The organism is Streptomyces sp. NPDC107517 (genome assembly GCF_055582645.1).
In genome coordinates, this window is sequence record NZ_JBVJPM010000009.1 from 226983 (window position 1) to 340393 (window position 113411).

General features: G+C 71.6%; 105 protein-coding genes, 1 pseudogene and 1 riboswitch (2 of these 107 cut by a window edge). Of the genes and pseudogenes, 53 read left to right on the top strand and 53 right to left on the bottom strand.

Annotated elements, in window-relative coordinates:
- From ACZ67T_RS22235 to ACZ67T_RS22245, 3 genes are all read right to left on the bottom strand, one after another.
- Positions 1-330, bottom strand: the start of a protein-coding gene (locus tag ACZ67T_RS22235; RefSeq protein WP_469986416.1) for a PHP domain-containing protein. It extends 720 nt beyond the left edge of the window; 330 of the gene's 1050 nt are visible here — the first part of the coding sequence; the start codon lies at positions 328-330; its stop codon lies off the left edge, out of view.
- A gap of 126 nt (positions 331-456) precedes the next feature.
- The gene (otr(A), locus tag ACZ67T_RS22240; protein ID WP_469986241.1) at positions 457-2376 is read right to left on the bottom strand and encodes a tetracycline resistance ribosomal protection protein Otr(A); all 1920 of its coding nucleotides are present in this window, start codon (positions 2374-2376) and stop codon (positions 457-459) included.
- A gap of 187 nt (positions 2377-2563) precedes the next feature.
- Positions 2564-3034: a protein-tyrosine phosphatase family protein gene (locus tag ACZ67T_RS22245; protein ID WP_469986242.1), complete on the bottom strand. Its 471-nt coding sequence runs from the start codon at positions 3032-3034 to the stop codon at positions 2564-2566.
- 442 nt (positions 3035-3476) lie between these two features.
- On the opposite strand from ACZ67T_RS22245, the gene ACZ67T_RS22250 reads away from it, so the two are divergent.
- Positions 3477-4049, top strand: coding sequence for a hypothetical protein (locus tag ACZ67T_RS22250; RefSeq protein WP_469986244.1), 573 nt, complete (start codon positions 3477-3479; stop codon positions 4047-4049).
- A 69-nt stretch (positions 4050-4118) separates the two neighbouring features.
- On the opposite strand, the gene ACZ67T_RS22255 is transcribed toward ACZ67T_RS22250, so the two are convergent.
- Complete coding sequence (locus tag ACZ67T_RS22255; protein WP_469986246.1) at positions 4119-4556, bottom strand: SPW repeat protein; 438 nt, start codon at positions 4554-4556, stop codon at positions 4119-4121.
- 78 nt (positions 4557-4634) lie between these two features.
- On the bottom strand, positions 4635-5807 hold the full coding sequence (locus tag ACZ67T_RS22260) for a dihydrofolate reductase family protein (protein ID WP_469986248.1): 1173 nt from the start codon (positions 5805-5807) through the stop codon (positions 4635-4637).
- Between the two features lie 166 nt (positions 5808-5973).
- Between ACZ67T_RS22260 and ACZ67T_RS22265 the strand changes: the two genes are divergently transcribed.
- Positions 5974-6312: an ArsR/SmtB family transcription factor gene (locus ACZ67T_RS22265; protein ID WP_100593211.1), complete on the top strand. Its 339-nt coding sequence runs from the start codon at positions 5974-5976 to the stop codon at positions 6310-6312.
- A gap of 5 nt (positions 6313-6317) precedes the next feature.
- Positions 6318-6860: an SRPBCC family protein gene (locus ACZ67T_RS22270; RefSeq protein ID WP_469986249.1), complete on the top strand. Its 543-nt coding sequence runs from the start codon at positions 6318-6320 to the stop codon at positions 6858-6860.
- Positions 6861-6903: 43 nt separating this feature from the next.
- Here ACZ67T_RS22270 and ACZ67T_RS22275 read toward each other — a convergent pair whose 3' ends face one another.
- Entirely contained in the window at positions 6904-7533 is a 630-nt protein-coding gene (locus tag ACZ67T_RS22275) for a LuxR C-terminal-related transcriptional regulator (protein ID WP_469986250.1), read from the bottom strand.
- Positions 7534-7766: 233 nt separating this feature from the next.
- On the opposite strand from ACZ67T_RS22275, the gene ACZ67T_RS22280 reads away from it, so the two are divergent.
- Entirely contained in the window at positions 7767-10934 is a 3168-nt protein-coding gene (locus ACZ67T_RS22280) for a bifunctional cytochrome P450/NADPH--P450 reductase (RefSeq protein WP_469986251.1), read from the top strand.
- A 78-nt stretch (positions 10935-11012) separates the two neighbouring features.
- On the opposite strand, the gene asnB is transcribed toward ACZ67T_RS22280, so the two are convergent.
- Positions 11013-12854 (bottom strand): asparagine synthase (glutamine-hydrolyzing), encoded by a 1842-nt coding sequence (asnB, locus tag ACZ67T_RS22285; protein WP_469986253.1) that lies wholly within the window; start codon positions 12852-12854, stop codon positions 11013-11015.
- A 478-nt stretch (positions 12855-13332) separates the two neighbouring features.
- Positions 13333-14517 carry a TIGR03364 family FAD-dependent oxidoreductase gene (locus ACZ67T_RS22290; RefSeq protein WP_469986255.1) on the bottom strand — a complete coding sequence of 395 codons (1185 nt, stop codon included), beginning with the start codon at positions 14515-14517 and terminating at the stop codon, positions 13333-13335.
- Between the two features lie 178 nt (positions 14518-14695).
- Here ACZ67T_RS22290 and ACZ67T_RS22295 point away from each other — a divergent pair, with 178 nt between their 5' ends.
- Positions 14696-15469, top strand: a complete 774-nt coding sequence (locus ACZ67T_RS22295; RefSeq protein ID WP_469986257.1) for a GntR family transcriptional regulator — start codon at positions 14696-14698, stop codon at positions 15467-15469.
- Complete coding sequence (locus tag ACZ67T_RS22300) at positions 15462-16151, top strand: phosphonatase-like hydrolase (RefSeq protein ID WP_469986259.1); 690 nt, start codon at positions 15462-15464, stop codon at positions 16149-16151. The genes ACZ67T_RS22295 and ACZ67T_RS22300 overlap by 8 nt, the downstream gene beginning before the upstream one ends.
- An 83-nt stretch (positions 16152-16234) precedes the next feature.
- Here the strand turns inward: ACZ67T_RS22300 and pgm are convergent, their stop codons facing one another.
- Both pgm and ACZ67T_RS22310 read right to left on the bottom strand, forming a co-directional pair.
- Positions 16235-17863: a phosphoglucomutase (alpha-D-glucose-1,6-bisphosphate-dependent) gene (gene pgm, locus ACZ67T_RS22305; protein WP_469986261.1), complete on the bottom strand. Its 1629-nt coding sequence runs from the start codon at positions 17861-17863 to the stop codon at positions 16235-16237.
- A 98-nt stretch (positions 17864-17961) separates the two neighbouring features.
- The gene (locus ACZ67T_RS22310) at positions 17962-18690 is read right to left on the bottom strand and encodes a Clp protease N-terminal domain-containing protein (RefSeq protein ID WP_469986263.1); all 729 of its coding nucleotides are present in this window, start codon (positions 18688-18690) and stop codon (positions 17962-17964) included.
- 149 nt (positions 18691-18839) lie between these two features.
- Between ACZ67T_RS22310 and ACZ67T_RS22315 the strand changes: the two genes are divergently transcribed.
- Both ACZ67T_RS22315 and ACZ67T_RS22320 read left to right on the top strand, forming a co-directional pair.
- Positions 18840-19313: a cupin domain-containing protein gene (locus ACZ67T_RS22315; protein WP_469986264.1), complete on the top strand. Its 474-nt coding sequence runs from the start codon at positions 18840-18842 to the stop codon at positions 19311-19313.
- Between the two features lie 123 nt (positions 19314-19436).
- The gene (locus ACZ67T_RS22320) at positions 19437-19877 is read left to right on the top strand and encodes an OsmC family protein (protein WP_100593222.1); all 441 of its coding nucleotides are present in this window, start codon (positions 19437-19439) and stop codon (positions 19875-19877) included.
- A 297-nt stretch (positions 19878-20174) separates the two neighbouring features.
- Here the strand turns inward: ACZ67T_RS22320 and ACZ67T_RS22325 are convergent, their stop codons facing one another.
- Both ACZ67T_RS22325 and ACZ67T_RS22330 read right to left on the bottom strand, forming a co-directional pair.
- Complete coding sequence (locus ACZ67T_RS22325) at positions 20175-21863, bottom strand: chitinase (RefSeq protein WP_469986266.1); 1689 nt, start codon at positions 21861-21863, stop codon at positions 20175-20177.
- A gap of 491 nt (positions 21864-22354) precedes the next feature.
- Positions 22355-22864 carry a mycothiol transferase gene (locus tag ACZ67T_RS22330; RefSeq protein ID WP_469986267.1) on the bottom strand — a complete coding sequence of 170 codons (510 nt, stop codon included), beginning with the start codon at positions 22862-22864 and terminating at the stop codon, positions 22355-22357.
- Positions 22865-23134: 270 nt separating this feature from the next.
- On the opposite strand from ACZ67T_RS22330, the gene ACZ67T_RS22335 reads away from it, so the two are divergent.
- The 8 genes from ACZ67T_RS22335 (at position 23135) to ACZ67T_RS22370 (ending at position 29409) form a co-directional block, all read left to right on the top strand.
- On the top strand, positions 23135-23551 hold the full coding sequence (locus ACZ67T_RS22335) for a hypothetical protein (protein ID WP_469986269.1): 417 nt from the start codon (positions 23135-23137) through the stop codon (positions 23549-23551).
- A 117-nt stretch (positions 23552-23668) separates the two neighbouring features.
- Positions 23669-24061 (top strand): hypothetical protein, encoded by a 393-nt coding sequence (locus tag ACZ67T_RS22340; RefSeq protein WP_469986271.1) that lies wholly within the window; start codon positions 23669-23671, stop codon positions 24059-24061.
- 96 nt (positions 24062-24157) lie between these two features.
- Positions 24158-24616 (top strand): hypothetical protein, encoded by a 459-nt coding sequence (locus ACZ67T_RS22345; protein WP_469986272.1) that lies wholly within the window; start codon positions 24158-24160, stop codon positions 24614-24616.
- Between the two features lie 22 nt (positions 24617-24638).
- On the top strand, positions 24639-25010 hold the full coding sequence (locus tag ACZ67T_RS22350) for a peptidase inhibitor family I36 protein (protein WP_469986417.1): 372 nt from the start codon (positions 24639-24641) through the stop codon (positions 25008-25010).
- Positions 25011-25150: 140 nt separating this feature from the next.
- Positions 25151-25603 carry an ATP-binding protein gene (locus tag ACZ67T_RS22355; RefSeq protein WP_469986274.1) on the top strand — a complete coding sequence of 151 codons (453 nt, stop codon included), beginning with the start codon at positions 25151-25153 and terminating at the stop codon, positions 25601-25603.
- A gap of 112 nt (positions 25604-25715) precedes the next feature.
- Positions 25716-27056, top strand: a complete 1341-nt coding sequence (locus tag ACZ67T_RS22360; protein ID WP_469986275.1) for an FAD-binding oxidoreductase — start codon at positions 25716-25718, stop codon at positions 27054-27056.
- Positions 27057-27184: 128 nt separating this feature from the next.
- On the top strand, positions 27185-28465 hold the full coding sequence (locus tag ACZ67T_RS22365; RefSeq protein ID WP_469986276.1) for a polysaccharide deacetylase family protein: 1281 nt from the start codon (positions 27185-27187) through the stop codon (positions 28463-28465).
- 71 nt (positions 28466-28536) lie between these two features.
- Positions 28537-29409, top strand: a complete 873-nt coding sequence (locus tag ACZ67T_RS22370) for a universal stress protein (protein WP_469986277.1) — start codon at positions 28537-28539, stop codon at positions 29407-29409.
- Positions 29410-29418: 9 nt separating this feature from the next.
- Here the strand turns inward: ACZ67T_RS22370 and ACZ67T_RS22375 are convergent, their stop codons facing one another.
- Positions 29419-29613, bottom strand: a complete 195-nt coding sequence (locus ACZ67T_RS22375) for a ferredoxin (protein ID WP_100593829.1) — start codon at positions 29611-29613, stop codon at positions 29419-29421.
- 29 nt (positions 29614-29642) lie between these two features.
- On the bottom strand, positions 29643-30848 hold the full coding sequence (locus ACZ67T_RS22380; RefSeq protein WP_469986419.1) for a cytochrome P450: 1206 nt from the start codon (positions 30846-30848) through the stop codon (positions 29643-29645).
- A 329-nt stretch (positions 30849-31177) separates the two neighbouring features.
- On the opposite strand from ACZ67T_RS22380, the gene ACZ67T_RS22385 reads away from it, so the two are divergent.
- Positions 31178-31684 (top strand): FBP domain-containing protein, encoded by a 507-nt coding sequence (locus ACZ67T_RS22385; RefSeq protein WP_469986279.1) that lies wholly within the window; start codon positions 31178-31180, stop codon positions 31682-31684.
- A 165-nt stretch (positions 31685-31849) separates the two neighbouring features.
- Here the strand turns inward: ACZ67T_RS22385 and ACZ67T_RS22390 are convergent, their stop codons facing one another.
- The 3 genes from ACZ67T_RS22390 to ACZ67T_RS22400 form a co-directional block, all read right to left on the bottom strand.
- A complete protein-coding gene (locus ACZ67T_RS22390) occupies positions 31850-32863 on the bottom strand; it encodes a hypothetical protein (RefSeq protein WP_469986421.1) in 1014 nt (337 codons plus the stop codon).
- Between the two features lie 218 nt (positions 32864-33081).
- Entirely contained in the window at positions 33082-34734 is a 1653-nt protein-coding gene (locus tag ACZ67T_RS22395) for an amidohydrolase (RefSeq protein ID WP_469986281.1), read from the bottom strand.
- 43 nt (positions 34735-34777) lie between these two features.
- The gene (locus ACZ67T_RS22400) at positions 34778-36229 is read right to left on the bottom strand and encodes a purine-cytosine permease family protein (protein WP_469986282.1); all 1452 of its coding nucleotides are present in this window, start codon (positions 36227-36229) and stop codon (positions 34778-34780) included.
- Positions 36230-36379: 150 nt separating this feature from the next.
- On the opposite strand from ACZ67T_RS22400, the gene ACZ67T_RS22405 reads away from it, so the two are divergent.
- The 3 genes from ACZ67T_RS22405 to ACZ67T_RS22415 all read left to right on the top strand — a co-directional run bounded on the left by ACZ67T_RS22405 (position 36380) and on the right by ACZ67T_RS22415 (position 38633).
- A complete protein-coding gene (locus ACZ67T_RS22405; RefSeq protein ID WP_329566156.1) occupies positions 36380-36982 on the top strand; it encodes a TetR/AcrR family transcriptional regulator in 603 nt (200 codons plus the stop codon).
- Positions 36983-37058: 76 nt separating this feature from the next.
- A complete protein-coding gene (locus ACZ67T_RS22410; protein ID WP_469986283.1) occupies positions 37059-37763 on the top strand; it encodes a ribonuclease H family protein in 705 nt (234 codons plus the stop codon).
- Positions 37764-37814: 51 nt separating this feature from the next.
- Positions 37815-38633 (top strand): 4'-phosphopantetheinyl transferase family protein, encoded by an 819-nt coding sequence (locus ACZ67T_RS22415; RefSeq protein WP_469986284.1) that lies wholly within the window; start codon positions 37815-37817, stop codon positions 38631-38633.
- Here the strand turns inward: ACZ67T_RS22415 and ACZ67T_RS22420 are convergent.
- On the bottom strand, positions 38612-39424 hold the full coding sequence (locus ACZ67T_RS22420; protein ID WP_469986285.1) for an endo alpha-1,4 polygalactosaminidase: 813 nt from the start codon (positions 39422-39424) through the stop codon (positions 38612-38614). The two genes, ACZ67T_RS22415 and ACZ67T_RS22420, sit on opposite strands and share 22 nt — an antisense overlap.
- Before the next feature lie 243 nt (positions 39425-39667).
- Here ACZ67T_RS22420 and ACZ67T_RS22425 point away from each other — a divergent pair, with 243 nt between their 5' ends.
- Positions 39668-40579, top strand: coding sequence for a D-2-hydroxyacid dehydrogenase family protein (locus ACZ67T_RS22425; RefSeq protein ID WP_469986422.1), 912 nt, complete (start codon positions 39668-39670; stop codon positions 40577-40579).
- A gap of 111 nt (positions 40580-40690) precedes the next feature.
- Positions 40691-41731: a hypothetical protein gene (locus tag ACZ67T_RS22430; protein ID WP_469986286.1), complete on the top strand. Its 1041-nt coding sequence runs from the start codon at positions 40691-40693 to the stop codon at positions 41729-41731.
- 53 nt (positions 41732-41784) lie between these two features.
- On the opposite strand, the gene ACZ67T_RS22435 is transcribed toward ACZ67T_RS22430, so the two are convergent.
- The gene (locus ACZ67T_RS22435) at positions 41785-43044 is read right to left on the bottom strand and encodes a hypothetical protein (protein ID WP_469986287.1); all 1260 of its coding nucleotides are present in this window, start codon (positions 43042-43044) and stop codon (positions 41785-41787) included.
- A 50-nt stretch (positions 43045-43094) separates the two neighbouring features.
- Here ACZ67T_RS22435 and ACZ67T_RS22440 point away from each other — a divergent pair, with 50 nt between their 5' ends.
- On the top strand, positions 43095-43502 hold the full coding sequence (locus ACZ67T_RS22440) for a TSUP family transporter (RefSeq protein ID WP_469986289.1): 408 nt from the start codon (positions 43095-43097) through the stop codon (positions 43500-43502).
- Between the two features lie 354 nt (positions 43503-43856).
- Here ACZ67T_RS22440 and ACZ67T_RS22445 read toward each other — a convergent pair whose 3' ends face one another.
- A complete protein-coding gene (locus tag ACZ67T_RS22445; RefSeq protein WP_469986291.1) occupies positions 43857-44498 on the bottom strand; it encodes a MerR family transcriptional regulator in 642 nt (213 codons plus the stop codon).
- A gap of 107 nt (positions 44499-44605) precedes the next feature.
- On the opposite strand from ACZ67T_RS22445, the gene ACZ67T_RS22450 reads away from it, so the two are divergent.
- From ACZ67T_RS22450 to ACZ67T_RS22460, 3 genes are all read left to right on the top strand, one after another.
- A complete protein-coding gene (locus ACZ67T_RS22450) occupies positions 44606-45085 on the top strand; it encodes a DUF4188 domain-containing protein (protein WP_469986293.1) in 480 nt (159 codons plus the stop codon).
- 72 nt (positions 45086-45157) lie between these two features.
- Positions 45158-47251 carry an NAD-dependent DNA ligase LigA gene (gene ligA / locus ACZ67T_RS22455; RefSeq protein WP_469986295.1) on the top strand — a complete coding sequence of 698 codons (2094 nt, stop codon included), beginning with the start codon at positions 45158-45160 and terminating at the stop codon, positions 47249-47251.
- Between the two features lie 723 nt (positions 47252-47974).
- Complete coding sequence (locus ACZ67T_RS22460) at positions 47975-48361, top strand: PPOX class F420-dependent oxidoreductase (protein ID WP_469986296.1); 387 nt, start codon at positions 47975-47977, stop codon at positions 48359-48361.
- A gap of 9 nt (positions 48362-48370) precedes the next feature.
- On the opposite strand, the gene ACZ67T_RS22465 is transcribed toward ACZ67T_RS22460, so the two are convergent.
- Entirely contained in the window at positions 48371-49417 is a 1047-nt protein-coding gene (locus tag ACZ67T_RS22465) for a tetratricopeptide repeat protein (RefSeq protein WP_469986298.1), read from the bottom strand.
- Positions 49418-49659: 242 nt separating this feature from the next.
- Positions 49660-51138 carry an esterase gene (locus ACZ67T_RS22470; protein ID WP_469986299.1) on the bottom strand — a complete coding sequence of 493 codons (1479 nt, stop codon included), beginning with the start codon at positions 51136-51138 and terminating at the stop codon, positions 49660-49662.
- 416 nt (positions 51139-51554) lie between these two features.
- Between ACZ67T_RS22470 and ACZ67T_RS22475 the strand changes: the two genes are divergently transcribed.
- Positions 51555-53690, top strand: a complete 2136-nt coding sequence (locus ACZ67T_RS22475; RefSeq protein WP_469986301.1) for an NEW3 domain-containing protein — start codon at positions 51555-51557, stop codon at positions 53688-53690.
- 13 nt (positions 53691-53703) lie between these two features.
- Here the strand turns inward: ACZ67T_RS22475 and ACZ67T_RS22480 are convergent, their stop codons facing one another.
- Positions 53704-54930, bottom strand: a complete 1227-nt coding sequence (locus ACZ67T_RS22480; protein ID WP_469986303.1) for an RNA-guided endonuclease InsQ/TnpB family protein — start codon at positions 54928-54930, stop codon at positions 53704-53706.
- Between the two features lie 25 nt (positions 54931-54955).
- Between ACZ67T_RS22480 and tnpA the strand changes: the two are divergent.
- Together tnpA and ACZ67T_RS22490 are read left to right on the top strand one after the other, a co-directional pair.
- A pseudogene (tnpA, locus tag ACZ67T_RS22485) lies at positions 54956-55368 on the top strand (IS200/IS605 family transposase); the annotation flags it as partial.
- A 191-nt stretch (positions 55369-55559) separates the two neighbouring features.
- On the top strand, positions 55560-56087 hold the full coding sequence (locus tag ACZ67T_RS22490) for a GNAT family N-acetyltransferase (RefSeq protein ID WP_469986305.1): 528 nt from the start codon (positions 55560-55562) through the stop codon (positions 56085-56087).
- A 52-nt stretch (positions 56088-56139) separates the two neighbouring features.
- Here the strand turns inward: ACZ67T_RS22490 and ACZ67T_RS22495 are convergent, their stop codons facing one another.
- The 4 genes from ACZ67T_RS22495 to ACZ67T_RS22510 form a co-directional block, all read right to left on the bottom strand.
- The gene (locus tag ACZ67T_RS22495; RefSeq protein ID WP_469986307.1) at positions 56140-56817 is read right to left on the bottom strand and encodes an AIM24 family protein; all 678 of its coding nucleotides are present in this window, start codon (positions 56815-56817) and stop codon (positions 56140-56142) included.
- A gap of 102 nt (positions 56818-56919) precedes the next feature.
- Positions 56920-57504 carry a hydrolase gene (locus ACZ67T_RS22500; protein ID WP_469986308.1) on the bottom strand — a complete coding sequence of 195 codons (585 nt, stop codon included), beginning with the start codon at positions 57502-57504 and terminating at the stop codon, positions 56920-56922.
- A 45-nt stretch (positions 57505-57549) separates the two neighbouring features.
- Positions 57550-58014, bottom strand: a complete 465-nt coding sequence (locus ACZ67T_RS22505; RefSeq protein ID WP_469986310.1) for a MarR family winged helix-turn-helix transcriptional regulator — start codon at positions 58012-58014, stop codon at positions 57550-57552.
- Between the two features lie 168 nt (positions 58015-58182).
- Entirely contained in the window at positions 58183-59613 is a 1431-nt protein-coding gene (locus ACZ67T_RS22510) for a S1 family peptidase (RefSeq protein WP_469986311.1), read from the bottom strand.
- A 259-nt stretch (positions 59614-59872) separates the two neighbouring features.
- On the opposite strand from ACZ67T_RS22510, the gene ACZ67T_RS22515 reads away from it, so the two are divergent.
- The gene (locus tag ACZ67T_RS22515; protein WP_469986313.1) at positions 59873-60370 is read left to right on the top strand and encodes a peptidylprolyl isomerase; all 498 of its coding nucleotides are present in this window, start codon (positions 59873-59875) and stop codon (positions 60368-60370) included.
- Positions 60371-60502: 132 nt separating this feature from the next.
- Here the strand turns inward: ACZ67T_RS22515 and ACZ67T_RS22520 are convergent, their stop codons facing one another.
- The 6 genes from ACZ67T_RS22520 to ACZ67T_RS22545 all read right to left on the bottom strand — a co-directional run bounded on the left by ACZ67T_RS22520 (position 60503) and on the right by ACZ67T_RS22545 (position 67434).
- Entirely contained in the window at positions 60503-62674 is a 2172-nt protein-coding gene (locus ACZ67T_RS22520) for an FUSC family protein (RefSeq protein WP_469986424.1), read from the bottom strand.
- 261 nt (positions 62675-62935) lie between these two features.
- Positions 62936-63559, bottom strand: a complete 624-nt coding sequence (locus ACZ67T_RS22525) for a hypothetical protein (protein WP_469986315.1) — start codon at positions 63557-63559, stop codon at positions 62936-62938.
- Between the two features lie 35 nt (positions 63560-63594).
- The gene (locus ACZ67T_RS22530; RefSeq protein WP_469986316.1) at positions 63595-64158 is read right to left on the bottom strand and encodes a GNAT family N-acetyltransferase; all 564 of its coding nucleotides are present in this window, start codon (positions 64156-64158) and stop codon (positions 63595-63597) included.
- Positions 64159-64317: 159 nt separating this feature from the next.
- A complete protein-coding gene (gene pstS, locus ACZ67T_RS22535; protein ID WP_469986317.1) occupies positions 64318-65406 on the bottom strand; it encodes a phosphate ABC transporter substrate-binding protein PstS in 1089 nt (362 codons plus the stop codon).
- A 262-nt stretch (positions 65407-65668) separates the two neighbouring features.
- Positions 65669-66457 carry a class II aldolase/adducin family protein gene (locus ACZ67T_RS22540; protein WP_469986319.1) on the bottom strand — a complete coding sequence of 263 codons (789 nt, stop codon included), beginning with the start codon at positions 66455-66457 and terminating at the stop codon, positions 65669-65671.
- Complete coding sequence (locus tag ACZ67T_RS22545) at positions 66454-67434, bottom strand: C-terminal binding protein (RefSeq protein WP_469986320.1); 981 nt, start codon at positions 67432-67434, stop codon at positions 66454-66456. The genes ACZ67T_RS22540 and ACZ67T_RS22545 overlap by 4 nt, the downstream gene beginning before the upstream one ends.
- Positions 67435-67659: 225 nt before the next feature.
- Between ACZ67T_RS22545 and ACZ67T_RS22550 the strand changes: the two genes are divergently transcribed.
- The 3 genes from ACZ67T_RS22550 to ACZ67T_RS22560 all read left to right on the top strand — a co-directional run bounded on the left by ACZ67T_RS22550 (position 67660) and on the right by ACZ67T_RS22560 (position 71830).
- Complete coding sequence (locus tag ACZ67T_RS22550; protein WP_469986321.1) at positions 67660-68556, top strand: Lrp/AsnC family transcriptional regulator; 897 nt, start codon at positions 67660-67662, stop codon at positions 68554-68556.
- A gap of 179 nt (positions 68557-68735) precedes the next feature.
- Positions 68736-70391, top strand: coding sequence for an amidohydrolase (locus ACZ67T_RS22555; RefSeq protein ID WP_469986323.1), 1656 nt, complete (start codon positions 68736-68738; stop codon positions 70389-70391).
- Positions 70392-70486: 95 nt separating this feature from the next.
- Positions 70487-71830 (top strand): MFS transporter, encoded by a 1344-nt coding sequence (locus ACZ67T_RS22560; RefSeq protein ID WP_469986325.1) that lies wholly within the window; start codon positions 70487-70489, stop codon positions 71828-71830.
- 47 nt (positions 71831-71877) lie between these two features.
- Here the strand turns inward: ACZ67T_RS22560 and ACZ67T_RS22565 are convergent, their stop codons facing one another.
- The 3 genes from ACZ67T_RS22565 to ACZ67T_RS22575 form a co-directional block, all read right to left on the bottom strand.
- Positions 71878-72333 carry a cyclic nucleotide-binding domain-containing protein gene (locus tag ACZ67T_RS22565; protein ID WP_469986327.1) on the bottom strand — a complete coding sequence of 152 codons (456 nt, stop codon included), beginning with the start codon at positions 72331-72333 and terminating at the stop codon, positions 71878-71880.
- A gap of 90 nt (positions 72334-72423) precedes the next feature.
- Positions 72424-73164: an ankyrin repeat domain-containing protein gene (locus tag ACZ67T_RS22570; RefSeq protein ID WP_469986329.1), complete on the bottom strand. Its 741-nt coding sequence runs from the start codon at positions 73162-73164 to the stop codon at positions 72424-72426.
- A gap of 131 nt (positions 73165-73295) precedes the next feature.
- Positions 73296-74357 carry a cation diffusion facilitator family transporter gene (locus ACZ67T_RS22575; RefSeq protein ID WP_469986330.1) on the bottom strand — a complete coding sequence of 354 codons (1062 nt, stop codon included), beginning with the start codon at positions 74355-74357 and terminating at the stop codon, positions 73296-73298.
- A 94-nt stretch (positions 74358-74451) separates the two neighbouring features.
- Here ACZ67T_RS22575 and ACZ67T_RS22580 point away from each other — a divergent pair, with 94 nt between their 5' ends.
- Positions 74452-74808, top strand: a complete 357-nt coding sequence (locus ACZ67T_RS22580) for an ArsR/SmtB family transcription factor (RefSeq protein WP_469986332.1) — start codon at positions 74452-74454, stop codon at positions 74806-74808.
- 39 nt (positions 74809-74847) lie between these two features.
- On the top strand, positions 74848-75312 hold the full coding sequence (locus ACZ67T_RS22585; protein WP_469986334.1) for an HIT family protein: 465 nt from the start codon (positions 74848-74850) through the stop codon (positions 75310-75312).
- 19 nt (positions 75313-75331) lie between these two features.
- Here the strand turns inward: ACZ67T_RS22585 and ACZ67T_RS22590 are convergent, their stop codons facing one another.
- Entirely contained in the window at positions 75332-75859 is a 528-nt protein-coding gene (locus tag ACZ67T_RS22590) for a cupin domain-containing protein (RefSeq protein WP_469986335.1), read from the bottom strand.
- Between ACZ67T_RS22590 and ACZ67T_RS22595 the strand changes: the two genes are divergently transcribed.
- Positions 75858-75992, top strand: coding sequence for a hypothetical protein (locus ACZ67T_RS22595; RefSeq protein ID WP_469986336.1), 135 nt, complete (start codon positions 75858-75860; stop codon positions 75990-75992). The two genes, ACZ67T_RS22590 and ACZ67T_RS22595, sit on opposite strands and share 2 nt — an antisense overlap.
- A gap of 205 nt (positions 75993-76197) precedes the next feature.
- Here the strand turns inward: ACZ67T_RS22595 and ACZ67T_RS22600 are convergent, their stop codons facing one another.
- Together ACZ67T_RS22600 and ACZ67T_RS22605 are read right to left on the bottom strand one after the other, a co-directional pair.
- On the bottom strand, positions 76198-76713 hold the full coding sequence (locus ACZ67T_RS22600; protein ID WP_469986338.1) for a GNAT family N-acetyltransferase: 516 nt from the start codon (positions 76711-76713) through the stop codon (positions 76198-76200).
- 35 nt (positions 76714-76748) lie between these two features.
- Complete coding sequence (locus ACZ67T_RS22605; RefSeq protein WP_469986340.1) at positions 76749-77378, bottom strand: alpha-ketoglutarate-dependent dioxygenase AlkB; 630 nt, start codon at positions 77376-77378, stop codon at positions 76749-76751.
- An 80-nt stretch (positions 77379-77458) separates the two neighbouring features.
- Here ACZ67T_RS22605 and ACZ67T_RS22610 point away from each other — a divergent pair, with 80 nt between their 5' ends.
- Positions 77459-78118 (top strand): TOPRIM nucleotidyl transferase/hydrolase domain-containing protein, encoded by a 660-nt coding sequence (locus ACZ67T_RS22610; RefSeq protein ID WP_469986342.1) that lies wholly within the window; start codon positions 77459-77461, stop codon positions 78116-78118.
- Positions 78119-78187: 69 nt separating this feature from the next.
- Here the strand turns inward: ACZ67T_RS22610 and ACZ67T_RS22615 are convergent, their stop codons facing one another.
- Both ACZ67T_RS22615 and ACZ67T_RS22620 read right to left on the bottom strand, forming a co-directional pair.
- On the bottom strand, positions 78188-79621 hold the full coding sequence (locus ACZ67T_RS22615) for a VWA domain-containing protein (protein WP_469986344.1): 1434 nt from the start codon (positions 79619-79621) through the stop codon (positions 78188-78190).
- Positions 79618-80487 (bottom strand): AAA family ATPase, encoded by an 870-nt coding sequence (locus ACZ67T_RS22620; protein ID WP_469986345.1) that lies wholly within the window; start codon positions 80485-80487, stop codon positions 79618-79620. The genes ACZ67T_RS22615 and ACZ67T_RS22620 overlap by 4 nt, the downstream gene beginning before the upstream one ends.
- A 209-nt stretch (positions 80488-80696) precedes the next feature.
- On the opposite strand from ACZ67T_RS22620, the gene ACZ67T_RS22625 reads away from it, so the two are divergent.
- The 3 genes from ACZ67T_RS22625 (at position 80697) to ACZ67T_RS22635 (ending at position 82949) form a co-directional block, all read left to right on the top strand.
- The gene (locus tag ACZ67T_RS22625; protein ID WP_469986347.1) at positions 80697-81194 is read left to right on the top strand and encodes a winged helix-turn-helix transcriptional regulator; all 498 of its coding nucleotides are present in this window, start codon (positions 80697-80699) and stop codon (positions 81192-81194) included.
- A 127-nt stretch (positions 81195-81321) separates the two neighbouring features.
- Positions 81322-81858: an SRPBCC family protein gene (locus ACZ67T_RS22630; RefSeq protein WP_469986348.1), complete on the top strand. Its 537-nt coding sequence runs from the start codon at positions 81322-81324 to the stop codon at positions 81856-81858.
- Positions 81858-82949, top strand: a complete 1092-nt coding sequence (locus tag ACZ67T_RS22635; RefSeq protein ID WP_469986350.1) for an LLM class flavin-dependent oxidoreductase — start codon at positions 81858-81860, stop codon at positions 82947-82949. The genes ACZ67T_RS22630 and ACZ67T_RS22635 overlap by 1 nt, the downstream gene beginning before the upstream one ends.
- On the opposite strand, the gene ACZ67T_RS22640 is transcribed toward ACZ67T_RS22635, so the two are convergent.
- The 5 genes from ACZ67T_RS22640 to ACZ67T_RS22660 all read right to left on the bottom strand — a co-directional run bounded on the left by ACZ67T_RS22640 (position 82916) and on the right by ACZ67T_RS22660 (position 87291).
- Positions 82916-83320, bottom strand: coding sequence for a VOC family protein (locus tag ACZ67T_RS22640; protein WP_469986351.1), 405 nt, complete (start codon positions 83318-83320; stop codon positions 82916-82918). The two genes, ACZ67T_RS22635 and ACZ67T_RS22640, sit on opposite strands and share 34 nt — an antisense overlap.
- A gap of 106 nt (positions 83321-83426) precedes the next feature.
- Positions 83427-84650, bottom strand: coding sequence for an ornithine--oxo-acid transaminase (gene rocD / locus ACZ67T_RS22645; protein WP_326772083.1), 1224 nt, complete (start codon positions 84648-84650; stop codon positions 83427-83429).
- Positions 84647-85456 carry a dimethylargininase gene (ddaH, locus tag ACZ67T_RS22650; protein ID WP_469986352.1) on the bottom strand — a complete coding sequence of 270 codons (810 nt, stop codon included), beginning with the start codon at positions 85454-85456 and terminating at the stop codon, positions 84647-84649. Before ddaH ends, rocD begins: the two co-directional genes overlap by 4 nt.
- Before the next feature lie 126 nt (positions 85457-85582).
- Positions 85583-86095, bottom strand: a complete 513-nt coding sequence (locus tag ACZ67T_RS22655) for an Lrp/AsnC family transcriptional regulator (protein ID WP_469986353.1) — start codon at positions 86093-86095, stop codon at positions 85583-85585.
- Complete coding sequence (locus tag ACZ67T_RS22660) at positions 86092-87291, bottom strand: helix-turn-helix domain-containing protein (RefSeq protein ID WP_469986355.1); 1200 nt, start codon at positions 87289-87291, stop codon at positions 86092-86094. The genes ACZ67T_RS22655 and ACZ67T_RS22660 overlap by 4 nt, the downstream gene beginning before the upstream one ends.
- Before the next feature lie 123 nt (positions 87292-87414).
- Here ACZ67T_RS22660 and ACZ67T_RS22665 point away from each other — a divergent pair, with 123 nt between their 5' ends.
- The 6 genes from ACZ67T_RS22665 (at position 87415) to ACZ67T_RS22690 (ending at position 95891) form a co-directional block, all read left to right on the top strand.
- Positions 87415-88008, top strand: a complete 594-nt coding sequence (locus tag ACZ67T_RS22665; RefSeq protein WP_469986356.1) for an urease subunit gamma — start codon at positions 87415-87417, stop codon at positions 88006-88008.
- Positions 88005-89690: an urease subunit alpha gene (locus ACZ67T_RS22670; RefSeq protein WP_469986357.1), complete on the top strand. Its 1686-nt coding sequence runs from the start codon at positions 88005-88007 to the stop codon at positions 89688-89690. The genes ACZ67T_RS22665 and ACZ67T_RS22670 overlap by 4 nt, the downstream gene beginning before the upstream one ends.
- A 16-nt stretch (positions 89691-89706) precedes the next feature.
- Positions 89707-91362 carry an amidohydrolase gene (locus tag ACZ67T_RS22675; protein ID WP_469986359.1) on the top strand — a complete coding sequence of 552 codons (1656 nt, stop codon included), beginning with the start codon at positions 89707-89709 and terminating at the stop codon, positions 91360-91362.
- Positions 91363-91439: 77 nt separating this feature from the next.
- Entirely contained in the window at positions 91440-92801 is a 1362-nt protein-coding gene (locus ACZ67T_RS22680; protein ID WP_469986360.1) for an MFS transporter, read from the top strand.
- Entirely contained in the window at positions 92798-94471 is a 1674-nt protein-coding gene (locus tag ACZ67T_RS22685) for a thiamine pyrophosphate-dependent enzyme (protein ID WP_469986362.1), read from the top strand. The genes ACZ67T_RS22680 and ACZ67T_RS22685 overlap by 4 nt, the downstream gene beginning before the upstream one ends.
- The gene (locus ACZ67T_RS22690) at positions 94464-95891 is read left to right on the top strand and encodes an aminobutyraldehyde dehydrogenase (RefSeq protein WP_469986363.1); all 1428 of its coding nucleotides are present in this window, start codon (positions 94464-94466) and stop codon (positions 95889-95891) included. The genes ACZ67T_RS22685 and ACZ67T_RS22690 overlap by 8 nt, the downstream gene beginning before the upstream one ends.
- Positions 95892-95920: 29 nt before the next feature.
- Here ACZ67T_RS22690 and ACZ67T_RS22695 read toward each other — a convergent pair whose 3' ends face one another.
- Positions 95921-96451, bottom strand: a complete 531-nt coding sequence (locus ACZ67T_RS22695) for a hypothetical protein (protein WP_469986365.1) — start codon at positions 96449-96451, stop codon at positions 95921-95923.
- 244 nt (positions 96452-96695) lie between these two features.
- Between ACZ67T_RS22695 and ACZ67T_RS22700 the strand changes: the two genes are divergently transcribed.
- From ACZ67T_RS22700 to nhaA, 4 genes are all read left to right on the top strand, one after another.
- Complete coding sequence (locus tag ACZ67T_RS22700) at positions 96696-97403, top strand: HAD family hydrolase (protein ID WP_469986367.1); 708 nt, start codon at positions 96696-96698, stop codon at positions 97401-97403.
- A 59-nt stretch (positions 97404-97462) separates the two neighbouring features.
- Positions 97463-98686: an acyl-CoA dehydrogenase family protein gene (locus ACZ67T_RS22705; protein ID WP_469986369.1), complete on the top strand. Its 1224-nt coding sequence runs from the start codon at positions 97463-97465 to the stop codon at positions 98684-98686.
- Between the two features lie 207 nt (positions 98687-98893).
- Entirely contained in the window at positions 98894-99571 is a 678-nt protein-coding gene (locus ACZ67T_RS22710; protein ID WP_469986371.1) for a TetR/AcrR family transcriptional regulator, read from the top strand.
- Positions 99572-99777: 206 nt separating this feature from the next.
- Complete coding sequence (gene nhaA, locus ACZ67T_RS22715) at positions 99778-101679, top strand: Na+/H+ antiporter NhaA (protein ID WP_469986372.1); 1902 nt, start codon at positions 99778-99780, stop codon at positions 101677-101679.
- On the opposite strand, the gene ACZ67T_RS22720 is transcribed toward nhaA, so the two are convergent.
- From ACZ67T_RS22720 to ACZ67T_RS22740, 5 genes are all read right to left on the bottom strand, one after another.
- The gene (locus tag ACZ67T_RS22720; protein WP_469986373.1) at positions 101673-102836 is read right to left on the bottom strand and encodes an ADP-ribosylglycohydrolase family protein; all 1164 of its coding nucleotides are present in this window, start codon (positions 102834-102836) and stop codon (positions 101673-101675) included. The two genes, nhaA and ACZ67T_RS22720, sit on opposite strands and share 7 nt — an antisense overlap.
- A gap of 77 nt (positions 102837-102913) precedes the next feature.
- Entirely contained in the window at positions 102914-104056 is a 1143-nt protein-coding gene (locus ACZ67T_RS22725; protein ID WP_469986374.1) for a serine/threonine-protein kinase, read from the bottom strand.
- A gap of 195 nt (positions 104057-104251) precedes the next feature.
- On the bottom strand, positions 104252-106210 hold the full coding sequence (locus tag ACZ67T_RS22730; protein WP_469986376.1) for a potassium channel family protein: 1959 nt from the start codon (positions 106208-106210) through the stop codon (positions 104252-104254).
- Positions 106211-106308: 98 nt separating this feature from the next.
- Positions 106309-107148 carry a bifunctional hydroxymethylpyrimidine kinase/phosphomethylpyrimidine kinase gene (thiD, locus tag ACZ67T_RS22735; protein WP_469986426.1) on the bottom strand — a complete coding sequence of 280 codons (840 nt, stop codon included), beginning with the start codon at positions 107146-107148 and terminating at the stop codon, positions 106309-106311.
- A 2-nt stretch (positions 107149-107150) separates the two neighbouring features.
- A complete protein-coding gene (locus ACZ67T_RS22740; RefSeq protein WP_469986378.1) occupies positions 107151-108590 on the bottom strand; it encodes a purine-cytosine permease family protein in 1440 nt (479 codons plus the stop codon).
- A riboswitch (TPP riboswitch) is annotated at positions 108583-108677 on the bottom strand. (Overlaps the previous gene by 8 nt.)
- Positions 108678-108886: 209 nt before the next feature.
- On the opposite strand from ACZ67T_RS22740, the gene ACZ67T_RS22745 reads away from it, so the two are divergent.
- Complete coding sequence (locus ACZ67T_RS22745) at positions 108887-110032, top strand: serine hydrolase domain-containing protein (RefSeq protein WP_469986379.1); 1146 nt, start codon at positions 108887-108889, stop codon at positions 110030-110032.
- 64 nt (positions 110033-110096) lie between these two features.
- Here the strand turns inward: ACZ67T_RS22745 and ACZ67T_RS22750 are convergent, their stop codons facing one another.
- Complete coding sequence (locus ACZ67T_RS22750; protein WP_469986381.1) at positions 110097-111419, bottom strand: MFS transporter; 1323 nt, start codon at positions 111417-111419, stop codon at positions 110097-110099.
- A 153-nt stretch (positions 111420-111572) separates the two neighbouring features.
- Between ACZ67T_RS22750 and ACZ67T_RS22755 the strand changes: the two genes are divergently transcribed.
- Entirely contained in the window at positions 111573-113321 is a 1749-nt protein-coding gene (locus ACZ67T_RS22755; protein ID WP_469986383.1) for an IlvD/Edd family dehydratase, read from the top strand.
- A 9-nt stretch (positions 113322-113330) separates the two neighbouring features.
- On the top strand, positions 113331-113411 hold the 5' end (the start) of the coding sequence (locus tag ACZ67T_RS22760) for a dihydrodipicolinate synthase family protein (protein ID WP_469986384.1). It continues 876 nt past the right edge of the window; only the first 81 of its 957 coding nucleotides appear in the window; the start codon lies at positions 113331-113333; its stop codon lies off the right edge, out of view.

Consider the following 113411-nt stretch of genomic DNA (forward strand, 5'->3'; position numbering starts at 1 on the left):
CCAGTCGGAGTGCAGATGGCAGTCGCCGCGCAGCAATGCGCGCAGCCGCTCACCGCCCTCGGCGAGCGGCGCCGCCGCGCCCTCGCTCTCCAGGCCCGCCAGATAGGCCGGCACCTCGCCGGCCAGCGCCTCCCGCACCACCTGCGCCGTCTTGGGCCCGACCCCCTTCAGCGATTCGAGCGTCCCGGCCGCGGCGCGCTCGGCCACCTCCCCCTCGGGCAGCGCGCCGAGCACCTGGGCGGCGGTGCGGAAGGCTCCGGCGCGATACGGGGGCGCCAGCGTGCGCTCCAGGAGAAAGGCGACCCGCTCCAGCGCCTCGACGGGTTCCATGGCCATGCCCTTCGCCACCTCCCGCTCCCGCGTCGCGTACCGCTTGCCTCCAGCGTGGCTCAGCCCCGCGCGCGTCGCGACACGCGAGTCCGGGGAGACGGAGCCACGGAGGGGAATGTCCGTCGCTTACGCCGCATGCTCCGGCGTACGGACGAGCCGGTCGCCGGACACCCGGGACCACCACACGCCCTCCCCGCGCGTCAGACCCGGCAGAGCGAGCTCGGCCTCTCTGACCTTGCGGGCCGGGAGCGTGCCCGTGACCAGCCAGGACGTGGTGCCGCCCGTCGTGCTGCCGAACTCGGCCTCCGCGGCGGAGAGCAGGGCCGTCACGGCGGCGAGCGCTTCCAGCGGGATCTCCGCCTCGAACGCGTGCACAGGCTCGTGCACCGTCGTCCCGGCCCGCTCCAGCGCGCGCCGCAGTACGAGCCGTGTCAGCCCCCGGAAGTCCCCGGCGACACTGACCGGTGACGAGAACCCGGAGCGGACGAGGGTGACCCGGCAGTCCGTCACGGGCCAACCGCGAGGCCCCTCGCCGAGGGTCGTGTGGACCGTGTCCTCGATGGCCTGGTGGAAGGCGCGGGGCAGCGCGCCCAGCTCCGTCTCGTACGCGAAGACCCGCCCGGAACCCCGTGGGCCCGGCTCCACGCGCAGCCCGACGGTCGCGCAGCATCCCGTCTCGCGGTGGTTCGTCATGTCCTCGTGCACCTCGACGGTGTCTGCGGGACGCTCGACGCAGCGGATGCGGCTCGGCTCGAAGGCGGCCTCGATGCCGTAGTCCTGGGCGAGGGTCGCGGCCAGGACCTCCTTCTGCACCTCGCCGTAGAGCAGCAGGGCCGTGTTCCCGTCGGGCGCGGCCTCCGCGTGGATGAGCGGATCCTGTCCCGCGATGTCGAGGAGCGCGGTCCGAAGCGCCGCCGAGCGGCCGGGCCGCACGGCGCGTACGAGGGTCTCCAATGTGGGCGGCGCGAAGCCCGGCGCCCGGTCAAGTCCGTCGCGTGGGCCGAGCCGGTCGCCGACCCGGACGTCCGGCACGCCCCGCAGCTCACCGATGTTCCCGGCCGTGAGCGTGTGGGTCGTTCGGCCCACCACGTCGAGGCCGGTGGCGCGTCCGGGGATCTCGGTGACAGTGCCGTCGGACGCGTCCCGGAGGAAGGTCACACGTTGACGCTCTGCCACTTCTCCCTCGTACAGGCGGAGATAGGCCAACCGCTCGCCGGCCGGGCCGCGTCGGACGGCGAAGACGGTGCCGCGCGGTGCGGCTCCGGGGGTCCGTGCGGCGGGGCGGGAAGGGATGGACCGGGGGATCTCCTCGATGAGCCGGGCGACGCCCTGACCGCCGAGGGCCGAGCCGAACAGGACGGGGTGCACGGAGCCGTCCGCGGTGCGTGCCGCGAGAACCCGGCGCAGTTCGGCGGCGGTCGGTTCGGGGCCGTCGACGAGACCTGCGAGCACCGAGTCGTCGACCTCGGCGAGCGCTTCCGCGACAGCGGCCCGTACAGCCGGTTCGTCGAGGCTTCGCGGGACCGTCCGGGCCTGCGGGCTGCCCGCGTCGTGGACCGTCGTGAGGGGGACGACGTGCGGGGTCAGACGGCGGCGGACCTCGTCGAGCAGCGCCTCGTCCCGCGCGCCCGCCCGGTCGATCTTGTTCACGAAGACGAGGGTGGGCAGCCGCAGTCGGCGCAGGGTCTTGAGGAGGACCCGCGTCTGGGCCTGGACGCCCTCCACGGCGGACAGCAGGAGCACGGCGCCGTCGAGGACTTCGAGGGCGCGCTCGACCTCGGCGATGAAGTCGGAGTGCCCAGGGGTGTCGATCAGGTTGATCTGGACGTCGTCGACGGTGAACGCGGCGACGGCCGAGCGGATCGTGATGCCGCGCTGCCGCTCGATCTCGCCGGTGTCGGTGCGGGTGTCGCCCGCGTCGACGCTGCCGAGGCGGGTGATCGCGCCGGTGTCGAAGAGGAGGCGCTCGGTGAGGCTGGTCTTACCGGCGTCGACGTGGGCGAGAATGCCGATGTTCAGAGTGTGCCGCGTGGGCTGGGAAGGCATGGAAGGTCGAGTCCTCGAAAGAGTTCGTCCGGTCAGGGCGCTGAACTGCTTCGAAGGAATGACGCATTCCGTGCTCCAGGGCTGTCGGGGGCGTGGCCCGACCATGATGCGGGGCCACCGGCAGGTCCGCGCAACTCATTTTCCGTGGCCCGGCGCTCGCGGTGCCCGCCGGCTCTCGCGCGTGGGGTCAGCCGGCGAAGCGCCGCACGTACCGCCTCTGCCAGGGTGTCTCCACCGCTCGCGCGTCGTAAGTCCGGCGCACGAACTCCACCGCGTGGTCGGCCGGTACGCCGTCCAGGACGGCCAGGCAGGCCAGTGCCGTCCCGGTCCGCCCGTGGCCCCCGCCGCACGCGAATTCGACCCGCTCCCCGGCGGCCCGACCCCACGCGTCCGCGAACACCTTCCGGGCCTCGTCGCGGCTGCTCGGCAGCCAGAAGTCGGGCCACCGCAGCCACCGCGACTCCCACGGGACGCCGGGCGGCCGACGGCCGAGGAGATGCACCGCGTAGGAGGGCGAGGGGCCCTGCGGGAGCGGGCGGAGCAGCCCGCGCCCGCGCACCCTCCGTCCGGACGGCAGGAGCAGGACGCCGGGGGCGCCTGCTTCCCACGGGACCCCGGCGCCCGACTCGGACGGGCGCCCGGAACCGGATTCGCTCATCTGCGTTCCCTTCCCTGTGTGAGCAGTTCGTTCGACGGACGGGTGACCACGACTCAGGCGAAGCGAGAGCATCTACGGGAAACCCTCAATCCCGAACCACGGAGGCAGCACGTGGAGTTGACGCCCACGGGACCTCGCGCACTCGTGCCGCTGCTCGCGACCGTACTCGTCGCGCTGCTCGCCGGGACCTGGCCCCTGTCGGGCGCGCTCGTCGAGGCCGCCGGGCCCTGACGGTCGCCACGGGGCGCACCGCGGTGTGCTGCGGCGTCCTCACCGCCTTCGCCGCCGCCCGGTCCTCGGGGCGCGAGCGGATACGCCGGGTAGTCCAACGCCCTTGGCTGGTCCGCTTGTTGGCCCTGCTCGGCTTCGCCGGATACGCCGCGGGCACGCTCCTCGCCATTCCGCGTGTGGGACCTCCCTCACGAATCTCGTCGTCGCCCTCATGCCGTGTGCGGGAGTGGTCATCGGCGCGCTCTGGTTCGGCGAGCGCGCGAGCCGGCGCTCCGTGGCCGGCGCCCTCCTCGCGACAGCGGCGGCCGGCGCATACGCGGCACTCGGCGGCCGCGGCACCCTCGACGCACCGGGCCTGCTCCTGGCGCTCGCCGGGATGCTCGGGTTCGCGGTGTACGGGTTCCTCTACCGGCGTACCCTGGCCGGCCTGCCGCCGACGGCCGTACTGCCGGTGCTCCTCGCCGCCGCCACCGTGATGCTGCTGCCCCTCACTCTGCCCGGGCTCCTCGCGCACCCGCCGTCGCCGGCGCAGTGGGCGGGGATCGCGCTCCTCGGGGGTGCCGTGTACGCCCCCGCCTATCTGGTGCAGCACCGGCTGATCCTGCTCAAGGGGCCCGTGTTCACCGCCGCCGTCCAGCTCGCCGTGCCGTTCACGGTACGGATCGGCGACTGGGTCCTGGCACGGCGTCCGCTCCGGGAGCCACCGAGGCCGCGCTGCTCGCCGCCGCCTGCGCAGGCATCGCCCTCGTCACCCTGGAGCGGCGACGGCCCGGGAGCGGTGTGAGCGCTCCCGGGCCGTCAGTGACTCCCGATTCCGTTGGATCTGCCGACTCTTGCGGGGCGGCGTTGCCTGCTACGTTGCCCGGCCGGCCTTCATCGACAGGCTCGCGCACAAGAGCCCGAGCACGACGATGAGACCACCGATGATCACGTTGTTGAGGATGACTCCCACGTCGGGGCTGGAGCCCACGATCCACGGCGCGATGATCATCCATGCGCCCATGGCGCACATGGCCCAGCTGAGGCCGTACATCCGGGTCGGGGTGACGGCGAACCCGACGGCCAGGACTCCGATCGCGATGCCCATGATCAGGTTATGGGTCGCGAGCTGGGGCTGGGTGGCGCTGTAGTGGACCACCCAGGGAGAGATGGCGCAGTAGAGACCGATCAGGAAGACCGGTGCGTCCATGAGCGCCACATCGCGGCCACCGAGTACGCGCGCGTACCGGTCCCGCATTTCCGAGACATCAGGGTGACTTGAGAGGTCAGGCCTGTGGTGAACGTCGGCCATGAGAATCGACTCCTTAGGGTTTCGAAGTCTGACCGCGTAGCGCGGCGGGCTGCCGCGCACTCTTCATTCTGCGCTTATTCATTCCTTATGTGTACCCGGGGGGAGGATGAGGTGCTTATTGGGGCGAATCGCCGCCTCGGCGAGGTCCGGGATCTCCGCTACGGTCACGCCCGCGCCCTCCAGGATTCCGATGCCGTCGGCGCCTGCCACGAAGGTGTCGGGCTCGCGCCAGGCCGTCACCACGCGCCGCGCGCCCGCGTCGAGGATGAGCCGGGCGCAGGTCCTGGGCCGTGACGCGCGCCGGGCGCACGGTTCGAGGCTGCTGTAGACGGTGGCGGTCCCCAGCCGGGGGTCCGCCGGATCGATCTTGGCGAGCGCCGCCTCCTCGGCGTGCACGACCGGGTCACCACCCTCGCGTGAGTGCCCACGCGCCAGCTCCGTGCCGTCACTCGCGACGATCACCGCGCCGACGCTGAACGCCGTTTCCGAGGGCGGGCAGTCGGCGGCGAGGGCACAGGCGAGGGCGAGCCAGTGCCGGTCGGCCGCGGTGGGGGAGTCATCGGTGCCGGGCGCGCAGGGCGCGTACCGCATCAGGACCACGTCGCCGACCGGGCGGGTCTCCAGGAGTCGCATCCGGTGCCGGCTGCCGCCGGGATACGCGCCGGGGCCGAAGAGCCGGGGCGCCTCCGGTTCGCCCACGACGAGCGGCGCCACGGCCAGTTGCACCTCGTCGGCCAGACCGCTCTGGAGCAGCTGAGTGTGGACCCGGGCGCCCCCCTCCACCATCAGGCGCCGCACACCGTGCGCCGAGGCCAGGTCGTCGAGCAGCCTGGCCCAGTCGACGGTGGTCCCGAGGGCGATCACCTCGGCGAGCGCGCCGAGCCGCTCCCGCGCCAGGAGCGCCCCGGCGTCGGTGGTGTACACGACCTTGTCGCCGCCCGTCGTCCAGAACGGGTCTCCCGCGTCCAGTTCGCCCGACGCGGTCACCGCCACCTTCAGCGGATACGCGGGCATCCCGGCGGCCACCCGGTCGGCGCGCCGCTGCGCCGACTTGACCAGGAGCCGGGGCCGGTCGGCCCGCAGGGTGCCCGCCCCCACGAGGATCGCGTCGCACGACGCGCGCACCGCGTCGACCCGGTCGAAGTCCTCGGCGTTGGACAGGAGCAGGCGCTCGGGCCCCGCGTCGTCCAGGCAGCCGTCGAGCGAGACAGCGGCGGACAGCAGGACGTACGGGCGGGACGGCTGGGACATGGCGGCTCCGGGTCCGGTGGCGAGAGCTGTGTTGCTTCAACCTTCGAACACTATCCGGCACTATCCGGGACCCGCCGCGGCCGAGGCGGTCGTCATCACCGCCGCATCGACCGCAGGTCTCTTGTATTCCTTGACCAGAATATAACCAGCGGGGCATATTGGAGTCATGCCCGCACCCGCCGTCTGGACCGCGCTCGCCGACCCGCACCGTCGCGCCATCGTCGCGCTGCTGCTGGAGCGTCCGCGGCCCGTCGGTGAGATCGTCGAGGCGTGCGGCCTGAGCCAGCCCAGCACCTCGAAGCACCTGCGGGTACTGCGCGAGGCGGGCCTGGTCGACGTCGAGCAGGAAGCCCAGCGACGCGTCTACCGGCTCCGGCCGGGACCGGTCGCCGAGCTCGACGCCTGGCTCGAGCCGTACCGGCGCCTGTGGAACGACCGCCTCGACGCACTCGGGCGCCGCCTCGACGCCCACGCCCCCGAGGACGACGAACCAGCGAAGGACTGAAGGCCATGACCACCCCGCACCCCGGACCCACCGGCAGCTACGCCCCGCTCGACGACGGCCGCCCCGCCGTCCGCTTCACCCGTACGTACGACCACGCGATCGAGCGGGTCTGGCGATACGTCACCGATCCCGCCGAACTCGAGCATTGGTTCCCCTCGCAGGTCGAGATCGAGCTGCGCGCAGGCGGAGTGATCCGATTCCACGGCGACCCGAACATGCCGGAGTCGACCGGCCGTGTCCTCGCCGTGGACGCCCCGCGCCACCTCTCCTTCAGCTGGGGCGGCGACGAACTCCGCTTCGACCTGGAGGCGCTCGACGCCGGCCGCACCCGCTTCACCCTGACCAATGTCCTGGAGGCCGCCGACACCGCGGCCCGCAACGCCGCGGGCTGGGAGGTCTGCCTCACCGCCCTCGACGCGGCCGACCGGGGCGAGAGCCTCGACGGCCCGCACGCGGGCACCCTCGCCCCGTGGAAGGCCCACTACGACGCCTACGTCGAGGCCGGACTGCCTTCGGGGGCGCCGGTCCCGGGCATGGACGAGGCGTGACGTCATCGCCTACGGAGAGCCGTCAGCCGTCAGCCGTCAGCCGTCAGCCGTCGGGTGCCGTGGCCCGCGGTGGCCACACCCCGGGCATCAGCACGCCCGACGCGTAGGCGCGCGCGACCAGTTCCGTACGGTTCGTCGCGCCCCACCGGCGGGTCAGGCGCCGCAGATGGTAGTTGACGCCGTCGGTGGTCAGGCCCGTTTCGCGGGCCGCCTGTGTCGTGGTCGCGCCGGCGGCGAGCAGTTCCAGGATGCGTGACTCGGCCGAGCCGGCCGTCGCCCGCGGCCGGTCGGGCAGCGCGGCCGGGCGTTCGCCGACGAACCGCAGCATGACGAGCAGATCCGGCGTCCGCTCGACGGTGTCGCTGACCGGATCCACCGTCAGCTCGCCCTCCCGCAGTGCCCCGTCCGGCGTCTCCCACGTGACCGAGACCTGGTAGCGGGAGCGCCGCCGCAGCCGCAGCGCCTCGGCGATCCGGTGGAGCTGCGACTCGTCCCGCGGGCGGAACAGGTGCAGGATGTCCCGGCCCTTCAGACGGCCGGGAGTGGTGTCGCACTCCGCGGCCATCGCCGCGTTCGCCAGCATGATCGTCCCGCGGGGTCCGCACACCGCGACGGGCATCGGGATCCGGTCGAAGAGCAGCATCGCGCGATTGCGCCACAGCACGCCGTCCATCGCGCACCCCTTTCCCCTGTCACGTCCGGTGCCGTGACCGTCACCGTCCGGACCCGTGTCCGGTCCGGCGCCCTGTCGCGTCCCGGCCCATGGCACGTCCGCCCCGCGAGCGCAAGCACGGATCGCCGCAGGCCACTACACAATCATGTAGTGCACAGGACCGGCCCGGTGGGGCCGTGGGACCAAGCTGGACAGGCACCGAACTCCGTACCGCGAAAGGCAGTTGCCGCCCCATGCCCGACTCCGCGCTGCTCCCGCCGGCCCCCACCGACGGCCTTCCGCTCATCGACATCTCCGCCACGGGTCCGGGACCCGCGCCGCTCCAGCAGGCCATGGAACTGATGCGCCGCCACGGCCCCGCACTCGTGCGCAGGCTGTACGGCCGCGACGCCCTCTTCGTCAGCGACCTCGACCTCGTCACCGAACTCGCCGACGAGACCCGCTTCGCCAAGCACGTCGGCCCGGCCCTGGAGAACGTCCGCAACTTCACGGCCGACGGCCTCTTCACCGCGTACAACGACGAACCGAACTGGGCCCGCGCCCACGACATCCTCATGCCCGCGTTCGCCCTGGGCTCCATGCGGACCTACCACCCCGTGATGTACCAGGTGTCCCGCCGCCTCATCGAGTCCTGGGACCGCGCCGCGCGCTCGGGCAGCCCCGTGGACGTGCCGGGCGACATGACGCGGATGACCCTCGACACCATCGGACTCGCGGGCTTCGGCTACGACTTCGGGTCCTTCGAGGGCTCCGAGCCGCACCCCTTCGTGGAGGCCATGGTCCGCTGCCTCGAATGGTCGATGAAGCGGCTCGCCCGCACGCCCGGAGCCGACCACTCGGCCGCCGACGCCGCTTTCAAGGCCGACTCGGACTATCTGGCGCAGGTGGTCGACGACGTCATCGCGGCGCGCACCGACGCGCCCGAAGGCGACGACCTGCTCGGCCTGATGCTCACCGCCCGCCACCCCGACGGCAGCGCGCTCGACGCGGCGAACATCCGCAATCAGGTGATCACCTTCCTCATCGCGGGCCACGAGACCACCTCCGGCGCGATGTCCTTCGCCCTGTACTACCTGGCCAAGCACCCGGCCGTGCTCGACCTCGTACGCCGTGAGGCCGACGCCCTGTTCGGGGACGCGGCCGACCCCGCGCCCACCTTCGACGAGGTCGGCCGGCTCACGTACACGCGGCAGGTACTGAACGAGGCGCTGCGCCTGTGGCCGACCGCGGCCGCGTTCAGCCGTCACGCGCGTGAGGACACGCTGCTCGGCGGACGCATCCCGCTGCGTGCCGGGCAGGCGGTCACCGTCCTCGCGCCGATGCTGCACCGGCAGTCCGTGTGGGGCGACAATCCGGAGCTGTTCGACCCCTCCCGTTTCACGCCCGAGGCGGAGGCCGCGCGCTCGCCGCACGCCTTCAAGCCGTTCGGCACCGGTGAACGTGCCTGCATCGGGCGGCAGTTCGCGCTCCACGAGGCGACGATGCTGCTCGCTCTCCTGGTGCACCGCTACCGGCTCGTCGACCACGCCGACTACGAGCTCACGGTCAAGGAGACGCTGACGCTCAAGCCCGAGGGCTTCACCCTCACGCTCGTCCCGCGCACCTCCGCCGACCGGAACCACCCGGCCCTGCCGGGCCGCGCGCCCGCGGAGGAGCGGACCGCAGCGCCGGACACCCTGCCCGCCCGGGTGCGGCCCGGCACCGGGGTCCTGTTCCTGCACGGCAGCAATTACGGGACCTGCCGCGGCCTCGCCGAGCAGCTCGCCGACGACGTCGCCGCGCTGGGCTGCGACACGGCCGTCGCGCCCCTCGACACCCATGCGGGAGCCCTGCCCACCGACCGCCCCGTCGTCGTGGTCGCGGCCTCCTACAACGGCCGGCCCACCGACGACGCGGCCGAGTTCGCCGGCTGGCTCGACGGTGCGCAGGACGGCGCCGCGAACGACGTCACCTACGCGGTCCTCGGCGTGGGCGACCGCAACTGGGCCGCCACCTACCAGCACGTACCGACGCGCATCGACGAACGGCTCGACGCGCTCGGTGGCACCCGTCTGTGCGAGCGCGCCGCAGCCGACGCCTCCGGCGACCTCAACGCCACCGTCCGCACATTCACGACCGGGCTGCGCGCCGCGCTCCTCACGCAGTACGGCGACCCCGACGCGGCTCCGGCCGATGCCGCGGAGCCCGAGGACGTGTACGAGATCCGGGAGATCGGCGGGGGGCCGCTCGACGCCGCGGCAGCCCGGCACGGGCTCGTCCCGTTCACCGTCACCGAGGCAAGCTCCCTCACCGCGCCCGACCACCCGCGCACCAAGCGCTTCGTGCGTCTCGCGCTGCCCGAGGGCGTCACGTACCGCACGGGGGACCATCTCGCGGTGCTGCCGGCCCAGGATCCCGCGCTCGTCGAGCGGACGGCCGCCGCCTTCGGTGTCGGCCTGGACACGGTCCTCGACATCAGGGCCCGGCGCCCGCGCCGCGACGGACTCGCGCTCGACCGCCCGCTGACCGTCCGTGAACTCCTCACACTCCACGTCGAGTTGGGGCATGTTCCCACCCCGGCCCAGGTGGCGCAGCTCGCCGAGGCGAACCCCTGCCCTCCCGAGAGGGCGGCGCTCGCGGCCCTCGCCGACGACCCGCGCACGCTCGTCGAACTCGTGGAGGACCACCCCGCGCTGCGCGGCGCGCTGACCTGGCCGCAGCTCCTCGACCTGCTGCCTGCGCTGAAGCCCCGGCACTACTCGATCTCGTCGAGCGCCGAGCGGAGCCCCACGCACGCCGACCTCATGGTGTCCGTCCTCGACGCCCCGGCCCGCTCGGGCCGCGGCCGGTTCCGCGGCACCGGATCGGCGTACCTGGCCGGGCTGCGACCCGGTGACACGGTGCTCGCGCGCGTCCAGCCGTGCCGCGAGGTCTTCCGCGTCCCGAACGACGCAGAGACCCCGGTCGTCATGATCGCCGCGGGGACGGGCCTCGCCCCGTTCCGCGGCGCCATCGCCGACCGCGGCGCGCTGCTGGCCGCCGGCACCCCGCTCGCGCCCGCCCTGTGCTACTTCGGCTGCGACCACCCCCGAGGTGACTTCCTGCACGCCGACGAACTGCGCGCCGCCGAGGCCGCGGGCGCCGTCTCTCTGCGCCCCGTCTTCAGCGAGGCGCCCGAGGCGGGCCATGCCTTCGTCCAGCACCGGGTGGCCGCCGAGGCAGACGAACTGTGGGCGCTGCTCGGGGCCGGGGCGCGGGTCTACGTCTGCGGTGACGGGGCCCGGATGGCGCCCGGCGTGCGCGACGCGTTCCGCGCCCTGTTCCGGGACCGCACGCCGGGAGCCGACGAGGCGGAGGCCGAGCGCTGGCTGGCCGGTCTGATCGCGGACGGACTGTACGTGGAGGACGTCTACGCGGGCTGAGCACTGGGCGCACAGGGCGCCGCGCCCCGGCGGCAGCGTACGGCCGACGCCGCGCGCTGCCGCCGGGGCGGACCGGGCTCAGGAAAGGACCAGCTCAGGGCTGTACATGTCGAGCCAGAGCGCGAGGTCCAGCGTGCGTTCGAGCCCGCGCCGGGACGCCTGCTCGGTCTGCGGAACGTCCCGGTGCGCGGCCCGTGCCACCCGCTCCCGGTCGACCAGGTCGAACACCCGGTGCGACGGCCGGGCGAGCAGATCCTTCGCGTGGTTCTGGAGTGCCACGGCGTACTTCGGGTCCTGCGTCGACGGATACGGGCTCTTCACCCGGTCGTACACCGATTTCGGCAGGACGTCCGCGGTCGCCTCGCGCAGCAGGCTCTTCTCCCGGCCGTCGAACGACTTCAGCGACCAGGGCGTGTTGTACACGTACTCGACGAGCCGGTGGTCGCAGAACGGGACGCGCACCTCCAGTCCGACGGCCATGCTCATGCGGTCCTTGCGGTCGAGCAGAACTCGCACAAAACGGGTCAGGTGCAGATGGCACATCCTGCGCATCCGGTACTCGAAGTCGCTCTCGCCGTCCAGGCGTTGGATGCCGCGCACGGCGCCCGCGTAGCTTTGGCGGACGTATCCGTCCAGGTCGAGGGCGCCGGCCAGGTCGCCGCGCAGGACGTCGGAGTCGTCGCCGAAGTGCCGGGACATCTGCACCAGCCACGGGTACGTGTCGGCGTTGCGCGCCTCCTCGTCGAAGAACTGGAGATAGCCGCCGAACACCTCGTCGGCGGACTCGCCCGACAGGGCGACCGTCGACTGCTCCCTGATCGCCCGGAACAGCAGATAGAGCGACGTGTCCATGTCGCCGAAGCCCGCGGGGATGTCGCGGGCGCGGATCACCCGGGCGCGGACCTCGGGGTCGGCCAGGTCGTTCGAGTCGAGGACGATGTCGCGGTGGTCGGTGCCGGCGGCCTCCGCCACGTCGTGCACGTAGGGGGTGTCGGGTGTGCCGCGCATTTCGTCGGCGACGAAGTTCTCCGTCTGGCCGACGAAGTCCACGGCGAAGCTGCGTACGGTCTCGCCCTGTTCACCGAGCTGCCGCGCGGCGATCGCCGTCATGGCGGACGAGTCGAGGCCGCCGGACAGCAGGGTGCAGCGCGGCACGTCGGAGACGAGCTGGCGCCGCACGATGTCGTCGAGGAGCGAGCGCACGGTCGCGATCGACGTCTCGCGGTCGTCGGTGTGCGGGCGGGTCTCCAGCGTCCAGTACGCCCGCTGCCGCAGTCCGACGCGGTCGACGGTCACGACGGTGCCCGGCTCCACCTCGTGCATTCCGTCCCAGACGGCGTGACCCGGCGTCTTCACGAAGGTGAACAGCTCCCGCAGACCGTCGAGCGTCACCCGCGGCTTCGCGAGCGGATTGGCGAGGATCGCCTTGGGCTCGGACCCGAACAGGACGCCGTCCGCAGTCTCGTAGAAATAGAACGGCTTGATGCCCATGCGGTCCCTGATCATCACGAGCTTGTTCGCGCGGCCGTCCCAGACGGCGAACGCGTACATGCCGTTGAGGCGCTCGGCCAGCGCCTCGCCCCACTGCAGGTAGCCGCGGAGCACGACCTCGGTGTCGGAGTCGGTGGTGAACCTGTGGCCGTGTTCGGTCAGTTCGCGGCGGAGTTCCGTGTAGTTGTACGTCTCGCCGGAGTACACGAGCGCGACGGTGCCGCTCGGCGTCTCGGCGGTCATCGGCTGACGCCCGCCCGGCAGGTCGATGATCGCGAGCCTGCGGTGGCCGAGCGCCGCGGGCCCCTCGGCCCATGTGCCGCGGTCGTCCGGGCCGCGGCACTCCATCGTCTGCGTCATCGCATCCAATGTGTCGGCCGAAGCGCGCAGGTCGCGATCGAAGGAGACCCAGCCGGTGATGCCACACATACGTTCCTCCTGCATGCCGTTCTGGCGCCGAACCAGTTGTATCCAGCACCTATATGTCGAGCGTGTGACATGGCGCTGTGTACGGTCAACGCGCCGGTAACGCGGTGGAGGCCGGTGACCCGACGGTTTCGGCCGCTCTTTGCTTGACAGGGTGGAACGGTCCCCATCGCAAATTGCGGCGGCGCGCCGGTCATTGCCGGAATGCGGGCGGGCCGGGCGGGCGGGATCCGGCCAAGGGCAAAAACTTGATCAACCCCGGGCCGGACGCCGCGGTCCTCGGGCGCGTTCAGGCGGGCTTGAGCAGGAGGTACGCGGCCCTGAGCGCCAGCACCCTCGGGTTGCGCAGGATCTCGCGGTAGATCGCGCGTGGGGTGGGCGGCGCCTCGGCCGGGGGGCCTGCCGCAGGGCTGTGTGGTGCCGGGCCCCGCGCCGCGAGGCGTGCTCGCGGCGCGGCTGCCCTCTGTGCCGGGGTGGTCGGTCAGGCCGTCGCGGCCAGGGACTCGTCGAACGTGGCTGCGGCGAGGCCGAAGGAGAGCGTCATGCCGATGCCCGAGGTGACCGAGATGGCCCGTACGCCGGGTGCCATGTCGCGGACCAGGAGGGGGCCGCTGCCGCTGCTCGCGTAGACGCCCTGCCAGCGCTCCTTCACCTGGAGATCGCCCGTGCCGAGGACCTCGGCCGCCGAGTCGAGCAGCAGCTGTGCCGTCGGCTCGTCCTCGAAGGGGATCGCGGTCCGCCCGTAGGCGTGGGAGTCGCCGACAAGGACGCTGCCGTCGGGCAGCCGGGTGAACATGACATTCGCGACGACGTCGAGCAGCTCGGGGCTGTGGCCGATGACCTCCTCGCGCAGCCTCGGCCCCGACGGCATGGCCGTGAAGGCGTCGTAGCGCAGCATGGACGTGGCGGTCAGGATCGCCGCGTCCGTGCGGAAGGCGCCGGGCGCCGCGACGCGCGCCATGGTGAGGCGGCAGCGCTCGATGCCGTGCTCCTCCGCCGCCGTGGGGTACAGGCGGTCCAGGTCGTGACCCACGCAGACGAGGATCCGGTCGCCGTGGACCGGGCCGCGGCCGGTGTGGACCGTGCCCTCCTCGACGCCGTTCACGTTCGTGCCCCACACCACCGTGACGTTGGGCTGTATGGACAGCCATGCGGCCAGGTCCGGGGCTGCCTCGCGGGGGTTGACCCGCAGGTCGTCGGGGAGGAAGGCGCCGCCGATGATGTCGCCGGCGTCGGCACCCCGGCCGAGTTCGCCCGCGACCTCCTCGCGGGTCCGCAGCCGGACGGTGTCCGCGCCGCGCTCCTCGCGCAGCTCCTCCAGGACCGCCAGCTCCGCCTCCGACCGCGCCACCACGAGCGCGCCGGCCTCCTTGGCCCACAGTCCCGAGCTCTTGGCGGCCTCCAGCCATCCGGCCCGCGAGCGGTAGGCGAGTTCCAGCAGGTCCCCGCGCTGCGCCGTGATGCAGCAGTGCCCGAAGTTGCGTACCGAAGCCCCTACGGGCTGCCAGTCCCGCTCGATGACCGTGACGGTCAGCCCGCGCCGGGCGGCCTCGAAGGCGTGGGCGAGGCCGACGACCCCGGCGCCGACGATGACCAGGTCGCTGCGACCGCTGGGCAGGTCGGCGGCGGGCGAAGGGGTGGAGGGGGACGCTGTTGCGATGCTCATGGAGTGCAGCGTGCGAGGCCATGGGCGCAGGGGGCAAGACTTGTGTGTACAAGTTTTCCGTCTGTTTACCTTTCGTGCCCCTGGGTGGGGACGGGGACCCCGAATCGTCACCCGACGTCCCCGCACTGGCCATGTGCGGGCCTTGAGGGGAGGCGGGTCGAGCTGCCATAGTCATCTTGTGAAGACAAGTAAGGGAGTGCCGCTCCACGAGAAGCTCGGCGCCGAGTTCCTGCGGCGTATCGAGTCCGGTGAGTGGCCGGAGGGCGAGCCGGTACCGAGCGAATCCCAGCTCTGCGAAGAGTTCGGGACCTCCCGCGGGCCGGTCAGGCAGGCCTTGTCGATACTGCGGTCCGACGGGCATCTCGTCGGCGGCCGGGGCAAGCCGCCCGTCGCCCGCCGAGCCGCCCCGTCGCAGCCTTTCGCGTCGCTCATGTCGTTCACGCAGTGGGCCAGGTCCATCGGCCGCGAACCGGGGCAGCTGACCGTCGAGGTCGCCCGCCGCCGGGCCTCCCCGGAGGCCGCCGCACGGCTCGGCCTCGACGAGGGCGAGCCCGTGGTCGACCTGGTCCGGCTGCGTCACCTGGACGGTGTGCCGGTCATGGTCGAGCGCTCCACGTTCGTCCTCCACGTCGGCCGGCACCTGTTCGACATGGACCCCGACGCGGGCTCGATCTACGAGGCGCTGTGCGCGCGCGATGTCGACCTCCACCACGCCCGCCACACCATCGACGCCATCGCCGCCGACCCGCAGGACGCGTCGCTCCTCGGCATCGAGCCGCGCGAACCCCTGTTGCGCGTAAGGCGGTTGGCGTTCTCGCGGGACGACGTGCCCCTGGAGTACGCCGACGACCGCTATCTGCCCGCACTCGCGAACTTCACCATCGAGAACACCGCCGAGGGACGCACCGTCGTCGGCCGGTACCGCACTGACGAGGAGAACCCCAGTGATTGAACTCGCCGTCTTCGACATGGCAGGCACGACGATCGAGGAACACGGCGCGGTGTACGAGGCGCTGCGCCACGCCGTCGAATCGACCGGCGTGACCGTCGACGCGCAGGACCTCCAGACCTGGATGGGCACCGACAAGCGCGAGGCCATCGACGCCCTGGTCCGCCTCGGCGGCGGCACCCCCGACGCGGAGCTCGTCGAGCGGCAGTACGGGGTCTTCCGCCTGTTCCTGAAGCAGCGCTACGCAGACGTCCCGCCGCAGCCCATAGCCCAGGCCGACAAGGCCCTCGCCGAACTGCGCGCCCGGGGCGTCAAGGTCGCCCTGACCACCGGATTCAGCGACGACGTCGCCCTGCCGCTGCTCGCGTCGCTCGGCTGGTCCACGGGCGAGGGCGGCAACCTCGACGCGGTCGTCACCGCCGACGAGGTCGTCCGCGGCCGCCCCGCCCCGTACATGATCCACCGGGCGATGGAGAAGACCGGCGTCGTGGACGTCCGCAAGGTGCTCGTCGCGGGTGACACCGCGGTCGACCTCCAGGCGGGTCACCACGCGGGCGCGGGCGTCGTCGTCGGTGTCCTCACCGGCCAGCTTCCGCGCACGGAGCTCGAACTGCACCCGCACACCTACGTGCTGGACAGTGTCGCCGAGGTGCCGGGCCTCGCGGAGGCGACGGCCGCGGAGTAGCCGTACGCCCGGTACCGGTAGGGCGTGAAGACGTGGGCGGCAGTGCTCGGGCAGGAGCCCCGCGCACTGCCGCCCACGTTCCGTCAGTCCTCCGCGAGGGCCGCGTCCACGATCGACTGCGCCTCCGTCTGCACCTGGGCCAGGTGGTCGGGGCCGCGGAACGACTCGGCGTAGATCTTGTACACGTCCTCCGTGCCGCTCGGCCGTGCGGCGAACCAGGCGTTCTCCGTGGTGACCTTCACGCCGCCGATCGCGGCCCCGTTGCCCGGCGCGTGGCTGAGCCTCCCGGTGATGGGCTCGCCCGCGAGGGTGTCCGCGGTGATCGCGTCGCCGCTGAGCTCGGCGAGCCGTGCCTTCTGCTGCTTGGTCGCCTTCGCGTCCACGCGGGCGTACGAGGACGAGCCGTGCTCCGCGGCGAGTTCGGCGTAGTACCGCGACGGGCTCTTGCCGGTCACCGCGGTGATCTCGGCCGCGAGCAGCGCGAGAAGAATGCCGTCCTTGTCGGTCGTCCACACACTGCCGTCCTTGCGCACGAAGCTCGCGCCCGCGCTCTCCTCGCCGCCGAAGGCGACCGACCCGTCGACGAGCCCCGGCACGAACCACTTGAACCCGACCGGGACTTCGAGCAGCTCGCGGCCGAGCGAGGCGACGATCCGGTCGATGACGGCGCTCGACACCAGCGTCTTCCCGATCGCGGCATCGGATCGCCAGCCCGTGCGGTGCGTGGCCAGGTAGTGGATCGCGACGGCGAGATAGTGGTTCGGGTTCATGAGGCCGGCGTCCGGCGTGACGATGCCGTGCCGGTCGGCGTCCGCGTCGTTCCCCGTGAGCAGGTCGTAGTCGTGCCGCTTCGCGAGGACGGACGCCATCGCGGGGGCCGACGAGGGATCCATCCGGATCTTGCCGTCCCAGTCGAGCGTCATGAACCGCCAGGTCGGATCCACCTCGGGGTTGACCACCGTCAGGTCGAGTCCGTACATCTCGGCGATCCGTGCCCAGTAGTGCACACTCGCCCCGCCCAGCGGGTCCGCGCCGATGCGCAGCCCGGACGCCCGGATGGCCTCGGTGTCGATGACCGTGCTCAGCTCCTCGACGTACCGCTCACGGAAGTCGTACGTCTCGGCAGCCACGTCCTTCGTGGTGCGCACGTCGCGGTTGCCGTCGGCGAGCAGCTCGTTGGCGCGGCGCGCGATCCAGGAGGTCGCCGTGGAGTCGGCGGGGCCGCCGTGCGGCGGGTTGTACTTGAAGCCGCCGTCGCGCGGCGGATTGTGGCTCGGCGTGATGACGATGCCGTCCGCCTGCCCGAGCTCGTCGGACGCGGTGCTGTTCCAGCGCAGGATGGCGTGGCTGAGCGCCGGGGTCGGCACATAGCTGTCGTGGACGTCGGCGAAGACACGCACGCCGTTCGCCGCGAGGACGCCGAGGGCCGTGTCCAGCGCGGGGCGCGAGAGGGCGTGGGTGTCGGGTCCGATGAACAGCGGGCCCGTGATGCCCTCGGCCGTGCGGTACTCGACGATGGCCTGCGTGATCGCCGCGATGTGCCGTTCGTTGAACGCGCCGTCCAGGCTGGAGCCCCGGTGCCCGCTCGTGCCGAAGACGACGCGCTGCTCGGGGCGGTCCACATCGGGGACCTTGGTGAAGTACGCGTCGACGAGTTCGCCGACGTCGACGAGATCCTCCGGCCTGGCCTGGGTTCCTGCGCGCTCAGTCATAGGGGCAGTCTCCCATCCGGGCCCCGGGCGACGCATGACGGCAGGGGTGTCCCGGAGCACCACCCACGCTCCGGGACACCTCCGCGGCCGATGAGCCGTCAGGACTCCTGCTTCGATCGCTCCTTGACGATCGCGGCCAGCATCTGCGTGATGTGTGCCTCGGAGGCGGCCTTGTCGATGCCGGACTCGGCGAGGGTGCCCGAGCCGTTCTCCTGCTCCAGGAGGGCCAGCAGGATGTGCTCCGTACCGATGTAGTTGTGCCCCAGGCGCAGTGCCTCACGGAAGGTCAGCTCCAGGGCCTTCTTCGCGTTCGCGTCGAACTTGACGAGGCCGGGCACGTCGGAGACGGCCGGCGGCAGCGTGGCCGTCGCGTTCTGCCGCACGGTGTCCAGGAGTACGCCCTGGGCCCGGATGGCCTGCGCGGCGAGCCCGTCGGGCTCCGCGAGCAGGCCGAGCACCAGGTGTTCGGGCCGGATCTCGTCGTTGCCGGCGGCCTGGGCCTCGTTCTGCGCGGACATCACGACGTTGCGTGCCCGCGGGGTGTAGCGGGCGAAGCCCGCGCTGGGATCGATCTCGCCGGCCTCGCCGGAGGCCTTGGGCACGAACCGCTTCTGGGCGGCCTGCCGGGTGACCCCCATGCTCCTGCCGATGTCGGTCCAGGACGCCCCGGAGCGGCGTGCCTGGTCCACGAAGTGGCCGATCAGATGGTCCGCGACATCGCCGAGGTGATCCGCGGCGATCACGGCGTCGGAGAGCTGGTCGAGCGCGTCGGTGTGGACCTTCTTGATGGCGTCGATCAGGTCGTCGAGGCGTACGGGTGTGGTCATGCCTACTGGTTTCGCGGAATCCGTCATGTGACAACCGTAGGTTGACAGTATGGGAGTGTCAACCGTTAGTTGACAGTCGCTGAAGGTGCCCCCGCGCACGCCGTAGGCTGCGGACTGCACGACGTACCCACCGCTGAATGAGGAGAGCCATGCCGTCGGCCCGAGTGCTACTTGCGGACGTGCTGCGTACGGCGGACGAGTCACGGACGGGCGCCCTGTGGAAGCTCGACGGCGCGGCCCGGCAGCTGGACGCGAACGTCGTCCGGCTGCTGCCCGGCACCGTCGTCGCCGAGCACGTCGAGCCGGACCTCGATGTCCTGCTGGTCGTTCTCGAAGGCGACGGGTCACTCCGGTACGCCGACGAAGTGGAGCAACTCGCGCCCGGCGCCCTCGTGTTCATAGCGCGCGGCGAACGGCGCTCCGTGACGGCCGGCCCCGACGGTCTCGCCTACCTCACCGCCCACCGCAGACGCCCCGGCCTGACCATCGCGCGGACCCCGGCCCGCGAGGGCGGCGAACCGGCCTGCCTGCTCAGCCGGGTCTGCCCCGCCTGCGACCGGGTCTCCGAGGACGCGACAGCCGCCTACTGCGCACGGTGCGGCGGGCGCCTGCCCACCGCCTGACGCGACCGAGCGGGCGTTCGTGCCCGCCCGACGGTCCGGCCTGCGCCGCCCCGCGCCCCCTCGCCCGTACGGTGCCGGGGACGAGCAGGACCGGGCGACCGCAGCGAGGGAGAACCACCCGACATGGCCGACTACCGCATCGAGACCGTCCGCAACGGCTTCCGCGACTGGACCGCGCGCAACGACCGCGGCGCCGAGGTCCGCATCGGAGCCGCCGAGGACCCCGACGTGCAGCCGTCGTTCACCCCGGTCGAGCTGCTCCTCGCCGCGCTCGGCGGCTGCGGCGGCCTCGTCACCGACCGCACGGCCCGCACCGTCGAGCACGACGGACTGCGCATCGTCGTGGAGTCCGTGTCACGGCCCGAGGACGACGGCCGCGTCGGAGCGGTGCGCGTCAGCTACGAAGTGGAGTTGCCCGAGGGCGACGAGCACGCCGCCGACGCGTTCGCCCGCGGCGTGCGCCTGACCCACGAGAAGTACTGCACCGTCAGCCGGACCGTGGAACACGGCGCCCGGATCGAGGCCCGGCTCCCGGACGGCACGCTCGTCTTCATGGCGGGCTGACTCGTCCGTGAGCGCGATCGGGACAGGAGGACGGCCCGTGGACCGGCACGCACTGGAGCGCGCCCTGCGGCGGGCCGCCGTGCCCCTGGCCCACTGCTGGATCGAGGGCGTCCACGAACCGTCCCCCCGCCCCCACCGACTTCCTCTGTCTGCGCGAGGACCCCGGCGAGGGCTGGGAGACCGGCGCGTACGAGCGGTGCACCCACGAGACGATCGCGCGGCATCCCACGGAGGACGCCGCCTGCGCCCCTCTGTGGCAGCTGCTGAACTGAGTGCCGCCGTACGCGCCGCAGCGTCCTACGGGAGTGAATGCACCTTGGGGCCAACGCTGTTCGACCAGGCGTTGCCCGCCGTCGCGTCCCAGTTCGTGGACCAGGTCATCGCGCCCCGCAGACCCGGATAGGTCCTCGCGGGCTTGAAGGAGCCGCAGCCGGTGCCGCGCGTCAGGCAGTCGAGCGCGTTGTTGACGACCGACGGGTCCACGTAGCCGCTGCCCGCTCCCCGCGTCGACGCGGGGACGCCGAGGCCGACCTGGGACGGGTCGAGTCCGCCCTCCAGCTGGATGCAGGCGAGCGCGGTCAGGAAGTCGACCGAGCCCTGGCTGTAGACCTTGCCGTCGCAGCCGAGCATCGAACCGCTGTTGTAGTACTGCATGTTGACGACGGTGAGGATGTCCTTCACGTTCAGCGCCGTCTTGAAGTACTCACCCGAGGTGGACTGCATGTCGATGGTCTGCGGCGCCATCGTGAGAACCAGCTTCGCGCCGGCCTTCGCGGAGAGCTGGTGCAGGGCCTTCGACATATAGGTGGAGTTGAGGCCGTTCTCGAGGTCGATGTCGACGCCGTCGAATCCGTACTGCTGCATCAGGGAGTAGGCGCTGTCGGCGAACGCGGTGGCCGATGCGTCGGTGTTCACGGACACGCTGCCCTTCTCGCCGCCGACCGAGAGGATCACGGACTTGCCCGCGGCCTGCTTCGCGGCGATGTCGGCCTTGAAGTCGGCGGCCGACGCGTATCCGACGGCCGGGTCGAGGGTGAAGGAGATCTGCCCGGGCGTGCTGGTCGCGTCGGCGAAGGACACCGCGATGATGTCGTACTGCGAGGGGACGTCACGCAGTTTCTGCACGGTGGCGCCGTTGTTGAAGTTCTGCCAGTAGCCGGTCACGGCGTGCTTGGGCACGGTGCCTCCGCCTCCGCCGCCGGAGGTCGACGTCTTGGCGGTGACGGGCGCCGACTTCGCGGACTCACCGGCCGAGTTGGTCGCGCTGACCTGGAAGCTGTACGAGGTGGCGGCGGCGAGCCCGGTGACGGTGGCGGACGCGCCGCTGACGGAGGCGACCATGGAGCCGTCGCGGTACACGTTGTAGCCGGTGGCGCCGGAGACCGGGTTCCAGGAGAGGTCGACCGAGGAGGAGGTCGCGGTGCCTGCCGCGAGTCCGGCGGGGACTGCCGGAATGACGACGGGATCGCCGCCGCCACCGCCTCCGTCGGGACCGAGCACGCTCACGTCGTCGGCGTAGTAGGCGCCCTGCCCGTACCAGCCGTGCGTGTAGACGGTCACGGACGTCGTGTTCGCGCCGGTCGTGAACGTGGTGCTCAGCTGCTGCCAGCCGGAGGACCCCGGCGTCCACGTCGACACATCGGTGGTGCCGGTGCCGGTCGCCCCCAGGTACACGTAACTGCCCTGGACCCAGGAGCTCAGCGTGTACGTCGAGTTCGGCTTGACCGCGACGGCCTGGGAACACTGGGCGGTGTCCTGCGCCGTGGGTGTGCCCTTGAGCGCCCGGGCGCCGCCGTGCACGGGGGAGCCGACCACGGAACCGGTCCCGGCGGAGCACGTCCAGTTGCTCAGGTCCGATTCGAACCCGGCGTTCCTGGCGACGTTGATGTCGGCGGCCTGCGCCGTGGTCGCCAGAGAGGTGACGCCGAGCGCTGCGGCCGCGCTGACGGCCAGTGCGCCCTTGATCCATCTGCGTGCACGGTCCACTTACTGCCTCCGGTGGGGAGTGAAGGGGGCGGGAGTGAACGGTGGCCACCGCTGTAGGGCCCAAAGCTGGTCCAGACCAATCGAGTTGTCAAGACCTCAACCGTTGCGGGGCGTGTGCCGGCCCTGATGCGGAGGGTCCTCAGGCGCGACGAGTGCCGTGCGCGCGGAAGGTCGTGAGCGATGACGGAAGACGCCCGAGGAGACGGATATGGGCACGACGTCCGGCAGCCTGAACGACGAGTTCGGCGCCGTCCTGGAGAAGAGCACGGGCGAAGGCGGCCGGAGGAGCGGCTCGACGGTTGACTCCGGGGAGCGCAGATACGGGGCCGCCGACCTGGGCGTGGGTAGGGAGTGGCCGGCGGCCCCTCCGCGCAGGAGCCGTCAATCCTGTGCGGGGTTCCTCTCGTAGTGGACTGCGTCGTTCCGATGGCTGGAAGCGTGCGAACACAGTGACTGGGTGTGCCCGATTCACACGGGGTGCGCACCGGATTTCAGAGGCGTTCGAGAATCCCGCGCACATAGGCGGCCTGTCCGGAGTGCTGGAGATCGTCCGAGATGACGCTCACCAGGCGCACGCCCAGGGTGACCGGCGGCGACCAGGTGTCGTCGATCACCTGGTCCAGGTCCGCGTCACTCAGTCCTGCCACGTGGGCGAGGGTGCGCTCGTGCACTGCGTCGAAGTAGCCGAGCAGTAGATCGGCCGACGGGACATGCACTTCGGCGACCTGTTTGTCGCTGTGGCCGTACCCCGTGTCGGAGGGTGGCAGGGCGAGATCGAGGCGGTCGACCCAGCCGTCGGCGAGCCAGACCTGATCGGTCTGGAAGGCGTCGGAAATGTGATCGTCCTGCACGCGTGACAGGTGCCAGATCAGCCACGCGATCGAGTTCGAGTTGTCATTGAGCCGGGTGTTGAGTTCCTCGGCGGAAAGATCTTCCACCGCCGAGTGAACCGTTTCGTGGATCCGTCCGAACGCGTCGGTGAGAACGTCCTTGGAGTGCATGACGTGCTGCTTCCTCGATGGCGGCGATTTCACACCCGCGCACCCGTTCCATTCCGGCCATTCGGGTCCCTGAATATGCCAGGAGACTGGCCAGAAAGGCATGGTGAAAGCGCGTCGGAAGTGTCGATACTCGTCTTCTGAGGAAGTTGAATGGCGCTTGACCAATAGATCACTTCACCGGTCCCGACCAGGCGCACCCGCACCGACCACGCACATCGCACGGAATGAGAGTGAGGACCGCAGGGCGGCGAGAGAGCGACGGGGGAGAGCGTGCACGAGGAATTCCTGTGCCAGGTCACCGCGTACGGAATCTGCGGCGGTCAGCGCGTCGGCGTACCGCTCGGAACGTATCGCGCGCCCACTCTGCCGCTCGCGATGTGGTGGCTGCGCGACCGCGCCTCCTGGATAGCGGAACGGCTCGATCCGCGCCCTGGCAATCCGCATTTCCCCGAACACGCCATAGCCCCGGTCGCCGACACCGTCCCCGATGTCCCCGGTGCGCTGCGCGACTGGTGCGGTGATATCGAGCGGCAGGAGCAAGTGGCCGAGGAACTCGCCGACGGAAAACTGGTCCGCCTGATCACTCGCGACGACACCACGGAATACGAGTTCCTCGCCGAGTCGATCGACGCCCTGCGGATGCAGCGCTCCCGCGCGTACAGGGCAGCGCTCGTGGCGCACGCGTGATCGGCGCGGCGTCGATATGACTAGTAGCCGGTACGGGTGGCGCCGCGCTTACCTGCGTAAACGCCGGGGGATCGTGATCATGCACAGCGTCGTCATCACACTTTCGGAGCCGCTCGCATGCGCCGCAGCACCACCTTGCTCACCACCGCTCTCGCCGGCGTCGCCGCCGCGCTGACCCTCGCCGCACCGACCGCCGTCGCCACCGCGCCGGCCGGTTCCGTACGCGCCGCGGGCCCCGGACAGGTCTGCTTCTGGACCGAGCCGGGCCAGCACGGCCAGGCCTGGTGCTACGCGCCACCGGGCTACGCCGAGGCCGAGAACGGCACTCAGCGCCACGCCTACTCCTTCGACTCCCGCGTCGGCGGCACGGTCTACGCGATCAGCTACGGACCGGGGAGCAGCTGCCTCTACCGCGAGATCCGCAAGGACGACTACGACGAGAACTGGGAGGCGTGGGCCACCAAGTTCGACGGCGTCAGCGACACCAAGATGGGATGCGAAGCGGGCTGATCCGCCGATGACCCACCGACCGCGCCCCTGGGCACGGCCGCTCCTGGCGTTCACCGCGCTCGGCGCACTGTCCCTGGCCGGACTGCTCGTCACCGGGTGTGCGGCCCCGGACCCAGGCCCGCACTCTCCCCGGACGACACCGTCAAGGCCGCCACCCAGCTCCTGACCGACCGCTGCCTCACCGCGCAGGGACTCACCCCGCCGCGCCCCGGCAGACGGCCCGGCACGAAGGCCCAGGAAGATCGCCTGGCCGACGCCCTCTTCGGCGCCGGACGCACGGAACTCTCCCTGAGGCTGCCGACCGGATACTCCGTGCGCGCCCACACCGACGGCTGCCTGGCCTCGGCGCAGCGCGCCCTCTACGGCGACCAGCGCCGCTGGTTCCAGGTCTCGACGGTCGTCAACAACCTCGAGCCCGAAGCGGCCTACCGCAAGACCGGCCTCGCCTCGGTCCGGGCCGCACACCACGCAGAAGTGGCCGACTGGCAGCGCCTTCGCGCGCGCGCCCTGACCCGCGCGACCCGCCTCCTCACCGACCCGCCACAGACTCCGTAGCAGAGAAAGAGACACAGTGATCATCAAGAACTCCGCCGCGCTCCTCGCGGCCGCCGCGCTCGCCCTGGGCGGCGCCGTCGCCACCTCGTCCGCCGCCTTCGGCGCCTCGTGCCCCAGCGGCCAGTTCTGCGCCTGGACGGACGCGAACTTCGGCGGCCAGCGCACCAACTGGTCGGGCGACGACCACGACTGGGAGGACCCCATCCAGGACCAGGACTCCTCCTGGGCGAACCACGGCATTTCGGGCCCCGGCATCAAGGACCACGTACAGGTCTACGAGAACCCGGGCCTCGTCGGTCTCGGCACCGTCTGCCTCGCCCCTGGCCAGGAGATCGCCTCCGACAGCTGGGGCAATGACAGCGGCGACTCCCACACGTGGAAAATGAGCTGCTGACCTCGCGCACCCCGCGGAACCGGAACGAGCGGCCTGCCGAGCCGCCCGTTCCGGCCGGTTATGACTGCCGCACGCGCCACTGGGTATCAGGAGGTCTGCAGGGGAGTTACTGTGCCGACCGATCCCATTGAGAGAACCGCATGACCGAGTACCTGGACGGAGCCTTGATGCCGACCGGTGCTGCCGACCCCGTCGAGCCGCTGCGCCGGGCGACGCAGTACACCGGAGAGCCGGGCTGCATCGCCGACGCGCGCGCCTTCGCCGAGGTGTTCCTCGAGCAGCTGCGGTCGGAGTGGTGCGCCCTGATCGACGCCAGGTCCCGCGGCGATCTGCTGCTCCTGGTCAGTGAGCTCGTCACCAACGCCGACCGCCACAGCCACGGACCCTACGTTCTCGATCTCGAGGGATCGAAGGACGAGGTGGCCGTCACCGTCTACGACAGCAGCGCCGCCGTGCCCCGTCTCTTCGTCAGGGACCCCGGGCGCATCGGCGGGCACGGTCTCGAGATAGTCCACGCGCTCGCCACCGAGGTCATCGTGGAGCGGGTCCCGGTCGGGAAGTGGATCAAGGCCGTCTTTAGACTGCGACCGTAATCGAACGGTTCTCGCGCGAGGAGACGGCGACATCGATACGGCACCCGACCGCGAGCTCCTTCACGACCTGGCCGAGGCGCTGCCCGGCCTCACCCTGATCGAGGACGGCGACGTGCTGTCCGGGCTCAGCCACGACGACGCGGAATGGGCGCCGGTGGGCCGAGCGCTCGCTGCGGTCCGGGTGACGGACGCCGGCGAAGTCCAGCAGGTGGTGCGCGCCTGCGCCGCGCTGTCCGTACCCGTCGTGACCCGCGGCGCCGGCACCGGACTCTCGGGCGGCGCCAACGCCACCGACGGCTGCCTGGTCCTCGACCTCTCGCGGATGAACCGCATCCTGGAGATCGACACCGAGAACCTGCTCGCCGTGGTACAGCCAGGCGTCGTCAACAACGACCTGAAGGCGGCCGTCGCCGAGCACGGCCTCTGGTACCCGCCGGACCCCGCCAGCGCCCCCTGGTCGACCATCGGCGGCAACGTCTCCACCAACGCAGGCGGCCTGTGCTGCCTCAAGTACGGCGTCACCCGTGACTACGTCCTCGGCCTCGAAGCCGTGATGGGCGGGCCGGCGGGCGAGTACGGCACCCGGGTCCGGTTCGGCCGGCGCACCACGAAGGGTGTCAGCGGCTACGACCTGACCGGTCTGTTCGTCGGCTCGGAGGGCACCTTCGGAGTGATCACCGAGATCACGCTGCGCCTTCGTCCCGCGCCCGCCGCCGAACCCCGCACCGTCGTCGGCGCCTTCGACGGCCTCGTCGCGGCGGGCGCCGCCGTCGCGCTCACCACCCGGCGCGGCCTCCAGCCCGCCGCCCTGGAACTCCTCGACCGGCACTGCATGCAGGCCGTCGAGGACTGGAAGCACCTCGGGATCGAACCCGGCGCCGCTGCCCTGCTCCTCGCGCGGATCGACGCGCCGGGCGACGCGGGCGCGGAAGAGGCGGCGGTGGTCGCCGAGGCGTTCGCGGACGCGGGAGCGCTCTGGGCCGAACAGTCCACCGACGCCGTCGAGGCCGAGGCTCTGTTCGACGTCCGCAGGCTCGCCTACCCGGCCCTCGAACGCCTGGGGCCCGTGCTCACCGAGGACATCTGCGTACCGCGCTCGGCCGTGCCCGCCATGCTCGCCACCGTCGAGGACATCGGACAGCGGCACGGGGTGCGGATCGCGACCATCGCGCACGCCGGGGACGGCAACCTCCACCCGCTCCTGATCACCCCGCCCGGGGACGCCGAGGCGCGCCGCGCGGCGCAGGCCGCGTTCGAGGAACTGCTCGGCGCGGCGGTCGCCGCGGGCGGCACCGTCACCGGTGAGCACGGCGTCGGCCTGCTCAAGCGGGGCGGCATGCGGCGGGAACTCGGTCCCGAGGTCTGCGCGGTGCAGCGCGCGGTGAAGAACACCCTTGACCCGCTGGACCTGTTCAACCCCGGGAAGGTCGTCGGCGACCCCGGCCAGAGCTGACCCTGTGGACAGTGCTTTGCCCGCCGCGCCGCCCTAAATGCACTAATTGTGTGCTTATCCGACTTACGGTGCGTGTGTTGTCAGGTGACCGCACAACGTGTCCCTCGCGGACGCGGGTTGGGATGCCGATGAGCGAGATCAGCCGTAGAGGAGCCGTTGGTCTGGGACTCGGGATCGGCCTGGGCGCCGCTGCCGCGGGTCTCGCCGGATGCGGGACGGGCAACGACACGGACCGCCCGCCCGCCGGCCCAGGCCGGCGCCCCGACGGGGCTCCCCACTTAGGCAGGACCGCTCCACGGCTGATCGGTGACGGCTCGACGGCGTACACCGGCAGGCAGCCGAACCAGCCCGAGTCGCCCTCCCCCCTCGAACCCGGCCAGACGCCACCGCAGTTCGTGATCTTCTCCTGGGACGGTGCGGGCGAGGTCGGCAAGGGCCTCTTCCCGCGCTTCCTCGAACTGGCCGAGACCCACGGCGCCCGCATGACGTTCTTCCTGTCGGGCCTGTACCTCCTGCCCGAGTCGAAGAAGCGGCTCTACGACCCGCCGAACAACCCCGTGGGCGCCTCCGACGTCGGGTATCTCACCGGCGCGCACCTCAAGGAGACGCTGAAGTACACCCGGCAGGCGTGGCTCGACGGCCACGAGATCGGCACGCACTTCAACGGCCACTTCTGCGCCGGCTCCGGCTCCGTGGCCAACTGGACGCCCGCGCAGTGGTACAGCGAGATCGAGCAGGCGAGGTGGTTCATCAAGACCTGGCGTACGAACACGGGTTGGCACGACGACGACCCCCTGCCGTTCGACTACGACAAGGAACTCATCGGAGGCCGCACGCCCTGCCTCCTCGGCCAGAGCAACCTGCTGCCCATCGCCCGTGAACTCGGCTGGCGCTACGACGCCTCGTCCCCCGGCGGCGTCCAGCGCTGGCCCGGGAAGCGGCAGGGTCTGTGGGACCTGCCGCTCCAGGCCATCCCGTTCCCCGGCCACACCTTCGAGGTCCTCTCGATGGACTACAACATCCTGGCCAACCAGTCGAAGAACTCCACGCGAGGGCCGTCCTACAACTACGCGGGCTGGCGCCGGCAGGCCACCGAGTCGTACCTCGCGGGCTTCACGAGGGCGTACGAGACGAACCGGGCGCCGTTCTTCATCGGCAACCACTTCGAGGACTGGAACGGCGGGATCTACATGGACGCCGTCGAGGCCGCGCTCAAGGAGATCGCCGGCAAGAAGGACGTACGCCTCGTCTCCTTCCGGCAGTTCGTCGACTGGCTGGACGCCCAGGACCCGAACGTGATCGACCGGCTCCGCTCGCTGGAGGTCGGAGAGGTACCCGCGGGTGGCTGGTCGCGGTATCTCGGCGACGCGGTCACGGCACCTACCGGCGCCGCGCGCAGCGGCACCTAGGGTTCCGGCGTGTTGTCCGCCACGCTGACGCACACTGACCGAGACCTGATCAGCGACGGAGAGGCAGGCGCATGGACCGCTGGATCACCGCGGGAGTGGACGGATCACCGGAGAGCTCGGCCGCGGCTGCGTGGGCTGCGCGCGAAGCGGTGCGCCGCGGATGCGGGCTGCGCCTGCTGCACGCCTGGTCCCCGCTGCCGGACGTGGCGGCGTCCGCGCCCGATCTCGCGGCGCAGACCGAGTGGGCCAGAAGTGTGGCCGACGAGGCCGGGCGCGCCGTGGCCGGCGGCCACCCCCAGCTGACCCTGTCGGTCGAGTCTCTGTCCGACGACGCCGTTCCCGCGCTCCTCGGCGCCGCGGCCGACGCGGAGCTCCTCGTCCTCGGCTCCCGCGGACACGGCGCGCTCGTCGGCTTCCTGGTCGGGTCGGTCGGGCAGCAGGTCATCGCCGAGTCGACGCGGCCCGTCGTCCTGGTCAGGGCCGACGACCGCGCCGAACCGGAGGCGGCGGGCCGCGAGATCGTCGTCGGCCAGGAGGGCGCGCCCGAGGACAGCCGCGCGGTCCTCGAGTTCGCCTTCGCCACCGCCTCCGCCCGCGGCGCGACGCTGAGGGTCGTCCGCGCGTGGACGCTGCCGCCCCTGTACGCGTACAGCCCCGCCTCGCTGAAGCTGCTCGACGAGGTCGGCGGCATGGAGCCGTACGAGAAGGAGGCGCTCGGCGAGGCGCTCGAATCGCTGCGCACGCGGTATCCCGACGTGCCGGTGGTGGAGCACGTCGAGATCGGCAGCGCCGGTCAGGTCCTTCTCGCGTCGGCCGCGAGGGCCCAGCTGGTGGTCGTGGGCCGCCGCGCCCGACGCTCGGCCGTCGGATCCCGGATCGGGTCCGTCGCGCATGCCGTCATGCACCACGCGCCCTGCCCGGTGGCCGTCGTACCGCCCGCCTAGGACGTGTCCTCAGTCGTCGGCGACGGTGATGGCCCGCACCGGACAGGCCCGGGCCGCTTCCCGCACCAGCGGGTCACCGGCGCCGTCCTCGCGGCCCTCCAGCACCTCGCTGAAGCCGTCGTCGTCCTGCGTGAACACGTTCGGCGCCGTCAGCGCGCACATGCCCGCGCCCACACATCTGTCCTTGTCGATCCGGATCCGCACGGTCTGCGCCTTTCTTGCGGCTCGGGCGGTCACCACGTGACCGGGAGTTCGAGCATGCCCTGGATCGTGTCTCCGGGCTTGAACGGGATCTCCTCGGCGGGCGCCGCGAGGCGCAGCCCGGGCAGCCGCGAGAAGAGTGACCCCAGCGCGATCTCCATCTCGGCCCTGGCCAGGTTCTGCCCCAGGCACTGGTGGACTCCGTAGCCGAACGCGAGGTGGTGGCGGGTGGGGCGGTGCCAGTCGAGGGAGTCGGGGGCCGTGAAGCTGTCGTCGTCGCGGTTGATGAGCGACGTGGAGAAGATGACCCCGTCGTCCGCCCGGATGGTCTCGCCGGCGACCTGGATGTCCTCGGTGGCGACGCGCAGGATGCCGTCGGCGATGGACAGGAAGCGCAGCAGTTCCTCGACCGCGGCCGGCAGCAGCGAATCGGCGGAGCGCAGCTCCTCCAGCAGGTCCGGATGCCGGAGCAGGGTGAACGTGCCGAGCGAGATCATGTTCGCCGTCGTCTCGTGCCCCGCGATCAGCAGGATCGTGGCGAGACTGATCAGCTCCTCGCGGTCGACCTCCTTCTCGTCCGGCCCGCGGTGGATGAGCTCGTCGAGCAGCCCTTCGCCCGGCTCGCGCCTCTTGCGGTCGATCAACGAGCCCAAGTACGCGTCGAGCCGCTCGCGCGCGGCCTCCATGTCCGACACGCTCGGCCCGCGCAGCAGGCGCCGCGACTGCTCCTCGAAGAAGTCGTGATCGGCGTAGGGCACGCCGAGCAGCGAGCAGATCACCATGGACGGCACGGGCAGTGCGAACGCGCTCACCAGGTCGGCCGTCGGGCCCTGCTCGACCATCGTGTCCAGCAGCCGGTCGACCGTCTCCTGGATGCGGGGCCGCAGTGCCGTGATCCGCTTGACGGTGAAGCTCGGGATCAGCATGCGGCGCTGGGTGTTGTGCTCGGGGTCGTCGACTCCGAGGAGGGCGATGCGCCGTTTGCGGGAGAGGGCGAAGCGCTCCGTGGGCATCGGGAAGGCGCGGTTCTCCCGGTCGGTGGACAGGCGCGGGTCGATGAGCAGGTCGCGCGCGGTCGACTGGCCGGTGACCACCCACACGGTCCGCCCGTCGAAGAGCGAGACACGGGACAGGGGCCGCGCCGAGCGAAGCGGATCGTAGGAGGCCGGAGGGTGGTAGGGACACGTGCGGTCCTGGGGGAAGGCGACGGTGTCCGGCGTGGGGGGTGTCACGGTCATGGTGACCTCGCAGGCGGTGAGTCTTCCTCGGTGATCTTTATTAGATGCCTTGGGCATCCAGTCGGCCACTCGAAGATCGGCCAGTCCGCCCGTCACGGACATCTGGCCGAACCCTGTTGTTCCGATTCTGCCAGGGGTGTGTTCTGTCTGGTGGGGGCGTGCCGTAGGGCCGGTGGGGCGGACGGGGCATGTGCCGTACGGCTGGAGCCGATGGGGTGTCCGCGGGCGTGGCACGGCTTGTTCACGCCGCGTCGACCGCACCGGTACCCGCTGCGCCCGCGGGGAAATGCGGATGCTTGTGCGAGCGGCGGTGGGTATCGTCGCCGCACGTGGAACCACTGAACGAGAAACAGATCCGGGCGTCCTTCGTGAACTGCACGAAGGGTGAGGCCGCCCGGATGAAGCTTCCCCTCGACTTCGCCGAGCTCCCCTGGGAGGACCTGGACTTCCTCGGCTGGGTCGACCCGGGAGCGCCCCTGCGGGCCCACCTGGTGCGCCCCGGCCCCGACGGGCCCGTCGGCATCACCCTGCGGGTTCCCTCGGTGGGCCGGACCAGCGCCGTGAAGTCCAGCATGTGCCAGGTGTGCCTGACCGGACACGCCTCCTCCGGTGTCGCCCTCCTGGCGGCGCCCCTGGCCGGGGCGCGCGGGCGGGAGGGCAACACCGTCGGCATCTATCTCTGCGCGGACCTCGCCTGCTCGCTCTACCTGCGCGGCAAGCGGCAGCCCAAGCTGCGGGCCGGGCGCTACGAGGAGTCGCTCTCGCTCGACGAGCGGATCGCCCGCGCCACGAGCAACCTGGACGCCTTCGCGGCCAAGGTCACCGAGGTGGCGTGACCGAGATTGCGTGACCGGTGTGGGGCTCGTTCGGACTGTTTTCGGCGAGGCGGCCCTACATCGCGGCGTCCAGCAGCGGGGTGGCCGCCCGGTGGGGCTTCGCCGACTCCGGCGCTGTCTCGTACGTGGCTGATCGCCGGTGAGGGCTCCGGTTCGGACGGCTTCCTACTGGACCTTTGCCTGGATTGCCGAGATGCACGAGGCGATGGCCTGCTGGAGGTCCTCCAGGCGCTTGAGCATGTCGTCCTCGTAGACGTCGTCCTCGGCGTCGTCGAGGGTGAGCTCCTCGAACACCTTCGTCGCCTTCTGCAAGCTGTTGTAGAACTTCGCCCTGCGCTCCTTCACCCGGAGGTCGGGGTCGCTCTCGACGGTCTTGGTGACGAGCTCGCGGACGCTGTCGTACGCCTCACGCGCCCACTCGCCTGCCTCTTCGCCGTCGTCCAGCTCGTCGATCAGGGAGAGGTGGCGCTCGGCCTCCTCGCGCAGCTCGCGCGGTGCCTCGATCTTCTGTCCCGCCGCTGTCTTGATCTGGCCGTTCTCCGCGATCTGACGCACGTACTCGACCCGGTCGCCGGCCTTCGCCTCGGCGGCCACGGCCTTCTTCAGGTCGTCGGTGCGCACGATGTCCCTGACCAGCTCCGTGCGCAGGGCGGGGTCCTCCTCCAGGCGGTCCATGAGGGCCTTCCTCGCCGCCTCGGCGGTGCCGGGGTCGGCGAGGATCGCGGCGCGCAGCGCGGTCGGGTTCTCGGCGACCTCCAAGGCCTTGGTCGGGCGGATGCCCTCGGCCTCGGCGGCGGCCGAGATCGCGTGGCCGCGCGGCGACACGGCGATGGAGCGCGACGCGTAGTACGTCAACCAGGCGTCGGAGTCCGGGAGTTCGACGTCCTGGCCCGGGGTGAGCGCCTCGAAGTGCGGCACGAGACCGTCGTCGGCCGCCTTGTCCCAGGCCTTGTAGTAGCGCATGACGCGCTCCGCCGAGCAGCCCGCCAGCTCGCTGAACCGGCGGGCCGAGATCTTGGGGGTCCCTTCCACGGCCTGCCCGCCGGGACGCACGCTGCGCGCCACCATGAGGGCGAACGCCCAGCCGCCGGTCCGGGCGTAGACGCCGAAGGCCCGCGCGTCCTCGGCGACCAGGCCGGAGACCGGCGCGGCGTCCTTCGGCGTCTCCTCGTCCGGCACGCTCTCCCCGCCCGGCACCCAGATGTTCGCCTCGGCCTCGGCGGGCCCGGCCTGCGCCGGGACGGCCCCTTCGGACGCCACCTCTGCCGCTGCGGATTCTGTCGGGGCGGTCGCTGAAGTCACGTGGTTCTCCTGAGGCGTCTCGGGCGGGCGAAGGCTGACGCGCTATTTTATCCCTCCCAATTGCCCGTTTTGTTCGCGGGTTCTTGTGCGGGGTCTCAGGCGCTGTGCTCGATCCTGCCGCCCACGACGACTGTTTCGGCCACGGTGCCGGGGATGTCCTCGGGTGCGGCGCTCAGGATGTCCCGGGACAGGACCACGAAGTCCGCTGCCTTGCCCACGCTCAGTGAACCCCGCTCGTTCTCGAGGAAGTTGGCGTACGCGGAACCCATGGTGTACCCGTACACCGCGGTCTCCACGTCCACCGTCTCGCCCGGCATCCAGGGCTCGCCGCCGTCCAGCGGGCGTCGCGTGACAGCGGTGTAGATGCCGACCATGGGGTCCATCTCGGCCACGTTCCAGTCGCTGGAGAAGGCAAGGACCGCGCCCGACTCGTGAAGGCTGCGCATCGGCCAGGCCTTGTGCCAGCGGTCCGTGCCGACGTTCTCCGCCCAGTCCTTGCCCGGCCCGGCGACCTCGGGGGCGCAGTGCCTGGGCTGCATGCAGGCGACCACGCCCAGCGCCGCGAAGCGCGCGGTGTCGGCCGGGTCCAGGCACTCGACGTGCACGACCTGGTGGCGGGCGTCCCGCTCACCGTTGACCGTACGGGCGTGCTCGACGGAGTCGAGGACCGTGCGGATGCCGCGGTCACCGGTCGCGTGGACGAAGCACTGGAAGCCGCGTGCGTCGAGCTTGGCCAGGAGGTCCGCGAACTCCTCCGGCGGGTAGAAGGTCTCGCCGCGGTGGTGGCCGCACCCCGCGTACGGCTCCAGGAGCGCGGCGGTGCGCGGCTCGACGACGTCGTCGATGTAGAGCTTCAGCGGTCCGACGCGCAGCCGGTCGTCCGCGTGGCGGGCCGCGGCGGCGGCGAAGTCGTCGAGGTCGGCGTCGGTGGTGCCGCGCGGGTGGAAGAGCGCGGCCACGATCCGCGAGCGGAGCCGGCCTTCGGAGCGGGCGCGCTCGAACAGCGCGAGGTCGTCGATCGAGTTCTGCGGTTCGACGACGGTCGTGATGCCGAAGCGGATCGCGTCGTCGAGGGACTTGGCGAGGCGCCCGTACTGGCGGTCGGCCGAGGCCCACGGCACGCCCAGCTGCTGGAGTGCGCGGTGCCCGTCGCGTGACAGGCCCTTGACGGCGAAGTCCTTGATGAATCCGGTGGGTTCACCGGTCTCGGGGTCGGTCGCGGCCTCACCGAACGGCAGGCTCGTACGGTCCTTGTCGATGCCGAGGCGGCGCAGCGCGGCCGTGTTCAGCCAGGCCGTGTGCACGTCGTAGCTGAGGACGAAGGCGGGGGTGTCGCCGGTCACCGGGTCGAGGTCGGCGGCGGTGGGCATCCGGCCGCCGGGGATCGCCGAGTAGTCGAACGCCTCCGCCTCGATCCAGGCAGCGCCGGGGTGCGCCGCCCGCCACGTGCGGATCCGGTCGTGTATCTCGGCGAGCGTGTCCGCGCCGGCCAGCTGGACGCAGGCGTCGTCGGAGCCGAGCCGTACGTGGTTGTGCGCGTCGATGAAGCCGGGCAGGACCAGCTTTCCGCCGGCGTCGACGACCTCGGTGCCGGGCCCCGTCCAGGCCTCGGCGTCCGCGTCGGCCCCGAGCCAGACGATCTTTCCGTCGCGCACGGCCAGCGCCTGCGCCTCGGGCAGCGCCGGGTCGACGGTGTGGACGCGCGCGCCGCGCAGGACGAGGTCGGCGGGGGCGGGGGAGTGGGACATGAGGGGTAACTCCTGTTCTGGTATGGGTGGTTCGGGAGTAGGTCTACGCGGCGGGGGTGACGGTTCGCCGGGCGAGCGCCCAGTACACGAGGGCGGAGACGGCCGAGCCGAGCAGCGTCAGGTCGGCGCCGCCGAGCGGGGCGACCAGCGGGCCGGTCCAGAGTTCGGAGTCGCAGGTCAGCGAGGCGAAGACGATGCCGGCGAGCAGTGCGACGACCCCGGCCGGGTGGTAGCCGCCCCGGTACCAGTAGGCGCCGTCGCGGCCGGTGTGCAGGGACGTGGCGTCGTACCGGCAGCGGCGCATGACCATGTCGGCGAGGAACACTCCGCCCCACGGCGCGAACACGGTGATCAGCAGGGACAGGAACGACAGCAGCGAGTCGGTGAAGTCCGTGAGGAACAGGGCGTAGAGCGAGCCGACCACGGTGACGCCCGCGCTGATGAGGATCGCCTTGGACCTGCTCCACGGGATGCCGAGGACCTGGAGGTTCAGGCTCGACGAGTACAGCGTGATGATCGAGTTGGTGACCGAGCCGCCGAGCACCAGGGCGAGGAAGAGCGGCTGGAACCAGCCCGGCAGCAGCCCCTCGGCGCCGGCCACCGCGTCCGACATGTCGGCCTGCGTGGCGGCGGCGACACCCGCGACACCGAGCGCCACCGAGGAGATGAGCCCCCCGAGCGCGCCGCTCCAGGTGATCGACCGGAGTGAGGTGGTCCGCGGCAGGTAGCGGGTGTAGTCGGCGGGCATCGGGACGTACGAGAACGGGCCCGCCAGCATCACGACGAACGCGAGGCTCCACCCCGAGGCGCCGGGGACGCCGCCGGTCGACGCGCCGGTGTCGGCGCCCGGGATCAGGAAGACGAGGAGCGCGGCGAACCCCACGGCGAGGATGTACGCCATCCAGCGCTCGGCGAACTGCACGGTGGCGTGGCCCCACAGGGCGACGGCGAAGGTGAGCACCATCGTGACGGCCAGCGCGAAGGCGCGGGCGGTCGAGCCGTGCCAGCCGAGGTCGCCGCAGAACGCTTCGAGGGCGAGCGCGCCGACCACGGTGTTGACGATCGTGTAGCCGATCGAGACGATCCAGTTGAGCAGGCCGGCGGGCCAGTTCCCGCGGACGCCGAAGGGCGCGCGGGAGATCACCAGGGTCGCGGTGCCGGTGCGGATCCCGCTCAGTCCGGCGGCGCTGATCGCGAAGAACGCCAGGCCTCCGATGACGACGGCCGCGGTCGCCTGCCAGAACGAGAGCCCGAAGGACACGGCGAGCGCGCCGTTGATGACGTACGTGAAGGTGAGGTTCGAGCCGAACCAGAGCCAGAAGAGATCCTTCGCGCCGCCGTGCCGCTCCTCGTCGGGGATGGGGTCGATCCCGTGGGTCTCGACCTGGAAGACCTCGTCACCGGTGGCGGCGACCGCCGGTCCGGCCTGCGCGGGTCCGGCCTGCGCGGGTCCGGCATCCGCGGGTCCGGCCTCCTCGGTGTGCTGCTGTGTCATCCCGCCGTCCTTGAATGTTGTTCTTGAATATCGTTCTAACTTCTTGAACGGCATTCAAGATGCGCCTCCTCACCCCGTACGTCAAGACCCCTCGCGAAATCGCCGGATAGGGTCATGGGTGTCGGGACCACGGATCAGGGAGGCGCGGCTGTGGCGGCTACTGCGCGACGGCGCGACGGGCAGGTCGCCCAGGAGCGAATGCTCGAGGAGGCGATGACGGCCATCGCCGAGGACGGCCTCGCATCGCTCACGATGTCGGCGCTCGGCAAGCGCCTGGGCACCAGCGGCGGCCACATCCTGTACTACTTCGGCAGCAAGGACCGCCTCCTCCTCGAAGCCCTGCGCTGGAGCGAGAGCGGCCTCGCCGACGAACGCAGGGCGCTGCTGTCCCGGCGCGTCACCGCCGAGCGCAAGCTCGACCAGTTCGTCGAGCTGTACCTGCCGCGCGGCCCGCGCGACCCGCGGTGGACGCTGTGGATCGAGCTGTGGGCCCGCACCTCCACCGACGAGGCGCTGCGCCAGGCCCAGGACGAGCTGGACAGGGGCTGGCAGGAGGACCTCGAGACCCTTCTGGACCGGGGGGTCAAGCAGGGGCGGTTCGCCCCTCTCGACACCGCCGAGCGCGCCTCTCAACTCCTCGCCCTGCTCGACGGGTTGAGCACGCGCATCGTGATCGGCCAGCGAGGCGCGGAGCGGTCCGCGGTGCTCGCCTCCGCGCGCTCGGCGGCCGAGCGGCTGGTGGCGCGGGCCTGAGGCCGGTGCGGGCGCGGTCGCGTGCGTGCCGGGGCCGGGCGACGGGGTGCGGCGTCCGCCGCCCGCCGGCACTGGCATGATCGGTGTCATGGCAGATCGCGTAATCGCCGCGTGTGACGGGGCGTCGAAAGGAAATCCAGGGCCCGCCGGCTGGGCCTGGGTCATCGCCGACGGCGGGGAGACCCCGGTTCGCTGGGAGGCGGGCGCGCTGGGCACGGCGACGAACAACGTCGCGGAGCTCACCGCCCTCGAGCGCCTCCTGGCCGCCACGGACCCGGCCGAGCGGCTGGAGGTCCGGATGGACTCCCAGTACGCGATGAAGGCGGTCACGACGTGGCTGCCCGGCTGGAAGCGCAACGGCTGGAAGACCGCTGCGGGCAAGCCGGTCGCCAACCAGGAGCTCGTCACCCGCATCGACGCGCTGCTCGAAGGGCGTGCCGTCGAGTTCCGGTACGTGCCCGCGCACCAGGTCGACGGCGACCGGCTGAACGACTTCGCCGACCGGGCCGCGAGCCAGGCCGCCGTCGTCCAGGAACCCGCGGGCACCGACTACGGCTCGCCGGAGCCCCCGCCGTCACCCGACACGGTCGCCGGCCCGTCGAAGAGGAAGCCCAAGGCGGGCCCGGCCCGATCGAAGACGGCCTCGTCGCGCACGCTCAACGCCAAGTTCCCGGGCCGCTGCGTCTGCGGCCGGTCCTACGCGGCCGGCGAGCCCATCGCCAAGAACCCGAAGGGCTGGGGCCACCCGGAATGCCGCGCGGGCGCGGGTGCCGCGGAGTGAGCCGGGCGGACTGTGGGAGCCGGCGGGTGGCGTGATGGGGGCGGGATCCGCGTGACCCCGGAACCGGACCTCGCGCGTGAGCCGGACCTCGCCTTCGAGCCGGACCTCGCCCCCGACCCCGCCGTCCCGGCGGCTCCGGGTCCCTGGGACGGTCGCCCGTCCCTGTGGCTGCTCAGGACCCCGGTACACGGGGAGCCGTACCCGCTGCTGGACGACTCCGCTCTCGACGCCGACGAGCGCGCCCGGGCCTCCGCCTTCGTACGGAACCCGGACCGCGACCTGTACCTGGCCGCACACATCTCCCTGCGCCGGGTTCTCGGCGCGTGTCTGGGGACCTCGCCGGGGAGTGTCCGGTTCACACGCGAGCCGTGTCCGCAGTGCGGTGGCCCGCACGGCCGCCCGGCGTTGTTCGGCTCCCGCCCGCCGCTGCACTTCTCCCTCTCGCACTGCGAGGGGCTCGTCCTGATCTGCGTGGCGGGAAGCCCGGTGGGCGTGGACGGTGAGCGGGTGCCGGACCCCGGGTCCGTGGACGACCTGGTGAAGGAGCTGCACCCGGCGGAACGCGCCGATCTCGCCGCGCTCCCTGCCGGGTCGCGCGCCGCTGCCTTCTGCCGGGTGTGGTCCCGCAAGGAGGCCTACCTCAAGGGCGTCGGCGTCGGCCTGGGGCGTGCACTGGACGCGGACTACGTGGGTGACCGTCCACGTCACGGAGCCGTCCACCCTTCCGGCTGGTCTCTGCGCTCGCTCGACCTCGGACCCCAGCGCGGCACGCACGCCGCCGCGGTGGCCCTGCGGGACACCGTGCTCCCCGTCATGCGTGTCCTGCCCGACGAGTACCCGCACACCTCTCAACAGGTGCGCCGCACATAACCGTTGCTGCCGGCAGCCGTCACGTCGTGGTCCCTGCGCACGATGTCCAACCGCTTTCCGAATGCGCTGCATGCCTTGCGCAGGCCGGTGTCGGTGTACTCGATCACCACGACCCGGTCGTCGAAGGCCTTGGCGTACACACCGCACTCGTCGTAGGCACCGCATTCCTCGGCGACGGCGAAGTCGACTCCCGACCGGCGGCCGTCGGGGGCCAGTTCGGCCGTGTTCTTCTGGCCGACGGCGAGCCCGGCCCGGTGTGCGTGCCTCACCAGCAACGACATGAACGCCTTTGCGTCGTGGGCGCTCAGCAGGCCCTTGGAGCGTGTGTAGCTGTCGTAGTTGTCCGGCTCGACCGCGTCGAAGCCGTGGCCGGCGCACCCGTCGATCCAGGGGCGGACGCGGGCGGCCACCCGCTCACGCTTGTCCGGCGTGCCGATGTCCAGGAGCGGCTCGTCCCAGTCCCGGTCGATCACGACACGTCCGTTCCGGTCGCGCAGCAGCAGGTCGGCGGGCCAGTCGTCCTGTTCGTCGGGCTGGGCCTGGAAGGCGTTGACGTAACAAATGTTGTACAGGCCGGGGGCGGGACGGGCCGCCCGGTCGCGGCTCACGACTCCGACGCTCTTCGCGGGCGGATAGGCACCACCGATCTGGTAGTCGAAACCCGCGTGCCGGGGCGGCGGGCTCCAGTGTGGGCCCTCGCTCTTCGCGTCGGCGGACGAGCACCCCACGGCGAGTGGGAACAGCAGGGCGGCGACCAGGACATGGATGAGTACGTTCGTGCGTGACGCCATGCCGCATTCCATCATCAGGTTCATGGATCGCCCTCAGAGGTGAGCCGGGGGCGGTGCAGCACTGAGTCCACACTCGAAGCGTCCGTGCGTCGACTCGGCAGGTGCAGGTGTGCTCAGCCCCAGGTCGTCGCACGGCCACCCCGCGGAGCCATTAGTGTTTCCGGTACCGGATCTTTCAGGGGAGTTGCGTTGACCAGACTGCGCTGCGCCGTGCTCGACGACTACCAAGGCGTGGCCTTGTCCATGGCGGACTGGACCAGAGTCGGGACAGACATCGAAGTCCGGTCCCTGCAACGCCACTTGCCGACCGAGGACGCCGTCGTCGCGGCGGTCGGCGACTGCGAGATCGTGGTCGCGATGAGGGAGCGCACGCCCTTCACGGACACCCTCTTCGCCCGCCTCCCGCAGCTGCGCCTCCTGATCACCTCGGGGATGCGCAACGCGTCCATCGACCTGGCCGCAGCGGCTCGGCACGGCGTCACGGTGTGCGGCACCGCCAGCAACTCCGAGCCGCCCGTCGAACTGACGTGGGCGATCATCCTCGGCCTCGCCCGGAGCGTGGTGCGCGAGAGCACCGCCCTGCGAGACATGGGCCCCTGGCAGAGCACGCTCGGTGCCGACCTGCACGGACGCCGCCTCGGCCTCCTGGGGCTCGGGAAGATCGGGACCAAGGTCGCCCGTGTCGGCCAGGCCTTCGGTATGGAGGTGGCCGCGTGGAGCGAGAACCTCACCGAAGAGCGCGCCGCGGCGGCAGGTGTCACCCTCGCGCCCTCCAAGGAGGAGCTCCTGGCGAGCAGCGACTTCGTCTCCGTCCACCTCGTACTCAGTGACCGCACGCGCGGCCTGATCGGCGCGGACGAATTCAAGCGCATGCGCCCCACCGCCTACCTGGTCAACACCTCGCGCGCCGCGATCGTCGACCAGGACGCCATGGTGCGCGCGCTGCACGAGGGCCGGATCGCGGGCGCGGGCGCCGACGTCTTCGAGACGGAACCGCTCCCGGCCGACCACCCCCTGCGCACCGCCCCGAACTTCCTCGGCCTGCCGCACCTCGGCTATGTCACCCGCCGCAACTACGAGGGCTACTTCGAGGGCGCGGTCGAGGACATCGAGGCGTTCCTGGCGGGGAGCCCGGTCCGCACGATCACGGCCTGAGCCGGGAGAGGGGCGGCTCGGGGGCGGCTCAGCCCGGGCGCGGGGCGAACAGGCGGGGCGGGTAGGGTCCGGCGGTACGTGTGAGGCCACGGGGGCCGCACGGTTTCGGCGGTGACGGGGGCAGGGGCGATGCGGCGCTGGATCAAGGTGGCGGTGGCGGCGGCGGCCGTCGTCGGCCTGGGCGGATACATCGCCGAGCCGTACGCGCAGGACTGGTGGCTCGTCGGACGCGCCTGCGGCGGCGCCCTGCCCCGCGACTCCGTCGCACAACTGACGCCTGATGACGCACAGTTCACGAAGGAGGAGTCGCGCCGGATTCCGGAACTCGGCTTCTACGGGTGCAGCCTCGCCTTCGACGGGGACCACTCGGAGGGCGTGACGCTGGTCGCCATGTCGGCGTACACCGGCCGCGACGACCAGGACCGGGAGTTCATGAGGGCTTTCCCGGAGGGTGGCTTCACGCCGAACGCCGTGCTGCCGGGCGGGCTCCCTGGAACCGTCGACGACGCCGGGATCGTACGGATCGTGACGCAGTGTCCGGCGCTGGGCAAGGACACCGAGGGCCGGCAGCGGAAGATGCTCGTCCGCGTCGGGGCGTTCCGGGACGTCGACCGGAGTGCTCTCGGGGCCGTCTACCGTACGACGGTGGCCCTGGCCAACTTCGCCTCGAAAAAACTCAGTTGCGGCGCCCGCCCCCTCAAGGTGCCGCACAGGACGACCGGGTTCGGCACCGAGGAGCGATGGCGGCGAGCCGTGTCCCCGGCGAAGGCAGAAGGCACCGGGTGCGACTGGGTGGCCCGAGCCGGTCTCGCGAAGGGCGGGGGATGGCGCCTCGCGGCAGAGGCGAACGACACGGCGCCCACGAGCGTCTGCGAACTGCGCATGGAACAGCGCGACGGAGCGGACCAGGCCGGCATGACGTTCGGCGCCTGGTACGGGGACTGGAGCAACCGCCTCACGGCATCGGACGACAACGGCGAACGCCGACCCCTGACCGCCACGGCCCGCTGCGACGGCGAGGCGGCCAACTTCGCGCTCGACGCGACGAAGGACACCCCCGGCGTCGACGGAGCGGAACGGCGACGACTGCTCAGGGCGTTCGCCGAGGACCAGGTGCGACGGCGCGGCTGCGCCGGACTGCGGTTCTTCTGAGCGACGGCGACGCAGCCTCGGCTCGTGCGAGCCGGAGCGACGCGGAGCTCCTGTCAGAAGCGCTCGACGGAGACCATCCACAGGGCCCGTACATAGAAGTCGTCCATCAACTGCCGCATGGCCCCCGCTCGTTCGGAAGGCACGCCACGCTCTTTCGCCCACCTGTCGAGCACCGTGAACATCTGGCGCCGGCCGTCCATCACGTCCCCGCGCAGAGGTCCCGACGTCGGCCGGTCGGCGATGTCGCCCATCGGCGGGCGGGTCGTGAGCCGGTGCGACGCGGGCCGGAAGGTGCCGCGGCTGTGCTCGCGTACCGACGCGTCGAACGCCGCGACGTCCTGGATCGTGCCGTCCTTCGCGTAGCCGGACCGCAGCGCCATGAGGGTGCCGATGTGGTCGGCCAGGTCCTGGAGATCGTTGTCGGGCCAGGTGGTGGGGGTCCCGTCCTGGTCTCCGGGGCGGTACGAGGGGTCGCCGCCCTGGCGGGTCAGCCGCTCCAGGTAGTGCGCGAGCTGGGCGCGGTGCGCGCCGTAGAGGATGGCGAACGCCTCGGGGTTCTTGGCGAGTTCGGCGACCAGATCGGGGATGTCCGCGGTCGCGTCCGCGTACCTGTCCCCGTACTCGAAGGTGGCGTGCGCCTCGCCGGGCGAGAGGAAGCGGCCCAGCCACACCCAGCCGTGGTCGTCGAGGGTGGCTTCGGAGGGTGGAACGGCGGGTCCGGACGCCTCGTCCGCCCGGAACCCACCGAAATCGTCGTCGCGGAGGGCGTCCACCTCGTACTCGGCGATCATCCGCGCCACCGAGGGCGCAAGGCCCGTCGGGATCTCGCGGTCGTGGACGACGGAGGCCACCGCGTAAGCGCTGCGGGCCTGCGCCAAGGTGTGCGGCTTTCCGGGCCCGGACGCGCGGGTACCCGCGTCGATGACCCGCCCGAGGACGCGGGCTCCGTCCCCGCAGAACCCGTCGTGCGCAAGCAGCCTCTTCGCACCGCCTATACGGGCCATGTCGTCACCGGGGTCCAGCGCCTTCGTCGCGGCGGCGGGATCGCCTGCGAGGGCACGTGTCGTGTCGGACACCGCGGTACAGGGTGCGGCGTCGGCACCGGATCCGGCGAGGACCAGCGGCACGACGACGGCGGCGACGACTGCGACCGCCACCGCCGAGGCCAACAGCCGGTGAGCACGCAACGGGCCGGTCAGGCGCCGCAGCGCGGTGGCACCGGCGCCGTTCTCCGGTGTCGCGTCGCCGTGCTCGTCATGCCCCTTGCTGTCCTTCTCGCTCACGGCGCTGCCGTCGCTTCCCCCATCGCGCATCCGGGCAGAGTAACGACCGGTGGGTGCCGGGGCGTCGGCGGGGGAGCGTCGTGGCCGCACTCGTCGGCACACCGCTCGGTGTCGTGCTCAACGCCCTGGTCTCGGGACGGGGGTTCGGGATGCTGCTCGCGTGCGCCGTGACGGTGACAGGTGTCCTGGTGTGGGTCCGCGAGCGCCGTGCGCGGGTCGCGGGGAGCGGGCCGGTCGGCGTGCCGCTGACGCGGATTGCCTCGGTGGGCTTCGGAGTTGCAGTTGCGGCCGGGCTCTTCGGCCTGGGTGGTCCGATGCTGAGCGTGCCGCTCCTGGTCGTCTGCGGACTCCCAGTGCTCTCCGCGCGGGCCGCGGCGCAGGCGCAGTCCGTGGTGATCGCGGCGATCGGCACGGCCGGATATGTGCTGCACGGTCCGTCGACTGGGGGCTCGCCGCGCTGGTCGGAGTACCGGAGCTGGCCGGCGTGATCGTGGGATGGAAGATCGCCCACGCGGTCCCGGCGCGCCGCCTCAAGTACGCGCTCGTAGGAACACTCCTGGCGCTGGCCCCGTATCTCGCGTTCCACTCCTGATCCCCGGCTTCCACCACTGAGGTCCGGGGCCGCCCTCCTGGTGGTTGAAGGGTGCCTCCTGGACGGGGAGTTCCGCCCCGATGAGGTCGCGGCGGGAACAGGCCGCCGCACACGTACCGAGGTGATCGCAGGTGATCGCCATGCCGCACGGGTACGCCCGGATGGCTACGGGGTTCGACCCGTCGGCATGAGGCGGCGCGTGCCGGCGTGCGGGGTCACACTCCCCGTGGCCCCGCTGTCCGCGTAGCCGTCACAGCCCGAACCGGCGCGCCGACTGCTCCTCCTGGGCCAGCCTGCGCAGCGTGAGCAGGACCGGCTCGTAGAGAATCGCCGCCGCGACCGCGATCTCGACCTTCTCCACCTCCTCCGAGAAGGTGTCGAGCCGGTCGATGTCGTGCTCGGCGACCCGCTCCATGTGCCGTGCGTACGGGGTGAGTTCGGGCGTCCCGCAGGTGTAGCCGAGTCGGTTGAGCGTGGCGACCGTCGTGACGAGGGTGCGGTACGAGGGGGAGAGGCTGCCGATCTCGCGCGCGGTGTCCCAGCCGAGTTCCTCGAGGAGCCGGTCGACGGCCGACGCCGCCTCGACCGTCGCCGGGTCGTCCTCGGGCGTCTCCGGCGCCTGCGGTAGCGCCCACAGAGCCGCGCCCAGGCGGATCGTCCGGCTCAGCGAGTCGTCGTCCACCGCCGCGAGCACCTCGCGAGCGGTCGCCACCGGCACCCGGCCGACCTGGATCAGTGCCCGAACGAGACGAAGCCGGCGCAGATGGGAGTCCTCGTACTCGGCCTGTGTGGCCGTGATCCGCCGCCCAGGGGGCAGGAGTTGCTCCCGCAGGTAGTACTTGATGGTGGGGATGGAGACCCCGCTCAGCTCGCTGAGTTCCGCGAGTCGCATCTCTTGCAGCCTTCCTTGGACAGTGCCACTATCCAAGCATGGGTGCCTGGGTAATGGCACTCTCCACAACCTCCAGGACTCTCCAACACGGCTGAATCGGGGGCGACATGGGCACGAAGACACATGCCGGACGGATGACCGCGGGCGCACAGGGGGATGTGGTGGTCTTCCTCATCGGCATGCGCATCAACCACTTCTGGGCGGTACACCGCTGGCTGCCGGTGTTCATCGCGATGCCCATGATGCTCAAGGAGCTGAACCGCGACCGCTCTCTGGGCCTCCTGCATCACATCCTCCTCACGGGCTCGCCGCGCACCTACGTGGTCGTCCAGTACTGGGAGTCGAAGGAGAAGCTGCTCGCCTACGCCGCGGCCCCGGACAAGCGCCATCACCCGTGGTGGGCGCGGATGAACCGGTACGCACGCAAGGGCGGGACGAACGTCGGGATCTGGCACGAGACGTACGTCGTGCCCGAGGGCTCCTACGAGACGATCTACGGCGACATGCCGGCCGAAGGACTCGGCAAGGCGTTCGGAGTCGCGGGCCTCGGGGACGGGGTGCAGGCGCAGGACCGGCTGCGGGTGTGAGCGGGAGCCCGTGATCCCGGGCACCGCCGTCGCCTCCGGCCGATTGTCAGTGCCACCAGGCACGATGGCAGCATGACAACGACTTCTGGTGAGTTCGTCCTGGCCGATGCCGCTGCCTATGCCCAGGCCGTCACGGACGCGTCCCTGGCGGCGGGCGCCTATTACACGGGCGGTACGTCCGCCCTCGACGACGACGCGTACGACCGGCTCGTCCGGGCCGTCGCCGCGTACGAGGCGGACCACCCCGACGAGGTGCTGCCGCAGTCGCCGACCGGGAAGGTCGCGGGCGGTGCCGTCGAGGGGGACGTGCCGCACACGGTCCCGATGCTGAGCCTGGACAACGTCTTCGACGGTGAGCAGTTCACCACCTGGACCGTTTCGGTGGCCCGCAGGATCGGCCACGACGTGACCCGGTGGAACGTCCAGCCCAAGCTGGACGGCCTGGCCATCGCAGCGCGTTACCACGAGGGCCGCCTCACGAGACTGATCACCCGGGGCGACGGGACGGCCGGGGAGGACGTCTCGCACGCGATCGGCACCATCGAGGGCCTGCCCGACCGTCTCACCGAGCCGCACACGGTCGAGGTCCGGGGCGAAGTCCTCATGACCCTCGACCAGTTCGAGCACGCGAACGGGGTGCGTACGGAGCACGGCGGCGCCCCCTTCGCCAACCCGAGGAACGCCGCGGCGGGCACGCTCAGGGCCAAGGAGCGCGCCTACACGGTGCCGATGACGTTCTTCGCGTACGGCCTGCTGCCCCTGCCGGACACGTCGGCCGAGCACACGGACGCGCTGCGCTCCCTGGCCCACGGCGAACTGATGGACCGCACGGCCGCGCTCGGCGTCAACACACCGGCCACGACGTCTGTTTCGGGACTCACCGTCGACACCGTCGAGGAGGTGCTCGCGCGGGTCGAGCACATCGCGGGCCTGCGCGCCGAGCTGCCGTTCGGCATCGACGGGATCGTCGTCAAGGCGGATCTCGCCGCCGACCAAGCGGCCGCCGGATCGGGCACGCGCGCCCCGCGCTGGGCCATCGCCTTCAAGCTGCCGGCGGTCGAGAAGATCACCCGCCTCCTGGGAGTCGAGTGGAACGTCGGCCGCACGGGCGTCATCGCCCCGCGCGCCGTCCTCGAACCCGTCGACATCGACGGCAGCACGGTCACGTACGCCACGCTGCACAACCCGGCCGACATCACCCGCCGCGACCTGCGGCTCGGCGACCAGGTGATGGTCTACAAGGCGGGCGACATCATCCCCCGCATCGAAGCGCCCGTCGCCCATCTGCGCACCGGCGACGAACAGCCGATCGCCTTCCCCGACGTATGCCCGCAGTGCGGCTCCGGCATCGACACGAGCGAGCAGCGCTGGCGATGCGAGCGGGGGCGGAACTGTCACCTGGTGGCATCGCTCTCCTACGCGGCGGGCCGCGACCAGCTCGACATCGAGGGCCTCGGCGCCACCCGCGTCGTCCAGCTCGTCGACGCGGGCCTGGTCGCCGACCTCGCCGATCTGTTCGCGCTCACCCGTGACGGGCTCCTGGTGCTCGATCGGATGGGGGAGACCAGTACGGACAACCTTCTCGCCGCGATCGAGGCCGCCAAGGCCCAGCCGCTGTCCCGGGTGCTGTGCGCCCTCGGGGTGCGGGGCACCGGACGGTCCATGTCCCGCCGTATCGCCCGGCACTTCGCCACGATGGACCACATTCGCGCCGCGGACGCCGAGGCGATGCAGCGGGTCGAGGGCATCGGCGCCGAGAAGGCCCCGGTGATCGTCTCCGAGTTGGCCGAACTCGCCCCGCTCATCGACCGGTTGGCCGCAGCGGGGGTGAACATGACCGAACCCGGCGCCACCCCGCCTGCCCCCGAGGACGAGGCCGATACGGACGGAGCGAGCGAGCCGGCGACCGCCGCAGGACCGCTCGACGGCCTGACCGTCGTCGTCACGGGGGCCATGACCGGCCCCCTGGAGAAGCTCAGCCGCAACCAGATGAACGAACTCATCGAGCGGGCCGGCGGCAAGTCCTCCTCCAGCGTCTCCAAGCGCACCTCGCTCGTGGTCGCCGGTGAGGGCGCGGGTTCCAAGCGGGCCAAGGCCGAGGACCTGGGCATCCGCCTCGCCACGCCGGACGAGTTCGCCGAACTCGTCGCGGACCTCCTGGAGTGATGTGACGCCGTCCGTGGAGAGGCTGCGCAGAGGACCGTTCTGCCGGAAACGGTGCTCTGGGCGGGTCCGCCGACGAGGTGCTCGACCATGCGTCGCACAGCAGGCAAGGGCCGTCACAGGCCCTGCGGGAGGACACTTGGCAGCGGGGGACGGGGGCGGGACAACGTCTCCCTGCGGGAGCCGCGGAGGATGCGAATCCGCCACCGAGTCGTCCTGCGTGGCTGATCTCGGGCGCATCGTGCTGCCCGGCAAGGGAGTTGATCCTGCGTGATCCATTCGCACCGACAGCAGGTCCCCGTCGATCCAGCCGGCCCGCACCGCGGTGGGCATCGGCCTCAGGTGGAGCGCCGGCCCCGCGCCTGGCGTGAGTACGGCACTCTCTTGATGGCAGTCGTGGGGCTCACGCTGTCGCTCAGCACCTTCTTGACGGCAGCGCTTCGCTGATCCCGCTCCGGCCCCGCGCCGGTGCGGCCCGCGTGACTCCAGAAGCGCCGAAGGCGTCGGCGCTTCTGGAGTCTCCTGGCCCTGCGCACCCCGATCTGGATGCCATGAGGAGGCACGCGGCGTGATCATCGTCGCGGGCCGGGCCGGGCTCGGACGCGCGGATCACCGGGATGCAGAGAAAGCTTCACCTTCTTCACAATTTGTTGCAGCGTCCCCACCCGGAGTGGCGGACGTGACAGGGCCCCGACAGCCGCCCACCGGGAGCCGTAGACTCGAGCCATGGACACCACGCGGCTCGCGCGGCTCGGCGCCGGGAAGTACTTGCTGGTCACCAGCTTCCGGAAGAACGGGACCCCGGTGGCCACCCCCGTCTGGGTGGTCAGGGACGGGTCCGCGCTCGGCGCCTGGACCTCCGCCGACTCGTGGAAGGTCAAGCGGATCCGCAATCGCGCGGACGTCCTGGTGGGGCCGTGCGACGCGCGCGGCAACCCGACCGGCGACCAGTCGCCCGCCACGGCGGAGATCTGCTCCCCCGAGGTGACGGCCCGCTATCGCAACCTGATCGGGAGCAAGTACGGCCTGCTCGGCAAGCTGACGCTGTTCGGCAGCCGCCTGCGCCGCGGCCTCGACGGCACCGTGGGCATCCGCATCACGCTCGACGAGTGACCGAGGCGGTCAGGCCGCTTCACGGTGCCCGGGCCGAAGGGCCCCTTGAGCCGTCTCCGCGCGGAACGCGACCACCATCTCCCGCGCGTGCCGCAGCCCGATCCGCGTGAAGTCGGCCTCGAGAACGTCGAGTTCGGCGAGCGTGTCACGCCGGTGCCGGCCCAGCCGGGCGAGCGACTTGACCAGCCCCAGCCGGCACAGCGCGACACCGCGCGGCTCGTGCAGCCGGCGGAACTCGGCGAGCGTCGCCGCGTAGGCGTCCCGGGCTGCCTCATAACGCCCGTCCCGGTAAAGGACGTTGGCGCGCATCTTGTGGTTGTACGCGAGCGCGCTCGCCAGATCCATCGCCCGGCAGATTCCCTCGGCCTCCGAGAGCAGGGACAACGCCCGATCGGGTTCGCCCCGGACGGACAGCACATCGGCCACTCCGCGCAGCGACCACGCGCGGCCCCGCGCGTCGTCCGCCTCGGTGGCCACCCGGACCGACTCCTCGAACAGTTCCAGGGCCTTGGCGTGGTCACCGGTGTTGCGGTGCATCTGCGCGATGCCGGACATCGCCCAGACCATGTGCCGCGGCTCGCCGTGGGCGCGGCCCTGTTCGAGCAGCTCCTCGTGGAGGGCGGTGACCGCCGCGTAGTCGCCCTGGATACGTCCCGTTTCAGCCAGGCCCGCGAGCGCGTAGCCGTGGGCGAGCCGGTCGTCGCTGAGGGCGGCCAGGGTGACGGCGTGTCCGAGAAGACGCCGGGCCAGGCGCAACGAGCCGCACTGGCGGGCGAGTGTGCCGCCGCTCCACAGCGCCCAGGCCATCGCCCCCGTGTGCCCGGCGGCGCGCGCGCTGCGATAGCTGCCCCGCCACGCGTCGCCCGCCTCACGGACGCGGCCGAGCCGCCGGTTCGCCTCGGCGAGCGCCAGTGCGGCGCGTGCCCGTTCCAGGGGGACGGCCGCCGTGTCGAGGGACCGGCCCGCCGCCGCGCGCACATCCTCGTAGGAGGAGTTCACCCCCAGGGCCGTGTTCAACTCGCCCTGATACTCAGGGGCGAATGCCTTGCCGTACATGTAGCCGTGTCCCTTCGCCGGTCCCGTCGTGCCGCTGCGTTCTGATCAAGAACGTACGAGCGGTGAGGGTCCCGGCGGATCCGTCCACGTATGTGTTGTGCCGTACGACTCGAGTGCTACCCGACGTCGGCCGGTCATCACATGGACGTACGGGAAGTACGGAAGGCCGCCCGTCTCCGAGGGGGTGGGGAGGCGGGCGGCCTGGCTTGGACATTCCGTGCGGGTCCTACGCGTCGGCCGCCTTACTCGTCGATCGCCACGCCGAACATCGCGTCCGCGGACGGTGCTCCGAGGGAGCCCGCGCCGTAGGTCCATGAGCCGGAGGCCGTGACGCCGCCGGAACCCGCCGAGAACACCCAGACGACACCGTCGTTGGTGTTCTCGCCCGGCGCCGCGGCGAGCAGGCCGAAGCGGCCGTCACGGTTCGGGTCGGTGAGGCGGACCTGGCCGCCCCACTTGTCGCCCTTCTCGGGTGCGCCCGGCACGTTCGCCGAGTTCTGGTCCCAGGACTGCGCTCCGGTCGCGGTCAGACCCGTCGAGGCTCCGCGCAGGACCCACGCGGCGCCCGCGTCGGCGACCGTGCCGATGTCCTCGCCGGCCGCGCCGATCGCCACGTCGGCGTACCCGTCCCCGTTCGTGTCCGCGACGGACAGGTCCGTGCCCCAGCCGTCGCCGCGCTCGGCGACGCCGGGCACGCCCGCGGAGTCCTGCGTCCACCACTGCACGTCGGACGACGGTCCCTCGGGCCCGCCGAGGCGCACGCCGACCAGCCCGCCCGTCATCGAAGCACCCCCGTCGTCGGGGGAGTTGGGCTCACCGGTCACCAGGTCGTCGTATCCGTCGCCGTTGATGTCGCCCGAGGCCGCCACGGGTCCGCCGCGCAGATCGCCCCCGAAGGTGAGGCCGTCGGCGTGCCCGGGCAGGTACGCCGACCAGCCGTGTCCCGGCTCGGAGCCCGTCGTCACGCCCGAGACGACGAGGTCCGCGAAGCCGTTGTTGTCGTAGTCCCCCGTGGTCAGTGACATGGGCGCGATGTCGCGCTCGTCGGCGGCTTTGGACAGGCTGCTCGTGGAGCGGCGCTCCAGTGGCGCCTTCGACGCGGGCTGGGGCGCGGAGTCGTAGGCGAAGAGCTCCACGTCATCGCGGTCGAGGACGGCGAGGACGTCGCCCGGCGTGTCGTTCGTGAAGTGCGCCGCCGTGACGCCCGTGCCGAACTTTGCGCCGGCGGTGGGTTCCTGGGTCTCCAGCCAGTCGCTGGCGGCGCCGGTGAGACCGGCCTTGGAGCCCCAGAGGATCGCCACTCCGCCCGCGTCCGTGGTCGTGCCGATGTCCTCGCCCGGGATGCCGACGATCGCGTCGTCGTAGCCGTCCCCGTCCAGGTCGCCCGTGGCCACGGCCTTCCCGAACGCGTCACCGGTCTCGGCGGCGCCGGCCACACCGGAGGTGGACTGGCTGAAGCGGGCGACATTGGTGGTCCCGATGCCTCTCGACGACCCGTACTGCACGGTGACGAGGCCGGCGCCCTTCTTCCCGCTGACGGTCGCGCCGGGCGCACCGACGAGGACGTCCTCGTAACCGTCCCCGTTGAAATCGCTGTTGCGGTCGTCGGCGTGCGTGCCTCCGGGGGTTCCGGCGTAGGCGGAGGGGGCGGTGGCGATGGCCGCACCGGACAGAAGGAGGAATGACGCCGCGGCCAGGGCGGCGGAACGGTTCTTGCGCACGAGCGGCTCCTGATGAAAAGGACGGCCGGGCAGCGCGGGGGGTGTCCGGAAAGGGCCCGTTCCTTTTCCGGCGCCCTGTTTGACAGTGCATGAGGGGGAAGGGTTGTACGGGAGTTTGCCCGCGGTTCACCGATGTCCCGGGTATCAACTGGCAAACGGAGAGGGTCAATTGGTACACACGGCGCCGAAGCATCCCACCGGTTGATTGTTTGTGCAAGAAATCGCGATACATCTTGCAGGAACGAGCTTCGCTCGGCACGGTGTCCCCGTCGCGTCATCCCCGGCGCGCACGTAGACGCTCGTAGACGGGAGATCCCTTGTCCGGGAGAGCTCACAGAGAGCACAGATCCGCACGGCGCCGCACCTCCCCGCCGCCCTCGCGCCGCGGCCGGGCCCGCAATCTTCGCGCCCTGTCCGTGGCCGCCACCGCCACGGCACTCGCGCTCGGTGGCCTCGCGGGGCCGTCCGCCGCATCCGCCGCCGCGGCCGTCACCCCGTACCCCAACCTCGCCCCGACCCCGCCCATGGGCTGGAACAACTGGTCCTACTACGGCTGCGACATCAGCGAGGAAACCGTCCTCGCCAATGCCCGCGCACTCGTCTCCTCCGGCCTGGCGGCCAAGGGCTACGACACCGTCACCACCGACGACTGCTGGATGACGCACACCCGCGCCGCCGACGGAAATCTCGTCCCCGACCCCACGCGCTTCCCGCACGGCATGGCCTACGTCGGCGAGCAACTGCATGCGATGGGACTGAAGTTCGGCATCTACGAGGACGCCGGCACGGCCACCTGCGGCGGCTACCCCGGCTCGTACGGGCACATGAAGCAGGACGCCGACCTCTTCGCCGAGTGGAAGGTCGACTATCTGAAGCTGGACGGGTGCAATGTGCCCGTTCCCACGGGCCAGAGCGCGGACGACGCCTACCACAAGCTCTACGGCGACATGAGCCAGGCGCTCCTCGACACCGGCCGGCCCATCGTCTATTCCGTCTCCGCGCCAGCCTACTTCGAGGGCGAGAAGGACTGGCACCACGTCATCTCCTGGTCGGCCGAGGTCGGCAACCTGTGGCGGGAGGGCGCCGACGTCGCCATGGAGTCGTCGTCCGCGCGCGGCAAGTGGGCCTCCATCAAGTACAACTACGCCTACAACGTGCCGCTGGCGGACCTGCAGAGCCCGGGCCGCTGGAACGACCCCGACTTCCTGCTCGCCGGCCAGTCCCGGCTCACCGGCGACGAGATCCGCAGCCAGATGTCGCTGTGGTCCGTGATGGCCGCCCCGCTCATCTCCAGCACCGACCTGACGAAAGCCTCGCCCGAGGCACTCGCCGTGCTCGGCAACAAGGACGTCATTGCCGTCGACCAGGACGCCAAGGGCCTCCAGGGCCGCATCGTCCAGCAGGGCGACGGCTACGACGTCCTGTCCAAGCCGCTCGCGAACGGCGACCGGGCCGTGGCTCTGTTCAACTCGTCCGACGAGGCGCGGACCATCACGACGACGGCCACCAAGGCCGGGCTGCCCGCCGGATCCTCGTACCTCCTCAAGGACCTCTGGTCGAAGCGGACCACGCAGACCACCGGGACGATTGCCGCGAACGTGCCAGCCCACGCGACCGTGCTCTACCGCGTCCACGCGGGCACCGCCCACCGCGCGCAGCCCGCGACCGCGATCACCTGGACACGGACCGGCGGCGAAGGCACCACCTCCACCTGGAAAGTCGCGCTCACGGACCACGGCCCGACCGGACTCACCGGCGCCCAACTGCGTATCGGCGCCCCGGAAGGCTGGCGCCTCAGCACGTCGAACGTGTCCCTGGGCAACGTCAGGCCGGGCGGCTCGGCCGCCGTGACCATCACCGCGAAGGGCCCCGACGCCGAGCCCGGCACCACCGTCACGACCCTGACCGCGACCGCCCGCTATCGAGCGGGTGGCGCCGGCGAGGGTTCCGTGGCGGGACGCGCCTCGATCGTCACCGAAGTGCCGTACCCCAGCCTGGACGCCGCCTTCAACAACGTCGGCGTGACCAACGAGGCGGCGCCGCCCGCCGAGGGCAACTACACGACCGGGAACTTCGACGGAGGTGGCGACAGCTATTCGGCGCAGGCCCTCGCCGCGGCCGGGGTCACCCCCGGCGCGAAGGTCAGCAAGGACGGCGTGACCTGGACGTTCCCGGCCGCCAAGCCGGGCACCCCGAACAACGTCGAACTCGCCGGTCAGTCGATCACCCTCACCGGCAGCGGCTCCAAGCTCTGGTTCCTCGGGGCGGAGGCCGGCTTCACCTCGGGCCAGGTCAAGGTCACGTACACCGACGGCACCACGAGCACGGGCAGTCTCGGCTTCCCCAACTGGTGCTGCACGGCGGACACGGAGTACGGCGCGACGACGGTCGCCACGTCCGACCACCGCAACACTCCGACCGGCCCCGCCAACTTCGGCACCGGCTACAAGCTGTTCGGCAACTCGGTCCCGCTCACCGCGGGCAAGACGATCCGCACGGTCACCCTGCCTGACGCGGACGCGATCCACGTGTTCGCGATCACGGTTCATTGACATCCTCGCCCGCCTAAAGGAGGGCGATTCCCGACTGTCGCGCTGTTGTCGGGCGCGGCTTCGGGTGGGTTCCTGCTTCATCGCGCTGCGCCGGGACGAGTCCCGGTCTTACCTGCGCTCCACAGGCTGACACGGCCAGTCCGGCCGCCTTCGCGACGTTGACCGCCGCGTTGATGTCTCGGTCCAGGACGGCCCCGCAGGCTCCACAGGTCCACTCTCGGACCTGGAGGGGCTTGGGGCCGTCCTTGATGCCGCAGGCCGAGCAGACCTGGGAGGTCGGCTCGAACCGGCCGATACGCACGAAGGTGCGCCCGTACCGGCTGGCCTTGTACTCCAGCATGGTCACGAACTGTGACCATCCGGCGTCGCGCACGGACTTGGCCAGGCGTGTACGGGCGAGTGCCTTGACCGCCAGGTCTTCCACCGCGATGGCTTGGTTTTCGCGGATCAGCTTGGTGGAGAGCTGGTGGTGGAACTCGCGGCGCGCATCGGCCACCCGCGCATGAGCGCGTGCGACGCGAAGCCGGGCCTTGTCCCGGTTGGCGCTCCCTTTGTCCTTGCGGGACAGGGAGCGCTGAGCCTTCTTGAGTTGCTTCTCAGCCCGGCGCAAAAAGCGCGGACTGTCGATCTTCCGGCCGTCCGACAGAACGGCGAAGTGCCCCAGACCGAGGTCTATTGCGACCTCGGGCGAGGTGGGCGGCAGGACTTCGTCCACGCCGGTCTGCACGACGAACGACGCGAAGTACCTTCCCGCGCTGTCCTTGATCACGGTCACGGTGGTGGGGGTGGACGGCAGGGTGCGGGACCACTTCATGGCCACGTCGCCGACTTTGGGAAGCCGGAGCTTGCCACCGGGGGTGATCTTCCAGCCAGCGTTGGCGGTGAAGCGGATCGCCTGCCGGGTGTCCGTCTTGGACTTGAAGCGGGGCGGCCCCATCTTCGGGCGCTTGCCCTTGAGGCCGTCGAAAAAGTTCCGGTACGCGGTGTCCAGGTCCCGAAGGGACTGCTGGAGGACCACCGAGGACACCTCAGTCAGCCAAGCACGCTCCGTCGTCTTCTTCGCGGAAGTGAGCCGCTTGGACAGATCGCCCAAGGCGACGAACGGCAGCCCGGCGGCGCGGGCGTCCTCACGGACGCGAAGCGCGTCGTTGAAGACCACCCGAGCGCACCCGAACGCCCTGGCCAGCGCCGAGCGCTGAGAACCGTTCGGGTACAGGCGGAACCCGTACCTGAGCTGCATAACGACCACCATACAAACGTGGTTCATGTCACCACGCTGGAACCCGAACCCTGATGTATGCACCGGTCGTCACGTCATCCATAACCTGCACGTTCACTTGGTCATCCTCACGAAGTACCGGCGCAAGACCATGACCGACGCCATGCTGACGCGGTGCGAAGAGATCACGCGGGAGGTGTGCGCGGACTTCGGGGCCGAGCTGAAGCAGTTCAACGGCGAGGAGGGCCACGTGCACCTGCTCGTGCACGACCCGCCCAAGGTGCAGCTCTCCAAGCTGGTCAACTCCCTGAAGGGCGTATCCGCCCGGCTGCTGCGCAAGGAGTACGACACGCACGTCCGCCGGTACCTGTGGGGCGGACACTTCTGGTCTGGCTCGTACTTCGCCGGAAGCTGCACGGGGCGCCCCCGACCGTCGTGAAGCAGTACATAGAGAACCAAGCGCCCCGTGGGCTGAGGCAAACAGTGCTGCCCCGTGCTCCGGTCCGGGTCAGAGCATTTCTGAGATGGCCTTCACCCCCGGCGTGAACACGGAGCGCTGGCCAAGATCAAAGGTAGAGCCCGGGCGGGCCGGTGCGCCGGATGCTGTGGTGGCGGTATCCGGCGCACCGGCGTGGACGTACGGTGACGCGATGGACAGACTCCTCGAGCCCCTCACGGCGACGGTCATCGCGACCGGAAGGCTCGAACTCCTTCCGCTCCAGGCAGAATTCGCCGACGAGATGGCCGCGGTGCTCGGCGACCCGGCTCTGCACACCTTCATCGGCGGGGCACCGCTGGCACCGCCGGAGCTGCGTGAACGCTACGGGCGCCTGATCGCGGGCTCCCCGGACCCGGCCGTCTCGTGGTGCAACTGGGTGCTCCGGGTCAGGGAGGAAGGGACTCTGGCCGGGACGGTCCAGGCCACGGTCGGCCCCGGCGACGACGGGCTCCAAGCCGAGATCGCCTGGGTCGTCGGCGTGCCGTGGCAGGGCCGGGGCCTCGCCACGGAGGCGGCGCGCGCACTGGTCGACTGGCTCGGGCAGCGGCCCGTGCACACCGTCGTCGCGCACATCCACCCGGACCACGCCGCGTCGGCGGCCGTCGCCAAGGCCTGCGGACTGGCGCCCACGGACCGGATGCACGACGGCGAGATCCGGTGGCAGCGCACCCTGGGGTGACGGCCGGCCGGATCTCGGGGCCGCCACCTCGGAGCGACGGGGGCCGTGCGCGTCAGTGCTGCTGGGCCTTCTGCGGAGTCGCCTCGCTGGGACGCACGATGACGTACCCCTCACCCTCCAGCTTCAGCTGGACGGCCTCGCCCGAACCGCCGCGGATCATCGACCCGATGGACTGCGACCGGTGCAGCGAGGTGTGCAGATGGGCGGTCCAGCCCACGACCGCGTCCGTGTCGACGAACACCGGCTGCTGCGGCGAGACCGGGATGACCAGCGGGTTGCCCTCGCAGACGAGCCCCAGCCGGCCCTGCCCGGTGAAGACGCTGTTGAACAGCCCTCCGCCGGATATGCCCGCGCCCTTCACGGTCTTGATCTCGTACGACAGCGTGGAGTCGAAGCACAGGACGTTGCGCCCGTTGACCGTCAGGGCCTCGCCCGCTTCGACGTCGACGATGAAACAGTTCTGTGCCTCGTGCGCGAACCAGGCCTCGCCCTGTCCACGTACCGTCATCAGGGGCAGGCCCTCGCCCGTGACCGCGCGCTTGAGCATGCCGCCCATGCCCTGGCCCTTGCGCTCGAACTGCAGGTTCCCGCGGTAGGCGATCATCGCGCCCTGGCGGGCCATCATGTCGCCGTCGACGGCACAGCGGATCGACTTGGCGTTCTGTGCGGTCATTCCCGGCGCGGAGGCGGGCTGTACGACGTGCTCGCTGGAAAAGAGATCACCCTTCATGCGGGCATCCTGTCGCGGACGGACCGGTTCCGCCAAGGTCGGGCGGCGTTCCGGCCGGAACCCGACCGGCGCGCGGCGAGGTCGCCGGGTTCAACTCGCTTGTCAGGCGCGGGTCTTTGCCAGGAGTTCGGCGATCTCCTCGGTCGTGCCGGTCTCGCCGAGACGCGGGAAGATCCGCTCGATGCTGTTGCGGTGCGCCTCGACGTCCAGGTCCGTCATCGCGTCGGTGGCCAGGGTGACGTGGTAGCCGTGCTCGTGGGCGGCGCGGGCCGTGGACTCGACGCCGATGCTGGTGGCGACGCCGGTCAGAACGACCTGCGTGATGCCGCGACGGCGCAGCTGGAGGTCCAGGTCCGTGCCGTAGAAGGCACCCCAGTTGCGCTTGGTGACCGTGATGTCCTCGGGGTGGCCGGACAGTTCGTCCACGATGACGTCCCAGCCCTCGGGCCGGGCGCCGGTGTGCCTCTGCGTCTCGTTGCGCCCCGGTACGGCGTCCGCTCCGTCGGGGGCGGCGCTGACGCGCACGAGGACGACAGGCAGGCCGTGTGCGCGGAAGGCATCGGCCAACTCGACCGAGCGGGCGACGACTTCGGGGCCGGTGTACGGAGTCGTGGGTGCGCCGACAATGCCCTTCTGAAGGTCGACGACAACGAGAGCGGTGCGCTCGTCGAGGGTGGTGAGAGCCATGGGTGGGCCTTTCGGGGTGGATCGATCGTTTGTTGGGGGCTCCGGTCAGGCTTCCGTGAGCCGTTCCAGGAGAGTCAGTGCGGTGACGATGGTCCGGCGTTCCTCTTCCGAGTAGCTGTCCTGGAAGGTGCGGGCCAGCCATTCCCCGCGGGCCTGCCGGGTGCCCTCCGCGCTCTCGCGGCCGGCGTCGGTGAGGGTGACCAGTTGGCGGCGGCCGTCCTCGGGGTCGGGCCGGCGCTCGATGAGTCCGCGCTGGTCGAGCGCGGCGAGCGTGGCGGCCATCGACTGCGGCCGGACGCCCTCGGAGGCGGCGAGACCGCTGGCCGTGGCGGCCTGCGCCTTGCTGAGCCGGTTGAGCGCGGAGACCTGGGACGGGCTGAGGTCCTGGCTGTCGGAGACCTCGCGGAGCCGGCGCCGAAGGCGGCTGAACATCACGCGCAGTTCCCGCGCGGCACGGTCCGCGGATTCCGAGATGCCCTCGGCATGGTCGTTGCCCTCGGCGTTGTTCATACGCCCACGCTAAAACCTTCAGTCCAAGCTGTCCAGTCTGACCTGAAGATCTGGAGGAGCGGGTGCGGGTCCTCGGACCGCCGGCCGGAGTGGGAATCCCGGTGATGGGGTGGCTCGTGAGGCCGCTGTTCTGAAGGCTTGCCGCGCACGGCCACGCCGTCGAATCACCTAGGACCAGGCCCCGCGCCCCCTCCGTGACAGACGTGACGAACGCATGGAGCGCGCCGCCACCAGGGCGATCAGGCTTCCGCCGATGACCAGCAGGCCCGGGCCGACGCTGCGGGTGTTCACGACCCTGGAGATCGCGGCGGCGGGGCCGGTGTCAGTGCTGGTTCCGGTGCCGGAGACGGCGCCGTCCCCGGTCTCGGCGGCCCCGCCCATGTTCGTACCGGGACCCGTACCCGTGCCCACTCCCGAACCCCTCCCGTCCCCACCCGGAGTGCCCGCCTCGGAGCCCGCGGGTGAGCCGTCGCCGCCGGGCCGCCGCGCCTGCCCGGAACCGGCCCCCGCCCGCGACCCGTCGTCCCCGGACGCGCCGGCCAGGCGTACGTCGAGGGCCGTCATCGCCGCTGCGACGGGCTGGAAGAACGTCGTGCCCCCGCCCTCGCAGTCCCCATTGCCGCCCGACGTCAGGCCCAGGGCGAGCCCGTCGGCGAACAGGGGGCCGCCGCTGTCGCCGGGTTCGGCGCACACCGTGGTCTGGATGAGTCCTGTGACCGTGCCCTCCGGGTAGTTCACCGTCGCGTTCAGTGCGGTCACCCGGCCGGAGTGCAACCCCGTGGTGCTGCCGCTGCGGAAGACCTGCTGGCCCACCACGGGATCGGTCGCCCCGGTGATGCGTACGCCACGGCCTCCGCCGATGGCGACGACGTCACTGTCTGCGCGAGGCACCCCCTCGTCGTAACGCACGAGGGAGAAGTCGTTCCCGGGGAACGTGCCGCTCACGGTGGTGCCCAGTGCCGTGGCGTCGCCGGGTCGTGCGAACCAGGTCGTGCCGACCGGGCCGCAGTGCCCCGCGGTCAGCAGGAACGTGTCACTGCCGTCGGTCACGTCGAAGCCGGCCGAGCAGCGCCCGCCGCTCGCGAAGATCGGCGAGGCGCCGTCGACGCGGGTGGTGAACGTGCCACGGGTCCGCTCCATGCGGACGGACGCGCCGATGGCTTTGGCGACGTCGGCCAGCTGCGACCAGTCGGCGGCGGAGACGGTCGAATCGGCCCGCACCACGACGTCGTTCGAGCCGTAGTCCATCGACCACGCCGTGCCCGGCACCCGGGGCGCCGCTCGCAGCGTCGCGGCGGCCGAGCGCAGGTCGCGCATGCTGTGGCGCACGACCTCGGCCCGCGCCCCGGCCCGCCGCACCTCCGCCGCGGCGCCCGCGTCGGTCACCGCTACCACCGTCCGCCCGTCCGCGCCGAGCCAGCTGCCCGCCGTACGGGCGGCGCCGAGCTGCGTCACCAGCCGTTCGCCCACCGGGACGGGTGGACCGGAGACGCCGGGTTCGCTCGCCATGGCGTGCGTGACCAGCAGGCTTCCGCAGAGCAGGCCGCCGACGGCAGTAAGGCGTGTGATCCGCCGGGCGGTGCGTCGCGCGTGCCTCATCCAGACTCCCCAACGTGCGAAACGACGTACGGACAACAGGTCAACGACCTTGAGGGAAACGGGAGTTGAGAGCGCCGAGCGGCCCGTCTCCTCGCTTCACGTACGTACGGGCGGGGTGCTCCGTTCAGCGGGGAGCTGCCCGGTCGCCGGGCCGCCGCCGACGCCGGGGCGGGCCGAACGAGTGGACGCGCGGCCCGAGCGAGCTGCGAAAGCCCGGCCCGAGGAGCGCACCGGCCATGGGGAGTGCAAGGATGTCGCCATGGCAATCAAGGCATATTTCGACATCACCATCGACGACGAGCCCGCCGGGCGCATCAGCTTCAACCTCTTCGACGACGTCGTCCCGAAGACGGTGGAGAACTTCCGCGCCCTGGCCACGGGCGAGAAGGGCTACGGCTACGCGGGGTCGTCGTTCCACCGCATCATCCCGCAGTTCATGCTCCAGGGCGGCGACTTCACCGCCGGCAACGGCACGGGCGGCAAGAGCATCTACGGCGAGAAGTTCGCCGACGAGAACTTCCAGCTCAAGCACACCAAGCCGGGCCTGCTCTCCATGGCCAACGCGGGCCCGAACACGAACGGCTCGCAGTTCTTCATCACCACGATCGTGACCGACTGGCTCGACGGCAAGCACGTCGTGTTCGGTGAGGTCGCCGACGAGTCCAGCATGGAGCTCGTCAAGAAGATCGAGGCCCTCGGCTCCCGCAGCGGCGCGCCCTCGGCGAAGGTCACCATCTCCGAGTCCGGCGTTCTCTAGCCTCCGGAACGACGCCTGACCGCCGGCCACTCGACGGCCGGCGGACGGGCGCAGTCGACGGGCCGGGGCGGCCGATCGGGCTGCCCCGGCCCGCTCCGTGCCCGACTTCTCACAAGGCCACAAGGCCAGCGCTCAACGACGGCGCCTCGCGACCGGCACATCGAGCGGCCGGGCGAGACCCACGACCCCCTCGTCGAGGCGCTGGAGATGGCGCAGCACGCGGAAGGTGACCGTGCCCGAGCGCAGCGCCCCCGTCCCGTCCGCCTCCAGCATCGAGGCGATGCTCGCGCCCGCCTCGACCTCCCCACCGGTCTTCTCGTCCCGCACGTGCGCGTCGATCACGTCGATGTTGTGCGCGATACGCACCCCGGCCCGCTCGAGCCGTGGATCCGCCGCGACGGTCTTGCTGTACGGCACGAGCTCGGCCGTCGCCGCCAGAGAACGGGCGTGATAGGCGCAGGTCTCCAGGAGTGCCACCACATAGCGGGCCGTCTGCCTCCGTACCCGTAGCGGCGTGATCGGGTGCGTCAGAGGCTTCGTGGAGGCGCGCAGATCGTCCAGGGCCGTGTCCAGGTCCCGCGCCTTGTCGAGGAGATCGACCGCGGGCCCGCCGCTGAGCTGCTCCACTGCCGCCGACACGACGTCACCGAGCCTGACCAGGACCGTACTGAGGAGTTCGTCGGTACGGCGGTCCGTGTGCACGGGCAGCACGAGCATCGCGGCGACGATGCCGCACGCGGCGCCGAGCGCCGTCTCCTCGATGCGCAGGACGAGGACGTCCAGGCTGTACGTGTTGAGGAGCGTGTAGAGCAGGCCCAGCATCGCGGTGACGAAGAACGACATCAGGGCGTACGACAGCGGCGCCGTGAAGAACATCGCGAAGATGAAGACCAGGACGAGGGCGAACGCCGTCCACGTGTGGTTGCCGACCACGCCCGCGAGCACGACACCGGCGACCACACCGAACACCGTGCCGAGGAGCCGGCGGTACCCCTTGACCAGGATCTCGCCCGTGGACGCGGTGTTGAGGAAGACCACCCAGCACGTCAGTACCGCCCAGTACCAGCGCTGACTGGAGAGGAACTCGCCGCCGACGATGGCCAGGGACGAGCCCACCGCGACCTGGAACGCGGCCCGCGTGGTGGGCCGCTGGAGCCCGGTGCGGTCGTCCTTGTCGTCCTCGCCCTGCTCGGAGCTCGTGATCGCCAGGTCCTCGGCGTCGAGTTCCTCGCGGGAGCGCGTCGTCGCCGGGGAGTCGTCGGACTCGTCCTGCGGCCCGTCGAGGGCGACCCGCAGGCCCATGACGGCGCGCGCCGCCTCACCGATCCCGCGGAAGACGTCCTGCACGGCGGCGGAGCCGCGCGGCAGATTGTCCTCGTCGCGGTAGGCGAGCAGCCGGTTGCGTACGTGCGCGACAGCCGTCCCGCGGTGGCCCGCCACCGGGCGGGCGACGAGCAGGTGCAGAGCGCTGAGGTCGCGGCGCAGGGTCGCGGTCACGTCGTCGGCGTACAGGCGCTTGGACGGCTCCGGCACGGGCGCGTGCGGCAGATGCAGGGTGAGGGTGTCGGCACGCTCGGCGCTGCGGGCGTTGAGCAGCAGGACGCCGAGCCGTTCGGCGGCGATCTCGGCGTCGGCGACCCTGCGTTGCACGAGGGCGGCCGTGGCCGAGTCCCGGGTGCCCTCCTCCAGGCGGCCCTGGATCATCAGCGCCGTCTCGTGCAGCCGTGCGGTGCCCCGCCGCAGGTCGTCGAGGACCTTCTCCAACTGGTCCGGTTCGGCGTCGAGCAGTTCCGCCTGCGTGTGCACCAGCTGCGCGAGCCGCGCCCTGAACGCGTCACGCAGGCGGCCGAGCACGCGCTCCGGTGTCTCCGGCACGACGGCGAAGCGCACGACCGCGCTGCACGCGAAGGCGACGGCCAGCGTCGCGTACAGCAGTGGCAGCGACGACACCGTCGCGCTCACGAACAGGGAGACGAAGTAGATCTGAAATCCGATCAGGCCCAGCGCGGTGCCGCGGTCCCCGAAGCGACGGCTGTAGACGGCGCCGAAGATGAGGGCGACGAAGAAGAGGTCACCCGCGACGACCTGGTTGTGCAGCAGCGCGGCCAGCGACACGGCCGCGAGCGCCACGGGCAGGCCGAGGGCGAGGGTGACGGCCTGGCCGCGTACGTCCTTCTCCCTGATCGCGAACGTGGCCACCATCGCGGCCATGGCGCCGGCGACCATGTGCGTCACATCGGTGTGGAACGCCGCGAGAACGGCCAGGGTGAGCGCGATCGCGCCGACCGTCCGCAGCCCCGCCATCAGCCGCAGCAGCCCCGGATCGGACGCCACGAACCGGTCCCACGTGCCCCCGATCCCCGTCACCCGTGTCACTGCTGCCCTCACTCTGCCGCACTCTCCTGATCCAGCCATGATCCGCGGACGCCTCAGCATCCCATGCGCGTCAACAGCGGTCCGAGGCCGGTCGTAGGAGGTGGGAGGGGGTACGGGACCTCGGCCGCAGCGGTCTTCAGAGGTTCCGCGATGTTCGCAGCTGTCCTCACACGTCGTCATATGTCGTCATCAGAGCGGGAGTCCGATCAGGCCACGGCCGCTCCTGGACGCCTCGGTCACGACCTCGCCCCAGTCGCGGAGCAGCATGGCGAACTCCTCGAAGTTCGCGATCCAGCGTCCCGGACGCTCCGCGTGTATCGCGTACGGCTCACGGAGCCCTTCGAGAAGGGGTGCGGCAACGGCCCACGCGCGCGCCAGGTCCGAAACCTGTTCCGGCGTGCGGACGACGAGCAGCCGAGGGTGCCAGGGGTCCGGTTCGGCGGGGAAAAGCCCGACGGCCGGCTCGTCCTCCGTGTCGGCGTCGTCGAGGCCCGTCCAGAACAGCCCTGCCAGGAACGCGTCGAGCGCGGCCCGCAGTCCGGGTCCGGCGAAGTCACGGACGTCCTCCCACGCCTGGCCGGCCCAGAAGTGCGGCTTGAACGAACCGAGCGTCTCGAAGAACTCGTACAGCGCGCACCACGGCGTCTCGGGCCACCTCACCCACCCGTGCTCGACCCGCGTGTCCGCGCCGCCACCGTCGTCGCAGTGGTCGTCCGGGTACGCGGCGTCCTCGAGCGTCGCGAGGCGCTCAGCGGCAGGCATCCGCCCGAGGTGGTCCCAGTCGACGACGAGAACGGTGATGTCCAGACCCATGGGGAGAGACTATGGACCACGCGTGGAGCAGGCGCTCACCTCAGGGGCCTGCGCACCCACAGCTGCTGGTCGCGCGCTCCGGGCGTGCCGCCGTGGTCCGATGCGCCGAGATTCATCCACCCCCAGGAGCGCAGCAGCGTGGAGCCCTGCGCCGGGGGGCCGGCGGGGTCCGGCATGGCCACCGCGGCGACGATCAGATCGGTGTCGTGGCGCGTGAGGAGCCGCGCCTGCAGGTCCGTCGCGACGCCGTGGCGCCGATGGGCGGGCAGCACCATCAGTTCGGCGAGGACGAAGGCCCGGCCGGACGCGGTGAGTTCCTCGAACTCGGTCGGCAGGTCACCCCGGAAGCCTGCCCACCAGTCACCGGTGCGGTCGGCCCGGAACCCGTACACGCAGCCGACGAGACGGCCCGAGTCGGCCACCACCATGTCGAAGTCGGGACGCCGGCCGTGTTGCTCGAAGCGGTTCAGGAACGACTGCCGGTCGCGGTACTCGGCCCCCGCGGCCCCGTGGTACGCCGAGACATACACGTCAGCGACGGCGTCTCGCTGCTGCTCCGCCTGCCACCGAGACAGCCGCCGCAAGTACACCTGAGCCATGTGAGCCTCCCGTCAGGCCGCGGGACATGCCCGGGCTCAGCATGGTGACACTCGCGGGCGGCGAGGGGAACGGGGCGTCGGGCACCGCCGCGCGAACTCCCGGTGGCCTCAGGGTACTTGGGGCCGAATGTGCTGGGAGGGGGCGCGGTCCCGCGGCCGTCAGGACAGGGACTGCACGGTCTCCCGCACCTGGGTCGCGACCGTGTCCGGAAGCGGCGCGTAGTGGATCCGGGTCAGCGCCTGCTGGCCCTCGTCGCTCGCGGTGTAGGTCAGGAAGGACTTGAGCGCGGGGAGGGTGGCGGCCCGGTTGCCCTTGTCGCACACGATCTCGTACGTGACCAGGACGATCGGGTACGCCCCCGCGGCCGCGTGACCGTAGCGGAACTTCAGCGACATGTCCTTGCCCTCGCCGGCGACACGGGCCGCGGCGATTCCGGCGGACGCGGACTCCGGCGACGGGGCGACGGGCTCCGCCGTGCCCGTGTCGATGCTGACGGTCGGTACCTGGCTGCTCGCCGCGAAGGACAGCTCGAAGTAACCGATCGACCCGTACGAGGAGCTGACCTGCGAGACGACACCGCTGGAGCCGTTCGCCGAGCCGCCGCCCCTGCCCTGCCACGACTTCTCCGCCGCGTAGGGCCAGGCGGCCGGGGCGGCTCCCGCGAGGTAGGCCTGCAGGTTCTGCGTCGTGCCCGAGTCGTCCGAGCGGTGCACCGGGCGGATACGGGTCGAGGGCAGTTCCGCGCCGGGGTTGAGCGCGCGGATCTCCGGGGCGTCCCACGTGGTGATCCGAGCGTCGAAGATCTTGGCGAGGGTCGCGGCGTCGAGGACCAGATCGTCGACGCCGGGCAGGTTGTAGCCGACCGCGATGGGGCCGCCCGCCATCGGCAGGTTGATGGCCCGGCCCCCCGCGCACGTCTGCTTCGACAGCTCGACCTCTTCGGGCTTCAGCGCGCTGTCCGAGCCGCCGAACGCGGTCGCGCCGCGCAGGAACTGGGCGGCACCGGCGCCCGATCCGAGCGGGTTGTACGCGATCTGGACGCCGGGGCAGGCGCGCTGGTACTGGTCGATCCAGTACTTCATCACGTTCTGCTGGGCGGTCGAACCCGAGCCGGGAACCTGGCTCTTGCCCGCGCAGTCGATGTCGGCCACGGGGGAGGAGTCGGCCGAGGACGCCTGCTCGTCGGAGTCACCCGGGCCGCCCGCGCCGCACCCCGCGAGCAGGAGCACGGCCGCGAGGGAAGCCACGCCGGCCGGAGCGCTCCGCTTGATCACACGTCTGGCACGGGCGCTCTGCACTGTCGTTCCCCCTGGTGAAACCGCGATCGGAAGAACAGATGCTTACCGACCATGGCGGTCGCGGAGTGACGTGCGGGTTAACTGCAGGCGAAGCACCACCGTACGAAGGGCGAGCGGGGCCCCAAGCGGGCCCCGCTCGCCACTTCGGCTGACGCTCGGTTCAGCTCTTGGATCCGGGGCAGTCCTTGCCCCGTCCTTGTGCAGTCCCTGTTCAGTCCTTGTAGTCGGGCGCGATCCGGTCGAGCAGGCGCAGCATCGCCGCCCACGCCAGCTCGTACGCGTCCTCGTCCTGGAAGTCCGAGTCGGCCTCCGCCTCGCCGGCGAGCTGCCGTGCGGTGTACTCGCACACCTCCGGCGACGGCACGGTCAGCGGGACGCCGCCCGCCTGTGCGGTGACCTGTATCTCGCAGGCCTTCTCCAGGTAGTACATGCGCAGGAACGCCTGGGCCGCGCTCCCGCCGACGGTGAGAAGGCCGTGGTTGCGCAGGATCAGCGCGGGGTGGCCGCCGATGTCGTCGACGAGGCGCTTCTGCTCGTCCAGGTTGAGCGCCACGCCCTCGTAGTCGTGGTAGCCGACCCGGTTGTGGAACTCCATCGACATCTGGTTCAGCGGCAGCAGCCCGCCCTGCTGCGCGGCGACCGCGCAGCCCGCCTTGGTGTGCGTGTGCAGGACGCACTGGGCGTCCTCGCGGGCGGCGTGGATCGCGCTGTGGATGACGAACCCGGCCGGGTTGACCGGATAGGAGGTCGGCTCGACCGGGTTCCCGGACAGGTCGATCTTGACCAGGTTCGAGGCGGTGATCTCCTCGAACAGCAGCCCGTACGGGTTGATCAGGAAGTGGTGGTCCGGGCCCGGCAGGCGCAGCGAGATGTGCGTGAAGATCAGGTCGGTCATGCGGAAGTGGGCCACGAGCCGGTAGACGGCGGCGAGTTCGCGGCGCAGTCGCAGTTCCGTCTGTGCGGCGTCCTGATCGGCGGCGGGGGTCAGCAGGTCGGTCACGAGACGGCTCCTTCGAGAGTCGGGTCGACCACGGGCGTGAGCGGGCGGCCGGTGCGGTGCCAGGCGATGACGTTCTCGGCGGGCGCACACACGTATGCGCGCTGCGAGGCGTCGGACAGGAACGCGCTGTGCGGGGAGAGCTGGATGCGCGGGTGGGTGCGCAACGGGTCGTCGGCGGACGGGGGTTCGACCGGGAACACGTCGAGCGCGGCCCCGGCGAGGTGCCCGCTGTCCAGCGCGCGCACGAGCGCGTCGGGGTCGACGAGTTCACCGCGCGAGACGTTCACGAGGAACGAGCCCGGCCGCATCCGGGCGAGCAGGGCCTCGTCCGCGAGACCGTGGGTCTGCGGGGTGAGGGGGGTGTGCAGGGACAGTACGTCCGCGCGGCCGACCAGTTCGTCGAGGTCGAGCCGGTCGACCTCGGGCGGCCAGCCGGCTGGGTCGGCGTGCGGGTCGAAGGCGGCCACGCGGCCGAAGACGGGCGCCGCCATCCGCGCCACGGCGCGCGCGATACGCCCGAACCCGACCAGGCCGAGCGTCAGCTCACTGGCCCGGCGCGGCAGTTCGCCGAACTCCGTGTTCCAGCCGCCGCCCCGCACCGTGGCGTCGGCGTGCGGCAGGTGGCGTACGAGGGAGAGGGTGGCCGCGAGCGCGTGCACGGCGACGTCCTCGGTGGCCGCGTGCGGCAGGTTGCTCACCCACAGGCCGCGCCGGCGGGCCTCGGCGGTGTCCACCATGTCGTAGCCCGCGGACATCGTGGCCAGCATGCGCAGGGCGGGCAGCCGGTCCAGGAGGGCCGCGGCCACGGGGGCGTAGCCGACGATGAGCGCTTCGGCGTCGTGCGCGGCCGCCGCGATCCTGTCGGGGTCGCGGCTCCCGACGACGCGGACCTCGAAGCCCGCGTCGCGCAGCAGGCGTTCGCCCGGCTCGACATCCAGCTCCTCGGGGTCGGTGAAGACCACCACGGGCTGACCCATCTCAATTCTCCCCACGCCTGGAGCGACAAACTCAGGGCGACGAATGATTCGTCGGTCGCTTCGGTGTTGAAGTTACGTTTCGTCTTCCATAATTGTCCAGTCCGCATGAGACGGGCGTCCGTGACGGGCGTCACGGGTGTCCGGCAGCCGTGCCCCCGTGGTCGACAATGGGCGCCGACCCCGGGTGCGGCCGTATCCGGGCAGCCGAGCTGAGGGGAAGCCCCGGTGGACCTGGACCACATCGACCTCGCCGTCGTCCGCGAGCTGCAGGCGGACGGCCGCCTGACGTACGAGACGCTGGCGCAGCGGGTCGGCCTCTCCCGGCCCGCCACCCGGGCCCGCGTCCAGCGGCTGCTCGAGGGCGGTGGCGTGCTCGTGGCGGCCGTCGTGCACCCCGCCATCCGGGGCCTCACCGCGTCGGCGCATCTGTCGATCGGTGTCCGCGGCCCGGCCGGGCCCGTGGCGCGCGCGATCGCCGCCATGCCCGAGGCGCCGTTCGTCACGCTGACCGCCGGCGGCTACGCGGTCATGGCCGAGCTGCGCACGAAGGGGATCGCCGAGCTGGACCGGGCGATCGAACGCGTCCGCTGTCTGCCCGGCGTGGACGTCGTGGACCCGCTCATCTCCACCCGCCACCTCAAGGACCCGTATCTGATCGCGGGGGAGCCTGCCGTCACGGAACTCGACGAGACCGACCAGCTCGTCCTGCGTGAGCTGGAGGCCGACGGCCGCCTCCCGTTCGCCGAGCTCGCCGAACGGGTCGGCCTGTCGGCCGGCGCGGCCCGCGCGCGCACGCTGCGGCTCCTCGACGGTGGCGTCGCGAAGGTTCTCGCGCTGGTGCGGCCCGAGCTCCTCGGCCTCGGCATCCTGTGCGGCTTCGCGGTGCGCGTCGAGGGGGAGCGGGACGAGGTCGCCGCGCGTCTCGCGGAGCGCGAGCAGGTCTCCTTCCTGTCCTCCTGCATGGGACGCGCGGACCTGGTCGGCACGATCACGGTGGAATCCCTCGCGGCGATCCGGACGGCCGTCGAGGACATGCGGGCCGTGAAGGGTGTGCGCACGGTGGAGAGCTGGGTGCACCTGGAACTCATCAAGGAGCGCTACGAGGATCCGGCCGCCGAGTGAGGTGCAGGCCGGACGATACGTAAGCGATGGCTCATCTGAACTTACGAAAAATTTCTCAGCAGTACATCTAGCCAAGTCAACGTCGGTTGCTTATCGTCCATGCGAACGAATCAGTCGCCGCGCCCTGTCTGTGTGCGGCGGCCCTCATGGTCTTCCCACGGTCGAAAGCAGGCCCCCTCATGCACCACCCCCTCGATGACGCCGACCGCACGCTCCTGGTGACCGGCGCGGCGGTCGCCGCCGCCGGAACCTCCGTACGCGCCGAGGCACTCGCCGTTCGCGGCGGCCGCATCGTCCACGTCGGCACCGCCGACGAGGCACGCGCCGCGCTCGGCGGCCGGATCGACGAGAACCTCGAACTCGACGGCGGCCTCGTCCACCCCGGCTTCGTCGACGCCCACTGCCACCCCGTGATGTACGGACAGGCCCTGGCCTGGGTCGACTGCCGGCCCGAACGCGTCCCCGACATCGAGACCCTCGTCGCCGTCCTGACCGACGCCGCCCGCGAGCTGCCCGCCGGAGTCCCCGTGCGCGGCTTCGGGTACGAGCACCGCCGGCTCGCCGAGCGCCGCCACCCCACCTGTCACGACCTCGACCGCGTCGCCACCGACCGCGAGGTGTACGTCATGAACGCCTCCGGCCACGGCGGCGTCGTCAACTCCCACACCCTGCGCACCTGCGGCGTCACCGCGGGCACCCCCGACCCCGAGGGCGGCAGCATCGGCCGTCTGCCCTCCGGTGAACCCGACGGGCAGCTCTGGGACGCGGCCTGCGACCTGCTCACCGGACCCGGCGGCGTGAAGATCGGCAACCACGGGCCGAACTTCCACCTCTCCGAACCCGACGCGATCATGGCCGATCACCTGCTGCGCGCCCAGGAGGTCTTCCTCGCCGCCGGCGTCACCACTGTCGGCGACGCCCAGGCCTCACGTCGCGAGATGGAGACCTATCTGAGGGCGCGCCAGGACGGCTCGCTGCGCCTGCGCGTCTCCGCGTACCTCACGTCCGCGCTCCTCGACACCGCGCTCGACCTGGGAGTCGTGAACGGCTTCGGCGACGACCACTTCCGCGTCCAGGGCGTGAAGTTCTACGCCGACGGCACCCTCGGCGGCTGGACCGCGTACTTCCCCGACGGATACGCGGCGGACTGCTGCCACCACGGGCAGCTCTACCACTCGGCCGAGGAGTACGCCGAGCTCGTCGGCCGCGCCCACCGCGCGGGCCTGCAGACCGCCACCCACGCCCAGTCCCCGTTCGCCATCGGCATGGTGCTCGACGCCGTCGAGAAGGCGCAGGCCGACCGCGAGCGCCCCGGCATGCGGCACCGCATCGAGCACTCCGGTCTGCCCACCGACGAACAGATCGTCCGCATGGGCGAGTTGGGCGTCGTACCCGTCATGCAGCCCCAGCACCACCTGCGGACCGGCGACGGCACACTCACCGCCGTCGGCGACCTGGGCCACCGCTACAACCCGGCGGGCGCCTGCCTCGCCGCGGGCGTGCCCGTCGTCTTCAGCTCCGACGCGCCCGTCGCGCCGCCCGCCCCCCTCGAGGCGATCTCCGCCGCGGCCACCCGGCGCACCGTGCTCGGCACCGTCCTCGGCGACGCCGCGCTGCGCATGCCCGTCGCGGACGGCCTGCACGCGCACACCGCGGCGGCGGCCGCCGCCCTGCACCGCGAACACGCGGTCGGCGCCCTGGCCCCCGGCATGCTCGCCGACTTCGTGGTCCTCGACAGCGACCCGCTCACCGCGGACCCGGCCGAACTCGCCGGCATCGGCGTACGCGAGACCTGGATCGGCGGCGCCCGCGCCTGGGCCGCCCCCGGCCGCTGACCTCTCCACCGCACAGCGGCCTACCGCACACCTTCTCTACTGAACAGCCTTCTCCGCCCTTCCCCTTCCCCGCCTCTCCTGTCCCCGGAGGCTTCATGCCGACACAGCCCGCCGCCACCCGACAGAGCCCGTACAGAGCCGCCTTCGCGGCCCTCGCCGGCACCTCCATCGAGTGGTACGACTTCTACGCCTTCGCCACCGCTGCGGCGATCGTCTTCGACGACGTGTTCTTCCCACCGGACATGTCGCCCTACCTCAAGACCCTCTCGGCGTTCGCGACCTTCGCCGTCGGCTTCCTGCTGCGCCCGCTCGGCGGCATCGTCTTCGGCCACATAGGCGACCGCGTCGGCCGGAAGAAGACCCTCGTCATCACGCTCATGATGATGGGCGTCGCGTCGTTCGCGATCGGCCTGCTCCCCACCTACTCCCAGGTCGGCGCGCTGGCCCCGGTCCTGCTCATCACGCTGCGCCTCATCCAGGGCATCGCGATCGGCGGCGAGTGGGGAGGCGCCGTACTGATCGCGGTGGAGAACGCCCCGCCCGGTAAGGCCTCGTTCTTCGGTTCGTTCGCTCAACTCGGCTCATCCGTAGGTGCGTTGCTGTCGACCGGTGCCTTCAGTCTGATGAACCTCTTCGGCAACGACGCGTTCATGAGCTGGGGCTGGCGCGTGCCGTTCCTGGCGTCCTCGGTCCTGGTGATCGTCGGCCTCGTCGTACGGGTGAAGCTCGAGGAGTCGCCCGTCATGTCCGAGGTGCGTGAGGAACACGCCGCCACCGAACAGAAGCTGCCCGTCGTGGAGGTCTTCCAGAAGGCGTGGCGCACGGTCCTCATCGGTGTCTTCGCCCTGGCCACCGCGACCGGCGGCTACTACGTGGTGACCAGCTTCCTGCTCTCGTACGGGACCGGTGACCTCCACCTGTCCGAGGCGATGCTCCTCAACGGCCTCACCCTGGCCGCCTTCCTGGAACTCCTGGTCACGCCGTGGCTGTCCTGGCTGGCGGACCGGGTGGGCCCGCACAAGGTCGTCATCGCGGGCCTGGCGGGCGTGATCGTCCTGGCGATCCCGCAGTTCATGGTCCTCGGCACCGGCAGCGTCGTCCTGATCTGGCTGTTGATGCTGGCGATGCGCCTGGTGATGTCCGCGCTCTACGGGCCCATCGCCTCGATCCTCGCGGAGGGCTTCGCGCCGCACGTCCGCTACACCGGAATCTCGCTGTCCTACCAGATCTGCAACCTGGTCTTCGGCGGCCTCGCGCCGCTCGCGGCGGTCTCGCTCGCCGCGGCCGCGGGCGGCCACTACTGGCCGACGGCACTCATGCTCATGGTCATCTCGGCCATCGGCATCTGGTGCACGGCCCGGCTCCGGCGCCTGCGCGTGCTGCAGACACCGGAAGGGACGGCTGCGGTGACGGAACAGGAGGTGGCGAGCGGGGTCTGAGGACGGCTGAGGCGGTGCGCGGCCCGGCGGATCGACTGCGGCCGGTGTCAGATCGGTTGCGTCCGGTGGATGGAGTACTGCTCCATGAGCTTGGCGCGGGTCGCCCCGAGCCGGTACGCCAGGATCTCGGCGACGGTACGGATCAGGGTCATGCCCAGCGCCGGATCGGTCTCGCAGAGGTCGCGCACCGCCTGCGCGTCGAACTCGTAGGCGCGCACGGGGCTGAACGCCTCGGCCCCGAAGTCCCACTTGTGCGGCGGGAACAGCCATGACCAGCCGAGCAGATCACCCGAGCCCAGCGAGGCGACAGTCACCTTCCTGTGCTCGGTGACCTGCTGGTCCAGAGAGACCGCGCCCGAGCGCACCACCCAGAACCGGTCGGCGATGTGGCCCTCCTCGAAGATCCGCTCGTCCTCGTCGAACGCCACCTCCTTGGCGAGCGTCATCAGCCGCTCGCGGTGCTCGTGAGGAAGGGCGGTCAGCAGTCGCGTCGCGTTCGTCATGGAACGGCCTCCTCGCCGAGGTTCCCCGACTTCCATTGGAGCCGCCACGGGCCGATTGAGCACCCCGGGAGCGGCACCGAATCGCACGGATCACGTGGAGTCACCCGCCGGCTTCGCTGTGACAGCGGAAAGCCACTCGACGACGTCCGTGGCCTCTTGCTCGCGCGCGATGTCCAGAGGCGTTTTGTCGCCGTGGCCGACCCGGCCGGGATCAGCCCCCAGCCCGTACAGGTACTGGGCGGTGGCCAGGTGGCCGCCGTGACAGGCGCACCAGAACGCGTCGGCAACCTCCTCCGGCGTCGGGGGTTCCGCGGTCACCCGGGCCCTGACCCGGTCGGTCAGGCCGAGCGACGCGGCCTCCTCGAGCGTGACGCGGGCGCCGTGCTCCACGAGCCGGAACGCGGCGCGCCACTGCCCGAAGGCGCAGGCGTCCGCGAGGGGCGTGCCGTTGCCGATCACCGCGCCGGGCGCCTCGATGTCCGCGCCGGCCGCGACGAGGGCGTCGACGGCGGCGACGTCGTCACTGCTCGCCGCCCAGTGCAGGGGCGTCTCGGTGTGCGCGCCGGAGAAACGCGCGTCGGGGTCCGCCCCGGCCTCCACCAGCGCGGCGATGACCTGGGCACCGTTGGGGAAATGGCCGGGCCAGTCGGTCGCGATGTGCAGCAGTGTGCGGATCCCGGAGCAGTCCGGGCGGGCGGACTCCGCGATCGCGGCGGAGGCCAGCCCCGGGTGTTCGGCGAGCAGGTGGCGCAGGGCCGGTACGTCGCCCTGGCGGATCGCCGCCGTGACCGCGACGGCGATCGGGTCCTGCGGGTCGAGCGTGGTCGTCATGGAGGTGCCTTCTGCCGGGGCGGGACGGGTGATCACCAGTGCCGAGGGCGGCACGCTCAGCGCAAGGCACCGGTGATGTCAAAGTGGTGACTGTGAGCGCTCTGTTGACCAGGGGCGCAGTACGACGGGCTTCACGCGGCGTGGTGGGCGAGTGCCGTGTGCGGGTCGGGCACGCCGGGGGCGGGCGCCGGGTCGGCGTGCACCAGAGCGCCGGTGAGCTTGGGGACGGCGTGCAGCAGGGCGTGCTCCGCGGCGACCGCGACCTCGTGGGCGGCCCGCACGCTGAGGGCGCCGTCGACGACGATGGCCACCTCGGCGCGCAGCCGGTGCCCGATCCAGCGCATGCGCAGCTCATTGACGGCCAGCACTCCGGGTACGTGCCCCAGGGCATGCTCGGCGCTGTCCACGACGGCCGGGTCGACGGCGTCCATCACCCGCCGGAAGACCTCACGGCAGGCGTCGCGCAGCACGAGAAGGATGGCGGCGGTGATGGCCAGCCCCACGATCGGGTCCGCGAGCCGCCAGCCGACGGCGGCGCCGCCCGCCCCGATGAGAACGGCGAGTGAGGTGAACCCGTCCGTACGCGCGTGCAGTCCGTCGGCGACCAGCGCCGCGGAGCCGATGTCACGGCCGACGCGGATGCGGTAGCGGGCGACCCATTCATTGCCGAGGAACCCGATCACGGCGGCCGCGGCCACGGCCGGCAGATACGTCATGTCGTGCGGGTTCACGAGCCGGTCGACGGCCGTCCACGCGGCGAACGCGGCGGAGGCGGCGATGGTCAGGACGATGACGAGCCCGGCGATGTCCTCGGCGCGCCCGTATCCGTAGGTGAAGCGGCGGTTGGCGGCCCGCCGGCCCAGGACGAAGGCGACGCCGAGCGGCAGGGCGGTGAGGGCGTCCGCCGCGTTGTGGACCGTGTCGCCGAGCAGCGCGACCGAACCCGAGAGCACGACGACGACCGCCTGGGCCGCCGCGGTCACGCCCAGTACGGCCAGCGAGATCCACAGGGCGCGCAGGCCCCGGGCCGAGGCTTCGAGGGCCCGGTCGGTCTTGTCGGCGGTCTCGTGGGAGTGGGGGGTGAGGACGTGCGCGAGCCGGTGCCGCCACCGGGCCTCTCCCGACGTGGGGCCGTGCTCGTGACCGTGGTGATGCGTGCCGTCGTGGGGTGCGTGTCCGTGCTGAGGGCTCAAGGGTCGGGCCTTCCTGGACTGGGGCGGGGGGCGAGGGCCGCGGGGATCGGGGCCGAGCTGGACACCGGGAGGCGTCCCGTTCCATTATGTGCGTATGAGCGCACGCATGCACCTGTCACCTGCGCACGGTGCGCACCCGCAAGACCCGAGCGGCGAGCAACTGGCATACGCCGCCGATCTCCTCGGCCTCCTCGCCGACCGCACGCGTCTCGTACTGCTGCACACGCTCGCCAAGGGCGAGGCGGACGTCACGACGCTCACCGAGGCGTGCGGCGCGGCCCGCCCCGCCGTCAGCCAGCACCTGGCGAAACTACGTCTCGCGGGCCTGGTGACCGTCCGCAAGGAAGGGCGCCGCATGATCTACGCGCTGCTCGACGGGCATCTGCGACGCCTGGTGAGCGAGGCGCTGAATCTCGCGGACCATCACCTCGGCCGCCACCCCGTTGCGTAAGGGCGCGAGGGTGCGGTCCGGGCTCCCAGGATCCTCGGCATGACGGATCGCGAGTGCTACCCATGCGGCAAGGAAGCGCAGTTCGCCGGTCTGCCTCCCCGCGAACGCATCGCCTTCGACGAGCACTGGCGGGTGGTCCACGCCGTCGGAACGGCACTGCCCGGCTGGCTGGTGCTGCTGCCGCGACGCCACGTCACGGCTGTCCACGACCTCACCGACGCGGAGGCCGCGACGCTGGGCGCCTGGCAGGTCAGGCTCTCCCGCGCGCTGCGGAGCGTGACCGGCTGCGAGAAGACCTACGTGGCGCAGTTCGCGGAGGCCGAAGGCTTCTCGCACGTGCACTTCCACGTGGTGCCCCGGCCGCCCGGCCTCCCGCAGGAGCGCCGCGGTCCCGGCGTCTTCGCGCTGCTCGGCCGGCCGGAGGAGGAGTGGGTGACGGACGGCGAGGCGGATCGGTTGGCACGTGACCTACGGGCCCGTCTCCGCCCGGATCCGCCGCTGTGACCACGACGGTGACGCGGCGTCAGTTCTGCGTCGGGGGAGGGGAATCCTGGTCGAGTACGTACAGCTCCGGCAGGTTGACGACGATCGCCTCCTGTGTGCTGCGCGCGATCACCACGACCGCCTCCTCGTCCGGGCTCGGGTTCTCCTCTCGGTGCGGGACGTAGGGCGGCACGAAGATGTAGTCGCCCGGTGCGGTGCGCAGCCGGACCTCTTCGGGGGTGCCGCTGGAGTCGTCCAGGAACACGAACTCCGGGTGTCCCTTCACCACATGGATCGCCGTCTCCGAAGCGCCGTGGTGGTGGTTGGAGGAGGCGGTGTCGGGGGCCACGTGCGTCTGGCCCATCCAGATGCGCTCGGAGCCGACCGTGCTCCCGCTGATCGCCGCGAAGCGCCGCATGCCACCGGTCTGGGCGGTGTCGCCGTCCAGTTCGCCCCCGCGGATGTGGTGGAGCCGGGCGCGCAGCGGCAGGGGACCGTCATGGTCCGGAAGGTCGGGGTGGAACGCGTCGCGCTCGGGTGAGTCGCCGGCGTGTGAAGGTGTGGCCATGGCAGTCCTGCTCGTCGTGGGCGGGCCGTCGGCGGTGGTCCGGCGTGGGATGCGGCGGGCGTGCGCCGGTGTGGTGGGTGTCGACGACGACGGAGACAAGGTTGCTCCCGGCTCGCTCGATGCCGAGCCGTGAACGCTCAAGATCCACGGCCGACCGTAGAGAGCCGGTCGAACGGATGTCAAGGTTTGTCCGTTGCCGTCGCTTCGGGTCCTGATCTCCGCCGGAGCCGCGTCCGGCGGAGGCCCGGCCGGGGTGACGGGTGGATCGGCCCGGCCCGGAAGCTCGTGCGGCTGACCGACGCACCGTCAGAAAATCATGGGATGCCAGGAGTTCGAGGTCATGAGTGCTGGGGGGCCAGGTATGCGCGCATCCGCGCGAGCCGGCCGTCGGCGGTGGTCCAGTCGGCGGTGGATGTGCCGACGTGGCGCCAGCCCGCTCGCTCGTAGAGTCCGATGGCCGCGCTCGCGGCCGTCTCGACCTCCAGAACCGGTGTCTGCCCGCGCGCGGCGCCGGCCTCGATCGCCCGGGCGAGCAGCAGGGCGGCCACCCCGCGCCGCCGGGCGCCGGTGCTGACGAAGAGCCGTGCCACGGCCAGCAGACGCTGCTCGGGCACCCCCGCAGCCGAGGCCAGGTCAGGTCCCGGCGGTGTGAGGGCCATGTGTCCGACGACGTCGGCGCCCGCCACGACGACCCAGGCGTCGGTCATGCCGTGCGGGGTCAGCCAGTCCGCCGGATCTGCGGGCCAGTCCACCGGGTAGCGGTCGGCCGCCTGGACCCCGGCGAGCGCCTCGACGCAGCGGGGAAGGTCGGCGTCGGCGCGCGGGCGCACCGTGAGTTCGTTCGTGTCCGTCACGCCAGAGATCCTGGCATCCGTGCGGCGTCCTAGGATCACTGCACCCCGTGCGGCCGGAACTGGATGCTGATCCGTCCGCCCGCGGCCCGCGTCGTCTTCGGGACGGCGTGCTCCCACGTCCGCTGGCAGGAGCCGCCCATCACGATCAGGTCGCCGTGGCCCAGCGGCCGGCGGACCACGCTGCCGCCACCGCGGGGGCGGAGCAACAGGTCGCGCGGCGCGCCCACGGACAGGATGGCGACCATCGTGTCCTCGCGGGCGCCGCGCCCGATGCGGTCGCCGTGCCAGGCGACGCTGTCGCGCCCGTCGCGGTAGTGGCACAGCCCGGCCGTCGTGAACGGCTCGCCGAGCTCGGCCGCGTAGTGCGTGGACAGTGTCTGCCGCGCCTCGTCGAGCACGGGGTGCGGGAGGGGCTCGCCCGCGCCGTAGAAGGCGAGCAGGCGCGGCACGTCCACGACCCGCTCGTACATCTGCCGCCGCTCGGCCTTCCACGGCACGTCGGTGGCCAGCCGCTCGAACAGGACGTCGGCGCCGCTCAGCCAGCCCGGCAGCAGGTCGATCCAGGCGCCGTCGCCGAGCACGGTCCTGCGGACCCCGTCCAGTGGCCGCAGTCGCACGTCGTCGCTCTGGTCGAACAGGGACCCCTGGAGTTGGTGCGTTGCCATGAGGACAGCGTACTCCTTGATTCGAACATCTGAGCTAATTGGCTGGACGTGGACACCCCGGGTCCTGCGAAACTGGGCGTGTGGACGAGATGAGACGGTTCCGTCGGGCGGCCGGAGCGTGGGCGGCGCGCGGGGGTGAGGGCGGGTCCGCCGCGGACGCGGCCCGCGACCTGGCCGTCGCGGCCGGTGTGCGCAAGGTCGTCCTGGTCGAGGGGGAGAGCGACCTGGTGGCCGTCGAGGCGCTCGCCCGGCGGCGCGGACGCAGGCTCGACGAGGAGGGCGTCGCGGTGCTGCCGCTCGGCGGCGCGATGAGCATCGGAAGGTTCCTCGCGGTGTGCGGCCCGGACGGGCTCGATGTCACCGTCGCCGGGTTGTGCGACGCGGGGGAGGAGCACTACTTCCGCAGCGTTCTGGAGCGGACCGGCCCGCGTCCCCACCTCACCCACGCGGACATGGAGGAGCTCGGCTTCTACGTGTGTGTCGCGGACCTGGAGGACGAGCTGATCCGCGGCCTCGGCGCGGACACGGTGCAGCAAGTCCTGGACGTGGAGGGCGACCTGAGGCCCTTCCGGACCTTCCAGAAGCAGCCGGCGCAGCGCGACCGGGGCGTGGAGCGGCAGTTGCGCCGGTTCATGGGGACGCACAGCGGTCGCAAGGCGCAGTACGCGCGCTCACTCGTGGAGCGGCTCGACCTCGACCGGGTCCCACGCCCTCTGGACCGGCTCCTCGCGCATCTCTGACCCCGGCATGAGTGTCGGACCCCCGGCGCGCACAACCGACGCGTCCGACCCCGCCGCCGCGAACAGCGCTCAAACAGGCAGCAGCCGCGCGATCAGCGCGCTCAGCTGCTGGGCGTTCCGGCACTCGTGCATCTCGACGATCTCCGCATACGCGTCGGCCGTCGAGTCGCCGGTGTCCCACAGCGTGCGCCGTTCGGGGTTGAGCCAGTACACCTTCCGGGCGCGAGCGGCGACGTCCCGCAGCGCCCCCGTGTTGGGGTCGCTCATGTTCGTACGGGCGTCGCCCAGGACGAACACCGTGCTGCGCGGCCCGACCGCGTCCGCGTACCGCTCGGCGAACTCGCCCAGCGAGGTGCCGTAGTCACTGCTCCCGTGCCAGCCGGTCACGGCCGCCGTCGACAGGATGCCGGCACTGAGTCCCTCCGGCCCCGCCGTGTCGCGGCCGATGAGGTCGGTCACCTCGTCGACGCGGTTGACGAAGGCGAACACCCGCACCTTGCTGAACTGGTCGTGCAGCGCCTGCACCAGCAGCATGGTGAAGTTGGCGAACCCCGAGACCGAGCCCGACACGTCACACAGCAGGACGAGTTCGGGGCGCGCGGGGCGGCGGCGGCGCAGCACGGGCCGCATCGGTACGCCCCCCGTCGACAGGGAGCCACGGAGCGTCCGCCGCAGGTCGATCCGTCCGCGCGCGGCCCGGCGTCTGCGGGCGGCGAGGCGGGTGGCCAGTTTGCGGGCCAGCGGCTGAACCGCCCTGCGCAGTTCGTCGAGCTGAGCGCGGCCCGCGATGAGGAAGTCGACACGGTCGGCGGTCGGGGCGATGGCGCGGCGGGCGATCTCGTCGGTGCCCCGGCGCTCGGCGACCCGGCGCCGCGCCTCGCTGCCCACGCGCCCGCGGAACGCCTGGATGCGGCGGCGGATCTCGTCCGCCTGGAGCCGGTCGGTGAACTCGTCGTCGCCGGTGGCCCCGGCCCGGATCCCGGCGAGGATCCGGGCGAGCAGGGTCTCCGGGCGCAGCCGGGCGAGCGTCTGGTGCGAGGACCAGCCGTCCGACCGGCCCGATCCTCCGGACCCGCCCGAGCCGCCCGCACCGTTGGCGATGCCGTAGCCGCCGAGGCCGTCCACCGCTTCGGCCGCCAACTGGTCGAGCATCTCCTGGTCGTTGGCGGCCAGCGCGGCGGCGAGCCGCTCGCGCAGGTCGGCCGTGTCGGACTGCTGCCACGTTCTCACGGCGCTCGGTTCGTGCCGGGTGTCCCGCGGGGCGCCGACGCTCCGGGGAAAGTACAGATCGAAGACGGGGTCGAAGACGGCCCGCTGCCCTTCACTGTGCAGCAGCGCCGCCGCCAGGCCCTCCCGCAGATACTCGCGGTCGGTCAGGCCGAGCGCCTCGACCGCGAGCCCGGCGTCCACGGTCTCGCCGGTGCCGATGCGCACCCCGTGCGAGCGCAGTGCCTGCACGAGCGCGGTGAGCCGCTCCGGGACGCCGGCCGCCGTCGCGCTCACACGGCGTCCAGATCCAGCTTGGCCGCCGCCTTCAGGACGTCCTCCTGGTGCTTGAGGACGACGCCGAGCGTGTCGCGTACGACCTCCTCGTCGAGGGTTCCGGCGCCGAGGGCGAGGAGCGTGCGGGCCCAGTCGATGGTCTCCGCGACCGACGGCACCTTCCGCAGGTCCATCGCGCGGAGCGCCCCGACCACCCGCACCACGGCCTGCGCCAGCGCCTCGTCGAGCCCCGGCACCTTGAGCCGTACGATCCGGCGCTCCAACTCCTCCTCGGGGAAGCCGATGTGGAGGAACAGGCAGCGGCGGCGCAGCGCCTCGGACAGCTCGCGGCTCGCGTTGGAGGTGAGGACGGTGAACGGGCGGCGCGTCGCGCTGATCGTGCCGAGCTCGGGCACCGTCACCTGGAAGTCGCTGAGCACCTCCAGAAGCAGGCCCTCCACCTCGACGTCGGCCTTGTCGGTCTCGTCGATGAGCAGCACCTTCGGGTCGCTGCCGCGGATCGCCGTCAGGAGCGGGCGCGGAAGCAGGAACTCCTCGCTGAAGATGTCCGTACGGGTCGCGTCCCAGGACTCGTCGCGGCCCGCCGTGATGCGCAGGAGCTGCTTGGCGTGATTCCACTCGTACAGAGCGCGCGACTCGTCCACGCCCTCGTAGCACTGGAGCCGGACGAGAGTGGCGCCGGCGACCTCGGCGACCGCCTTGGCCAGTTCGGTCTTGCCGACGCCCGCGGGGCCCTCGACGAGGAGCGGCTTGCCGAGGCGGTCGGCGAGGAAGACGGTGGTGGCCACCGCGGGAGACGCCAGGTAGCCCGTCGCGGCGAGCCGCGCGGACACATCGTCGACGGACGTGAAGTACCCGGTCGTCATGCGTGAGCCCCCTCCTCGTGCGGCGCCGCGCGCCGGATGGTCTGCGGCCACTGGACCAGTTCCGCGAGCGGCTCCACAACAGGGACGCACCGTTTGCGTCGTAGGTCACGTGCCACAGCCGTACGGAACGCCCGAACCGGTCGGCTGCCGGCGTGTCCTCGGGGTCCGAACTGCTGGGTCTCAATCCGAGACCCTCGTATGCTGACGCCATGAGGCGGACCTCCTTTGCCAACTGGCCCTGCTCCATCGCGCGCACCATGGACCTGCTCGGCGACTGGTGGACGCCGCTCGTCCTGCGGGAGGCGTTCTACGGGATCAAGCGGTTCGACGTGTTCCAGGAGGAGCTCGGCATCGCGCGCAACACCCTGGCCGACCGCCTCCGGCGCCTCGTCGACGAGGGCCTCATGGAGAAGCGCGCCTATCAGCACGAGCCCGTCCGCTACGACTACGTCCTCACGGACATGGGACGCGACTTCTTCGGCGTGCTCGCTGCGATGAACCGCTGGGGCGACCGCTGGCTGGCGGAGGAGGCCGGTCCGCCCGTCGTCTTCCACCACGACCGGTGCGGGCGCGAGGGCCATGCCGAGGTCGTGTGCAGCGAGTGCAAAGAGCCGATGACAGCCGAGAACACGCGGCCCCGCCTCGGCCCCGGCTATCCGCCCCGCCTCGCGGAGCGCCCCGACGTCAAGGCCCGTTTCACGGACTGACTCCCCGCCGTCCCGCCCTGCGGCCTTGCCTCTTGACGAGTGAGTCTATCTACGCAACTCTCATGCTCAGGGTCGCTTTTCGCAGATCCGCCCAGTGAACTTCCCGCAGACGGAGAGGCAACCGGCAATGGAGTGGACGGGCGCGCGCTACGCCGACAAACCGACGGTCGAGGTCCGCAGAAGGGTTCAGGCGTCGCCGGAGCGGGTGTGGGAGTTCGTCTCCGACATCGACCTGATGCCGACGTTCAGCGCCGAACTCCAGTCGGTCGCCTGGCTGGACGGGGCGGCGGGCCCCACACTCGGCGCGCGGTTCCTCGGGCACAGCAAGCACGAGTCGCTGGGGGAGTGGGAGACCACCTCGCATGTCGTCGCGTGTGAGGCGCCACGCGAGTTCGCCTGGGCGGTCGAGGACCCCGAACAGCCCAGCGCCCTCTGGAGGTTCACCCTGACACCGCTCGACGACGGCGGCACCGAGCTGGCCCAGTGGATGCAGCTCGGCCCCGGCCGCTCCGGGCTCTCGTACGCGATCGACGCGATGCCGGAGAAGGAGCAGAAGATCGTGTTCGTGCGGCTGCGGGAGTTCGAGCGGAGCATCACCGCCACGCTCGACGCGATCAAGGACCTGGCCGAGGGCGGCCCGGCTCCGGAAGGACGGGGCGAGTGATGCGTACATCCACGACGATCGAGGCCTCGGGCGGCAGCTGGCGCGAGACGGTCGACTTCGTGACCGAGGCCGAGCGGCTCGGGATGGACATCTGCTGGGTGGCCGAGGCATGGGGCTCGGAGGCGCCCTCGCCGCTCGGATATCTGGCGGCGCGCACGGAGAGGATGCTGCTCGGCTCCGGGATCATCCAGCTGGCGACCCGCACCCCGGCCGCGATCGCCCGCGCGGCGATCACCCTGTCCAACATCTCCGACGGCCGCTTCCTGCTCGGACTCGGACCGTCGGGACCGCAGGTGATCGAAGGGCTGCACGGTGTCCCCTTCGCGCGGCCCCTGTCCCGTATGCGCGAGACCGTCGAGATCGTCCGACAGGCCGCGGCCGGAGAGAAACTCTCCTATGAGGGGCGGGAGTTCACCCTCCCGCTGCCGGGCGGCGAGGCGAAGCCGATGCGCCTGTCGATGCGCGCCGAACACGACCTGCCCGTCTATCTGGCCACACTCTCGCCCAGGATGCTGCGGCTCACGGGCGAGGTCGCGGACGGCTGGCTCGGCACGAGTTTCGTGCCGGAAGGTGCGCAGGAGGCCTACTTCGACCACCTGGACGCCGGGCTCGCCGCGGCCGGCCGCAAGCGGTCCGACCTGGACATCTGCCAGGGCGCCGAGGTGGCGTTCGCGGACGACGAGGACGCGCTGCGCGCGATGGTCGCGGGCCGCAAGAAGGAACTGGCCTTCAGTCTCGGCGGCATGGGATCCGCGACCACCAACTACTACAACAACGCCTACAGCAGGCAGGGCTGGGCCGACACCGCGGCCGAGGTCCGCGCGCGGTGGCAGGCCGGCGACCGGGACGGCGCGGCGGAACTGATCACCGACGACATGGTGCTGGCCACCACCCTCATCGGCACCGAGCCCATGGTCCGCGAACGCCTGCGGGTCTGGAGCGCCGCGGGCGTCGACACGGTCCGCCTCTACCCGGCCGGCGACACGCTGGATGCCCGGCTGACCACCCTGGGCAGGGCCCTGGATCTCGTACGGGACGTGGGGCGCGAGGGCGCCGGTCAGGATGTGTGCGGGTCCGCCGGGCCCACGTAGTTGCTGAGCTCGATCAGGTTGTCGTCAGGATCCCGCACGTACACGCTGACGATGGGCCCGGTGGCACCCGTGCGTTCCACCGGGCCCTCCTCCAACGGGACGCCGTGGCTCGCCAGTTCGGCGATGACCCGCCGGACGGGCTCGTCGACGATCAGGCACAGGTCCGCGCTGCCGGGCGTGGGGCGGGCCGCCTTCGGCTCGAACTCGTGACCCGCCTCATGGAGGTTGATCTTGCTGTGGCCGAAGGTGAGGGCGCGGCGGCCGCCCCGGAAGGTGACCGCCTCCATGTCCAGGACCTTCGTGTAGAACGCGACCGTGGCGTCGGGGTCGCGCACGGTGAGGACGAGGTGGTCGAGCCGGTCGATGCGCATGGCGCAAGCCAACCAGGCGTCGTGCGGCTTGTCGACGACCGTCCGAACGCGGCCGGAAGCCCGGCCACCGCTGCCGGTGGCCGGGCCGTGACCTCGGGGCCCGGTACTAGCCCAGCACCCTCCCCAGCGCCGCGAGTGCCGACTCGAGTTCCTCGCGAGTGATGGTCAGGGGAGGGGCCAGGCGGATCGTCGAACCGTGCGTGTCCTTGACCAACACGCCCTCGTCCAGGAGAAGTTCGCTGATCCGGCGGCCCGTGCCGATGGCCGGGTCGATGTCGACGCCCGCCCAGAGGCCGCGGGCCCGGAAGGCCTTGACTCCCTTGCCGGTCAGGGCCTCGAGCCCGGCGCGCAGCACCTCGCCCAGATCCGCCGCCCGGCGCTGGAATTCGCCGGTGGCGAGCAGGTCGACGACGGCGGAGCCGACCGCCGCGGACAGCGGGTTCCCGCCGAACGTGGAACCGTGCTCGCCCGGCCGCAGCACCCCCAGGACGTCCCGCCCCGCGACGACCGCCGACACCGGCACGATGCCGCCGCCGAGCGCCTTGCCGAGGAGCAGCATGTCGGGGCGCACGGCCTCGTGGTCGACGGCGAGCGTGCGGCCCGTGCGGCCGAGCCCCGACTGGATCTCGTCGGCGATGAACAGGCAGCCGGCCCGCCGCGTCAGATCGCGTACCCCGGTGAGATAGCCGTCGTCCGGGATGACCACCCCGGCCTCGCCCTGGATGGGTTCGAGGAGGACGGCCGCCGTCGTCTCGTCGACCGCCGCCTCGAGCGCGGCCAGGTCGTTGTAGGGGACCACGCGGAAGCCCGGCGTGAACGGCCCGAACCCGGCGCGGGCCGACTCGTCAGTGGAGAAGCTGACGATCGTGGTCGTCCGGCCGTGGAAGTTGCCGTCGGCCACGACGATCGTCGCCCGGTCCGCGGGGACGCCCTTGACCTCGTACGCCCACTTGCGGGCGACCTTGACGGCGCTCTCCACGGCCTCGGCGCCCGTGTTCATCGGCAGCACCATGTCGAGCCCGGTCAGCTCCGCGAGGCCCTCGGCGAAGCCGGCCAGACGGTCGTTGTGGAAGGCGCGCGACGTCAGCGTGAGCTGGTCGAGCTGACGGTGGGCGGCCTCGATCAGCGCGGGGTGGCGGTGGCCGAAGTTGAGGGCCGAGTAACCCGCGAGGAGGTCGAGGTAGCGGCGGCCCTCGACGTCCTCGACCCAGGTGCCCTCGGCGCGGGCGACGACGACGGGAAGGGGGTGGTAGTTGTGCGCGAGCACCGGCGTCTCGGCGCTGATGAGCTCGGCAGAGGAACGCGGGGCCTGGACGGGGGCGACGGTCATGAACGGATCTCCTGGGTGCAGCACTTGATGCCTCCGCCGGCCTTGTGGAACTCGGAGAGGTCGACGGGGACGGGGACGTATCCGCGGTGGGTGAGCTGTTCGATGAGGCCGGTGGCCTGCGGGGCGACGAAGACGCGGTGGCCGTCGGAGACCGAGTTGAGGCCGAAGGCCATCGCGTCGTCGCGGGTGGCGAGCACGGCGCTCGGGAAGAGCCGCGCGAGCACCTCGCGGCTCCCGGCCGAGAATGCCTCCGGGTAGTACGCGACGGTGCCGCCGCCCGGATCGTCGGGGTCGTCGAGGGCGAACAGCGCGGTGTCCAGGTGGTAGAAGTACGGGTCGACCAGGCGCAGGCCGATGACCGGTACGCCGAAGAACTCCTGCGCCTCGTCGTGCGCGGCCCGCGTCGTACGGAATCCGCTGCCCGCGAGGATGCAGCGGCCCGCCGGTACGAGGTCGCCCTCGCCCTCGCAGACCGACTCCGGACGGTGGACGTCGTAGCCCGCCGCCTTGAACCACGTCTCGTACTCCGCGGACTCGGGGCGGCGTTGCTCCGCGTGGAAGTGGGAGCCGAGGACGCGGCCGTCCACGACGAGCGCCGAGTTCGCGGCGAACACCATGTCGGGCAGGCCCGGGACGGGTGGCACGGTTTCCACGGTGTGTCCGTGCGCGCGGTAGGTCTCGATCAGGTTCTGCCATTGCGCGATGGCGAGCGCGGTGTCGACCCGCACGTCGTCACGCATCCACGGGTTGATGGCGTACTGAACGTCGAAGTATCGAGGCTCGCACACCAGATAGCGCCTGGGCACAGACGGGTACCTCCGCTTCCGGCGGGACAACGATCAGAGGGTGTCTCCACGGTAGGAAGCGGCAGTGGCGCTCGACAAGAGCATTTGGATGCGTGAGTCCGCAGTAATGCTGCGCAGATCGGGTGGTCAGTGCTGGTTTGCTGCGTCCGCTCCGTCGTCGGGGGCGGGCTCGCGGGCGCCGGCCTCCGCGCTGTCCGGCAGCAGATGGGAAAGGACCATGTAGCTGATCGTCTTGCGGATGAACGGCTCGGCCCTGATGCGTTCGAGCACCTCTTCGAAATGGCCGACGTCCGTGGCCCTGACGTGCAGCAACGCGTCGGCGCCGCCCGTCACGGTCATCGCGGAGGTGATCTCCGGATGGTTGCGCACGACTTCGGCGAGCCGGCGGGGCGGCGCCGCCCCGTCGCAGTACACCTCGACGAACGCCTCGGTGCTCCAGCCGAGCGCGGCCGGCCGCACCGTGGCGGTGTAGCCGGTGATGACATCGTTCTCGCGCAGCCGGTCGGCGCGCCGCTTGACCGCGGTCGCGGACAGTCCGATGGCCGCGCCGATCTCCGCGAAACTCGTCCTGGCATTGGCGATCAGGGCGGCGACGATCTTGCGGTCGAGATCGTCGAACCCGATGTGCTTGCTGTTCATGGCCGGAGGTCCTTCTCGTGCTGGTCACGGGCGCGCAGGGCCAGGGCCACCAGCGCGGCGTCCTCGGGGCGCCGCACATCGCGGCCGGTCAGCTCGGCGAACCGGTTGATCCGCTGCTGGATCGTGTTGCGATGGCAGTACAGGGCGGCCGCGGTGTCCGCGACGGACCCGGTCCCGGCCAGGTGCGACCGTACGGTATCGAGCAGGCGCCTCGCCTCGACGGCGGGCACCGTTTCCGCGTGCAGCCCGCTGAGGACGTCGTCGGCGAGATCCCGCCCGAAGCCCTCGGCGCGCTGCACCAGGACATCGAGCCAGCTGTCCTCGAGTCGCCGTGGACCCGGGGCGTTCGCGGGCAGGACGCGCGCCGTGGCCGTCGCCAGGACCACCGCACGCGGCACCGCGGCCAGGCCCGCCGCCGCGGAGGCGACCCCGCACGGCGTCTCCTGGAGCTGGGCGAGTACCGACTCCGCCGTGGTGCGCCGGCCCAGTTGCACGGCGAGCACCAGATCCGACGCGACCTCCTGCAGCTGGACGGGAACCTCGGCCGTGCGCAGCGCCGCCGCGGTCCTGCGCAGCCCGGCCCCGTGCTGTGGCGGCGCCACCGCGCACAGGAACCGGTCGTCGGCCTGGAAGCCGAGGGCGAGCGCCGCGTCCCGCACCACCGTCGGATTGCGGCCCTCGCTGTCCAGGAGCCGGGCGAACCACATGCGCCGCTCGTCCGCCGCGCGGCGCCCCATGTCCAGAATGGTGCGCTGGTACGCCGTCATGATCCCGGTGACGTGCTTCTCCACGGCCTCCCACACGTGGTACGCGGACGTCACCAGCTCGGCTTTGTCCTCCTCGCCTGCCTTGTCGACCAGCGCCGCCCAGACGACGCGGAAGTCGAGGCGCGCCGCCGCGAGGAGGGAGTCCAGAGGGACACCCTGACGGGCGCGCCTCTCCCCGATCTCCTCGGAGACCGTGGCGATGCGATCGGGCAGGGGCAGACAGGCGACCTTGCGCAGCAGGTACTCGAACGCCTGCCAGGCCGTGGCGCGGAAGTCCTCCTCCGAGACGCGGTCCACATAGGAGGCACGGACCGGCCGTACGCACTCCACCCACAGGCCGACGAGGCTGTCGATGTCCTCCAGGCAGCGCCGGGCCAGCTCGGTGACCCGGGGGTCAGGGGGCGGGAAGAGGACGGGCTCACTGTTCATGTGCACAATCCTGGCCGCCCCATCGGCGCCAAATCAACGTTGGCTTCGCGCCAGACCCCGTGAATTCTTGGAGTGTCCGGCAGGCCGTGGCCGGAATTCCACTGCATGGAGGGCCGGGTAGCTGTGCATTTGACCCCTCGAGAGCTGGAGCGGATCCAGCTGTTCACCGTCGCGGAACTGGCGCGCCGCCGCAGGGCGCGCGGGCGCAGGCTGAACGCACCGGAGGCGATCGCCCTGATCTGCGACGAGGTTCTCGAAGCCGCCTGGGACGGCCTGAGCCTCGACGAAGTGATCGCGGCGGGCCGCAAGGTCCTCACCGAGGACGACGTCATGGACGGGGTGCCGCAGATGGTCACCACGATCCAGGTCGAGGCCCTGTTCCCGAGCGGTACGTCCCTGGTGGCGATCGACCACCCGATCCCCACCACGGGCGGGAGCGGCGAACCCGGGCCGGGAGCCGTCCGCACCGCACCCGACCCGGTCCTGATCAACACCGGCAGGCTCCGCTCACGGCTGACCGTCCGGAACAACGGCGACCGCACCGTCTACCTGTCCTCGCACTACCCGCTCGCCGAGGCGAACGCGGCCCTGGAGCTCGACCGCGAGGCCGCCGCGGGCATGCGGCTCGACATCCCGGCGGGCACCGCCCTGTCCTTCGAACCCGGCGCCGTACGAGAAGTCGACGTGGTGACGGCACGCCATGAGGAGGCGTCATGACACAGGTCGACCGCCGCACGTACAACGCGCTCTACGGCCCCACGACCGGCGACCGGATCCGGCTCGGCGACACCTGCTTGTGGGTCGAGGTGGAACAGGACGACGGCACACCGGGCGACGAACTGCTCGGCGGCTGCGGCAAGACGGTCCGCGACGGACTGCTGGCGTCGCCGCGCTCCGACCGGGACTCCGCGCTCGACATGGTGGTGGCCGGCGTCGTCCTGATGGACCCGGTGCTCGGCGTCCGCAAGACCGACATCGGGATCAAGGACGGCCGGATCGTCGCCGTCGGCGGCGTCGGCAACCCGGATGTCATGGACGTCGACTTCGCCATCGACTCCCACACCTCGGTCATCCCGGGCGAGGGCCTGATCGCCACCCCCGGCATCGTGGACAGTCACGTCCACCTCTCTTCGCCCGAGGTGGCACCCGCCGCGCTGTCCGCCGGAGTCACCACGCTCGTCGGCATGGGCCTCGGCGGAGTGTGGGAGATCGGCTGCAACCCGGCGCACAACCTGCACACCCTGATGGCGTCCTGGCGCGGCACCCCGCTCAACATCGCCTTCCTCGCCCGGGGTTCCTCCACCTCGCGCGCCCTGCTCGACGAATCCGTACTCGCGGGCGCCGGCGGCTTCAAGATCCATGAGGACTTCGGGGCCACCCCGCGCATCATCGAGACGTGCCTGGGCACCGCGGAACAGGCGGACCTGCCCGTCGCCATGCACACCGACTCCATGAACGAGTCCGGCTATCTGCGCGACACCATCGGCGCCACCCGCGGCCGCACCGTGCACGCCTACCACGTGGAGGGAGGCGGCGGTCACCCCGACCTCCTGGAGATCCTCTCCGAGCCCAACGTGCTTCCCTCGTCGACCACCCCGACGGTTCCGTACACCGCCAACACCGTCGGCGAGCTGTTCCCGATGACGATGACGGTCCACCGGCAGAACCACCACTCGCCCAGCGACATCGAGATCTCCAAGGGACGCATCCGAGGCCACGCCATCGCCGCCGAGAACGCCCTGCACGACCTGGGCGCGATCAGCATCGTCAACTCCGACTCCATGGGCATGGGCCGGATGGCCGAGACCGTGCGCAGGACCTGGCAGCTCGCCCATGTGCAGGCCCTCGCGAACGGCGGCGGGGGAGTGGAACACCCCGCCAACGCACGGGCGTTGCGCTATCTGGCGAAGATCACCCTGAACCCGGCGATCGCGCACGGCCTGGCCCACGAGGTCGGTTCCCTCCAGCCGGGCCGCATGGCCGACCTCGTCCTGTGGCACCCCGCCTGGTTCGGCACGAAGCCCGAACTCGTCGTCAAGGGCGGCTTCGTGGCCTGGGGCAACACCGGCTCGGGCTCCGGCTCCACCCGACTGACCCAGCCCCGCACCTACCGCCCCTACTTCGGGGCACTCGGCGACGCCCCCGCGCGCCTGTCCCGGATCTTCGTCGCACAGGCCGCCCTGGAGGACCGGGCCGCCCGCGCCGCGCTCCCGCAGGGTCTGCAGTACGCGCCGATCGCCGGCGCCCGCGGTCTGACCCGGGCCGACATGCTGCACAACACCGCCACGCCACGCGTCCATGTGCCGCGCGAGCCCGCTCCCGTCCTGGTCGACGACGTCCCCACCGGAACCGACGCCGTCACCGAACTGCCCCTCGCCCAACTGCACCACTTCGCCTGAGGGACGGACCCACCCCATGCTTCTCGATCTGCTGGTGCGCAACGCGCGCATCCTCACCCTCGACGACGACCGGCCCACCGCCCGCACCCTGGGCGTCCTGCACGGCAGGATCGCGGGACTCGACGACGACGTCGAAGACCTGCCCGCGCGCCGCGTCCTGGACGCGGGCAGCGCCACCCTCGTCCCCGGCTTCAACGACGCCCACTGTCACACCGCGTGGTTCGGTCTCACCCTCGCCCAGCTCGACCTGTCCAAGGCCCGGTCGGTGGACGAGGTGTACGCGGCCGTCGCCGACCACGCGGGGGGCCGGCCGCAGGACGCGTGGGTGATCGGCGCCGGGCTCGACCACCACAAGCTCGGCGGCGTCCAGCCGCACCGCGACGCTCTGGACCGCGCCGCGGGCGGCCGCCCGGTGTGGCTCAAGCACACCTCCGGACACGCCTGTGTCGTCAACTCACCCGTTCTGGACAAGGCCGGCGCGCTCGCCGACGGGTTCGCCGACCCCACCGGCGGCGTCGTCGCCCGGGACGCGGACGGGCGGCCCAACGGACTTCTCGAAGAGACCGCGCAGCAGCTCGTCCAACGCCAGGTGCTGCCGTACCCCGTGGCCACCCTCGCCGACGCCATCGGCGCCGCCACCCGGCACTACCTCGCCGAGGGCATCACCAGCTTCACCGAAGCGGGCATCGGCGGCGGCTGGATCGGGCACAGCCCGGTGGAGCTCGCCGCCTACCAACTCGCCCGCGACAACGGCGCGTTGCACACCCGGGCCCAGGTGATGGCCGCCTCCGACGTGCTGCACCCGCTCACCGCGCACGCCGACGACGGCATCACCCTCGGCCTCGACCTCGGCATGCGCACCGGCTTCGGCGACGACCGTCTCTCGCTGGGCCCCGTAAAGATCTTCCTCGACGGCTCGCTGCTCGGCCGCACCGCCGCAGTCACCGAACCGTTCTGCGGCTGCCCCCACGACACGTCCGCCACCGGATACTTCCAGGGCGACCCCGAGGCCATGGCCGACACCGTGGTGGCCGCGCACCGGGCCGGCTGGACCGTCGCCGCCCACGCCATCGGCGACCGGGCCGTCGACCTCGCACTCGACACCTTCGCCCGCGCCCAACGGGCCCACCCACGCCCGGAGGTGCGCCACCGGATCGAGCACGCCGGCGTCGTACGCCCCGACCAGCTCGCCCGCTTCGCCGAGCTGCGCGCCGTGCCCGTGCCGCAGCACAACTTCCTGTACGCCTTCGGAGACGCCATGGCGGCGGCGCTCGGGCCGCAGCGCACCCCCTGGTCGTACCGACTGCGTTCCCTGCTCGACCTGGGCATCGTCGTGCCCGGCAGCTCCGACCGGCCCGTCGCTCCCGGCGCCCCGCTGCCCGCGATGCAGTCCATGGTGGAGCGCCTCACCGAGACCGGCGCGCCCTTCGGCGCGGACGAGAGCGTCACGGCACTCGCCGCGCTGCGTGCCTGGACCGTCGGCTCCGCGCACGCCACGGGCCACGGCGACCGCAAGGGCGTCCTGCGCCCCGGTCACCTGGCCGACTTCACCGTCCTGGACGCCGACCCCACGTGTATCTCGCCGGACCGCATCGGCGCGATCCGGATCCTGGCCACCTCCGTCGGCGGCACCGTCGCCCACGACCCGCTCGGCATGACCGCCTCCACCTGACTGCCTCCGCCCGAGGCACCCTCCCCGCTCCACCGTCCCCCGACCGCCCACGCGGTCACCGTCCCCCGGGAGATTCCGTGAGCTCCAACAGCACGACGCCGCCGACAGGCCGCACCGTCGCCGGCGCCGCCGACATCAAGCGCCTCCTGTCCGCCGCGTTCATCGGCACCGCCCTCGAGTGGTACGACTACTTCCTCTACGGCACCGCGGCCGCGCTCGTCTTCAACAAGCTGTTCTTCCCCTCGCTCGACGCCACGACGGCGACCATCGCCTCCTTCGTGACCTTCGCCGTCGGCTTCGCGGCCCGGCCCATCGGCGCCGCGGTCTTCGGCCACATCGGCGACCGCTACGGACGCAAGGCCGCGCTGATCATCACGGTCGTCATGATGGGTGTCGCCACCGGCTGCATCGGCCTCCTCCCCTCGTACGACACCATCGGCATCTGGGCGCCCGTGCTGCTCGCCGTACTCCGCTTCGTGCAGGGCATCTCGGTCGGTGGGGAGTGGAGCGGCGCGATGCTCCTGACCCTGGAACACACGCCGAAGGAGAAGCACGGCAGCTACTCGGCGGTGCCCCAACTCGGCTCGCCCGTCGGCACGTTGCTCTCCAGCGGCGCATTCGCCCTGGTCGGCCTGCTGCCCGACGACGCCTTCTACGCGTGGGGCTGGCGCATCCCGTTCCTCGCCGCCTTCGGTCTGCTCGTCTTCGCGCTCTACCTGCGCCTGCGCATCGAGGAGTCACCGGTCTTCCGCGCCATGATCGAGGACGCCGAGAAGAACGGCCCCGCGCCCGCACCCCTCATCGAGGCCTTCCGCAAGACCTGGGGCCGCATGATCATCAGCGTCCTCGCCGCCTTCCTCGGCATCGGCGGCTTCTTCCTGCTGACCACCTTCATGATCTCGTACGGCACCGAACAGCTCGGCATCGCGAAGTCCGTGATGCTCAATGCCACGCTCCTCGCCGCCGTGGCCGAGATGGTCGTGATCTACGTCGGCGGCCGGATCGCGGACCGCGTCGGCCCGTGGAAGGTGTGCGCCGTCGGCGGTGTGCTGTCGGTCCTGGTCGCCTTCCCGGTCTTCTGGCTCGTCGACACGGGGCAGACCGCCCTCGTCATCCTCGGTGTGACGCTCGGCGTCGCCGTCATCTCCATCCCGTACGCCACCATCGGCGCCGTCGTCACGGGCCTGTTCCCGGAGACCTTCCGCTACAGCGCCGTCGCCATGTCGTACAACCTCTCGGGTGTCCTCGGCGGCTTCGTCCCGCTCGTCGCCGCCTGGCTGACCGGCGTCACCGACGGCGCGTCCTGGGGTGTCGCCCTCCTCCTCGTCCTCATCGCCGCCTGCACCGCGGCCGGTTCCTTCCTGGCCGGCCCGCTGCTCGGCAGCCGGTCCGCCACCACGCCCGACAACACCTCCGCACCTCAGAAGGCCACCGCATGACCCAGCACCACCCCGCCCGTCCCGGCGGCCAGGTCCTCATCGACCAGCTGTCCGCACACGGCGTCGAGACCGTCTACGGCGTGCCCGGAGAGAGCTACCTCGCCGCGCTCGACGCCCTGCACGACGCCCCCGTCCACATGGTCGTATGCCGCCACGAAGGCGGCGCCGCCTACATGGCCGAGGCCCACGGCAAGCTCACCGGGCGCCCCGGGGTCTGCTTCACGACCCGGGGTCCCGGTGCCACCAACGCGCTGGTCGCCCTGCACACCGCGTACCAGGACGCCACGCCGATGGTCCTGTTCATCGGCCTGGTGCCGCGCGGGCACACCGACCGCGCCTCCTTCCAGGAACTCGACCTGCGCGGCACGTTCGGCGCGAGCGCCAAGCTCGTCGAGACCATCGACGACGCCGCGCGCATCCCCGAGTACGTCGCCCGCGCGTTCGCCGTCGCGAGCAGCGGCCGGCCGGGTCCCGTGGTCCTCGGTCTGCCGGAGGACATGCTCACGGATGTCGTACGCGTCGCCGACACCACCCCGCTGCCTGTCCCCGGCGGCGGCGTGACCGCGGCCGAACTCGTCTGCCTGCAACGGCTGTTGACGGCCGCCGAACGGCCCCTCCTGTTCCTCGGCGGCGGCCGCTGGACCTCGGACGCCCGCGCCGCCGTACGGGACTGGGCCGAGGCGTGGTCCCTGCCCGTGGCGGTGGACTTCCGCTGCCAGGACCTCATCGACAACGAGTCCGAGGTGTACGTCGGTCCGCTCGGCTACGGACGCGACGACGCGCTCGCGCAGCGGGTGCGGGAGGCCGACCTGCTGCTGGCCGTCGGGACCGCACCGGGTGACGTCGCGACCGACGGGTTCACGCTGCTCCCCACCGACGGGACGGGACCGCGGCTCGTCCAGGTGCTGCCCGAACCGCAGCCGCCGGGCGCCCTGTACCCCGCCGAACTCACCCTGCTCGCCGCCCCCGAGGCCTTCGCCGACGCGGTACGCGCCCTGCGTCCCGGCAGCCCCCTGCCGTGGGCCGTGCGGACCAAGCAGGACAGGGCCGCCCATCTGTCGTTCCGCACGCCGGTCCCGGAGGACGATCCGCTCGACCTGGCCACCGTCTTCGCCACGCTCGACGAGCGGCTCCCCGCGGACGCCGTCATCACCTTCGGCGCCGGCAACCACGCCATCTGGGCGCAGCGCTTCCTCACCTACCACGGCGCAACACGCCAACTCGCCCCGCGCAACGGGTCCATGGGATACGGCATACCCGCCGCCGTGGCCGCCGCGATCCACGATCCGGAGCGCCGGGTCGTCTCCGTCGCGGGCGACGGCTGCTTCCTGATGAACGGGCAGGAGCTCGCCACCGCCGTGGCCGAGGGCGCCGAGCCGCTGATCATCGTCCTGAACAACGCCAAGTACGGCACCATCCGCCAGCGCCAGGAGCAGGCCTATCCGGGGCGGGTCAGCGGCACCGGACTCGGCAACCCCGACTTCGCCGCGTACGCCCGTGCTTTCGGTGCCCACGGCGAAACCGTCACTGTCACCGACGAGTTCGGACCCGCGCTCCAGCGGTCCCTCGACAGCGGCAAGGCCGCCCTCATCGAGCTGAAGGTGACCGACGGGCGCCTCGCCCCCGGCATCACCGTCGCCTCCCTGCGCAAGGAGAGCTGCCATGTCTGACCTGACCCTGCACAACATCGTCGACGGCCGCAGCGCCGAGGTCGCCGACCGGATGGAGCTGACCGACCCGGCAACGGGAGAGGTCTACGGCACCGCGCCCCGCTCGTCCGCCGCGCACGTGGACGCGGCCGTGGCCGCCGCACGGCGCGCCCTGCCCGCCTGGCGCCGCAGCACCCCGGCCCGGCGGCAGGAGGCGCTCCTGCGCCTGGCCGACCTCGTGAGCGCCCACGCGGACGAGCTGGTCGACGCGGAGGTGCGCAGCACCGGCAAGCCGCGCGAGACGACCCGGACCCTCGAAGTGGGCCGTGGCGCCGACCAGTTGCGCTTCTTCGCGGGGGCCGCCCGGGTCCTGGAGGGCGTGGCCGCCGGCGAGTACGCGCAGGGCCACACCTCGTACGTCCGCCGCGAGGCCGTGGGCGTCGTCGCTCAGGTCACGCCCTGGAACTATCCGCTGATGATGGCCGTGTGGAAACTCGGCCCCGCGCTCGCCGCGGGCAACACGGTGGTCCTCAAGCCGTCCGACACCACGCCCTGGTCGACCGTCCTGCTCGGCGAACTCGCCGCGCGTGTCTTCCCGCCGGGCGTCGTCAACATCGTGTGCGGCGACCGGGACACCGGACGTGCGCTCGTCGCCCACCGGGACATCGACATGGTGGCCATCACCGGCAGCACCCGGGCCGGCTCCGAGGTCATGGCCGAGGCCTCCCGCGAGGTCAAGAACGTCCACCTGGAGCTGGGCGGCAAGGCCCCGGCCGTCGTCTTCGCCGACGTCGACCCCGTCCGCACGGCCCGCTCCCTCGCCGACGCCGCCTTCTTCAACGGCGGCCAGGACTGCACTGCCGTGACCCGGATCCTGGTTCAACGCCCGCTCCACGACGCCCTGTTGACGGCCCTCGTCGACGCCGCGCGCGACACCCGGACCGGCTCACCTGACGAGGACGCCTTCTACGGTCCTCTCAACAGCGCCGCCCACGCCGCCCGTGTCGAGTCCGTCATCGCGACGCTCCCCGAGCACGCCCGCGTGGAGACCGGGGGCCGGCGTGTCGACCGCCCCGGCTACTTCTTCCCGCCCACCGTCGTCTCCGGCGTCCGCCAGGACGACGACGTGGTGCAGGGCGAGATCTTCGGCCCCGTCGTCACGGTCCAGCCTTTCGACACCGAGGAAGAGGCCATCGCCCTGGCCAACGGCGTCGACTTCGGCCTGGCGTCCAGCGTGTGGACCGCCGATCTGGGCCGCGCCATGCGGCTGAGCGCCGAACTCGACTTCGGCTGCGTCTGGCTCAACTGCCACCAGGTGGTCCTCGCCGAGATGCCCCACGGCGGATACAAGCAGTCGGGCATCGGCAGGGACCTGAGCCGCTACGGCTTCGACGACTACACGCGGATCAAGCACGTCATGGCCGCGCACGGGACGCCCTGACACTCCGCGCACGGCGCGCGCTCGGCCCGCTATTTGATCAGTGCGTTGGCCACGACGACGATCAGGCCGAGCAGCGCGTCGCCCACGCCGAGTAGCAGCGACCGGGCCCAGGACCTGCCGCTGGCGCGGGCCGCCGTCAGACCCCAGCCGAAGAGCAGGGCGACGTTGAAGCCGAGGGCGACGTACTCGATCCCCGAGTAGTTCCACCAGCCGAGGCCCGCCCCGAAGAGCATCATGAGCGTCGGCAGGGTGGCGAGGAGCAGCGGCCACTCCTCGGCGAGCGCCCGGACCGCGGCGACCGCCCCGTGGTGGGTCTCGTCCCCGCGTCGCGCGATGAGGTGCGCGTACCCGTGTGCCAGGGCCGAGGCGACCGCGGTGATCAGGAGCCACTTGGCGTCGTACATGCGGTCCGCGCGTGACGAGCGCCCGTACTGGGCGAGGGCCGCGACCATGGAACTGGCGAGGACGGCACCGTACACGCCGCCGAACAGCACGTTGGGCCGGGCGGCGCCGCGGCTCAGGGCGTGGCCGCAACGGTGGAGGGTCTGGCGGGTGTTCATGACGGGGTCCTCGGGGGCGTACGTGGGCGCCTGTGGCCTGGGGTGGGGGAAGCAGCGAGGGGCGGGTGGTCGGCTGTCCGGTCACTCTCGCCCGAGGGGTCCGGTGGACCGGGGCGACACGCGTGGGATGTCCGGGTTTCGCGCAGGCCCTGAGGTGGTTGAGCGCAGCGGGAGTGATTGAAGTTGAGGCCGGATTCAGGTACGTTGCGCATGCTTCCCGAACCTGCGACCAGGAGGCCGTCTCTTGGGTACCCGAATCAGCGCCGTCCTCTTCGACTTCGGGGGCGTGCTGACCACCAGCGTGTTCAAGGCGTTCGAGGCCTTCGGCACCAAGCTCGGTGTGGATCCGCGGCTCCCGCTCCGACTGCTCGCGAAGGACGAGCTCTCCAGCGCCCTCCTCGTGGAGCACGAGGAAGGCCGACTGGGGCAGCGTGACTTCGAGGACGGTTTCGCCGAGCGGCTGCGCGCACACGGAGCTGACGTGCAGGGCCCCGGACTCCTGTCCTTGATGCAGACAGAACTACGCCCCGACCAGGCGATGCTCGACCTCGTCGCCGAGCTGCGGAACGCGGGACACCGCGTGGGCCTGCTCTCCAACTCCCTGGGCGACGACTGCTACGCGGGCTTCGACCTTGAATCCATGTTCGACGCCGTGGCGATCTCCGGTGAGATCGGCGTACGCAAACCGTCCCGGCGTGCCTACGCCATCGCGTGTGAGCGGCTCGGCACCGAGCCCGCCGAGACCGTCATGGTCGACGACCTCGAACACAACATCGTCGCGGCACGACGCGCCGGCCTCGCCGGGATCGTCCACCGCGAAGCGGCCACGACCGCCGAGGAGTTGAGGGCTTTGCTCCATCTGGACGGTGCGACGGATACGACACAGGCAGCGGCAGCACGCGAAGCACAAGCAACACGGGCAGACGCGCAGCCCGGTCCCCGGTCCCGCTAGCCGGCCGCGCCGCGCTGCCGCGCCGGTCCCTGAAATCCATCCCCCGTGAGGAGAACCACGTGTTCGAGCTGACCGACAGGGCCAAGGAGTACCAGGAGAAGCTGCTCGCCTTCATGGACGAGCGGATCTACCCGGCGGAGTCCGTCTACGAGGCGCAGATGACGGAGTCCGGCGATCCGCACTTCCACCCGCCCGTCCTCGAAGAGCTCAAGGCGGAGGCGAAGAAGCGCGGTCTGTGGAACCTCTTCCACCCGCACCCCGAGTGGGGCCCCGGCCTCACCAACCTCGAGTACGCCCCGCTCGCCGAAATCATGGGCCGCAGCGCGCACTTGGCACCCGAGGCCACCAACTGCAACGCGCCGGACACCGGCAACATGGAGGTGCTCACCCTCTTCGGCACCGACGAGCACAAGGAGAAGTGGCTCAAGCCGCTCCTCGACGGCGAGATAGCGTCCGCCTTCGCGATGACCGAGCCCGCCGTGGCGAGCTCCGACGCCACCAACATCCAGCTCCGCATGGAGCGGGACGGCGACGACTACGTCCTCAACGGACGCAAGTGGTGGACCTCCAACGCCCTGCACAAGAACTGCAAGGTGCTCATCGTGATGGGCAAGACGGAGCCGGAAGCCGCGACGCACCGTCAGCAGAGCATGATGGTCGTGCCGATCGACACCCCCGGCGTCACCGTCCTGCGCAACCTCCCCGTCTTCGGCTACAAGGACCGCGAGGGGCACGCCGAGGTCGTCTTCGAGAACGTCCGCGTCCCGGTCACCGCGCTGCTCGCCGGAGAGGGCGACGGCTTCATGATCAGCCAGGCTCGGCTCGGCCCCGGCCGCATCCACCACTGCATGCGCGCCGTCGGCATGGCGGAGCGCGCCCTCGACCTGATGATCGACCGGGCGCAGGCGCGTACGACCTTCGGCGAGCCCGTCGCGAACCGTGCCAATGTGCAGGACTGGATCGCCGAGTCCCGCATCGAGATAGACATGGTCCGGCTGCTCACCCTCAAGGCCGCGTACCTCATGGACACCGTGGGGAACCGGCACGCGCGCACGGAGATCGCCGCGATCAAGGTGGCCGCGCCCGAGGTCGCGCTGAAGGTGGTCGACCGGGCCATCCAGGTGCACGGCGGAGGCGGCGTCTCCGACGACTTCCCGCTCGCCAGCATGTACGCGCATCTGCGCACCCTGCGCCTCGCCGACGGCCCCGACGAGGTCCACAAGCGCACCATCGCGATGCGTGAACTGCGCCGCCGGGAACCGCAGTGGGGCCGCACCCGCTGACCGCACGGCACGGGCGAGAGGTCCTGCCGGGCCGAGGGGGAACGGAGGCGATCGGCGCACGCGGGTGTGCGAAGATCGCCTCCGTTCCCGTACCGGCGGGCACCACATGAGCACGCTGGTGTGCGGCGCCCGCGAGCGGCTGAGGTGTGCAGCGCCCGGCGGACACACACGAGAGCAGCAGAAGTCAGCACAGGAAGGCCCCACGACATGACCACCCGCGGCCAGGCATCGGACGGGGAGGACATCCCCTCGCTCGCGGACACCTCCGCGCTGCGTGAACTCCCCGCCACCGCGCGCGGCGCCCGGACCCGCGCCGCGCTCGTGGCAGCGGCCCGCGTCGTGTTCGAACGCGACGGCTTTCTGGACTCGCGCCTCACCGACATCACCGCCGAGGCCGCCTGCTCGACCGGCAGCTTCTACACGTACTTCGCCGGCAAGGAGGAGATCTTCCAGGCCGTGCTCGAAGTCGCGCAGGACGACATGCTGCACCCGGGCATGCCGCGCCTGGACCCCGAGGACAGCTCGCCCGTCGGCGTGATCGAGGCCAGCAACCGGGCCTACTTCGAGGCGTACAAGCGCAACGCGAAGCTCATGCTGATCCTCGACCAGGTCGCGGCCGGTGACTCCGGGTTCCGGGAGGTGCGCCGGCGCCGGAGCCGCGCGTTCGCCGACCGCAACGCGCGCGCCATCAAGGACCTGCAGGACCGCGGGCTCGCGGACCGCGACCTCGACCCGCTCATGGCGGCGCGGGCGCTCTCGGGCATGGTGAGCCGCATGGCCTACTACGCGTACGGACTCGGTGAGGACGACACGCTCGACGAGCTCGTCGAGACGTCCACCGCGCTCTGGGCCAACGCCCTCAAGCTCGACAGGAACGCCAGGTAGGCAACGGAGGGGCGGTTCCGCCGCCGCGTTCGGCTTCCCGGTCGGTGCCCGGACATGTCGTGGCCCCTCTTCCCGCACTCGCCCGCGAGGGCCGTACGCCGTGTCGAAGCCACCATGCCGCCGCGCGTCCACTACCGTCTCACCGCGCTCGGGCGCTCGCCCGAGCAGCCGCCGGCCAGGTCCGCGCGGGCCATCGAGAGACGGGAATGCCGCCGATGAGCTCGGGGTTCGACGGGCAGACGACGAGCGGCGAAGAGCTGCACACACCGCTGCGCGACTTCCTGCGCACCGAGACCGGCAGCGCCTTCGTGCTGCTCGTCGCCGCGCTCGCGGCACTGGCCTGGGTGAACCTCGGAGCCGGCACGTACGAGGCATTCTGGGGGACGCACTTCTCCGTCCGTATCGGGTCCGCCGGGGTGTCGCTGGACCTGCGGGAGTGGGTCAACAGCGGCCTGATGGCGTTCTTCTTCTTCGTCGTCGGCCTGGAGGCGCGGCGCGAGTTCGACATGGGGGAGCTCCGCGAACGCCGGCGCGTCACCCTGCCCCTCGTCGCGGGACTCAGCGGCATGGTCGTCCCCGTCGCCGTCTACCTGGCCTTCAACGCGGGGCAGAGCACGGCTCACGGCTGGGGCGCCGCGATGTCGACCGACACGGCCTTCGCCCTCGGCATGCTGGCCCTGCTCGGCAACCGGCTGCCCGGCGGGCTGCGTATCTTCATCCTGACCGTGGCCGTCGTCGACGACTTCGTGGCGCTGATCATCATCGCTGTCGCCTACAGCGGCGACATCGACGTTCCCGCCCTGCTCGTGGCACTCGGCCTGTTCGGCGTGATCCTGCTGGTACGGGCCACCGGAACCCGGCGCGGCTGGGTGTACGTGCTCATGGCCGGCGCGGTCTGGGTGGCGCTGCTGGAGTCGGGGGTGGACCCCGTCGTGATCGGCCTGGCCATGGGGCTGCTGACCTTCGCGTACCCGGCCAGCCGTACCGCGCTGGAGCGGGCGAGCGGCCTGTTCCGGCTCTTCCGCGAGCAGCCGACCCCCGAACTGGAGGCCTCGGTCCGCCGGGGCCTCGCGTCGGCCCTGTCCCCCAACGAGCGGCTGCAGCGCCTCTACCACCCGTGGACCAGCTATGTGATCGTGCCGCTGTTCGCCCTTGCCAACGCCGGCATCGAGCTCAGCGGCGGCGAACTGGCCCGCGCGTTCGCCTCGCCGATCACCCTCGGCATCCTCTGCGGCTACGTCCTGGGCAAGCCGCTCGGCATCGTCGGCTCGGCCTGGCTGACGACCCGGCTCAGCCGCGGCCGGCTGCGCCCGTCCGTCGGCTGGGGCGCCACCACGGCCGGGGGAACCATCGCGGGCGTCGGATTCACGGTGGCCCTGCTCATCGCCACCCTCGCGTTCGACGGCGACCGACTGGCCGAGGCGAAGATCGGCATCCTCAGCGCGGTCGTCGGCGCGTTCCTGATGACCTGGCTGGTCTCCTGGGTCATCGGAGTCCTGCCCCGCCCGGCCCGGATGAGGGCCCTCCTCGGAACGGCCGAAGGCATCGTGGACCTGGCCGTACCGGTCGACCCGGACCGCGACCACGTGCGCGGACCGCGGCACGCGCCCGTGACGGTCGTCGAGTACGGCGACTTCGAGTGCCCGTACTGCGGACAGGCCGAACCCGTCGTGCGGGAACTCCTCGCCGGCTTCGGCGACATCCGCTACGTCTGGCGCCACCTGCCCCTGAACGACGTGCACCCGCACGCGCAGCTCGCCGCCGAGGCGGCCGAGGCGGCCGGGGAGCAGGGCGCGTACTGGGAGATGCACGACCTGCTGTTCACCCACCAGGACGCGCTGCGGGCCGCCGACCTCCTCAAGTACGCGAGTGAACTCGGCCTGGACACCGAACGGTTCCACAAGAACCTGCGGGCGCACAGCGGAGTGGGGCGGGTGTCCGAGGACCTCGAGTCGGCCGACCTCAGCGGCGTCTCGGGCACCCCCACGTTCTTCGTCAACGGACGGCGCCACCACGGGGCGTACGACATCGGCGGGCTGTCGGCGTCGGTGCGCGCGGCGAAGGAGCGGGCGGTGCTGGCCGGCAGGCGCGGGCAGCGGCGTCAGTAGATCCAGGGCCGCTTCTCGCCCGGCCGGATCTCGGCCGCGATGTCGTCGCCGAGCCGGGCGACGGCGGTACGTCCCTCGACCTCCGTCAGCCACTGGTGCGGGAGGTGTACGTCACCGTGCAGCGCGCCGAGGATGTTGCCGCACAGGGAGCCCGTGGAGTCACTGTCGCCCGAGTGGTTGACCGAGAGCAGGAACGCGGCCTCGATCGGGGTGCGCGGCGGCTTCGGGTCGCACACGGTGCCCTGCTTGCCGACGTGGAAGGTCTGCGGACGGGTGCGTGCCATCGCCGCGTACACCCCGATGGCGAGGGCCTCCTCCGCGACCCATCCGGCGCCGAGCGTCTCGACCCTCTGAGGGGTCGCCTCGCCCTCCTCCTCGGCGAGCGCGACGGCCCGGCTCAGCGCGGCCGTGGTCTCCTCGTGGCCCCGGTAACCGGCGAGCAGCCTCAGGGTGCGCAGCACCGCGCCCTCCAGGGACTCGCCGTCGACGAGGTGGCTGATGAGGGCGGCGAACGCACCGGAGGCGAGATAGCCGGTGGGGTGTCCGTGCGTGATCTGGGCGCACTGGGCAGCGAGTTCGAACGACCGGCGGGCGCCCAGGTCCGTCAGGCCGAAGGGCGCGGAGCGCATCACGGCGCCGCAGCCCTTGGAGTCCGGGTTCACCGGCCCCGGCTCACCGGTGGGCTTCCCGTACGGATCGGGGGTGAATCCCGCCTCGACGCCGCTCAGGCAGGCGTTGCCGGGGGCGCGGCGCGCGTACAGCCAGGGCTCGTGCCGCAGCCACCCGAGGCGGTGGCGCAGGTCCTCCTCGGGCAGTGGCCCGGGGTGGTTCTGCGTCTCCAGCCACCGCAGGTACGCGTCGTGCACGATGGCCGCCTCGGCGCCGCCGATGCCCCGGTCCCGGGTGCGGCAGTACCCCCGCAGATGCCCCTCGGCGGTGAACAGCGTCATCTGGGTGTCGTCGCTGACCCGGCCGGTCACACCGTCGGCGTCGGGCACCAGGCCGGTGACCCCGGCCGTGCCGTGGGTGGCGCGGATGGCGTCGAGGGAGAGGAACTCGACGGGGTACCCGAGCGCGTCACCGATCGCTCCGCCGAGGAGGCAACCGCGTACCCGGCTGCGGTGGACGGCGAGATCGGCCCAGGATCGGGTGTGCACGGTGAGCTCCATGGTGGTCGGTCGAAGGCGTCGCACCCATCATTGCCGCAGCGTGATCTGCCGGGACAGGCGCCCCGTCAGTGCGCGGACGCGGACGGCGAAGGGGCACCCGTCGGCGCGTTCGCGGCACTGTCGTCGGGGGCGAACCACGCCATGCCGATCAGCAGGGACGCGACGAAGAGGGCGGCAGCGGCGACGGCCCCGATGATTCTCGGTCTGCGTCTCGCCGCCTCCAGGACGCCGCCGCGCCGTGCCGCCCCGCGCCGTGCCGCCCCGCGGCGTGCCGCCCGGCCGGACGACGGCAGCTGGTAGGTCGTGGACGTGGTCCGGATCTCCGGGGAGGTCTGGAAGTGGGGAGCGGACACGGGCGCAGGGGCCATCGGCACGGGCTCCGGGAGAGGTTCGGGACGGCCCTGCCAGGCACCCGTACGGAACCAGTCCGTGACCTCCTGGGCCGTCGGCCGGTCCTCCGGCTGCTTGGCCAGCAGGCCAAGCAGATAGTTCTCGAACGACGGGGGCAGCCGGATGCCGAGGCGTCCCGGGGCCACGGGCGCGGCGTCCACGTGCTGGTAGAGCAGGCCGGTCGCGGTGTCGGCGCGGAACGGCGGGTTTCCGGTGAGGAGTTGATAGAGCACGCAGCCCAGCGAGTACACGTCGGACGGCGGGCCCGCGTTCTTGCCGAGGGCGCGCTCGGGCGCCAGATACAGGCCGGTGCCGACGATCTGCCCGGTGGTGGTGAGCCCGGCGGCGGGATCGTCCAGGAAGCGGGCGATGCCGAAGTCGCCGAGCTTGACCGTGCCGTCGGGGGTGAGCAGCAGATTGCCCGGCTTGATGTCCCGGTGCACCACGCCCTGGCGGTGGGCGGCCGCGAGACCGGCTGCCGCACCGGTCGCGATGTCGGCCACACGCTCCGGCGTCAGCCGCGCGCCGCCCGCGGTCTCGTGGGCCAGACTGCCGCCCTCGACGAGTTCCATGACGAGGTAGAAGCGCTGCTCCCAGGAGCCGAAGTCGTAGACACCCACCACGTGCGGATGGCTGAGCGACGCCGAGGTCTGCGCCTCCATGCGGAACCTGGCCGCCGCGGACGGATCCGCGTCCTGCGCGAGGAGCAGCTTCACGGCCACGGGCCGGCCGAGCATCTCGTCGGTCGCCTGCCACACCTCGCCCATGCCGCCGCGGCCTATCGCCTTGTGCAACCGGTACCGATCCGCCAGCAACAACCTGCGCACCACCCTTGAAAGACAGCCCCGTCAAATTGGTTGCCACGGAACGTACTTCGCCCCGCGCGAGCGCGAGGACGAGCGGGAGGGGTGTGGCGGATCAAGGATAAGGCGCGCGGAGAGCCGATGATCACACTTCGCCGGGTGGCTCGTACAGAAGGTGAGAGGTGGTGATCACACCCGGCACCGTGCTTCCTAGGCGTCGCCTGCACGAGTACGGGCCAAGGGGCCGTGCCGCAGGAGTTCGGCCAGGCCCTGACGCGTCGCGGCGAGCACCACGCGGTCCTCGGACCGCAGCACGTACCCGGGGTGAAGGTCCCACACGAGACCCGTGGGACGGTCGGGGCCGTCGTCGCCGGGGGACGCGGCCAGGTCGGGGCGCCGCTCGCCCGGCGCCGTCGCGTCGAGCGCGATCACACGCCAGGCACCGGCCCGGAACGAGTCGGCGACGGTCCGGCCGTCGAGCATCGGATGTCCCGCCACATCGAGGGCGGCGAAGAGCAGCACGCTGCGCTCGACGGGGATGGCGCCGAGGATCTGGCGGCCCATCATGGCGCCCGCGAAGGCGGGCGCGGCGAGCGTGGAGACGCTCCGGCTGCGGGTCAGGGCCCGGGGATGTGCGGAGCGGAGCGTGCGGTAGACGGCGGTCGCGAAACCGTCGTCGAACAGGCGCAGCGCCACCCGCAGATCGGGCTTGACCGACCGCGCGTGCAGCGCGGCCTCCAGGTTGGTGATGTCACTGCTGGTGAGGGCGAGCAGGGCGTGGGCGCGGTGCACCTTGGCGGCCTCCAGGACGCCTTCCTGGGTGACGTCGCCGATGACGGTCGGAACACGCAGGCGGCGGGCGAGGGCGACGCCGCGCGCCTCGGGGTCCTCCTCCACGCAGACGACGGGGATGCCGAGTTCACGCAGTCGGGCCAGAACCCGGGTGCCGATCTTGCCGAGGCCGAGAAGCACGACGTGGCCGGACAGGCCGCGCGGCGGGCGGCGCAGGGCCGATGCCGTACGGAAGGTGCCGAGCGCTTCGAGCACGGCCGCGATGAGCACGGGCAGAAGGAGCAGTCCGGCGAGCCCCGTGAGGAGTTGGAGGAGCTGACGGGCGAGCGGCTCCCCGAGGGCCGGGTCGTCGATGGCGAACAGGTCGAGGAGCGTGAGGTATCCGGCGTGCAGCGGGTGGTCGCCGGTGGTGGCCCAGGAGGCGATCGCCAGGCCGAGGACGCTCGTGACGAGACCGGCGAGCGACCAGCGCAGCCGGCGCGAGAACAGCGAGCCGAGGGGCATACGGCGGCTGCCGGCACGGCCGTTGGGAGTGGCGACCGTGGGGGAGACGGCCTCGAGGACCACCGTGCCACGCCCGGTCGCGGCGGCGACCGTGCGTTCGTCGGGCAGCAGCAGCGGGCCCTCCGCGCCGCCCACGTCCGAACCCTCGGCGCCCGCGGGGTCGTTGGCGGTCGCGGACAGCAGGGCGAGGGTGCACAGGCCGGGGTCGGCGACCTCGCCCCGGCCCGGCGGGGTGCGCTCCACGGCGCGCAGCAGGAGCCCGTCGGCCTGGACGACCTTGCTGGTACCGGCGACGGCGGTGGCCGCGAGAGCCGGTGCCGCGGTGTCGGCGTCGGACAGAACGGTCGTCGTGGTGTCCAGTGCCTCGGGGTCGAGGCCGGGAGCGGAGAGCACGGCGGCCTGATCGAGGAGGTGTTCCAGGTGCTGGCCGAGCTTGCGGTTGTAGAGCCGGATGACCAGGCGCAGCTGGGGGTTGAGACGGCGGGCGGCCAGGGCGGCCCGGATGTTGGTCTCGTCGTCGCCGTGTACGAGGGCCAGCGCGGCGGCGTCGGCGACACCGGCCTCGGCCAGCGCCAACTCGTCGAGTTCCGGCGCCTCCATGACCCGCGGCGGCGGAACGCTGTCGCCGGCCACGGGGGACACGGTACGGCTCATGACGGCCTGCATCCGCGAGAGCAGAGCGGCCGCCCGTGGTCGTCCGGCCGGCCCGGCGCCCTGCCTGGTGACGCGTACGGAGGGCACCACGACGGTGACCCGCTCGCCGTACACGGCGCGCAGTTCGGCGGCGAGCCGCTCGGCCAGCGCGTCACCACCGCACACGATCATGTGGCCGGTCGGCGGGGCCTGTTGAGGCTGGCGGGGCAGGGTGGTCATGGCAACAGTCAAGTGGACGGGAGTGCCGGGACGCACATCGGCCCCCGATTGTGTGCGGGTGGGCGTGTCGGGCGGGTGTCAGGTGGACCCGGCGTCTCTCAGTCCGTATGCCCCGTGGCCCCGGACCGGTCGCCCGGCAGGCGCCACCCATGGTCCACCGGGCCGATGCCCGACCCCAGTGCGAACCCGGCGGCGATCGCCCCCGTGACGTACTCCTTCGCCAAGCGGACGGACTCCGGCACGGGCAGGCCATGGGCGAGGCCCACGGCGACGGCCGACGCCAGGGTGCAACCCGTGCCGTGCGTGTGCCGGTTGTCGTGGCGCGGAGCGCGCAGCCAGTGCTCCTCCGTGCCGTCGGTGAGCAGGTCCACGGCCGCCCCTGGCAGATGACCGCCCTTGACGACCACCCAGCGCGGGCCGAACGACAGGAGCCGTGCCGCGGCCCGGCGCATGCCGTCGTCGTCCGTGACGGCGAGGCCGGTCAGCTGCGCCACCTCGTCCAGATTCGGCGTGGCCACCGTCGCGACCGGCAGCAGCTTCGTGCGTACGGCGTCCAACGCGTCCTCGGCGAGCAGCGGATCGCCGTGCTTGGAGACGCTCACCGGGTCCACGACCACGGGGGCGTCCGTGCCGGCGAGCAGTTCGGCCACCGCCTCGACGAGGACCGGCGACGAGAGCATCCCGGTCTTGACCGCCTGGACGCCGATGTCGTCCACGACGCTGCGGTACTGCGTGCGCACCGCGTCGACGGGCAGTTCCCACGCGCCTTGGACCCCGAGGGAATTCTGCGCGGTGACGGCCGTCAGGACGCTCATGCCGTGGGCACCGAGCGCCAGCATCGTCTTGAGGTCGGCCTGGATCCCGGCGCCACCGCCCGAGTCCGAACCGGCGACGGTCAGGACGCGGGGCGGCGCGCCGCGCCCGGTGCTCGCGGGCATGGTCATGTGCGGGCCTCCTGGTGCGGTGCGGCGTGGGTGTCAGGGGTCGGGCGGCGCAGCCTCAGGGGCGCATACACGACGAGTGCGGCGACGAAGGCCACGTAGTACGCGAGGTCGGCGCCGTGCAGGGCCTTTGCGACCGGGCCCACGTACAGGCCGCTGTCCATGAACGGGACCGCCGCGGCGAACGCGGCGACGAAGGCGAGGAGCCCGGGCCACCAGGGCTGCGGCCGGGCGGACTCGGCGGCCAGGTCGACCGGCGCGCCGCCCCGGGCCCCGGCGCGCGCGAACCAGTCGACGGCCACGACAGCGACGAATCCCGGGATCCAGTAGCCGACGAACAGCAGCACGTTCTGGAAGCGGGCCGCGGTGTCGGCGGCGTGCATCCACAGCACCAGCGGGAAGCCGAGCACCGCGGCGAGCGCCGCCGCGAGCGGCCGGGGGATCCGGACGCCGACGGTCTGCAGGGCCAGCGAGCCGCTGTAGTCGTTCATGGCGTTGCTGCACAGGGCCGCCAGCGCCACGGCGAGCAGCCCGAAGGAGCCGAGAACACCGCCGCCGAGCAGCTCGTCGACACCGCGCGCGGTCTGGTCGGTGAAGACGGAGGCGCCCCACAGCCCGAGCGCCTGGACAGCGACGAAGGAGACGGTGACGCCGAGGAGCGTGAACCAGAACATGCGCTTACGGGATGTGGCCGCCGGAAGGTAGCGGCTGAAGTCGCTGGCGTAGGGGGCCCAGGACAGGGACAGGCTGAGCGCGATGGTGCTGGTCAGGACGAACGCGCCGAATCGGTCGGCGCCGTGCGCGGCCCCGTCGGTGACCGGATGGACACCGTCGAGAAGCTTGACGGCCAGGACCACGAAGGCGGCGGCCAGGACGAAGGTCATCAGCTTCTGGAGCCGGTGGACGGCCTCGTAGCCGAGCACACCCAGCGCGCCCTGCGCCAGCATCATCACGAGTACGCCGACCCAGAACGGCCAGCCGCACAGCCGGGCGAGCGCGTCACCGCCGAAGAGGCCGATCAGCGCGTCCCAGGCGACCGACGACAGCCACTGCAGGACGCCGGGCACCGCGACGGCGCGGCCGAACGCGAGCCGCGCCAGCGGGAGCTGCCCCGCGCCGGTCGCGCTGCCCCACGTACCGAGATACGCGGTGGGCACGGCGCCGACGAGGGTGCCGATGACGACGGCGGCCAGGGCGGTGACGAAGTCCAGGCCGAGTGCGATGCCGACGGTGCCGGTGAAGACGCCGGTCATGGTCAGGTTCGGGGCGAACCACACGGTGAACAGGCGCCCGGCGCCGCCGTAGCGGTGGCTCTCGGGGACCGGCGCGATCCCGCGCGCCTCGACCCGCAGGTCACCGGGCGCCGCGGGCATCCGCCCGTCGAAGACGGAGCGCGGTCCGGTGGTCCCGGTGCTGCTCGGGGCATGGGGCAACGACATTGGCTGACATCCCTCCGCCAGTGCTAACTGGTTCAGGTTCGACGGGTGTGATCTCAGCCCTCGTGCGGGGCACCCCGTGTCCGGTACGTCGGCAAGGGTAGCTTCCCTGTTCGAGGAGGCAACCCCGGGGGAGGGGTCGGCGTCCGCTGCGTGGACGGCGCGCACCCCGCCGCGCGTAATTCGTTCGAGGTGTGCGGCGTACCCCCGTAGCGTGACCGATTCGAAGATCGCGGACGGTTCGGGCACATGTGATCGGCGGCTCCGCGACCCCAGGGACACGCGGAGGACGGGAGACGATGAAGCAGCGTCACGGTGGGGCCGATGAACGGTTCGGAGCTGTCGCCGATGCGTTCGCGCGGAACTTCGCGGAGTTCCCCGAACTCGGCGCCGCCGTCGCGGTGTTCGCCGGCGGACGGAAGGTCGTCGAGCTGTGGGGCGGCGTCGCGGACGAGCGGACCGGGCGCGCCTGGGAACAGGACACCGCCGTCCCCGTCTTCTCGGTCGCCAAGGGACTGGTGAGCCTGAGTGCACACCTCCTCGCCCAGGAGGGCCGGCTGGATCTCGACGTCCCGGTGAGCCGGTACTGGCCCGAGTTCGCACAGCAGGGCAAGGAGGCCATTTCCACGCGGATGGTGCTCGGGCACCGCGCAGGCGTCCCCGCCCTCGACCGGGTGCTGTCCTTCGAGGAGATCGCCGGCTGGACGCCGGTGATCCGCGCGATCGAGGAGCACAAGCCTCTGTGGGAGCCCGGCACCGCGTTCGAGTACCACGGCCATGTCTTCGGATTCCTCGTCGGCGAGGTGATCCGGCGGATCACGGGCCTCACCCCGGGCGCGTACTTCCGCCGTGCGGTCGGTGACCCGCTCGGGCTGCGCGCCTGGATCGGCCTGCCCGCCGACGAGGCGGAACATGTGGCCCGGCTCGTCGAGGCCGAGGGGCGGCCCGGGATGCCCGGGCCCGAGCATCTGCTCACGCGCATCGTGACGATGAACGGCGCCCTGGCCTTCCCGGGTCTCGACGAGCCGCACGGCTGGAACGACCCCGCGCTGCACGCCATGGAACTCCCCGGCGCCGGCGCCGTCGGCTCCGCGAGCGGACTCGCCGGGCTCTACGCGGCGGCCGTCACCGGAATCGAGGGCCGCGAACGGCTGCTCACCGAGGCGACGGTGAGCGACGCGCTGCGCGAGTTGTCCTCCGGCGAGGGCTGGCTCGGCTTCGACGCCGGAGCGCGCTGGGGCTCGGGCTTCCTGCTCGACTCGCCGTCCTTCCGCCCGATGCTCGGCGACCGCAGCTTGGGCAACGACGGCGCCGGAGGCCAATTCGCCTTCGGTGACGACGAGTTCGGGGTCGGCTTCGCCTATGTGGCCAACCGGATGATCGGTCACGGAGACGCCCGCGCCAACCGGCTGGTCACGGCTGTGCGCGAGTGCCTCGGCGCGTGATGCCGTCGCGGTGGGGGTTGGGGGCGGCCGGTCGCCCCACCACGTCCCGTGGCCTTCACCGCGTTCAGACCTTAGTGCGCCCCTGAGCCGTCGCCGACGTGTCGGGCGCGTGGGCGATCACGGGCCCGCCCTCGACGAGCCGCCGGATCCCCGGTGTGGCGACCGCCGCGATGGCCATGGCGGCGACCAGGAACCACAGCCCGCCCACGGCCGACCCCGTGCGATCGACGACCACGCCGATTCCCATCGGCCCGAAGCCGCCGCCCAGGTTGCCGACGGCGTTGATCACCGCGATGCCGGACGCTGCCTGAATGCCCGTCAGGAACCGTGAGGGGAGCGACCACAGCACCGGCTGCCCCGCGAAGATGCACATCGCCGCAAGGCTGATGAAGGCCATCTGCAGTACATGGTTGCCGGTCAGGGCGCTGGCCGCGAGACCGAGGGCGCCGACGGCGGCGGTGCCCGCGATCCACGGATAGCGGGTGCCGCTGCGGTCGGCGAGCTTCGGCACGACGTACAGGCCGATGGCCACGAAGACGTACGGGATGGCGGTGATGAAGCCGGTGGCCGTCGTCGAGAGGCCGCCGAAGCCGTCGACGATCGTCGGCAGCCAGAAGCTCAGCCCGTAGGCGCCCAGCGGGAAGCACAGGTAGAAGAGCGACAGCAGGAGTACGCGCCGGTCGCGCAGCGCGCGCAGCGGACTGCCGTGTCCCCGCTCGCCCAGCGCGTCGGCCTCGGCGTCGAGTTCACCGGCGATCCAGGCCCGCTCGTCGGCGGCCAGCCAGCGCACACCTTCGGGACCGTCGGGCAGGAGCCGCAGGGTGACGAAGCCGAGCACGATCGCGGGCACGCCCGTCGCGATGAAGATCCACTGCCAGCCCTCGAGCCCGAACGTGCCGTCGAGGTCGTCGAGCGCGCCCATCACGGGGTTTCCGATGATGAACGCGAGCGGTGCGGACATCATGAACCAGCCGGTCATGCGCGCCCGGTAGCGGTACGGGTACCACTTGGTGAGGTAGTAGAGGACTCCCGGATAGAAGCCGGCCTCGGCGACGCCGAGCAGGAAGCGTGCGGCGTAGAACTGCCAGTCGTTGCTGACCAGCGCCGTCAGTACGGTCACCACGCCCCAGCTGAGCATGATGCGGGTGAACCAGCGGCGCGCGCCGAAGCGGTCGAGGTAGACGTTGCTGGGTACCTCGAAGATCGCGTACGCGATGAAGAACGCGACCTGGCCGAAGGTGAACGCGGCGTTCGACAGACCGAGTTGGTCCTGGAGCGTCAGCTTGGCGAAGCCGACGTTGGACCGGTCTATGTACGCCACCAGATACAGCAGGACCAGGAACGGCATCAGCCGCCAGGTCACCGCCTTCATGACTGTCGATTCCACGGCTCTCCCACGTCGTTCGTGCCGGATCCGCGTTGATCCTCTGGACACGCCGGGACCGTATCGTGATTTGATAGCACCATTGAAGGGGTGCGTCGGACACGGCTTGATCACGGCCGCGGTCACGGCCCCGGCATCGCACCGGAAGGACCACACATGGCCGCGCTCGAACCCACGCACGCCGACAGTCAGGCGCCGCTGCGCTCCCGCGCCTGGTTCGGCGACGGCGGCAAGAACGGCTTCATCTCCCGCCACCATCTGCGCGCGGCGGGGCGCGGCGGTCACAACTTCGACGGTCGCCCGGTCATCGGCATCTGCAACACCTTCTCCGAACTGACGCCCTGCAACGGCCACCTCCAGCTCATCGCGGAGGCCGTGAAGCGCGGCGTCCTCCAGGCCGACGGCTTCCCCCTCGAATTTCCCGCCATGTCCCTGGGCGAGCCGTTCCTGCGCCCCACCTCGATGCTCTACCGCAACCTCGCCGCGATGGAGATCGAGGAACAGATACGGGCCAACCCCCTGGACGCCGTCGTCCTGCTCACCGGCTGCGACAAGACCACCCCCGCCGCCCTCATGGGCGCCGCGAGCGCGGGCGTGCCCGCGATCGTCTTCACCGGCGGCCCGATGCTCAACGGGCGCTTCCAGGGCCGCAACGTCGGCTCCGGCACGGACATCTGGCGCATGACCGAGGAACTGCGGGCCGGGACCATCACCCAGGAGGAGTTCACCGAGTTCGAGAGCTCCCTCAACCGCAGCGCCGGTCACTGCATGACGATGGGCACCGCCTCCACCATGGCGTGCCTGACCGAGGCCCTCGGCATGATGCTCCCCGGCGGCTCGGGCCTGCCCGCGGTCGACGCACGCCGCGGCACCCTCGCCGAGGAGACCGGCGCACGTGCCGTCGCACTCGCCGGCAGCGACCTCACCCCGGGGCGCATCATGACGCGCGCCGCCTTCGAGAACGCCGTCCGGATCAACGCGGCCATCGGCGGCTCCACCAACGCCGTCGTCCACCTCCTCGCCATCGCGGGCCGCCTCGGTGTGCCGCTCGCCCTCGACGACTTCGACCGTCTCGGCGCCGAACTCCCGCTGCTCATCGACCTGATGCCGTCGGGGCGCTTCCTCATGGAGGAGTTCGCGTACGCCGGCGGACTGCCCGCACTCGTCAACGACCTGCGCGACCGGCTCCACCGCGACACGGTCACCGTCACCGGACGCGGCCTCGTCGACAACTGCGAGGGCGCGCAGGTCCACGACCGGGAGGTGATCCGCCCGATGGACCGCCCGGTGCAGCCGGCCGGCACCGGCACCGCCGTCCTGCGGGGCAACCTCGCCCCGAACGGCGCCGTCATCAAGCAGTCGGCCGCCGACCCGAAGCTGCTCAGCCACACCGGGCCGGCGCTCGTCTTCGACTCCCTCGAGGACTACCTCGCCGTCGCAGAGGACCCCGACCTGGACGTCACCGCCGACACCGTCCTCATCGTCCGCAACACCGGCCCCAAGGGCTACCCCGGTATGCCCGAGGTCGGCAACCTTCAGCTCCCGAAGAAGCTCCTGGACGCCGGCGTGCGCGACATGGTCCGCATCTCCGACGCCCGCATGTCCGGCACCGCCTTCGGCACCTGTGTCCTGCACGTCGCGCCCGAGGCCGCGGTCGGCGGCCCGCTCGCCCTCGTGCGCACCGGGGACGACGTATGCCTCGACGTGCCCGCGCGGCGCCTCGACGTACTGGTCGAGGACGCCGAACTGGAGCGGCGCCGCGGCGAGTGGCAGCCGCCGGCACCGCCCGCCGACCGCGGCTGGACCTACCTCTACACCCAGCACGTCACCCAGGCCGACACCGGCGTGGACCTCGACTTCCTGGTCGGCGCCAGCGACTCCGCCCCGCCCCGCCAGGCGTTCTGAGGACCCGTCATGAGCGAGAAAGAAGCACAGAGGCCGACGAAGGACGTCGACACCCTCGTCCGGGGCGTATCTCCCGTACTCGAAGTCCCT

Coding starts and splice junctions, on each gene's coding strand:
- ACZ67T_RS22245 (WP_469986242.1), bottom strand. CDS start 3,034: ATGAGCGAATCCGGTTCCGGGCGCCCGTCCGAGTCGGGCGCCGGGGTC.
- ACZ67T_RS22250 (WP_469986244.1), top strand. CDS start 3,477: ATGCCGTGTGCGGGAGTGGTCATCGGCGCGCTCTGGTTCGGCGAGCGC.
- ACZ67T_RS22255 (WP_469986246.1), bottom strand. CDS start 4,556: ATGGCCGACGTTCACCACAGGCCTGACCTCTCAAGTCACCCTGATGTC.
- ACZ67T_RS22260 (WP_469986248.1), bottom strand. CDS start 5,807: ATGTCCCAGCCGTCCCGCCCGTACGTCCTGCTGTCCGCCGCTGTCTCG.
- ACZ67T_RS22265 (WP_100593211.1), top strand. CDS start 5,974: ATGCCCGCACCCGCCGTCTGGACCGCGCTCGCCGACCCGCACCGTCGC.
- ACZ67T_RS22270 (WP_469986249.1), top strand. CDS start 6,318: ATGACCACCCCGCACCCCGGACCCACCGGCAGCTACGCCCCGCTCGAC.
- ACZ67T_RS22275 (WP_469986250.1), bottom strand. CDS start 7,533: ATGGACGGCGTGCTGTGGCGCAATCGCGCGATGCTGCTCTTCGACCGG.
- ACZ67T_RS22280 (WP_469986251.1), top strand. CDS start 7,767: ATGCCCGACTCCGCGCTGCTCCCGCCGGCCCCCACCGACGGCCTTCCG.
- asnB (WP_469986253.1), bottom strand. CDS start 12,854: ATGTGTGGCATCACCGGCTGGGTCTCCTTCGATCGCGACCTGCGCGCT.
- ACZ67T_RS22290 (WP_469986255.1), bottom strand. CDS start 14,517: ATGAGCATCGCAACAGCGTCCCCCTCCACCCCTTCGCCCGCCGCCGAC.
- pgm (WP_469986261.1), bottom strand. CDS start 17,863: ATGACTGAGCGCGCAGGAACCCAGGCCAGGCCGGAGGATCTCGTCGAC.
- ACZ67T_RS22310 (WP_469986263.1), bottom strand. CDS start 18,690: ATGACCACACCCGTACGCCTCGACGACCTGATCGACGCCATCAAGAAG.
- ACZ67T_RS22315 (WP_469986264.1), top strand. CDS start 18,840: ATGCCGTCGGCCCGAGTGCTACTTGCGGACGTGCTGCGTACGGCGGAC.
- ACZ67T_RS22320 (WP_100593222.1), top strand. CDS start 19,437: ATGGCCGACTACCGCATCGAGACCGTCCGCAACGGCTTCCGCGACTGG.
- ACZ67T_RS22330 (WP_469986267.1), bottom strand. CDS start 22,864: ATGCACTCCAAGGACGTTCTCACCGACGCGTTCGGACGGATCCACGAA.
- ACZ67T_RS22340 (WP_469986271.1), top strand. CDS start 23,669: ATGCGCCGCAGCACCACCTTGCTCACCACCGCTCTCGCCGGCGTCGCC.
- ACZ67T_RS22355 (WP_469986274.1), top strand. CDS start 25,151: ATGACCGAGTACCTGGACGGAGCCTTGATGCCGACCGGTGCTGCCGAC.
- ACZ67T_RS22365 (WP_469986276.1), top strand. CDS start 27,185: ATGAGCGAGATCAGCCGTAGAGGAGCCGTTGGTCTGGGACTCGGGATC.
- ACZ67T_RS22370 (WP_469986277.1), top strand. CDS start 28,537: ATGGACCGCTGGATCACCGCGGGAGTGGACGGATCACCGGAGAGCTCG.
- ACZ67T_RS22380 (WP_469986419.1), bottom strand. CDS start 30,848: ATGACCGTGACACCCCCCACGCCGGACACCGTCGCCTTCCCCCAGGAC.
- ACZ67T_RS22395 (WP_469986281.1), bottom strand. CDS start 34,734: ATGTCCCACTCCCCCGCCCCCGCCGACCTCGTCCTGCGCGGCGCGCGC.
- ACZ67T_RS22400 (WP_469986282.1), bottom strand. CDS start 36,229: ATGACACAGCAGCACACCGAGGAGGCCGGACCCGCGGATGCCGGACCC.
- ACZ67T_RS22410 (WP_469986283.1), top strand. CDS start 37,059: ATGATCGGTGTCATGGCAGATCGCGTAATCGCCGCGTGTGACGGGGCG.
- ACZ67T_RS22420 (WP_469986285.1), bottom strand. CDS start 39,424: ATGGCGTCACGCACGAACGTACTCATCCATGTCCTGGTCGCCGCCCTG.
- ACZ67T_RS22425 (WP_469986422.1), top strand. CDS start 39,668: ATGGCGGACTGGACCAGAGTCGGGACAGACATCGAAGTCCGGTCCCTG.
- ACZ67T_RS22435 (WP_469986287.1), bottom strand. CDS start 43,044: ATGCGCGATGGGGGAAGCGACGGCAGCGCCGTGAGCGAGAAGGACAGC.
- ACZ67T_RS22445 (WP_469986291.1), bottom strand. CDS start 44,498: ATGCGACTCGCGGAACTCAGCGAGCTGAGCGGGGTCTCCATCCCCACC.
- ACZ67T_RS22450 (WP_469986293.1), top strand. CDS start 44,606: ATGGGCACGAAGACACATGCCGGACGGATGACCGCGGGCGCACAGGGG.
- ligA (WP_469986295.1), top strand. CDS start 45,158: ATGACAACGACTTCTGGTGAGTTCGTCCTGGCCGATGCCGCTGCCTAT.
- ACZ67T_RS22460 (WP_469986296.1), top strand. CDS start 47,975: ATGGACACCACGCGGCTCGCGCGGCTCGGCGCCGGGAAGTACTTGCTG.
- ACZ67T_RS22465 (WP_469986298.1), bottom strand. CDS start 49,417: ATGTACGGCAAGGCATTCGCCCCTGAGTATCAGGGCGAGTTGAACACG.
- ACZ67T_RS22480 (WP_469986303.1), bottom strand. CDS start 54,930: ATGCAGCTCAGGTACGGGTTCCGCCTGTACCCGAACGGTTCTCAGCGC.
- ACZ67T_RS22490 (WP_469986305.1), top strand. CDS start 55,560: ATGGACAGACTCCTCGAGCCCCTCACGGCGACGGTCATCGCGACCGGA.
- ACZ67T_RS22495 (WP_469986307.1), bottom strand. CDS start 56,817: ATGAAGGGTGATCTCTTTTCCAGCGAGCACGTCGTACAGCCCGCCTCC.
- ACZ67T_RS22500 (WP_469986308.1), bottom strand. CDS start 57,504: ATGGCTCTCACCACCCTCGACGAGCGCACCGCTCTCGTTGTCGTCGAC.
- ACZ67T_RS22505 (WP_469986310.1), bottom strand. CDS start 58,014: ATGAACAACGCCGAGGGCAACGACCATGCCGAGGGCATCTCGGAATCC.
- ACZ67T_RS22510 (WP_469986311.1), bottom strand. CDS start 59,613: ATGAGGCACGCGCGACGCACCGCCCGGCGGATCACACGCCTTACTGCC.
- ACZ67T_RS22515 (WP_469986313.1), top strand. CDS start 59,873: ATGGCAATCAAGGCATATTTCGACATCACCATCGACGACGAGCCCGCC.
- ACZ67T_RS22520 (WP_469986424.1), bottom strand. CDS start 62,674: ATGGCGGGGCTGCGGACGGTCGGCGCGATCGCGCTCACCCTGGCCGTT.
- ACZ67T_RS22525 (WP_469986315.1), bottom strand. CDS start 63,559: ATGGGTCTGGACATCACCGTTCTCGTCGTCGACTGGGACCACCTCGGG.
- ACZ67T_RS22530 (WP_469986316.1), bottom strand. CDS start 64,158: ATGGCTCAGGTGTACTTGCGGCGGCTGTCTCGGTGGCAGGCGGAGCAG.
- ACZ67T_RS22545 (WP_469986320.1), bottom strand. CDS start 67,434: ATGGGTCAGCCCGTGGTGGTCTTCACCGACCCCGAGGAGCTGGATGTC.
- ACZ67T_RS22555 (WP_469986323.1), top strand. CDS start 68,736: ATGCACCACCCCCTCGATGACGCCGACCGCACGCTCCTGGTGACCGGC.
- ACZ67T_RS22560 (WP_469986325.1), top strand. CDS start 70,487: ATGCCGACACAGCCCGCCGCCACCCGACAGAGCCCGTACAGAGCCGCC.
- ACZ67T_RS22565 (WP_469986327.1), bottom strand. CDS start 72,333: ATGACGAACGCGACGCGACTGCTGACCGCCCTTCCTCACGAGCACCGC.
- ACZ67T_RS22570 (WP_469986329.1), bottom strand. CDS start 73,164: ATGACGACCACGCTCGACCCGCAGGACCCGATCGCCGTCGCGGTCACG.
- ACZ67T_RS22580 (WP_469986332.1), top strand. CDS start 74,452: ATGAGCGCACGCATGCACCTGTCACCTGCGCACGGTGCGCACCCGCAA.
- ACZ67T_RS22585 (WP_469986334.1), top strand. CDS start 74,848: ATGACGGATCGCGAGTGCTACCCATGCGGCAAGGAAGCGCAGTTCGCC.
- ACZ67T_RS22595 (WP_469986336.1), top strand. CDS start 75,858: ATGGCAGTCCTGCTCGTCGTGGGCGGGCCGTCGGCGGTGGTCCGGCGT.
- ACZ67T_RS22590 (WP_469986335.1), bottom strand. CDS start 75,859: ATGGCCACACCTTCACACGCCGGCGACTCACCCGAGCGCGACGCGTTC.
- ACZ67T_RS22605 (WP_469986340.1), bottom strand. CDS start 77,378: ATGGCAACGCACCAACTCCAGGGGTCCCTGTTCGACCAGAGCGACGAC.
- ACZ67T_RS22620 (WP_469986345.1), bottom strand. CDS start 80,487: ATGACGACCGGGTACTTCACGTCCGTCGACGATGTGTCCGCGCGGCTC.
- ACZ67T_RS22625 (WP_469986347.1), top strand. CDS start 80,697: ATGAGGCGGACCTCCTTTGCCAACTGGCCCTGCTCCATCGCGCGCACC.
- ACZ67T_RS22630 (WP_469986348.1), top strand. CDS start 81,322: ATGGAGTGGACGGGCGCGCGCTACGCCGACAAACCGACGGTCGAGGTC.
- ACZ67T_RS22635 (WP_469986350.1), top strand. CDS start 81,858: ATGCGTACATCCACGACGATCGAGGCCTCGGGCGGCAGCTGGCGCGAG.
- ACZ67T_RS22640 (WP_469986351.1), bottom strand. CDS start 83,320: ATGCGCATCGACCGGCTCGACCACCTCGTCCTCACCGTGCGCGACCCC.
- rocD (WP_326772083.1), bottom strand. CDS start 84,650: ATGACCGTCGCCCCCGTCCAGGCCCCGCGTTCCTCTGCCGAGCTCATC.
- ACZ67T_RS22655 (WP_469986353.1), bottom strand. CDS start 86,095: ATGAACAGCAAGCACATCGGGTTCGACGATCTCGACCGCAAGATCGTC.
- ACZ67T_RS22660 (WP_469986355.1), bottom strand. CDS start 87,291: ATGAACAGTGAGCCCGTCCTCTTCCCGCCCCCTGACCCCCGGGTCACC.
- ACZ67T_RS22670 (WP_469986357.1), top strand. CDS start 88,005: ATGACACAGGTCGACCGCCGCACGTACAACGCGCTCTACGGCCCCACG.
- ACZ67T_RS22675 (WP_469986359.1), top strand. CDS start 89,707: ATGCTTCTCGATCTGCTGGTGCGCAACGCGCGCATCCTCACCCTCGAC.
- ACZ67T_RS22685 (WP_469986362.1), top strand. CDS start 92,798: ATGACCCAGCACCACCCCGCCCGTCCCGGCGGCCAGGTCCTCATCGAC.
- ACZ67T_RS22690 (WP_469986363.1), top strand. CDS start 94,464: ATGTCTGACCTGACCCTGCACAACATCGTCGACGGCCGCAGCGCCGAG.
- ACZ67T_RS22695 (WP_469986365.1), bottom strand. CDS start 96,451: ATGAACACCCGCCAGACCCTCCACCGTTGCGGCCACGCCCTGAGCCGC.
- ACZ67T_RS22710 (WP_469986371.1), top strand. CDS start 98,894: ATGACCACCCGCGGCCAGGCATCGGACGGGGAGGACATCCCCTCGCTC.
- nhaA (WP_469986372.1), top strand. CDS start 99,778: ATGCCGCCGATGAGCTCGGGGTTCGACGGGCAGACGACGAGCGGCGAA.
- ACZ67T_RS22730 (WP_469986376.1), bottom strand. CDS start 106,210: ATGACCACCCTGCCCCGCCAGCCTCAACAGGCCCCGCCGACCGGCCAC.
- thiD (WP_469986426.1), bottom strand. CDS start 107,148: ATGCCCGCGAGCACCGGGCGCGGCGCGCCGCCCCGCGTCCTGACCGTC.
- ACZ67T_RS22740 (WP_469986378.1), bottom strand. CDS start 108,590: ATGTCGTTGCCCCATGCCCCGAGCAGCACCGGGACCACCGGACCGCGC.
- ACZ67T_RS22745 (WP_469986379.1), top strand. CDS start 108,887: ATGAAGCAGCGTCACGGTGGGGCCGATGAACGGTTCGGAGCTGTCGCC.
- ACZ67T_RS22755 (WP_469986383.1), top strand. CDS start 111,573: ATGGCCGCGCTCGAACCCACGCACGCCGACAGTCAGGCGCCGCTGCGC.